This window comes from Candidatus Enterococcus myersii (assembly GCF_017316025.1).
GTDB lineage: Bacteria > Bacillota > Bacilli > Lactobacillales > Enterococcaceae > Enterococcus_C > Enterococcus_C montenegrensis.
Genome location: NZ_JAFLVT010000004.1, coordinates 1 through 115,343 on the forward strand (window position 1 = coordinate 1; position 115,343 = coordinate 115,343).

The 115,343-nt window shown below is 37.7% G+C and carries 93 protein-coding genes and 1 riboswitch (1 of these 94 running past the window's edge); of the genes, 7 read left to right on the forward strand and 86 right to left on the reverse strand.

Annotation, left to right across the window (positions count from 1 at the left end):
• Positions 1-611 precede the first annotated feature (611 nt).
• The 7 genes from lysS to tilS form a co-directional block, all read right to left on the reverse strand.
• Entirely contained in the window at positions 612-2,111 is a 1,500-nt protein-coding gene (gene lysS / locus JZO76_RS02125; RefSeq protein WP_206902530.1) for a lysine--tRNA ligase, read from the reverse strand.
• A gap of 175 nt (positions 2,112-2,286) precedes the next feature.
• On the reverse strand, positions 2,287-3,297 hold the full coding sequence (gene dusB, locus JZO76_RS02130; RefSeq protein WP_206902531.1) for a tRNA dihydrouridine synthase DusB: 1,011 nt from the start codon (positions 3,295-3,297) through the stop codon (positions 2,287-2,289).
• Complete coding sequence (hslO, locus tag JZO76_RS02135) at positions 3,290-4,177, reverse strand: Hsp33 family molecular chaperone HslO (protein ID WP_206902532.1); 888 nt, start codon at positions 4,175-4,177, stop codon at positions 3,290-3,292. The genes dusB and hslO overlap by 8 nt, the downstream gene beginning before the upstream one ends.
• Positions 4,178-4,607: 430 nt before the next feature.
• Complete coding sequence (locus JZO76_RS02140) at positions 4,608-5,105, reverse strand: LURP-one-related/scramblase family protein (RefSeq protein ID WP_206902533.1); 498 nt, start codon at positions 5,103-5,105, stop codon at positions 4,608-4,610.
• 95 nt (positions 5,106-5,200) lie between these two features.
• Complete coding sequence (gene ftsH, locus JZO76_RS02145) at positions 5,201-7,336, reverse strand: ATP-dependent zinc metalloprotease FtsH (protein ID WP_206902534.1); 2,136 nt, start codon at positions 7,334-7,336, stop codon at positions 5,201-5,203.
• 155 nt (positions 7,337-7,491) lie between these two features.
• Positions 7,492-8,037, reverse strand: a complete 546-nt coding sequence (gene hpt / locus JZO76_RS02150; protein ID WP_206902535.1) for a hypoxanthine phosphoribosyltransferase — start codon at positions 8,035-8,037, stop codon at positions 7,492-7,494.
• A 36-nt stretch (positions 8,038-8,073) separates the two neighbouring features.
• The gene (gene tilS, locus JZO76_RS02155) at positions 8,074-9,450 is read right to left on the reverse strand and encodes a tRNA lysidine(34) synthetase TilS (protein ID WP_206902536.1); all 1,377 of its coding nucleotides are present in this window, start codon (positions 9,448-9,450) and stop codon (positions 8,074-8,076) included.
• A gap of 293 nt (positions 9,451-9,743) precedes the next feature.
• On the opposite strand from tilS, the gene JZO76_RS02160 reads away from it, so the two are divergent.
• Positions 9,744-10,265: a helix-turn-helix domain-containing protein gene (locus tag JZO76_RS02160; protein WP_206902537.1), complete on the forward strand. Its 522-nt coding sequence runs from the start codon at positions 9,744-9,746 to the stop codon at positions 10,263-10,265.
• Between the two features lie 68 nt (positions 10,266-10,333).
• Here JZO76_RS02160 and JZO76_RS02165 read toward each other — a convergent pair whose 3' ends face one another.
• The 6 genes from JZO76_RS02165 to pth all read right to left on the reverse strand — a co-directional run bounded on the left by JZO76_RS02165 (position 10,334) and on the right by pth (position 17,600).
• Positions 10,334-10,783 (reverse strand): S1 domain-containing RNA-binding protein, encoded by a 450-nt coding sequence (locus JZO76_RS02165; protein WP_206902538.1) that lies wholly within the window; start codon positions 10,781-10,783, stop codon positions 10,334-10,336.
• Positions 10,784-10,826: 43 nt separating this feature from the next.
• Positions 10,827-11,285, reverse strand: coding sequence for a septum formation initiator family protein (locus tag JZO76_RS02170; RefSeq protein WP_396139787.1), 459 nt, complete (start codon positions 11,283-11,285; stop codon positions 10,827-10,829).
• 78 nt (positions 11,286-11,363) lie between these two features.
• A complete protein-coding gene (locus JZO76_RS02175) occupies positions 11,364-11,627 on the reverse strand; it encodes an RNA-binding S4 domain-containing protein (protein WP_206902539.1) in 264 nt (87 codons plus the stop codon).
• Between the two features lie 18 nt (positions 11,628-11,645).
• Complete coding sequence (locus JZO76_RS02180; RefSeq protein ID WP_242595739.1) at positions 11,646-13,253, reverse strand: putative polysaccharide biosynthesis protein; 1,608 nt, start codon at positions 13,251-13,253, stop codon at positions 11,646-11,648.
• 108 nt (positions 13,254-13,361) lie between these two features.
• On the reverse strand, positions 13,362-16,895 hold the full coding sequence (gene mfd, locus JZO76_RS02185; protein WP_206902540.1) for a transcription-repair coupling factor: 3,534 nt from the start codon (positions 16,893-16,895) through the stop codon (positions 13,362-13,364).
• Positions 16,896-17,036: 141 nt separating this feature from the next.
• Complete coding sequence (gene pth, locus JZO76_RS02190) at positions 17,037-17,600, reverse strand: aminoacyl-tRNA hydrolase (RefSeq protein WP_206902541.1); 564 nt, start codon at positions 17,598-17,600, stop codon at positions 17,037-17,039.
• Between the two features lie 388 nt (positions 17,601-17,988).
• On the opposite strand from pth, the gene JZO76_RS02195 reads away from it, so the two are divergent.
• Both JZO76_RS02195 and JZO76_RS02200 read left to right on the forward strand, forming a co-directional pair.
• Positions 17,989-18,984 carry an L-lactate dehydrogenase gene (locus JZO76_RS02195; RefSeq protein ID WP_206902542.1) on the forward strand — a complete coding sequence of 332 codons (996 nt, stop codon included), beginning with the start codon at positions 17,989-17,991 and terminating at the stop codon, positions 18,982-18,984.
• Between the two features lie 238 nt (positions 18,985-19,222).
• Positions 19,223-20,623, forward strand: a complete 1,401-nt coding sequence (locus JZO76_RS02200) for a L,D-transpeptidase family protein (RefSeq protein ID WP_206902543.1) — start codon at positions 19,223-19,225, stop codon at positions 20,621-20,623.
• A gap of 132 nt (positions 20,624-20,755) precedes the next feature.
• Here the strand turns inward: JZO76_RS02200 and JZO76_RS02205 are convergent, their stop codons facing one another.
• The 3 genes from JZO76_RS02205 to JZO76_RS02215 form a co-directional block, all read right to left on the reverse strand.
• Positions 20,756-21,439 (reverse strand): YoaK family protein, encoded by a 684-nt coding sequence (locus tag JZO76_RS02205; protein ID WP_206902544.1) that lies wholly within the window; start codon positions 21,437-21,439, stop codon positions 20,756-20,758.
• Between the two features lie 2 nt (positions 21,440-21,441).
• Positions 21,442-22,167: a YebC/PmpR family DNA-binding transcriptional regulator gene (locus JZO76_RS02210; protein ID WP_206902545.1), complete on the reverse strand. Its 726-nt coding sequence runs from the start codon at positions 22,165-22,167 to the stop codon at positions 21,442-21,444.
• A gap of 179 nt (positions 22,168-22,346) precedes the next feature.
• On the reverse strand, positions 22,347-22,850 hold the full coding sequence (locus tag JZO76_RS02215; RefSeq protein WP_206902546.1) for a VanZ family protein: 504 nt from the start codon (positions 22,848-22,850) through the stop codon (positions 22,347-22,349).
• A gap of 211 nt (positions 22,851-23,061) precedes the next feature.
• Here JZO76_RS02215 and JZO76_RS02220 point away from each other — a divergent pair, with 211 nt between their 5' ends.
• On the forward strand, positions 23,062-24,867 hold the full coding sequence (locus JZO76_RS02220; protein ID WP_206902547.1) for a M3 family oligoendopeptidase: 1,806 nt from the start codon (positions 23,062-23,064) through the stop codon (positions 24,865-24,867).
• A gap of 205 nt (positions 24,868-25,072) precedes the next feature.
• Here the strand turns inward: JZO76_RS02220 and JZO76_RS02225 are convergent, their stop codons facing one another.
• From JZO76_RS02225 to JZO76_RS02290, 14 genes are all read right to left on the reverse strand, one after another.
• Complete coding sequence (locus tag JZO76_RS02225; protein WP_206902548.1) at positions 25,073-25,585, reverse strand: QueT transporter family protein; 513 nt, start codon at positions 25,583-25,585, stop codon at positions 25,073-25,075.
• Positions 25,586-25,735: 150 nt separating this feature from the next.
• Positions 25,736-26,509 carry a 3-oxoacyl-ACP reductase gene (locus JZO76_RS02230; protein ID WP_242595740.1) on the reverse strand — a complete coding sequence of 258 codons (774 nt, stop codon included), beginning with the start codon at positions 26,507-26,509 and terminating at the stop codon, positions 25,736-25,738.
• Positions 26,484-26,708: a DUF2829 domain-containing protein gene (locus JZO76_RS02235; RefSeq protein WP_206902549.1), complete on the reverse strand. Its 225-nt coding sequence runs from the start codon at positions 26,706-26,708 to the stop codon at positions 26,484-26,486. Before JZO76_RS02235 ends, JZO76_RS02230 begins: the two co-directional genes overlap by 26 nt.
• Positions 26,709-26,860: 152 nt before the next feature.
• Complete coding sequence (locus tag JZO76_RS02240; RefSeq protein WP_206902550.1) at positions 26,861-28,198, reverse strand: PcsB-like coiled-coil domain-containing protein; 1,338 nt, start codon at positions 28,196-28,198, stop codon at positions 26,861-26,863.
• A 188-nt stretch (positions 28,199-28,386) separates the two neighbouring features.
• Positions 28,387-28,896 (reverse strand): rod shape-determining protein MreD, encoded by a 510-nt coding sequence (mreD, locus tag JZO76_RS02245; RefSeq protein ID WP_206902551.1) that lies wholly within the window; start codon positions 28,894-28,896, stop codon positions 28,387-28,389.
• The gene (gene mreC / locus JZO76_RS02250; protein WP_206902552.1) at positions 28,896-29,756 is read right to left on the reverse strand and encodes a rod shape-determining protein MreC; all 861 of its coding nucleotides are present in this window, start codon (positions 29,754-29,756) and stop codon (positions 28,896-28,898) included. The genes mreD and mreC overlap by 1 nt, the downstream gene beginning before the upstream one ends.
• A 499-nt stretch (positions 29,757-30,255) precedes the next feature.
• The gene (locus JZO76_RS02255) at positions 30,256-30,897 is read right to left on the reverse strand and encodes a thiamine diphosphokinase (protein ID WP_206902553.1); all 642 of its coding nucleotides are present in this window, start codon (positions 30,895-30,897) and stop codon (positions 30,256-30,258) included.
• Complete coding sequence (gene rpe, locus JZO76_RS02260; protein WP_206902554.1) at positions 30,894-31,547, reverse strand: ribulose-phosphate 3-epimerase; 654 nt, start codon at positions 31,545-31,547, stop codon at positions 30,894-30,896. The genes JZO76_RS02255 and rpe overlap by 4 nt, the downstream gene beginning before the upstream one ends.
• A gap of 33 nt (positions 31,548-31,580) precedes the next feature.
• Positions 31,581-32,510 carry a ribosome small subunit-dependent GTPase A gene (gene rsgA, locus JZO76_RS02265; protein ID WP_206902555.1) on the reverse strand — a complete coding sequence of 310 codons (930 nt, stop codon included), beginning with the start codon at positions 32,508-32,510 and terminating at the stop codon, positions 31,581-31,583.
• 189 nt (positions 32,511-32,699) lie between these two features.
• The gene (locus JZO76_RS02270; RefSeq protein WP_206902556.1) at positions 32,700-33,863 is read right to left on the reverse strand and encodes a class C sortase; all 1,164 of its coding nucleotides are present in this window, start codon (positions 33,861-33,863) and stop codon (positions 32,700-32,702) included.
• The gene (locus JZO76_RS02275) at positions 33,860-35,098 is read right to left on the reverse strand and encodes a class C sortase (RefSeq protein ID WP_206902557.1); all 1,239 of its coding nucleotides are present in this window, start codon (positions 35,096-35,098) and stop codon (positions 33,860-33,862) included. The genes JZO76_RS02270 and JZO76_RS02275 overlap by 4 nt, the downstream gene beginning before the upstream one ends.
• The gene (locus JZO76_RS02280) at positions 35,091-39,515 is read right to left on the reverse strand and encodes a prealbumin-like fold domain-containing protein (protein ID WP_206902558.1); all 4,425 of its coding nucleotides are present in this window, start codon (positions 39,513-39,515) and stop codon (positions 35,091-35,093) included. Before JZO76_RS02280 ends, JZO76_RS02275 begins: the two co-directional genes overlap by 8 nt.
• Before the next feature lie 331 nt (positions 39,516-39,846).
• Complete coding sequence (locus JZO76_RS02285; RefSeq protein WP_242595741.1) at positions 39,847-43,776, reverse strand: hypothetical protein; 3,930 nt, start codon at positions 43,774-43,776, stop codon at positions 39,847-39,849.
• A 217-nt stretch (positions 43,777-43,993) separates the two neighbouring features.
• Positions 43,994-45,355 (reverse strand): pilin N-terminal domain-containing protein, encoded by a 1,362-nt coding sequence (locus JZO76_RS02290; protein ID WP_206902560.1) that lies wholly within the window; start codon positions 45,353-45,355, stop codon positions 43,994-43,996.
• Positions 45,356-45,849: 494 nt separating this feature from the next.
• On the opposite strand from JZO76_RS02290, the gene JZO76_RS02295 reads away from it, so the two are divergent.
• Positions 45,850-47,259: a helix-turn-helix domain-containing protein gene (locus JZO76_RS02295; RefSeq protein ID WP_242595742.1), complete on the forward strand. Its 1,410-nt coding sequence runs from the start codon at positions 45,850-45,852 to the stop codon at positions 47,257-47,259.
• A gap of 234 nt (positions 47,260-47,493) precedes the next feature.
• Here JZO76_RS02295 and JZO76_RS02300 read toward each other — a convergent pair whose 3' ends face one another.
• The 14 genes from JZO76_RS02300 to JZO76_RS02365 all read right to left on the reverse strand — a co-directional run bounded on the left by JZO76_RS02300 (position 47,494) and on the right by JZO76_RS02365 (position 62,772).
• The gene (locus tag JZO76_RS02300; protein ID WP_206902561.1) at positions 47,494-48,702 is read right to left on the reverse strand and encodes a pilin N-terminal domain-containing protein; all 1,209 of its coding nucleotides are present in this window, start codon (positions 48,700-48,702) and stop codon (positions 47,494-47,496) included.
• 288 nt (positions 48,703-48,990) lie between these two features.
• The gene (gene pknB / locus JZO76_RS02305; protein ID WP_206902562.1) at positions 48,991-51,153 is read right to left on the reverse strand and encodes a Stk1 family PASTA domain-containing Ser/Thr kinase; all 2,163 of its coding nucleotides are present in this window, start codon (positions 51,151-51,153) and stop codon (positions 48,991-48,993) included.
• The gene (locus JZO76_RS02310; protein WP_206902563.1) at positions 51,146-51,889 is read right to left on the reverse strand and encodes a Stp1/IreP family PP2C-type Ser/Thr phosphatase; all 744 of its coding nucleotides are present in this window, start codon (positions 51,887-51,889) and stop codon (positions 51,146-51,148) included. The genes pknB and JZO76_RS02310 overlap by 8 nt, the downstream gene beginning before the upstream one ends.
• 9 nt (positions 51,890-51,898) lie before the next feature.
• Positions 51,899-53,263: a 16S rRNA (cytosine(967)-C(5))-methyltransferase RsmB gene (gene rsmB / locus JZO76_RS02315; RefSeq protein WP_206902564.1), complete on the reverse strand. Its 1,365-nt coding sequence runs from the start codon at positions 53,261-53,263 to the stop codon at positions 51,899-51,901.
• Positions 53,256-54,200 (reverse strand): methionyl-tRNA formyltransferase, encoded by a 945-nt coding sequence (gene fmt / locus JZO76_RS02320; protein ID WP_206902565.1) that lies wholly within the window; start codon positions 54,198-54,200, stop codon positions 53,256-53,258. The genes rsmB and fmt overlap by 8 nt, the downstream gene beginning before the upstream one ends.
• A complete protein-coding gene (gene def, locus JZO76_RS02325; RefSeq protein ID WP_206902668.1) occupies positions 54,193-54,684 on the reverse strand; it encodes a peptide deformylase in 492 nt (163 codons plus the stop codon). Before def ends, fmt begins: the two co-directional genes overlap by 8 nt.
• Positions 54,685-54,744: 60 nt before the next feature.
• Complete coding sequence (priA, locus tag JZO76_RS02330) at positions 54,745-57,150, reverse strand: primosomal protein N' (RefSeq protein ID WP_206902566.1); 2,406 nt, start codon at positions 57,148-57,150, stop codon at positions 54,745-54,747.
• A 219-nt stretch (positions 57,151-57,369) separates the two neighbouring features.
• Positions 57,370-57,675, reverse strand: coding sequence for a DNA-directed RNA polymerase subunit omega (gene rpoZ / locus JZO76_RS02335; RefSeq protein WP_206902567.1), 306 nt, complete (start codon positions 57,673-57,675; stop codon positions 57,370-57,372).
• A 5-nt stretch (positions 57,676-57,680) separates the two neighbouring features.
• Positions 57,681-58,295: a guanylate kinase gene (gmk, locus tag JZO76_RS02340; RefSeq protein ID WP_206902568.1), complete on the reverse strand. Its 615-nt coding sequence runs from the start codon at positions 58,293-58,295 to the stop codon at positions 57,681-57,683.
• A 252-nt stretch (positions 58,296-58,547) separates the two neighbouring features.
• A complete protein-coding gene (locus tag JZO76_RS02345; protein ID WP_206902569.1) occupies positions 58,548-58,829 on the reverse strand; it encodes a hypothetical protein in 282 nt (93 codons plus the stop codon).
• Between the two features lie 59 nt (positions 58,830-58,888).
• A complete protein-coding gene (locus tag JZO76_RS02350) occupies positions 58,889-59,773 on the reverse strand; it encodes a YicC/YloC family endoribonuclease (protein WP_206902570.1) in 885 nt (294 codons plus the stop codon).
• Between the two features lie 13 nt (positions 59,774-59,786).
• Entirely contained in the window at positions 59,787-60,008 is a 222-nt protein-coding gene (locus tag JZO76_RS02355; protein ID WP_206902571.1) for a YdbC family protein, read from the reverse strand.
• A 193-nt stretch (positions 60,009-60,201) separates the two neighbouring features.
• On the reverse strand, positions 60,202-61,875 hold the full coding sequence (locus JZO76_RS02360; RefSeq protein ID WP_206902572.1) for a patatin-like phospholipase family protein: 1,674 nt from the start codon (positions 61,873-61,875) through the stop codon (positions 60,202-60,204).
• A 183-nt stretch (positions 61,876-62,058) separates the two neighbouring features.
• Positions 62,059-62,772: a class A sortase gene (locus tag JZO76_RS02365; protein ID WP_206902573.1), complete on the reverse strand. Its 714-nt coding sequence runs from the start codon at positions 62,770-62,772 to the stop codon at positions 62,059-62,061.
• Between the two features lie 339 nt (positions 62,773-63,111).
• Between JZO76_RS02365 and JZO76_RS02370 the strand changes: the two genes are divergently transcribed.
• A complete protein-coding gene (locus JZO76_RS02370) occupies positions 63,112-63,891 on the forward strand; it encodes a hypothetical protein (RefSeq protein WP_206902574.1) in 780 nt (259 codons plus the stop codon).
• 158 nt (positions 63,892-64,049) lie between these two features.
• On the opposite strand, the gene thiT is transcribed toward JZO76_RS02370, so the two are convergent.
• From thiT to JZO76_RS02490, 25 genes are all read right to left on the reverse strand, one after another.
• Positions 64,050-64,652 (reverse strand): energy-coupled thiamine transporter ThiT, encoded by a 603-nt coding sequence (thiT, locus tag JZO76_RS02375; protein WP_206902575.1) that lies wholly within the window; start codon positions 64,650-64,652, stop codon positions 64,050-64,052.
• Between the two features lie 89 nt (positions 64,653-64,741).
• Positions 64,742-64,841: riboswitch (TPP riboswitch) on the reverse strand.
• A gap of 110 nt (positions 64,842-64,951) precedes the next feature.
• Positions 64,952-65,740 (reverse strand): hypothetical protein, encoded by a 789-nt coding sequence (locus JZO76_RS02380; RefSeq protein ID WP_242595743.1) that lies wholly within the window; start codon positions 65,738-65,740, stop codon positions 64,952-64,954.
• Between the two features lie 289 nt (positions 65,741-66,029).
• Positions 66,030-67,007, reverse strand: a complete 978-nt coding sequence (locus JZO76_RS02385) for a ribose-phosphate diphosphokinase (protein ID WP_206902577.1) — start codon at positions 67,005-67,007, stop codon at positions 66,030-66,032.
• Between the two features lie 602 nt (positions 67,008-67,609).
• Positions 67,610-68,983 carry a bifunctional UDP-N-acetylglucosamine diphosphorylase/glucosamine-1-phosphate N-acetyltransferase GlmU gene (gene glmU, locus JZO76_RS02390; RefSeq protein WP_206902578.1) on the reverse strand — a complete coding sequence of 458 codons (1,374 nt, stop codon included), beginning with the start codon at positions 68,981-68,983 and terminating at the stop codon, positions 67,610-67,612.
• Positions 68,984-69,267: 284 nt separating this feature from the next.
• Positions 69,268-70,272: an SIS domain-containing protein gene (locus JZO76_RS02395; RefSeq protein WP_206902579.1), complete on the reverse strand. Its 1,005-nt coding sequence runs from the start codon at positions 70,270-70,272 to the stop codon at positions 69,268-69,270.
• Positions 70,273-70,296: 24 nt separating this feature from the next.
• Positions 70,297-71,346 (reverse strand): SIS domain-containing protein, encoded by a 1,050-nt coding sequence (locus JZO76_RS02400; RefSeq protein WP_206902580.1) that lies wholly within the window; start codon positions 71,344-71,346, stop codon positions 70,297-70,299.
• A gap of 11 nt (positions 71,347-71,357) precedes the next feature.
• Complete coding sequence (locus JZO76_RS02405; protein WP_206902581.1) at positions 71,358-72,179, reverse strand: PTS system mannose/fructose/sorbose family transporter subunit IID; 822 nt, start codon at positions 72,177-72,179, stop codon at positions 71,358-71,360.
• The gene (locus JZO76_RS02410; protein ID WP_206902582.1) at positions 72,163-72,954 is read right to left on the reverse strand and encodes a PTS mannose/fructose/sorbose/N-acetylgalactosamine transporter subunit IIC; all 792 of its coding nucleotides are present in this window, start codon (positions 72,952-72,954) and stop codon (positions 72,163-72,165) included. The genes JZO76_RS02405 and JZO76_RS02410 overlap by 17 nt, the downstream gene beginning before the upstream one ends.
• An 18-nt stretch (positions 72,955-72,972) precedes the next feature.
• Positions 72,973-73,443 carry a PTS sugar transporter subunit IIB gene (locus JZO76_RS02415; protein ID WP_206902583.1) on the reverse strand — a complete coding sequence of 157 codons (471 nt, stop codon included), beginning with the start codon at positions 73,441-73,443 and terminating at the stop codon, positions 72,973-72,975.
• 16 nt (positions 73,444-73,459) lie between these two features.
• Positions 73,460-73,879, reverse strand: coding sequence for a PTS sugar transporter subunit IIA (locus tag JZO76_RS02420; protein ID WP_206902584.1), 420 nt, complete (start codon positions 73,877-73,879; stop codon positions 73,460-73,462).
• A gap of 75 nt (positions 73,880-73,954) precedes the next feature.
• Positions 73,955-76,723, reverse strand: a complete 2,769-nt coding sequence (locus JZO76_RS02425) for a sigma 54-interacting transcriptional regulator (RefSeq protein WP_206902585.1) — start codon at positions 76,721-76,723, stop codon at positions 73,955-73,957.
• Positions 76,724-76,870: 147 nt separating this feature from the next.
• Complete coding sequence (locus JZO76_RS02430; RefSeq protein ID WP_206902586.1) at positions 76,871-77,749, reverse strand: alpha/beta fold hydrolase; 879 nt, start codon at positions 77,747-77,749, stop codon at positions 76,871-76,873.
• Positions 77,750-77,998: 249 nt separating this feature from the next.
• Positions 77,999-78,817: a pur operon repressor gene (gene purR, locus JZO76_RS02435; RefSeq protein WP_206902587.1), complete on the reverse strand. Its 819-nt coding sequence runs from the start codon at positions 78,815-78,817 to the stop codon at positions 77,999-78,001.
• 319 nt (positions 78,818-79,136) lie between these two features.
• On the reverse strand, positions 79,137-79,976 hold the full coding sequence (locus tag JZO76_RS02440) for a metal ABC transporter permease (RefSeq protein ID WP_206902588.1): 840 nt from the start codon (positions 79,974-79,976) through the stop codon (positions 79,137-79,139).
• A 77-nt stretch (positions 79,977-80,053) separates the two neighbouring features.
• A complete protein-coding gene (locus JZO76_RS02445) occupies positions 80,054-80,734 on the reverse strand; it encodes a metal ABC transporter ATP-binding protein (protein ID WP_206902589.1) in 681 nt (226 codons plus the stop codon).
• Between the two features lie 473 nt (positions 80,735-81,207).
• Positions 81,208-82,197 (reverse strand): metal ABC transporter substrate-binding protein, encoded by a 990-nt coding sequence (locus JZO76_RS02450; RefSeq protein ID WP_206902590.1) that lies wholly within the window; start codon positions 82,195-82,197, stop codon positions 81,208-81,210.
• A 309-nt stretch (positions 82,198-82,506) separates the two neighbouring features.
• On the reverse strand, positions 82,507-82,884 hold the full coding sequence (locus JZO76_RS02455; RefSeq protein ID WP_206902591.1) for a rhodanese-like domain-containing protein: 378 nt from the start codon (positions 82,882-82,884) through the stop codon (positions 82,507-82,509).
• Entirely contained in the window at positions 82,881-83,414 is a 534-nt protein-coding gene (locus JZO76_RS02460; protein WP_206902592.1) for a MarR family winged helix-turn-helix transcriptional regulator, read from the reverse strand. The genes JZO76_RS02455 and JZO76_RS02460 overlap by 4 nt, the downstream gene beginning before the upstream one ends.
• 197 nt (positions 83,415-83,611) lie before the next feature.
• Positions 83,612-84,331: a DUF2087 domain-containing protein gene (locus JZO76_RS02465; RefSeq protein WP_347401453.1), complete on the reverse strand. Its 720-nt coding sequence runs from the start codon at positions 84,329-84,331 to the stop codon at positions 83,612-83,614.
• 202 nt (positions 84,332-84,533) lie between these two features.
• Positions 84,534-85,856, reverse strand: a complete 1,323-nt coding sequence (locus JZO76_RS02470; RefSeq protein ID WP_206902594.1) for a TPM domain-containing protein — start codon at positions 85,854-85,856, stop codon at positions 84,534-84,536.
• Positions 85,857-85,870: 14 nt separating this feature from the next.
• Positions 85,871-86,443, reverse strand: a complete 573-nt coding sequence (locus tag JZO76_RS02475) for a LemA family protein (RefSeq protein WP_206902595.1) — start codon at positions 86,441-86,443, stop codon at positions 85,871-85,873.
• A 474-nt stretch (positions 86,444-86,917) separates the two neighbouring features.
• The gene (locus JZO76_RS14120) at positions 86,918-89,299 is read right to left on the reverse strand and encodes a SpaA isopeptide-forming pilin-related protein (RefSeq protein WP_242595744.1); all 2,382 of its coding nucleotides are present in this window, start codon (positions 89,297-89,299) and stop codon (positions 86,918-86,920) included.
• Positions 89,300-89,323: 24 nt separating this feature from the next.
• Complete coding sequence (locus JZO76_RS14125) at positions 89,324-93,016, reverse strand: collagen binding domain-containing protein (protein WP_242595745.1); 3,693 nt, start codon at positions 93,014-93,016, stop codon at positions 89,324-89,326.
• Between the two features lie 639 nt (positions 93,017-93,655).
• Entirely contained in the window at positions 93,656-93,964 is a 309-nt protein-coding gene (locus tag JZO76_RS02485; protein ID WP_206902596.1) for a DUF4387 family protein, read from the reverse strand.
• 22 nt (positions 93,965-93,986) lie between these two features.
• On the reverse strand, positions 93,987-95,339 hold the full coding sequence (locus JZO76_RS02490; protein ID WP_206902597.1) for an acyclic terpene utilization AtuA family protein: 1,353 nt from the start codon (positions 95,337-95,339) through the stop codon (positions 93,987-93,989).
• Positions 95,340-95,526: 187 nt separating this feature from the next.
• On the opposite strand from JZO76_RS02490, the gene JZO76_RS02495 reads away from it, so the two are divergent.
• Complete coding sequence (locus tag JZO76_RS02495) at positions 95,527-96,438, forward strand: LysR family transcriptional regulator (RefSeq protein ID WP_206902598.1); 912 nt, start codon at positions 95,527-95,529, stop codon at positions 96,436-96,438.
• A 331-nt stretch (positions 96,439-96,769) separates the two neighbouring features.
• Here the strand turns inward: JZO76_RS02495 and JZO76_RS02500 are convergent, their stop codons facing one another.
• The 17 genes from JZO76_RS02500 to JZO76_RS02580 form a co-directional block, all read right to left on the reverse strand.
• Positions 96,770-98,059, reverse strand: coding sequence for a glycoside hydrolase family 125 protein (locus JZO76_RS02500; protein ID WP_206902599.1), 1,290 nt, complete (start codon positions 98,057-98,059; stop codon positions 96,770-96,772).
• 37 nt (positions 98,060-98,096) lie between these two features.
• Complete coding sequence (locus JZO76_RS02505) at positions 98,097-98,528, reverse strand: GNAT family N-acetyltransferase (protein WP_206902600.1); 432 nt, start codon at positions 98,526-98,528, stop codon at positions 98,097-98,099.
• 24 nt (positions 98,529-98,552) lie between these two features.
• Positions 98,553-99,707: an iron-containing alcohol dehydrogenase gene (locus JZO76_RS02510; RefSeq protein WP_206902601.1), complete on the reverse strand. Its 1,155-nt coding sequence runs from the start codon at positions 99,705-99,707 to the stop codon at positions 98,553-98,555.
• Positions 99,708-99,728: 21 nt separating this feature from the next.
• Positions 99,729-101,645 (reverse strand): 3D-(3,5/4)-trihydroxycyclohexane-1,2-dione acylhydrolase (decyclizing), encoded by a 1,917-nt coding sequence (gene iolD / locus JZO76_RS02515; RefSeq protein WP_206902602.1) that lies wholly within the window; start codon positions 101,643-101,645, stop codon positions 99,729-99,731.
• Positions 101,638-102,621 carry a 5-dehydro-2-deoxygluconokinase gene (gene iolC / locus JZO76_RS02520; protein ID WP_206902603.1) on the reverse strand — a complete coding sequence of 328 codons (984 nt, stop codon included), beginning with the start codon at positions 102,619-102,621 and terminating at the stop codon, positions 101,638-101,640. Before iolC ends, iolD begins: the two co-directional genes overlap by 8 nt.
• Positions 102,622-102,668: 47 nt before the next feature.
• Positions 102,669-103,487 (reverse strand): 5-deoxy-glucuronate isomerase, encoded by an 819-nt coding sequence (gene iolB / locus JZO76_RS02525; protein ID WP_206902604.1) that lies wholly within the window; start codon positions 103,485-103,487, stop codon positions 102,669-102,671.
• Between the two features lie 69 nt (positions 103,488-103,556).
• Complete coding sequence (locus JZO76_RS02530; RefSeq protein ID WP_311925988.1) at positions 103,557-104,885, reverse strand: C1 family peptidase; 1,329 nt, start codon at positions 104,883-104,885, stop codon at positions 103,557-103,559.
• A 10-nt stretch (positions 104,886-104,895) separates the two neighbouring features.
• The gene (locus JZO76_RS02535; RefSeq protein WP_206902606.1) at positions 104,896-107,985 is read right to left on the reverse strand and encodes a glycoside hydrolase family 38 C-terminal domain-containing protein; all 3,090 of its coding nucleotides are present in this window, start codon (positions 107,983-107,985) and stop codon (positions 104,896-104,898) included.
• A gap of 3 nt (positions 107,986-107,988) precedes the next feature.
• Entirely contained in the window at positions 107,989-108,603 is a 615-nt protein-coding gene (locus tag JZO76_RS02540; RefSeq protein ID WP_206902607.1) for a YitT family protein, read from the reverse strand.
• Positions 108,604-108,618: 15 nt separating this feature from the next.
• Positions 108,619-109,854: a PTS transporter subunit EIIC gene (locus JZO76_RS14225; protein WP_206902608.1), complete on the reverse strand. Its 1,236-nt coding sequence runs from the start codon at positions 109,852-109,854 to the stop codon at positions 108,619-108,621.
• Between the two features lie 12 nt (positions 109,855-109,866).
• Positions 109,867-110,202, reverse strand: coding sequence for a PTS sugar transporter subunit IIB (locus JZO76_RS02550; RefSeq protein WP_242595746.1), 336 nt, complete (start codon positions 110,200-110,202; stop codon positions 109,867-109,869).
• A gap of 1 nt (position 110,203) precedes the next feature.
• Complete coding sequence (locus JZO76_RS02555; RefSeq protein ID WP_206902610.1) at positions 110,204-110,515, reverse strand: PTS lactose/cellobiose transporter subunit IIA; 312 nt, start codon at positions 110,513-110,515, stop codon at positions 110,204-110,206.
• Position 110,516: 1 nt separating this feature from the next.
• Positions 110,517-112,526, reverse strand: a complete 2,010-nt coding sequence (locus JZO76_RS02560) for a PTS sugar transporter subunit IIA (RefSeq protein ID WP_206902611.1) — start codon at positions 112,524-112,526, stop codon at positions 110,517-110,519.
• Positions 112,526-113,104: a hypothetical protein gene (locus tag JZO76_RS02565; RefSeq protein ID WP_206902612.1), complete on the reverse strand. Its 579-nt coding sequence runs from the start codon at positions 113,102-113,104 to the stop codon at positions 112,526-112,528. Before JZO76_RS02565 ends, JZO76_RS02560 begins: the two co-directional genes overlap by 1 nt.
• 15 nt (positions 113,105-113,119) lie before the next feature.
• On the reverse strand, positions 113,120-113,944 hold the full coding sequence (locus JZO76_RS02570) for a carbohydrate ABC transporter permease (RefSeq protein ID WP_206902613.1): 825 nt from the start codon (positions 113,942-113,944) through the stop codon (positions 113,120-113,122).
• Positions 113,945-113,946: 2 nt separating this feature from the next.
• Positions 113,947-114,870, reverse strand: a complete 924-nt coding sequence (locus JZO76_RS02575) for a carbohydrate ABC transporter permease (protein ID WP_242595747.1) — start codon at positions 114,868-114,870, stop codon at positions 113,947-113,949.
• An 83-nt stretch (positions 114,871-114,953) separates the two neighbouring features.
• On the reverse strand, positions 114,954-115,343 hold the end of the coding sequence (locus JZO76_RS02580) for an ABC transporter substrate-binding protein (protein WP_206902614.1). It continues 864 nt past the right edge of the window; the window shows 390 of its 1,254 coding nt (coding positions 865-1,254); the start codon falls outside the window, past its right edge — the gene reads right to left on this strand; it ends in the stop codon at positions 114,954-114,956.

The following is a 115,343-nucleotide window of genomic DNA, read 5'->3' on the forward strand; positions in this document are numbered from 1 at the left end:
AGACTGTTAAGCTCAAATAAAAATTAACTTTGCTAGCTATTGCTTGCATGTTGTTTGCTTCTATAAAAGAAGCGCCCTACACATTGGTTCGTTTGCTTGCTTTGTTCAGTTTTCAAAGGTCTACTTGCGAAGTTAAATGTATTTATTTAACTTGCAGTTGGTTGCTTTTTGAAATGTTTCAGCAACTCTTATATCTTATCAGCTGACTTAATTTCTGTCAACTGTTTTTTTCAAAAAGTTTTAAAAACTTTTTGAAATGATATTTCAGAAGTTCGCCGCTCATCAAGCAACTCCGTTAGTTTAGCAAGTAGTTAGCTTGCTGTCAACAAGTTTTTTTGTTTTTTTCAAAACTTTTTTCTTGTGACTTTTGAAAATAGCCAAGTCGCTAACGGACAAGTAATAATATACCAACTAAATCGTATCAGGTCAACGATTTTATCTATATTTTTTTGTTTTTTTGTATACCCGATTAATATAAAGTTGCTACATCATAATCATTCGTGAATAAAGCTTTTTCAGTTTTATTATTCACTTGTTTTTCGCTGGTAAATCATAAAAAAAGAGTTCTTGAAAACCAATTTGAAACTGGTTTTCAAGAACTCTTAGAAATTCTAGCGCATTGTTGGGAATAATAATACGTCACGAATTGATTGTGCGTCTGTTAAAAGCATAACTAAACGGTCAATCCCGATACCTAAACCACCGGTTGGTGGCATACCATATTCCAAAGCTTCTAGGAAGTCTTCGTCAACGCCATGAGCTTCATCATCACCAGCTTCACGTTGTTTTTCTTGATCTTCAAAGCGAGCGCGTTGGTCGATTGGATCATTTAATTCAGTAAAAGCATTCGCAAACTCGCGGCCAACGATGAACAATTCAAAACGATCTGTAAAGCGGCCGTCTTCTGGATTTTTCTTCGCTAATGGTGAAACTTCTACTGGATGGCCATAAATGAAAGTAGGTTGAATCAAGGTATCTTCTACAAACGTTTCAAAGAATTCATTAATGATATGTCCAACTTCCATAGCATCTGTAATTTCAACATTGTGTTCTTTAGCTAAAGCACGTGCATCTTCTAAAGACATTTTTTGCCAGAAATCAACACCGGTTTGTTCTTTAATAGCATCTAACATATGGACGCGTTTGAACTCAGTGTCTAAGTCAACTGCTTTACCGTCATAAGTAAGTTTACCTGTACCTAAAACTTTTTGTGCAGCATTCCGAATGATACCTTCTGTTAAATCCATTACGTCACGATAATCGGTGTAGGCCGTGTACACTTCAATCATGGTAAATTCAGGGTTATGGGTTGTATCAATCCCTTCATTACGGAAGACACGACCGATTTCATAAACTTTTTCCATTCCACCAACAATCAAACGTTTTAAGTGTAATTCCAATGCGATACGCAAATACAAGTCCATATCTAATGCATTGTGATGTGTGATAAAAGGACGTGCAGCAGCACCACCAGCTTGGTTATGCAAGACTGGAGTTTCCACTTCCAAATAACCCAAACCATCTAAGTAACGACGAATTTCACTGATGATTTGACTACGTTTTGTAAAACGGTCAAAACTTTCCCGGTTTGCTACCAAATCCAAATAGCGCTGACGATAACGTTGCTCTACGTTGGTCAAGCCATGATATTTGTCTGGTAACGGGCGCAATGCTTTTGATAATAAAATAAACTCACGCGCTTTGATTGAAACTTCACCCGTGTTAGTTTTCATAATTTGACCTACGACACCATAAAAGTCACCAAGATCTGCATGTTTAAATAATTCGTAGGCTTCTTCTCCTACTTCATCTTTACGCACATAGATTTGGACTTGGCCTTCACGGTCTTGTAAATGGGCAAAGCCTGCTTTACCTTTACCGCGCTTTGTCATCATACGACCTGCTACACTGGCAGATAGGTTCATTTCACTTAATTCTTCTTTAGTCCGTTGATCAAACATTTCATGTAATTCTGCGGAATTGTGAGTGCGTTCGAAACGTTTTCCGAAAGGATCGATTCCATTTTCTTGCAGTGCTTCCATCTTCTGGCGACGCACCAGCATTTGATCGTTCAATTCTTCTTGTGTCTGTTGCTGTTGTTCCTCAGTCACGCGTTTTCCTCCTTGTTTTTTAGTTGAAGTAGTGGTTTATCCATTACAAGTTAAATTTTGTAACCCAAAAAAATTGCCAACTACTATAACTCTCTAGTCTATTCTTCCTTATAATGCCAATGAAACCAAAAAAAAGCAAGCCGAAAATCAGCTTCGGCTTGAAAAAAAGCTTAGATTAATGTGCGCTGTGGGCCAATTGCGCACCTTGTATTTTGGCGACAAAATCATCTAAAATTGCGACAATTGTTGCTTGATCTTCTGCTTGATTAACAGCTACTTTTGTTTTAGCTGCTCGCGGAATCCCTTTTAAGTAATAGGATGCATGTTGGCGAAATTCTCTTGCCGCTACCATCTCACCTTTTAAGTCAACTAAACGTTGCAAATGAACTTTAGCAGTTTGAATTTTTTCAGCTGGAGTTGGTTCGTCAATGAGCTCACCTGTAGCTAAATAGCGTTCGGTACGGTGAATCATCCACGGATTACCCAATGCTGCTCTACCAATCATCACACCATCAACACCGACTTCATCTAGCATTCTTTTAGCATCTTGCGGTGTTTTCACGTCACCATTACCCATAAAAGGAATACTAATGTTCTTTTTAACTTCTTTTAAAATATCCCAGTTAGCTTTTCCTTCATACATTTGTACCCGCGTGCGACCGTGCATTGCGATTGCTGACGCCCCGCCAGCTTCGGCAGCTTTCGCATTTTCAACAGCAAAAACATGTTGATCGTCCCAGCCAATTCGCATTTTGACGGTAACTGGGATATCCACTGCGCTTGTTACTGCTGCTACCATTTCATGGACCTTGTTGGGATCTAGTAACCACTTCGCACCAGCTTCGGCTTTAATAACTTTGTTAACCGGACACCCCATGTTGATGTCAATGATATCTGCTTGGGTGTTTTCAGCAACAAACTTCGCAGCTTCAACTAAAGAATCTTTATTGCCACCAAAAATTTGAACGCTTAAAGGATGTTCGTTTTCATCAATGTAAAGCATTTCTAATGTCTTTTTGTTACGAAAATGAATTCCTTGGTCACTAATCATTTCACAGACTACTAAGCCTGCACCAAATTCTTTGACCGTTACTCGAAATGCGGCATTGGTAATCCCCGCCATTGGCGCCACGACAACCCGATTAGGAATTTCCACGTTGCCGATTTTCCATGTTTGATTAGTCATTTTTTACTGCCTCCTGCATTAAAGCTTCCAAGTCTTTTTCCGTGTATTCATATTTATTGCCACAAAACGCACAAACTGCTTCAGCGCCATGGTCTTCATCAATCATCGCTTTAATTTCATCAGGTCCTAAAGCAATAATTGCTTCAGCAAACTTGTCTTTAGAACAATCACACTTAAATTGGACGGTTTTTTCTTCTAGGATCATTAAATCAGTGTCAGGTAATAACGCATCTAAAATTTCTTCTGGTTTTTTCCCAGCATCTAATAAATCAGAAACCCGTGGCATATTGGCTAAGTTGGTTTCAATAGCTGTAATGATTTCATCTGTAGCTCCCGGCATCATTTGCAGCATAAAACCGCCAGCAGTTTTAATACTATCGTCCGTATCCACTAAGACACTCAAACCGACAGCAGAAGGAATTTGCTCTGAAACAGCTAAGTAATAGGTGAAGTCTTCTCCCAATTCACCAGAAACAAGCGGCGTTTGACCAGAAAATGGTTCTTTTAATCCCAAGTCTTTAATAACGGTGAACATCCCTTTTGTCCCGACTGCTCCCCGTACATCAATTTTGCCAGCTTCGTTAAGAGGTAAACTTAAGTGAGGATTTTTAATGTAGCTTTTTACATCGCCATAACCATTACTATCCACCACAATCGCCCCAGCAGGACCATCTCCTTCTACTTTAACCGTTAATTTATCGTCACCTTTTAAAGTAGCCCCTAATAATAAACTTCCTACTAAGGTACGACCTAATGCAGCCGAAGACGTGTTCCATGTATCGTGACGTTTTTGGGCTTCTGTCACTGTTTTTGTAGCATCTACTGCATATGCTCGGACTAAACCGCCATAAGCCAATGCTTTAATTAAATAATCACTCATGATTTTGCTCCTTTGTCGTTTAATAATTGCGTGGCAAGTTAAAAGATAAATTTCACTTGCTGACAGTCCAACCTGCAACTGACTTGGCATTCATTTCTGAATCATACAAGGAAGTTGCATTTTTTTCAACTTTATCAGATTGAATTAAGAAAAAGTATGAAAAAACTCCCTGTACTTTTCCACTCTTGTCATTTCCTTGCAAAAAACACCTGAAGGAATCCTTCAAGCCTAAGCCATAAAACTAAAATTTCGATACATGGCTGCTTAGACGCAATAAAATTTTTGCTTATTGGCGATTAAGCGAGTTTGCAAAACCAGACATCGTTATGACGGCTGCTGCAATGTTTTTACTGGTGAAAAAAACTTATATTTTCTTATCTGACAAAAAAGAGACCTCTTGCCATAAGAAGCCTCTTTCACCGCCACTAGCTTAACTACTTGCAGAAGATGCCGCTGCATTGTCATCTGCTTTGACACAATCAATTGCTACGACTAAAGCAACGATTAGTTTTTCATAACGTTCATCAAAAACTGTCACTTCATACGTATCTCCCCATGAAACCCAGCGTTTATTGATAACTGCAATTTGCAGACCGTCTTTTACAACTTCAAAGTCCATATCCCACCAATTTCCCTGCACACTAATTCCGTCTGCTTCAATATGGTAGCGCGCTTTAAATAAAGTCAATTCCTTTTTAATCACAATGGCCGCCTCATCATCAATCATAACTGTAAACTGAGGCAAAAGCGCTAAAACTTTTTTGGTAATTTCACCGATAACGTGATCATTGCGATCAAAAATCGTGAACTGCTTTGGAATTTTCAAAAAACTACCTTGAACATGATATAAAGGTTCTTGGTCGGCATCGGTCACGTTAAATTTCTCACCAATACTAAACACTTTTTGTTTGATATAAAGCTTTCTCACACAGACTCCTCATTTCTTTATTTAATATAAATTCGCTTCATTATATGAAAAAAAGACGCAATAGTAAAAACTATCACGTCTTATGAAACATAAGATTATGCATCTTTGTCTGTTTCATCTTTTTCTTGTTTCAATTCATCTTGAACTTCTTTTGTTTCTTGTTCTGGATGGAACTCTGCTTCTTTTGCTTCAGCATCGAAGTAGTCTTTTGCTTCTTCAAAATCTTGTTTTTCTTCAGCTTGTTTTTGCGCATCTTTTTCTTCTAATGCGCGTTTAGCTTCTTCAAAGGTTTGTGCTTTTTCAGAAGGATACTCTTCTGTTTCTGTTCCTGCTGGCATTTTACCTTCTTCAAACAAGGATTTAATGGCTTTAGCATCCAATGTTTCGTGCTCTAATAATTTTTCAGCAATCAACTTATGCTGCGCCCGGTGCGCTTCAATAATTTCATGCGCTTTTTGGTGCGCTTCATTTAGGATACGACGTACTTCTTGGTCAATTTCATAGGCTACTTGTTCAGAGTAAGCTTTTGTTTGACCATAATCACGACCGACAAAGACTTGGTGATTGCCTTCATATTGAACCGGACCTAATTTATCACTCATTCCGTATTCAGTTACCATACTGCGGGCAAGACCTGTCGCTTGTTCAAAGTCATTAGATGCTCCTGTGGATTTCACACCAAAAATTATTTCTTCAGCAGTCCGTCCACCTAAAAGCCCAACGATTTGTTCAAACATATCATCTTTGGTCATTAACATTTGATCTTCTTTTGGTAAAGCAATCATATAACCGCCAGCACGACCCCGTGGGATAATCGTTACTTTATGGACAATACGAGCACGAGATAGAACTAAACCAACAATCGTATGTCCGGCTTCGTGGTAAGCCACCATTTCTCTTTCCCGTTTGCTGATTACTTTGTCTTTTTTCGCAGGACCGGCAATAACGCGATCTTCTGCTTCATCAATATCAGAAGCATCGATTTTCTTCTTATTCCGACGAGCAGCTACTAAAGCAGCTTCGTTCAAGACGTTTTCTAAATCTGCCCCCGCAAAACCAGGCGTTTGTTGGGCAATAACTTTCAAATCAACATCGTCAGCTAACGGCTTGTTCCGGGCATGAACACGTAAAATTGCTTCACGACCTTTAACGTCAGGACGACCAACTAAAATTTGACGGTCAAAACGACCTGGACGTAATAACGCTGGGTCTAATACGTCAGAACGGTTTGTTGCAGCGATAACGATAACGCCTTCGTTGCCATCAAAACCATCCATTTCAACGAGTAATTGGTTCAAGGTTTGTTCACGTTCATCGTGACCGCCTCCCATACCCGCGCCACGTTGGCGACCAACAGCATCGATTTCATCAATAAAGATAATCGCAGGTGCATTTTTCTTCGCAGTTTCAAACAAGTCTCTTACCCGAGATGCTCCGACACCGACGAACATTTCAACGAAGTCAGAACCTGAAATGGAATAAAACGGTACGCCAGCTTCGCCTGCTACGGCTTTAGCAAGTAATGTTTTACCAGTTCCGGGAGGTCCTTCTAATAACACACCGGCAGGAATTCTTGCGCCTAATTCAACAAAGCGACGTGGATCTTTTAAGAATTCAACTACTTCGACTAGTTCTTGTTTTTCTTCTTCGGCACCGGCAACGTCAGAGAAACGAACCCGATTGGCTTTTTTGTCAGCTTCTTTGGCTTTTGATTTGCCAAAGTTCATAACACGGCCGCCACCGCCACCGCCGCCACCTTGTTGTCCCATCATCATGTAGAAGAAGAAAATGATGATCACAAGTGGTAAGAAGGTCATTAGAAGAGAAATCCAAAGACCACTATTTGACTCTTCTTTAATTACTGTTTTCACGTCTTCTTGATCCGCTAGTGCAGTAACTTCTTTCAATGTATTATCGTTTGGTAAAATCGTTGTGGCAAAGTGCGTTGACTCGCTGCTTGTTTCGCCCCAAACGGTTAACCCATTATTGTTTTCTACTTTTTGTTTGTCCTTGTATTCCCCGGTAATTTTATAAACACCATTCACCGGCTGTACACTAAATGACTTCACTTTACCGTCAGATAGTTGTTGGCGGAAAGTAGAGTACTCGATATCTGGCGATTGTTGGCTGTTATTTCCAAATAAGAAATAAACCACCGTAATCATGGCCAAAAGCACGAGTACATAGTATAAGGTATTTTTTAACATACCATTATTACCTTTTTTGTTCATGCTTGCCCTCCTTAATTAATCGAAAGTCTTTTTTTGAAAAATCGTTATTTTAAAACAACTCTTTTCCGTTTAAAAAAGGTCCTTCAAATATTGTTTGTGTGATTTTTATCAATCCTGACCATTTTATTGTATCACAAGTCATTTCATTTAGCGGATTAATTTGATTCGTAAACGCTAGGTTTTAAAACGCCTACATAGGGTAGGTTGCGGTATTGTTCGATATAGTCTAAGCCATAGCCTACGACGAATTCATTTGGTACATCAAAACCCACATAATCCGCTTCAATATCTACTACGCGGCCTTCAGGTTTATCTAATAATGTTACGATTTTGACTGAATTGGCTTTGCGGTATTTAAATAAATCGACTAAATAAGCCAACGTCCGGCCACTATCAATAATATCTTCTACTATTAATAGATCCCGGCCTTCAACATTTGTATCTAAATCTTTTAAAATTTTAACCTCACCAGAAGATACAGTAGCGTTGCCATAACTTGAAACATCCATAAAGTCTAATTCCAAATAGCAGTCCATTTCACGGCAAATATCCGCCATAAAATTAATTGAACCTTTTAAAACACCGATCACAAGGGGATTTTTATCCTTGTATTCTGCTGCTAATTCTTCTCCTAGTTCCTTACAGCGGGCGTTGATTTCTTCTCGTGATACAAGCACTTTTTCAATATCTTTTGCTAACATGTCTGTCTCCTTATTTTACTATCACCAATGGATAGATTATTGGTATTTATAAAGCAGTCTGTAGTGTATTTTATCAGTTTCTACAGCAATACTCAAATAAGAAAAGGCAATTGGTAGCACTGCCAAGACTTGATTGTTCGTATCTGTCACAACCCACGTTTTTTCCCGTCTATCATTGGGAATTTTTTTATCAATTAAAATGCGGCTAACCTTTTTGCGTAAGCTTTCTTTTAGTTGAATGCGATCCCCATCCACTCTTTTTCTAATAATCACCTCATTGGGGAAGTTTAATGCCAAAGGTTGACTGATTTCTGACCAAAGTTTGACTTTTTCGGGAAGATTAACATTTTCATCTACAGAAACAATAGCTAGCCATTCATTTTCAGACAAAAACCCACTATCGCCTACTTTAAAATGAAAAGTTTGCGCCTTATTAACAGTTGGCTTTTTGCCAATCGTCAGTTCATCATACATTTTTAAAACTTGCCACGTTGCTGCGATATCCAATTGCCATTGGGCTTTGTCTGCTGTCAGAAGCGCCAAAATTCGTTGCAAGTTTTCTTCAGTAATGGTCACCTCACAACTGCGTTTTAGTTTTTGAGCCAAATACTGCAAGGTAAAATAACGTTCTCTTATTGGTAAGGTCAAAAAGGCGCTAACCTTAAAACTTAAACTCTGCTCTATTTGCGTCACATTTGCGCTAACCCAAGCTGCCATTTTTTCTTCAATAATTTCTTCTGCCCAAATCAATTGTTGGGATAATTGCTGAAAATGCGCTAAAATTTGGGGATTTTCTGCTTTTAAAAGCGGCGTTATCTGTTGACGAATTCGATTTCGCTGCACATCTAAATAGTAGTTGCTTTCATCTTCAAAATACGGCAACGCTTCTTTTTTAGCATAATCATAAATCTCTTCTTTGCTGTAGGGTAAGAGGGGACGAATTAATTTGCCGCCAGCAAAAGCTTGGCGCGCTTTAATTCCCATTGCATTTTTCAATTGGCCGTCTCGAATCATTTTCATCAGCATGGTTTCCAGTTGATCATCTGCATGGTGAGCAGTCATCAATGTGTCAAAGTAATAATCCTGCATCAGTTCAGTAAAAAAAGCATAGCGAAACCTTCGTGCCGCTTCTTCTACCCCGGCATGAGGAACATCCTCCCATTTTCGTTCATAAAAGGAGATGGCGTGTTCCTTACAATACTGAGCCAAATTCTGCGCTTCTTTGGCTGAACTTGGTCTTAGTTGATGATTAATATGGGCAACTCCGATGGAAAAATCATATTTTCGACTCATTTTTGCCATTAAACGTAGCAACACAAAAGAATCTGCTCCACCAGAAACCGCTAATAATATTCGACTTCCTTGTTGCCAAAAGGCTTGTTTATTCCCCAACTGTTCAAATTCTCGTTCCATCTTTCTCCTTCTTTAGGCACCAACACTTTTATCGCTGGTTGCGTCTTTTGCTGTTACTTTCTATTTTACACGATTGCGGCAAAATAAGAAGTAACAGTATCCAGCAAAAAAAGAAAAGTAACGCATTCCTTTCATCGATTAAAGTGCCTTAAAATCAGAATTGTAATATTTTTCTAGTCAATTTTTCACTAAGCTTGTGGATTAGAAATCTTTTACTCGTGACTTATTGTATGATCTGCAATATATTGGATGGAAACAACACCTACCTGTGGGTAAATTATAGGAGTAGATAAATGGAAATAGGAATTTTATTAAAAGAAAAAAGAATAGCCCACAAATTGACACAAGAACAGCTAGCTGAGCAAATTTTTGTCTCAACAAAAACGATCTCAAATTGGGAAAACAATAAAACCACTCCAGATATTGATAGCCTGATTCTTTTAGCCAAACTTTTTCATTTATCACTTGATAATCTATTATTGGAGGGATCAAATGTGGTAGAAAACATTAAGAAAATCGAGGCAACAAAGATAGTGGAGAAATACTTTCTTATTAGTTGGGTAACAAATATTATTTTCGGTCTAACTTTTGTTACGCAAAATTTTTTTGGTAAATTATCCTTATTTGCTATGGTTTGCTTGTCTTTAGGTATGCTTTTAAACATGCTGGTATTGTTTTATTTTACAAAGCAATTGGCAACTACTAACACCACAGCTTGGCAATTTTTCAAAAATAGTCACCCTATTATTAGTGCAGGCATGTTGTTATCCCTTATCCTTTTATCCGCCTTAATAATTGCTTTCCTATTATTCTAGCCTGATAAAAAATGATCAATTGAGCTAAGAAAAAAACTGTACCGCAATAATTTTGCGGTACAGTTTTTTTAGCTGCGACGGCCGCCACGGCCACCACGTTTGCCTTCTGTATTACGACGAAGTGAAGATAGGCGATCATCACTGTCTTTTAAAAATGAACTCATCAATGAATCGAAGTCTTCTTTTTTATTAGCACTTACGCTAGGTCCTTTAGAAAATGGTTTCTTAGGAGCTGGACGACGACTTGGTTCTTTTTTGAATTCTTTTTTCTCTGCTTGTGGTTTATCTACTGCTTTGCGAATGGATAACCCAATTTTGCCGTCATCACCAACAGATGTTACCAACACTGTTACCTCATCTCCGACTTTTAAAACGTCGTTGATGTCTTTGACAAAGCCATCTGATACTTCACTGATATGCACCAACCCAGTTTTACGGTTACCCAAATCAATAAAAGCACCAAAATTTGTAATCCCCGACACTTTTCCTTGCAGCTTAGCTCCTACTTCGATTGACATAAAAGATTTGTTCCTCCTAGTTTAAACCTGAAATTTATATTTACTACTCTTCAGCAGTAGATGACCCATTCGTCCGATCAATGGCTTTTTCCACTTTTGCGTCTTCTTGTTTATTGCTTTGATTATTCCCAGCGATAGGATAAACTTTTTCACCGTCTTTAGAATAATAAAAACGGCTGCGGGCAAGTTTTGCCACATAGTCTTCATCCTTTAGCAAAGCGACTTCTTTTTTCAATTGGTCGACATTGTTTGTTACTACCTTATTATCTGCCAGAGCTTCTTGTCTTATCGCTTCTAATTTCACCAAACGTTGATGATCTGAAAAAAGTTGGAAACCGACAAAAGCAAAAATCAAAAAGGTAATGACTAAAAGTAACGTTAAACGACGACGTTTAAAAACAACCTTCCGATGTTGTTCTTGATATTTGGCAATTTGTTTTTTGACATATTCATTGTCAAGTTGTTCAACATTTTGATTGCGGCCATTTATCACGTCTGTCACGTCCTTTCCTTACCTTGCGCAAATTGGATAATCCAAAATTAATTATAGCAACTTAAAGTAGGCTTGTCTAATGAATTTCTAGACATTTTCGTTTCTTATTTCGCTAATAATTTCATACATTTGAGCAGCATCCTCTTTTTTGGTGGACTCATGTAATTTTAAGACTTTAATTTCTAAGGTCTTATTTCCAAAACCAATTTTGACCTGGTCGCCAACTTTAACCGTACTAGAAGATTTGGCCAGCTTGCCATTTACTTGGATGCGACCTTTATCTGCTACTTCTTTTGCGACAGAACGCCGCTTGATGATCCGTGAAATTTTTAAAAATTTGTCTAAACGCATCTTTTTCCCTCGTTTTCTTTATTTAGATTTTTTTAAACGTAATAATTTTTTACCAAAAGGCAACATTAGCCATTCTCTTAGTGTCAACAAATCAAAGCGTATCGCAGCTTTTAAAAAGGCGTAAACCCCTACTGCAACCGCTAAAATAGTCACTACAAGTGCTCCAAAACGCGTTTGGAATCCGCCAAAAAGAGCCACTAAAAAATAAAATAGCACCACAGCTCCACTCATAACTAATAAGCTGCTTATCATTTTTTTTAGAAAGAAACGCTCACGCCAAAAACGATTAATCACTTGATCTTCAGCTTGAATGAGACGCCACAAAGTCGCCACTAAACCCAATATCGTCCCCACGCTGGCCCCTAACGTTCCCATTGTGGCGGTCAAAATTAATGTCGTAGCAAATTTCACCACTAGGCCGATAATCGCCGCTTTTAAAGCCGGTCGGAAATGATTTTGACTTTGGGCGACTGCTTGATAAGCTTGAATGACTGCCATTAAAAAGACAGAAAAAACAAAAACTTGTAAGACGTCGTTACCGGCCTGATCTTTAAAGAGAGCATAGTTTAAAGAAGGCATGACTAGCGCCAACCCAAAAGAAGCAGCCAGTGAAATACTCGTTGTCAGGCGCAAATAAATTTTGGCTGAACTTTGAAACAACTTATGATTTCGGGCAACTAGATATTTCGTTAAGGCTGGTAAAAAAGTAGAACTTAAGGCAGCAGCCACTACCAAACCTAATTGTACCATGGGCTGTCCTCTATCATATACTCCTTTAGCAATTTGTGCGTTCGTTTGATTAAAACCAAAATTTTGTAACTCATTGGCAATGACAAAAGAATCAATTAATTGAAACAAAATCAAAAACCCCGTGTAAATCGACAGCAAACCGCCTTCAACCACAAAGCGCCGCACTAATTTCTTATCAATTTTACCAAAATGAAAATCCTTTAGTAAATTCAAACTGACGCCACTGATTTTCTTTTGATAATAAACGAGCAATACCACAGCCCACAGTCCGCCAAAAACAGCGCCACTCATAGCAAGCGTACCGGTTTCATAGACATCTAAAATGCCAGCTTGAAACATAAGCGCTGCCGCAATAATGACACCGACGCGAACAAATTGTTCCACCACTTGAGAAACTGCGCTGGGAACCATTTGCAGTTGCCCTTGAAAGTTACCACGATAAAAAGCAAGAAAAGGCATCAATAAAAAGGTGAACGATACAATCATAATTAACGGGGTTAACAGCTCATTGCCCATTAAAAGTGCAATAATACCAGCACCAAAAAAAGTCACTCCCCACAAGATTAGCCCGCAGTAAAATACGACTGGAATTAATTTTTGAATGGCATTTTTTTGTTCTTTGACACCATTTATTTCTGCGATATATTTGGAGATAAATTGGGGCAGTCCCGATAGCGCTAAGGTCATCGCCAAACCATAAATAGGATATACTTGCTGGTACACGTAAAAGCCCTTGTCTCCCACCAAGTTTTGTAAGGGAACGCGATAAATCGCACTTAATACTTTGGCAATAAAAGAAGCGGCAGTTAGCACAAAGGCGCCTTGCATCATTTTTTGCATTTGACTTACTTTTTCTTTGGCATTTTCTGCCTTCATCTTCTCACCTCTTACTTTTTGCCCTTTTAGTGTGCCTTAATTTGCTATGAAAGAACATCTGATCTGCATTTCTTTACTTAAAATAAAGTAATTTTAAACTTTGCTAAGCTATTTCGTTTCAGGTACAATCGCGCGCTTATATTTTTCTTCTCGTAACGCTTTAATAAATTCTTGAATTTCATGAAGCCAGACAGCCTGCGTCATTTTTTGCCCAATGGTTAATGTAATCGTCATTTTGTCGTTACTTACAGCCATTGCAGCTTTCATTTTGGTCACAGACAACGCTTCGAATAATTGTTCGACTGTATACGTTTTTGTACCAACTTTACTTAGTGTTACTTTAATTTGTTGATTAATCTTGCGAATACTTTCCAATAAAGCGCGATCGCCATCCATTTTAATTTGACCAATCGTCAATAAATGGGCAACTTCATCCGGGTATTCTCCAAAACGATCCAACAAATCATCTTGCAATTCATCCAATTGCTCTTCGTTTTCTAATTCACGAATCCGTTTATATACTTCAATTTTTTGGCGTTCGTCAGTAATATACGTACCCGGCAAGTAAGCGTCAATCCCCAAGTCAATTTCCACTGAAGTTTTTTGGCTTTGAATATTTTTACCTTGCTTGCGGGCAACAGCTTCTTCTAACATTTGCGAATACATATCAAAACCAACCGCATCAATAAAGCCATGCTGCTGGGCACCTAATAAATTACCCGCGCCTCGAATCGATAAATCTCGCATTGCAATTTTAAAACCAGAGCCTAGTTCAGTAAAATCTTTAATCGCTTGGAGTCGTTTTTCACTTACTTCATTTAAAATCTTTTGTGGTTCATACATGAAATACGCATAAGCTACCCGATTACTCCGACCAACGCGCCCTCTTAATTGGTACAAAGTAGATAAACCCATGTAATCGGCATTTTCCACAAACAACGTATTGACGTTTGGAATATCCACTCCTGTTTCAATGATCGTCGTGGTGACTAAAATATCATATTGCCCTTCAATAAAGTCTAACAACGTGTTTTCCAATTGAATTTCTGTCATTTGACCATGGGCGTAACCAATCCGGGCTTCTGGGACTAAAGCTTGCAATTCATCGACTTTTTTTTCAATCGTTTCCACTCGATTGTACAAATAAAAAATTTGACCATCTCGGGCTAGTTCTCTGTGAATCGCTTCTCGAATTGCGCCAGGATTTTTTTCCATCACGTAGGTTTGAATAGGATAACGATTTTCCGGTGGTGTTTCAATGACCGATAAATCCCGTACCCCTAACATGGACATGTGCAACGTGCGGGGAATCGGTGTCGCCGTTAAGGTCAAAACATCCACTTGAGAACGTAATTGTTTCAAACGTTCTTTGTGCTTCACGCCAAAACGTTGTTCCTCATCAATGACCAATAATCCTAGATCAGAAAATTTCACATCTTGAGACAATAAGCGGTGCGTTCCTACTACAATATCCACTTGCCCGGTGCGAATTTGTTCCAGTGTCTCAGCTTGTTGTTTTTTCGTTCTAAAACGACTAAGCAAACCAATATTGACTGGAAAACCCTCAAAACGATCAAGCATCGTTTCATAATGTTGTTGCGCTAAAATCGTGGTAGGAACTAAAAAGGCAACCTGTTTACTTTCTTTAATAGACTTAAAGGCAGCCCGTAGCGCTACTTCGGTCTTCCCAAACCCAACATCCCCCACCAGCAGGCGATCCATCGGTTTTGCTTTTTCCATATCTCGCTTAATTTCAGCAGCACTGCGAAGCTGGTCATCTGTTTCCGTATATGGAAAAGCATCTTCAAATTGTTTTTGATACGCATCATCTGGTGCAAAGGCAAAGCCTTTTTCTGCTTCTCTTTTTGCGTATAAAGCAATTAAATCATCGGCAATATCTTCAATTTTACCGGAGACTTTTCGTTTTGTTTTACTCCATTCACTACCACCTAATTTATTAATTTTAGGGGTCTTGGACTCTGAAGCAACATATTTTTGAATCAAGTTTAATTGCGTAACGGGAATAAAGAGCTTATCGTCGTTTTGATATAAAATCGTGATGTAATCTTGATGAACGCCATCGACTTCCAAGGTTTCCATGCCGATATATTTCCCAATCCCATGATTAGCATGAACAACATAGTCCCCTGGTTTTAATTCGTTATAGCTTTTTAATCGTTCGGCATTGGTAATTGTTTGACGCCGCGCGCGTTTTCGTTTTACTTTTTGAAAAATCTCTTTTTCTGTCACAACGACTAAACGATCTTGCGGCATTTCAAAACCGCTTTGCAAGCTACCGACCACGATTTGACTGCGACCGGTAATTAATTTATCCCCTTTGGCCACCGGTGCATAAATTTCATGATCACGGAAATTATGATCCAACTTTTGTGCTCTTTCTTCATCTGCTACTAAAAATAAAACCGTCTGCTGCTGTTTTTCCCAGCGTTCTAACTCGGCTTTTAATAGACCCATTTGGCTGAAAAACTGTTGCATCGGCCGATATTGAAAATTCCAAATCGCGCCAAAACGTAAATTCCCCATCCCTTTTTGAAACAATGCAAAAAAGCTAGTCGTAAATGTTTCCTTTTGGAAGAACTGGTGCACATCTACGCCAAATTTTTGTTCACTAAAGACGCGCAGCTCACTAATTTTTTGAACCTGCCATTCCCCTTCTTCTCGCTCAATTTCACGATTGGTTTCCATGATGCGGGGATAATCATCTACCATTAAAAGCGTGTCTTTTGCAAAGTAATCCACAATCGTCGTCGGCTGCTCATAAATAAAATCAAGATAAAAATTGACATTTTCTCCTGGCTCGCCCTTCAACCACTCATTTTGCAGTTGACCAAAATATTCACTTAAAAACTCTTGATCTGTTTTTTCTCTGGTGACTGCTAAACGTTTTTCCAAAGCTATTTTTAAATTTTTGGCACCTGTTTTGAGCTCAAGGTCAGTAAAAACCAGCTCACTGGTTGGACTGATCAAAACATGGTCTACATTCCCTAAAGAACGTTGTGTTTCCACGTCAAAATAGCGCATGGAATCAATTTCAACATCAAATAATTCCACCCGCACCGGATATTCTGCATGTAAAGGATAAATGTCTATGATGCTACCACGAATACTGAATTCGCCGGGTTTAGCAATCATACTTTCCCGCTGATACCCCATTAAAACCAGCTGCGCTGGTAAAGTTGTTAAATCTAACTCATCACCAATTTGCCAATGTAATTGATAGTCACGCCACGTCTTAGGCGTAGGCAAGTACTTTCGCAACGCCGCCACTGGCATAACATAAATTCCCAATTCATTTTGGGAAATAGCATTTAATGTTTGCACCCGTTCTGCTTTTGCTTCTGGTGAGGCAAAAGCCATTTCTGCTGATAAGACTTCATCCACTGGAAAGGCAAAAACAGCATCTGTTACATTACGCAAATCTTCAACTAATTGATTGGTATAATACAAATTCGGCGTAATGACTAAAATTGATTTTTGCAATTTTTTTAATGTACTGACCAGCGCCAGTGTTTTGGCCGAACCTGAAAGGCCAGTTAACAATTGCCGTTTACTCTTTTGGGCTAACTGTTCTTGCCATTGGCCAATCTGCGGTACCTTATCAAACAAACCAAGCAAATCCATATTTTTACCTCCTAAATTAAGATGTTTTAAATAACCGCTTTGCTAGCGAGCAATAAGATAAAGAGGCTTTAAGTGACGGGTTCGGTCACTAAAGACGCTTTTTTTATTGCTGCGCTAGCTACTCAGTTAATCTTGTTTTTATTAATTAAATTTATTCATCGTATTAATAAAATCATTTGTTTTAAAATATTCTTCTAAAGCAGCGACACCATGGTCGATACTGGTTTCAATCAATGGTAAATCATCTTGTGAAAAAGGACTTAGTACATGATTGACAACTGTCATATTTTGAGGCGGTCTACCAATGCCGATTTTAATTCGATCAAAAGTTTGGCTGCCTTTTAAATGTGTTATAATGCTCTTAATTCCATTATGGCCACCAGATGCGCCTTTTTGCCGTAAACGAATTTTCCCTACCGCTAAATCCAAGTCATCATATACTACCACTAACTCTTCGGGTAAAACACCCAAATACGTCATCAAAGGTCCCACAGCTCTACCAGAATCATTCATAAAGGTTTGGGGTTTAACTAAAATAATTTTTTCACCATCAAGAAAAAACTCTCCTTGTTCAGCTTCAAAGTTGTTGCGTTTAAACGTAACGTTGTACTTTTGGGCTAAACGATCAATTGTCATAAAGCCGACATTATGTTTTGTTTTTGCATATTTCAACCCAGGATTTCCCAAGCCAACGATCATCTTCATTATTATTCCTCATTTCACTTCAACTAAAACACGCCAAAAGGCCAGGCGACAAATTATCCCCTAGTCTAGTTTTGCAATCAAGTTAGCTACGCTCACTATTTCGTTAATTGCACATTAATTAAAAAATTTTATTAACTGTATTGTTTTAGTATTATAACACAAACTTACAGATTAGCTAAAAGTTGCAAGCGCTCTTTAGCTTTTTTTAGAGATATTCCCACTAAAATCCATTGTTCAAACTAAAACAAACTTTCGTAATAATGTAAGTGCTCACAAAAAGAAACAGCTGATAAAACTGTATTATATCGAGGCATATCGCATGACAAAAGATAACTGAAATGATAGGATTGCTTGTGAAGGAAATAATCTGAGAAGGGATGAAACAAACATGACAGATGGAAAAAAGAGTGCTTTCTTAAAAGACCACCAAAAAGTTATCTTAGTAGGTGACGGAGCTGTTGGTTCTAGTTATGCTTTTGCACTTGTAACTCAAAATATCGCCCAAGAAGTTGGGATCGTCGATATTAACGTCAAAAAAACTGAAGGCGACGCATTAGATTTAACTGATGCCCTAGCTTGGACTTCCCCTAAGAAAATTTACTCAGCTACTTACGCAGACGCACATGATGCCGATTTAGTTGTTATTACTGCTGGTGCACCTCAAAAACCAGGTGAAACTCGCTTAGACTTAGTTCATAAAAACTTAAAAATTAACCGCGACGTTGTAACTCAAATCGTGGCCTCTGGCTTTAACGGCATTTTCTTGGTTGCCGCTAACCCAGTTGATATTCTAACTTACTCAACATGGAAATTCTCAGGTTTTCCAAAAGAACGCGTTATCGGTTCAGGTACTTCCTTAGATTCTGCTCGTTTCCGCCAAAAAATTGCGGAATTAGTTAAAGTAGATGCCCGCAATGTCCATGCCTATATTTTAGGCGAACATGGCGATTCAGAATTTCCGGTTTGGTCACACGCTAACGTTGCCGGCTTACAAATTTACGAATGGATTAAAAACAATCCTGACGTCGATGAAGAAGCTATGGTTAACTTGTTCTTTAGTGTTCGTGACGCAGCCTACACGATCATCGATAAAAAAGGCGCAACTTTCTATGGTATCGCAACGGCCTTGGCACGAATTACCCGCGCTATTTTAAATGATGAAAATGCAGTCTTCCCATTATCTGTTTACTTGGAAGGTCAATACGGCTTAAACGATATTTATATCGGTGCACCTGCTGTCATCAATGCGCAAGGAATTCAACAAGTTATTGAAATTCCATTGACTGACTCAGAACAAGACCGTATGAACGCTTCTGCTTCACAATTAAAAGATATTGTAGATGAAGCATTCAAAAAATTAGAAGCCGAAGACGCTGCTAAATAAGCTTAAATAATTTAATCTAATTAAAAAAACCTGCCCGCATTTTTGTTGGCAGGTTTTTTTGATGAAAAATTTCAAAATAAGGCTCCTTAATCATTTCATTAAAGGTAGACTTAATGAAAACAGCAGTTTTAAATTTTTTATTGTCTTTTAAGCATAATCTTCGCTTTTTTCACAATCTGTGCTATGATATTCTCGATATAATTTTATTATAAAACTAAACGCTTTAAGGAGATATCTGATGACTAGAGCTTCTCGCCACAAAAAACATACTAAAGTGATTCTTGCTATTTTTTTAGCCTTGTTCGTTATTGCCGGGGGCGCATATGCCGCGCGGAGCTTTCATTATAGCGATCATTTTTTACCCAATACAAAAATCAATGAAACAAGCATTGCAAATTTGACGGTCAAAGAAGCCAATGCGAAACTAAAAGGGGCCGCCGATGAGCAAACCTTTGATATTAAAGATAATGGCACAAATTGGCAGTCGATAAAAAAAGTTGACTTAGGTTTAAAAACTGACTACACCAAAGATTTGGAAAAAATCAAAGATGCCCAAAATCGTTGGAAATGGGGCGTGGCGTATGTCTTTGCTGAAAGTGACGATAAATTAGACGGCGTGGCAGTCAACGAAGATCAACTTACCAGTGCGATTAAAAAAATTGAAAATGAATTAAATGAATTTAATAAAAACCGTACAAAAACAAAAGATGCTACTTTAACAAAAGGTCCTGGCGGTTTTACAGTGACTCCTGAGGTCGAAGGAAATTCCGTTAATGTTGCAGCTGTCGTGGCTGACGTCAAAAAAGCAGTCAGCAGTAATAAAGACAGCTTGGAGTTAACAAACTATACTGAAAAGCCAAAAGTTACCGCCAATGATGCAAATTTAAAAGAAGAATTAAATGCTTTAAATAAAGTTGCCCAAATTCAAGCAAATTATTCCATTAATGGTGACCAATTCCAAATTCCAACAACCACTATCATGGACTGGTTGGAATATAAAGATGGTAAAGTTACCTTAAATAAAGACAAAGTAACGGGCTATGTAACCGAACTAGGTCAACAATATAATACAAGTAGTAATCCCACAAACTTCAAAAGCACACTGCGGGGTGATGTGACAGTTCCAGATGGCACTTTAAGTTGGACTATCCAAACAGATCAAGAAGTACCCGCACTAATGGAACAAATTATGAAAGGTGAAAACTTCACGCGCTCACCAATTGTAAAAGGCAGTGGCACAGCTGACAAACCTTTAGTCGGCAATACGTATATTGAAGTAGACTTACAAAATCAACATATGTGGTATTACAAAGATGGTGCGGTTGCACTGGAAACCGATATTGTTTCGGGTAAACCAAAATCACCAACACCACCTGGCGTATTCTATGTTTGGGAAAAATCTCGCAACGAAACACTCCGAGGCAAAAATGACGACGGAACAAAATATGCTAGTCCAGTAGATTACTGGATGCCTATTGATTGGACTGGCGTTGGTATTCACGATTCAGACTGGCAACCAGCCTATGGTGGCGATCTTTGGAAAACACGTGGGTCCCACGGCTGTATCAACACACCACCAGATGTAATGGCAAAATTATTCAACATGGTTTCAACCGGCACACCAGTCCTAGTTTTTTAATTGCTAAAATCGTCGTGCTAAAATGATGTCTAATAAAGATTATGCAAAAAGACTGTGACAGATTTTTGTCGCAGTCTTTTTTTATGTATAAAATAAGCCCAGCTTAGAAAAAATTTCTAAGCTAGGCTTATTTCATTTTTGATGATAAATGGTAATGCCAAGTACGCCAAATAGCAATAAGGATACCAACCAAATTGCTTTTCCAGCAAAAAGATGGGCAGACAGCGTACTTAAAATTGCCCCTAAACAAAAGGCAAAAATAATCGTGGCCGTATATTTGATTTTAAAACTGGCAGTTGGATCTTTTTTGAAAAAATGTTGGTACGTATAATCTGCAATTGAGCGCAAATTTCCAGTCGTCATTGTCGTAGCATAAGGCAAGCCTGCTAAACGCCGATATGTAGCAAACTGAATGGCTGCAAAAAATGACAACGAAGAATTGATCAATAAATTATGACCAGAATCAGAAAAAATCCCAACACAAAAAATCCCCACCGCCTCAATGGCGACTGCAACATTTTGCCAAACAAAGCGCTCATGTTCAAAGCGAAATTTCAACACGTCAGTAAAAAAGATGCCCAACAAAAAGATACAAATGGGAAATACATACCGAATGATGTGGTCAAAATTTCCTTGCGCCAAATTTAAGCCCAGTAAAATGACATTACCAGATTGCATACTAGCGAAAACTTCACCGTGAAATAAATACGTATAAGCATCTAAAAAACCGCCCGCCATAGCCAGCATGACTCCGACCGGTAAGCTTTCATGAATGGCAATTCGTTCGTCGAGAAATTTAAACTTGGGTAATTGCATGCTTAATTTTCCATACTGGTAAAGACTTCTGCAACATCGTCATCGTCTTCTAATTTGTCTACAAGTTGTTCCAATTTAGCTTTTTGTTCATCATCTAAAACAATCGTGGTTTGTGGTACCATGGTCAATTCAGCTTGCGCCAAAGTAAAACCATCTTTTTCTAACTGATCTCTAACTGCGGTAAAATCTTCTGCTGCCGTATAAATTTCAAAAACTTCAGGAGCAGCAATCAAGTCTTCTGCACCTGCTTCTAAAACATCTTCAAACATCGTATCTTCATCTACAGCAAGGCCTTCACGCTCAATGGCTATATACCCTTTTCGCTCAAATAAATAATTAACAGAACCTGTTTCCCCTAAATTACCGCCATTACGCGTAAAAGCTACGCGGACATTTGTGGCAGTGCGATTGCGATTGTCTGTTAAGGCATGAACTAAAATTGCTACCCCACCAGGACCATAACCTTCATAGGTTACTTCATCATAATTTGCCTCATCGGCAGAACTAGTTGCTTTTTTAATGGCCCGATCAACATTATCATTTGGCATATTGGCAGCTTTGGCCTTATCTACCACTAAGCGTAATGCTGGGTTCATCGCCACGTCACCACCACCAGATTTTGCTGCCATATAAATTTCCCGGGATAATTTTTGAAAAATTTTACCGCGTTTTGCATCTTGCGCATTTTTGCGGCCTTGAATATTGTTCCATTTTGAATGTCCTGACATCTAAACTCCTCCTCGTTACACTTTTACCTAAACTTTTAGGCTCACCTCTTTATTGTAGCCCTTTATCCACATTTTTCAAATCAAAGACCATATCAAAAAATAAGTTAGAACAAAATGATGACGAGAATCTTATTTTTAAGTAAAAACCGCTGACATTTTTTACCACAGGTCTTATCTAGCTATGAAAGTCTTTTTTTAGTAGCCAAAAGATAAAGCAAGATGATGAATATCGCTGTTAGTGACCCTGACATATCTAAAAGTACGTCTTGAAAAAGCGGCGTTCTATCCCCTGTTAACATTTGATGAAATTCATCCAAAGCAGCATAACCGGTGGCACTTAAGAGACCAAAGAAGCCACCCCACCAGAAATTTTTCTGACGATAATATAAGGCCAATGTCAAGCTTGCGCCTAAAATAAAGTAGGTTATAAAATGTGCTCCTTTACGAATAAAAAACTCCACAAAGGAAAAATAGCCTTTAGCCGCAATGCTGACTTCACTGCCGGCATAGTTAAAAGCAATCTGACTTAGGGGCTTTTTTAAGGGCTCATTTTTTAAAAGTGTTTCCAAAAAACCGATTTGTGATTGTTGGTGGTACGTTTGCGAAGAACTGATAAATAAAATCACCATCATGAAAATGGCAATGCCTAAATACACGTATGGATTTTTAAAATTTCGTTTCATATGACGCCTCCAATTCAGTTTCTAATTTTACCACAAACGAGTAATTGTTATCTTCCTTTATAGTTATAGACTTATTTAATTTTCTAATACCAGGTCATTATTTTAGGATTGGTTTCAATATAATTGTAAAATTCAAAGCTCTCAGAAGTTTCTGAATACTTTTGTTGTGCTATACTAAAAAGGATTAAATTAATAGAAAGAAGTGTTGTAGATGTACGCATTAACATGGGATTTAGACAGTATTTTCCCTGGTGGTAGTCAATCAAAGGAATTGACTGGCCGGATGGAACTCTTAGAAGAGCAATTAAAAGACTATCAAAGCAAGGTCAAAAATTTTGAGGTAAAAGATCGTGATATTACCGCAAATTTAGCAGCTCTATTAAACTTACGAGAAAAGATTGCCAACGGTTTTTCTCAATGCAGTTCATTTTTAAACGCACTAATGTCTGCTGATGTAACCGATGTAGATGCCAAAATTCGTTATGGCAAATTAACTTCACTCTCCCCAATCTTTCAATTAAGTGAAACGATCTTAGCGAAAAAATTCACTGAAATTTCAGATCAAGATTGGTCTGACCTCCTAACAAGCGATGCGTTAAAAACTGTTGCCTTTCGTTTAAGCGAAATTCGGCGCGATGGTAATGAATTGTTATCTGAAGAAGCTGAAAATATTATCAATACGTTATCTTTGGATGGCTTGAACGCTTGGAGTCAACACTACGATACACTAGTTGCAACCATTGAGATCCCTTTTACCGATGAAGCAGGCAACGTCCAAAAACTATCTGCCGGTCAAGCTTTCAATAAAATGATGGGAGATCCTGATAAAGAGGTGCGGGCTGCTTTATTTGCCACCTGGGAAAATGTTTGGCGCGAAAAGGCCGATTTATTTGCCGATACATTAAATCATTTGGATGGTTTTCGTTTATCCACTTACAAATTACATGGCACAACCGATTATTTAAAACAACCGTTGGAATACAATCGGATGTCAAAAGCCACACTTGATGCGATGTGGGGAACTATTCAAAAAAATAAGCAACCAATCGTAGACTTTCTAACGAGAAAAGCACAATTATTCGGTAAAGAGAAGATGGAATGGCAAGATCAAGATGCTCCGATTATTTTGGACGGTATGACAGAACGCACTTTCACTTATGACGAAGCGGCTGCTTTTATCTTAGATAACTTCCGCAAATTCAGTCCCAAAATGGCAGATTTTGCCCAAATGGCTTTTGAAAAAAGCTGGATTGAAGCAGAAGATCGTCCCGGCAAACGTCCTGGTGGCTATTGTACCGAATTACCAGAAACACAAGAGTCACGCATTTTCATGACCTATAGCAATTCTATTAACGAAGTGGCCACATTAGCCCATGAATTAGGACATGCTTTTCACAGCAGTGTTTTATGGGATATTCCTCGCTTGAATCAAGATTATGCCATGAACGTTGCCGAAACTGCTAGTACGTTTGCAGAACTAATCGTCGCTGACGCAACGTTAAAAGGCGCAACAACCAAAGCAGAAAAAATCAATTTATTAGATGCAAAAATGCAAAATGCGATTGCGATGTTTATGAACATTCATGCCCGCTTTATTTTTGAAAATGATTTTTACACGGCCCGCCAACAGGGTCTAGTGGCACCAGAAAAAATTACAGAAATGATGGTAGCTGCCCAAAAAGAAGCTTATGCCGATGGTTTAGCAAAATATCATCCTCATTTCTGGGCAGCAAAATTACATTTCTTTATTGATGATGTGCCATTTTATAACTTCCCATATACATTTGGCTACTTGTTTAGTATGGGAATTTATGCCCAAGCTATGAAAAGTGATGGTAATTTTGAAGATCAATACATTGCTTTATTACGAGATACTGCTGCTATGACAACAGAAGAATTGGCCCAAAAACATTTAAATGTTGATTTAACTAAACCAGATTTCTGGCAAGCAGGAATCGATATGGTGCTACATGATATCAACGACTTCATGACACTAACAGAAGAATATGTAAAATAAGGATTTTAAAACCCGGCAGGGCAGTGACGCGTTTTGGTCACTGTCCTTTTTTGCAATGATAATTTTTTAGTAGCTCGATCAAAACAAAAAAGAAATTCTGATTTAGTCGCAGTGAAAGTCTGCAAACGTCCAACTTTCTTTTGAAAACCACCTTATAAAAGAGCACAAAAAAAAGCAGACCTTCAATCGCGTCTGCTTTAGAAATTTATTTTGTTAAATCGATTTTTTGACCAATCGTATACATGATAATCCCGCCAATAGTCATAGACAGTAACTCGCCAATGGCAATATATCCCCAATTAATCCAAAATGGCATTTTGTATAAAATAGTTAGTTGCCCGGCAACAGTAAACATCGAAAAGGCAAATAACACAGCGCAAATCGCAATTTTAATCCGCATATCCGTAAAACTCGCACAAATTTTACGGCAAATAACTAACACAAAAAAAGTACAGACACTTCCGATTAAAACATCAAGGATCCCATTGGGGGAAGCGATGTTGGCAATAGCACAACCGATGGTCACAGACCACACATAGCGCTTGTTGTACAAGGCTAAAAAGTTGAACATTTCTGCTACGCGCAATTGGACTTGGCCAAAACTAAAAGGAGCTAAAAAAACCGTAACCACCACATATAGCGCCGCAACAACGGCCATTTTGGCAACTTCATCTGTCTTCCAGTGAACTGAACCTAACTTTTTGATTTGATTATCCATTGACTCTCTCCTTTGCAAGGTTATCCACCTTGGTAATAAACTGCACCCAAAGGATTGAAGTGGTGCAGTGGGATTTACTCCCTGTCTTTAACTATAGCAAAGACACTGAACAAAAAAAAGCTTCTTTTTATATTGGTTATTAAACTGTCTTCACTTTAATAACCAACCGCCATCAATTGGGACAATATTGCCTTGCAGATAGCGCGCTTTGCTACTAGCTAAAAACAAGGTTAAATCCGCTACTTCTTCAGGTTGCGCCCACCGTTTAACTGGCGTTTCCTCTGCTACCCATGCAGCCATTTTACCATCACCAGCAAAGTCAGCGGCATTCATTGGTGTTTTTATTGCTCCTGGTGCAATCCCTACCACGTGAATTTTTCTGGCATAATCCAATGCCAATTGCTTCGTAAATCCAGCAATAGCATGCTTACTAACGGTATAACTAATCCCACCACCGCCTGCGACAAGGCTGGCAATTGAACACATATTAATAACCGTTCCCTCAGCTTTAATCAAAGCGGGTAAAGCGGATTTGGTAATGTAGTAGATGCTATTTAAATTTGTCGCAAGAATGTCTTGCCATAAATTATCATCGGTTTCTAAAAGCGGTTTGTAGTTATCCAATTTCCCAGCGGTATTTAATAAAATATCAATTTGATTGAAGCAGGTTATGCAAGCGGCAACTGCATTGAGACAATCTTCTTTTTTTGATACATCCGCGATATAACCAACAAAGTTCTCCCCATAATCTGCAAAATTTTGGCTAAAGTCTTCCTGCACATCTACACCAAAGACTTTAGCACCGGCAGCTAAAAAAGCTTTAGCTTGTGCCTGACCAATCCCAGAAGCGACCCCCGTTACGAAAACCACCTGATTTAAAAACGCGCTGTTATCATCCTCACTCATGGACAATTTCCCAATCATCTGCCAGAATGTCACAAACCGTTGGAGCAAAGCTCGAAAATCCTTCATCAGCAGTTTTAATTAAAAAGTAAGGCGTAACAGGGGAATTATCATACACTTCTCCATTTACTAAGGTTACGTAAAGTTCAAAACCGCTCCAGCCTTTACGAATAATTTTTTCTCCTTTTTTTAAGTGGGGTAAAATTTCTTCAAATGTCATTTGTTTTCTTCTCCTTATCTAAAGCGAGTAGCAAATAGAAAATACCTATCTGTACGAGTTGCAAATTTATATTTACTTTAGCACGCTTTTTACTGATTGACTACACTAAAAAACACGATCTCCAAATGAAGACCGTGTCAGAATTTCATTTATTACATGCGAACCGCAAATTGTGGTGCAAAGTAAGAAACAGAACTGATTGAAACAGATTGACCAGGTTGTGGTGCGTGAATATATTGTCCGCCACCCATTGCAATTGCAACGTGATGTGAGCTACCTGGTGAACCCCAGAAGTATAAATCACCTGGTTGTGCTTGACTTACAGGAATAATAGTACCAGCAGATTCTTGCGCTACTGTGTAAGTACCAATGTTACGGCCAGCTGCGTGTAAGTAAACGTAGCCAACAAAACCGGAACAGTCAAAACCTGAAGGATCTTTACCACCCCAAACATAAGGGACGCCGATAAATTGTTGTGCGTAACCAATCACACCGCCACCTGAAGGCGCTGGGATTTCTGGTTTTGGAATTTCTGGTTTAGGTGTTTCTGCAGCAGAACTACCACCATTATTATTATTGTTTGATGATTCAGTATTGCTATTGTTATTCGTACTTGATGAACCAGTTGAGCTTGAAGATGTGTTGGAATTGCTTGCTGAACCAGTTGAAGAACCATTACTTGCTGATGAGCTAGCTGAACTAGATTCTTCTGTTGTTGCGCTTTGCGCTACAGCATCTTGCGCTGCTTGTTCTTGTGCTTGTTTACGTGCAGCTTCCGCTTGTTTTTCTTGTTCGCGAATGCGCGCTTGTTCTGCTTCTGCTTCTTGTTTTTCTTTTTGCAAGCCAGCTTTTTGGCCTTCAGCAGTATTTTGTTGCAAAGCAAGGTCTGCTTTCATTGCATTTAAATCTGCTTGTTTGCCTTGAACGTCTGCTTTTTGAGTTTCAAGTTCGGCTTGGTTTGCTTGGATTTGGGCTAATTTTTTGTCGTTTTCAGCTTTTTTATCTTCAACGGCTTTTTTATCAGCTTTTTGTTGTTTTACTAAATCGTTGTTCGCTTTAACAATTGTTGTCATTGCTTGAACACGACCGATAGCATCTGTTAGAGAATCAGATTCTACAACTGCATCGATAAAGTTCGTGCTTTGGCCATTCACTTGGACGTCACGGGCTTGCTTTTTAATCGCTTCTTCCCGTTTTGCAATCCGAACTTTCAAGTCTGCAATTTCTTTTTGTAATTTTTGTGTGTCTTTATTTAATTTAACTTGGTCGTTAACCAAAGCTTCGGCTTTAGCTGTAATGGCTGCAACTTCGCTTTCAAGTGTATCGATTTGTGCTTGGGCGCTAGCTTGTTGCCCTTTTAAATCGTTGATTACTTTATCTTGATTTTCAATTTTTTGATCGATAGTATCTGCCGCGGCTACACTGGGAGCTGCAACTGCTGTAAGTGTTAATGAGCAAACTAACAATGCTGATAACAAACTCTTCTTCACTCTTCATTCCTCCGACTGGCTTACTTTGAATTTTTTCTTAATTATTCGGGAATTTTTTTAGACCTTTCCCGACGACATGAAAATTGTACCACAGCCATATGACATTAAGATAAACGAAATGTTACAAAAATGTTTCAAATGCACTTTTTTATATGACAAAGTTGTAACCATAAAAAAACCTTCAAAAATTATTCGATAACAAATAATTTTTTGAAGGGAAAAATAAAAATTATGAATAAAAGCATATTGATTAACAAGGTCGGGCCTAAAAAACGACTGATAAAAAACGTATCACTTACATCAGCAAGTTTAAATAGCATTTGAATGCTCAGTGTCACCAGTTCAAATAAAGTAACAAAAATAATCATGCCAAAAAACATCGTGAAAACGTTACGATACAGCGTATCCGCTAAGGCATACATCAACCAGACACTCAATGGCAAAGCCACCATGTAAATACCTAATACGCCGACATAATACATATCAAACAACATTCCCAATACTACTGAGGTAATTAACATGTAGCGTTTTGATAAAACCATGCAGCCACACATAAGTCCAAGGAGCAATAAATGCGCATTGGCAATGTAATAATTACGACTCCAATTTTCCAACAAGCGGGTAAACTGACCATCCAACAGCATTAAAATGAAAAAAGTTGGAGCCGCATAGTATTTCACAGTATCTTTTTTTACCATTAGTCACTGTCACCTACCGCTCTTTTTACGACCGTGACAACAGACATATCATATAAGTCCGCATAAGGTTTCACATAAACTTGCTTGTCTAGACCGTAATCGTCCGACTTAAATTCAACGACTGTTCCAACTGGTAAATCTGCCGGAGAATTTCCGCCTAAGCCTGAAGTTTGGACCACATCGCCAGCTTTTAATTTTTTCTCGCCGGTCAGTTGATTGACAATCATCGTCCCTGTTTTTTCATCATAATTTCGCAGTAGACCAAAAGTTTCGCCGTCTTTGCCGGAAATTCGGACAGGAAAATGATTGGAATTTTGATTCGCAGAAGTAAGCAATTCGACTTTTGCAGAAGCTAAGTTGACTTCAACAATCCGACCCACGAGACCTTTTTGTGACATAACTGCCATATTGACTTTCAAGCCGTCTTTTGACCCCTTATCAATGACCAGCATATCCTGCCAAGCATCTGGTGAGCGGGTAATGACATTAGCCGAAACCTTTTCAAAATCTGTCAACGTTTCATTTAACTTCAATTCAGATTGTAGTTTTTTTATTTCTCGTTCTTGATTTTTAGTTTTTTGTGCCAATTCATCATAAGAATCGATTTTATTTTTTAACCGTTCATTTTCACTATAAGTCACAAATAAATTGTGCACATTACTAAAAGTATTTTCAACAAATTTAACTGGCGCACTAATAACGCGATCAACAATTGCGACACTATCATTTGCAACAGACTGACCCAAGTTTGTTTTTTCGCTATTGGCTCTTCTGGCTGCCGTAATACTTATCACAGAAACCACCACGATGACTAAAATCAGCGTAATGATAATATTTTTATTCGGATTAAATTTCTTCACAAATACACCCCTCAAGAAAAAAGCCGGCACGGTTGCGTGCGACTGATAGTAATGATTTTACCACTAAAGTCTTTTAAACAAAAGGCAGGTATAGACTCTTAAGAGATTTTTTGTAAAATAATCATCTTCTTTACACAAATTGGATAAAGTAAAGCTTAGCGACTGTAATTGTATACCCGTCAAGTGCGATTTTTATCCAGTAGAAAAAATGAACGAGCTAGGCCTATGTAAAAAAAATAAGCCGGCCCTAAAAATTGCTACGCGCATTTTAGGTATCCGACTTATTCCCATGAAAACACCTTGCAAACCTTGTGTAACACCCCTTTTAATAAGAGCGTTTTTTAAAGTTACAACGTGCAGCTTTCACTTTTACTAACAACTAACCAGCTAGCACCACTAGAGAACTAGCCTGGTCTTCAAGTAAGAAACTGTTACAAAAAATTACTTCAAACAGCTTTTTTACTTAGTTTCTTTTTAGCTAAAGCTAAATTAGGTTTTACTAATCCCGACTTTGAATGACTGCTACAATGCCGCTGGCAAAACTGATTTCAGCTTCTTGGCCGATAAATTCATTGCTGGCATATGACGTTGGCTGTAATACTTCTACCTGATCTAATGTGTATTTGCTTTTTGTCAACGTAAGTTTTGAAACAGGTGTTAAACAACAGTAAGCTAAATATTTTAGCCCCGGAATTTTTTTTACGCGATGTTTTCCCGCTGGCAAATAACTTAAGCAGTTTTTATTATCACGAATCGTAATTTGCTGCATAAAGGGTGTAAAGCGCGGTTCTACACCTAGCCAAATATTAGCCAATAAATGATCAAGACGGCCACCCGTTGCGCCGATTAACGTCACCTGGGCTAAAGGATATTTTGCAAAAATTGAAGCTAAGGCCAGTTGGGTATCGGTGTCATCTTTTTCAGCAATCGCCGATAGGATTTCCTGTGCTTTTTGTCCCACTAGGTCATGCTCTTTTTTACTTAAGGAATCAAAATCTCCTACTGCTAAAGCCACTTCTTTATTTTCTTCCAATAAAAAAAGTGCCCCGCGATCAATCCCGACAAATAAATCAAAGGGCTTGGCCATAATATCTGCTGGCCAAAGTTTAGGATCCCCACCTGCCACTAGTAAAATATTCATTTGGCCAAAGCTTCTTTCAAAGCGGCAATTCGTTTTTCTATATCGGGAGCATTGTAAATATAAGAACCGGCCACAAAAACATCTGCGCCAGCCGCTTTACAAATTTCTGCTGTTTCAGGCACAATTCCGCCATCTACTTCAATTTCGTAGTGATAGCCGAATTTTTCTTTTAAAGCTTTCAATTCTTTAACTTTTTCAACTGCTTCACTAATAAAGGCTTGGCCGCCAAAACCAGGATTTACAGTCATCACCAATACTAAATCAGCCATCTGCAATACGTGTTGAATGGCCACAACCGGAGTGCCCGGATTGATGGTTACCCCTGCTTTAACATTCTCATTTTTTATCATTTGCAACGCCCGATGAATATGCGGTGTTGCTTCTACGTGAACATTAATGATGTCTGCTCCTGCTTTAGCAAAGTCTAAGATATAATTTTCCGGATTTTCAATCATTAAATGACAGTCCAAAGGTAATTTCGTTACCGGACGAATCGCTGCAACGACAGCAGGGCCAATTGTAATATTTGGAACAAAGTGCCCGTCCATTACATCAACGTGAATGTAATCAACACCTGCTTTTTCAACGCGTTGAATATCTCTTGCTAAATTGGCAAAATCTGCACTTAAAATCGATGGTGCAATTTTCATAAAAACTCCTCCTGACAATTTTCAAATAAAAGGTTATTTATTTTTCTTATAGATTGGACGCCGTTTTTCAATCTCTGCTAAAAATTGCAAATAATTATCATAACGTACTGATGCAATTTCGCCTTGTTCTACGCGATGTTTGACTTCACAGCCGGGTTCATTGACATGCTGGCACTCGCGAAACTTACAAAAAGGGGCCGCAGCGACAAATTCTGGAAACATCCGAGGCAACTCATAGGCGGTAATATCTTGAAATTCCAATGAACTAAACCCAGGCGTATCTGCAACAAGACCGCCGTCGATTGGCAGTAATTCGACATGGCGCGTTGTATGTTTTCCCCGCCCCAAATAGTCCGAAATAGCAGCCGTAGCTAATTTTAAATCTGGTCGGATTTTATTTAATAAAGTCGATTTACCGGCACCTGATTGGCCCATGAAAACACTTAGTTTGTCTTTAAATAACTTTTTCAAGGCGGCTATATTTACTTTCTCATTTTCTGAGGCAATGACTTTATAGCCGATTTTTTCGTAAACCGCTTTAACATGCGCAAGCTGCTGTGTATCTTGCAATAAGTCTAACTTACTTAAATAAATGACCGGCTCAATCTCTTTGTATTCTAAATTGACCAAGAATCGATCTAATAAGTTATAAGAAAAAGCCGGTTCCACCATACTGATGACGACAATTCCCAAATCAACATTGGCTACTGGGGGACGCACTAATTCATTTTTACGTGGCAACAAATCCAAAATATAACCATCAGTTAAATTACTACTTTCAAATTCAACCCAATCTCCAACCAAGGGCGTCAATTTACGCTTACGAAAATTTCCCCGTCCTCTTGTTTGATACGTGGTATCTTCTGCTACTACATAATAAAAGCCACTTAAAGCTTTTCTGATTTGACCTTTCACCCATTGTCCTCCTATAAAGTTCAAGACTATACTTCCATATTTTACCATAGTTTTGCTTTTACTTTCGTTTGAAAAATTTCTTTTGGTTTTTCTGAACATTGCTTATCTGTTACTAAAAATTGAACCTTAATAAAAACTGACTGTAACTAAACGGCCTGGTAAAACCAGTTTATTTTTCTTTTTTATGGTGTACAAAACAGGCCTGTGATAAAAATTATCACAGGCCTGTTTTTTGCTTTATTTACGAATAATTGGGTTGTCTGAATGCACTACCCAGCTTTTTTGTTTTGACTTTGGATAAAACTGGATTGCTTTTTGTCGCCAGCCTTTAACGCCAACTTTTAGCGATAAGGTGTTATCTGGACTGATTTCTTTTAAGGTGTACATAGCTCCTGGTAAATCTTGAAACGTCACCATTCCATCGGCGTTAGCCGTAGCTTTTAAGGTATCCCCATTGCGAATCACCGGTGCCTTGCCTTTTTTATTAAATAAAATATAGTGGGCTGTCGCAATTTTTTCTCCGGTATCGTCTTCTCTGACAAAGGTCAAATCAAAACGGCGCCGTTTTAAAATAAATGCCTTAACCGCACGATACAATAAATAAAGCATCAGTAATACTAACAAAATTGTGCCGGCAATAATCAAAACATTTTTTTGTTCCCGCGCAGTATTCCCTTTTTCTACGGCCTTTTCCAATTTCTTAGTATAGGGCACGCGATGTCCGGTAACTAATAAACGGTGGGAATTAATCATATATGGCGTACAGGTAATCAACGTCGCTAGATCTTGTCCTGCTTCAATTTTCAAGGTGCTTGTTTCAGAAGGAAGCACCACTTCGATTTTATTGACTTCATAGGCCAATTTCTTTCCATAGACAGTTAACACAAATTGATCGCCCTTTTTTACTTTTTCTAAGTCTGTGAATAAAATTCTATCCGGCAAACCACTGTGGGCTGAAATAATCGTATGGGTATTTGCTCCTCCGGTGGGAAAAGATGTCCCTTGTAAAACGGTCGCGCCCCGATTTAAAAGAAAGTGATTGGTGGTATCAAACAATGGAATATCCACTTCAATTTTAGGAATGGCAATTCTACCAATCAAATGTTTTTGATAATATGCTTCGTCTTGCTTGTCGCTAATCTCTTCTGCGAAAGGATCATTTCCTGGTGCGAACCCGCCCTTTGTTAATGCTTCGTTTTCTTTACGCTTTTTTTCCAATTCATCTTGCTTTGTCGCCAAATCTTTTTGAACTTGTTCCAATCGTTTTTCATCTAAAAAGTCATTTAACGCATTAATATAAAATGGATATAAAGCAATTAAGGATCCGATTGCAAACATTAAAATTATCATGATACTGCCAATGAGCCGTTTTACACTACCTTTAGGCGCTTTTTTCTTCATGATTTGCTCCTTTGCCAATTCATTTGATAGTTGCGTTGTCTATTTTTACCAACTTTTTCCAACAGTCCTTTTTTCGTTTTTAGCTTAAAACGACTGTCTTTCACACGACCAATTTTTGCTTTCAAATAGGGTTTATCGGTATCTTCCCAAACAATCCGATAAATATTTCCCGGAATTTGCTTAAACAAGACTTGCCCATTTTCATCACTTGTAACGGCTTTAGGAAAATCACCTAGCGCACTTTCCAATTGCCGACTGCGATAATCTAGTAAACGAAAAGTTTTGCCTGCAACAGGCTGCTTATTTCCGTCAACGACTTGAAAAACTAAATCGTAACGATGTTTACGACTAGCAATCAGCACGAATTTTCGCCAAACCCAATACAAGAAAACTCCTAATGTTAAGACAATGATCCCAATGTATTCAACCAGACGTCGCTTATGATATTCCTTTGCCTTTTGAATTTGTTTTGTCATTTCTTCTTCATAGGGAATACGACTTCCTGTGACTAATAAGCGATGAGAATTGATCATATACGGGGTACAAGTAACCAGCGTTACCAAATCTTGATTTGGCACAACTTTCAACGTATCTAACTCATTTGGTAATACTGTTTCAATTTTTGTCACCTGATAAGCGAGTTTCTCGTTTAAAATTTCCAAATAAAATTTATCACCTTTTTTTAACTTATCTACATCCGTAAAGATCATTTTATCGGGCAGTCCCGTGTGACCTGTAATGACCGAATGTGTGCTTTTACCCCCAATTGGAAATGAACTGCCTTGTAAAATTGTTGCGCCTTTATCCAGTAATACATCATTGGTCGTGTCAAAAACAGGTAGACTAACATTGATTTTGGGAATGTAAATTGCTCCGACTGTGTGCTTGGCAAAATAGGCTCTTCCTGGCGAAGAATTGTCGCCTACACTCTCTTCAAAGGGATCTTCTACTACCCCCATGCCTGGAATACTCGTGCCTTGTTGCGCCATTTTAGCATTTTCTGCCGCTTTTTTTCTTTTTATCGCGGCGGCTTCTTTTTCATTTTTTTCCTGTAATTCTTTTTGATACGCTTCAATCCGCTGCTGATCAATATAATTGTTTAAAGAATCTACTACAAAAGGATACGAAAAAACACCTGCTCCGACTAAAAACAAAATAACCATCGTAAATTTCAGAGCTAAATTAATTTTTTCATCTTTGGACATTTTGTTTTTATTAGCCTTTTTTTTACTCATCTTTTCTGCTCCCTTTGTTATTTTTGTCCACGATTCGAATTGGTGTTTTCCCACAAACATAATAGATATCCGCAATATTTCGAATTGCAAAAATTGATGCTACTCCAACTGTGAAGAACTCGCGATTATGGCGATTTTCAGCTCTCGTGGCCGCAATCGGGTGATTTAAAATTTCAATCATAACTTGATTGTTTTGGCTACCGCCCTTTAATTTCACAAATGAGCGATCCTCCCCATTTACAAACCCGCCTAAATAATCCAAGTTGGTGTTGTCCCCATTGATTAAAACACTGCCAGTGTTGACAATGGACAACGTTATGGCACTCGCCATTTCTTGATAGCCTGCTGGTGCGCGCAACTCTTTTATCTGATAAATACCTGTTGGTAAGTCCTTCACCACAAATTGGGCTAATTCTGGTGATGCGACACCAGGGAGGTTATGGGAAATTTCTCCGGTTTGATTTGCCAAATGCATCCGCCCGCCAGTTAACGTATCTCCTTCATTATCTTTATAAATTATGGTCACATCAAAAGGCTTTAATTCGTTATAAATGATTACGTCAATCACTTCATTACGGCCGGTCAACAAAAACTTATCCGCATTAATTGTGTCTATCTCAGCTGGATTAAAGGGAACTTTAAAATAATAGGGTTTTTCATTTAACAAAAATCCCTCAACTTTTATTTCATTAATTCGATATTCTCCCGCTGTTAAATCGTCTACTTTGGCAATTCCATGCTCGTTTGTCTTAATTTCAGTCGTAACGGTTTGCCAGCCGCTTGATGTTTTTTTCTCCAAGCGCAATTGCGAATTTTTAATTGGTGTGGCCGGCCCTTTAACCAAATTAGCAATGTTCAACGTATAACTCGTCTGCTTTTGGGCTTTATTCGGATTATGCAGACCCAATTCCCGCTGCACTTCTAGTGTTTTTTGTTCAGCTGCACTTACTCTTGTTTTACTACTAACCGCTTGACTGTCCCCTACTACTTTAGCCTTGTAACGAATGTAAAGAGGAAAATCAACTTTGCGATTCACATCGATGCGAAAACCATTTTGATAGTTATCATCGGCATTTAGCCGAACATCAAATAAGCGTTCCTCATTGTTGACTTTTTTTCCAGGAAAATATTCTCCTTCAATAATTGTCGGATGAGACACTTCAATACTGGTTAAATCAATGACTTGATTTTCCACTGGGGCACCTTCAATTACTAGCTGCTCTAAGCTATCCCCTTGAGCATTTACCAATATATCCCAGGTAACAGTATTGTCTTTTGCGTCATAAAAACCTTCATTACAAAATAGACGATCTCTTTTTAACAAATATTCTGCTTCACTCTTTTGAAATTTTCGCCCGCCATATTCAAATGAAAAATCGCCAACGAAACTGTAACTTCCACTAGCTGTCTCTTGGTTTAAATCCGCACTTTGATCAAAGGTCGAAGAAACTTCTATTGCTAAACCACAACACCCCAAGTCTTCATCTAAAATTATTTCTACTTCTTTGTAAAAAGTTTCCCCGCCTTGGGTTATGGGCTCTTTTTTTACAATATGATACTGCGATTTAGCTAATAAGGTTTTATTAGCATTGGCATAAATTCCTTTTGACTTGGCATTTTCATCTGGAATTAATTGATACACACGAATTTGGTTTAAATCTTTTTCGGTGAAGTAATGATACTCACTTTGATTTGCCTTGATTACCCGCTCTTTGTCTAAGGAAATGGTGTAGCTTTGCTCTTTTTTCAAATCGTAACGGCGGGTATTTGCAAAATAAATCCAGTCAATCTTACTACGACTTTCATTGTAGACTGCTTGGCTATCCATATTTTGTAAAAAACGCTCATCACTAATCGTGGAGATTCCGGTTGTTTTCACACTATGATTGGCTTGTGTTAGGGCAGCGTCAAGATACATATTATTTTTTTTCGCCGGCATCGCTTCAATATCGGCAATACCACCTGTCCTTGTTTGCAAATAGACCGTAATTTTTTGGGTTGCGGCCTTTACTTTTTCTGGCACGATAATCTGTAATCCCGCCCTCTTGCCTTCCCACGCACCCGTTGCGGAAGTCAGCTCTTTTTTATTGCTAACCTGCAACGTGTATTCGTCATCTTTTAAATAACGAGTAACACCGGCCGCATTGGTTGCTGTTACCACAACGCCTTTTTCATTCGTTAATCTTTCAATCTCAGCTGAGTCATAGGTCTTAGGCACATCGCCTTTTTTAAAATAAAAATTTTGGCCACGCTGTTCCAAGGTTAAGGCTAATTCGACCGGACCTTTTGCACGAATCGTCTTGGCTTCTACTTCCCACAACATCGTATTGTGCCAGCCACTAAAAGCGACTGGATTAACGGCGATTGCCATTTTTTTCTCACTAGTGGCCTCAGCTGCTAACCCTGTATTACTGAAAACTTTAGCCACGACTTTTTGTGCGTCTTTTTCTGTCGAGTTATAACAAATATAATACCGGCCATCGGTTAATTTTGCTTTTGGATCATTTTTCACAAAATCAAAAAAAGTAATTGTCACAGTCTGATCGTCAACTTTATCCACAGAATACAGGCGCTCATCTAATTTGCGGCCTTTAATTCCATCTTCATCAAAAATTTTAATCGAGTCGCTATCCAACTTCCCTGCATTCACCGTTAATGTGATTGTTTCAGTTCCTGGTGTGCCTGTGGTTGTCATTTTCCCGGTGCTTTGCGCATTTCGATAATAAGCAGCCCGCCATTCAAATGATTCTTCAGCTTGACTATCATTTACTAAATGCAGCCGATGCTCAGGTACTGCCAATGTTTTTTCACTCACTGCACTGCCTGCATTTTTAGAAGTCCCACTGACCCGATTTACCACATTTCGAGCTGCATGCATTTTACGCGTTACCGTTGTCGTCTTAATAACCAATTTAACAGCAACTTCTTCAACAAATTCGACTTGCGAGCGATTGGTTTTTTCATCTACGTGAACTAATTCATAGCGGGGAACGGCAACTTTTTGTCCACTTTCGTCGTACGCCGTAATATCAAACAGCGGCAGCTGTTTGTGCTTGAGGACTTCCTTTAACTTTTCGTTGGTAAAGAAAAAATCAAAGCCGTCGCCGCTACTGGTTTCATCATCTTTATAAGGCGGTGTTATGTCATCGCTTGTTAACGTCATACTATTAATTTTGGCATATTTTCCAGCCACTTTTTTTGGTGTAACGGTCGTCTCCCATACGATGGGCACGCCACCAAGTTGGGGATCATACACCAATGTCTGGTTTGGCGATGTTGTTTCTTCAATTTTAAAACTCAACTGTGTTGTTTTAATTTCTTGCTCTTTTTTAGCCGTAGCCGTTTGTGCCAATAATAAATTTGCATGACCACTATCATCTTCTAATTCAATGCCAGTTTCTAATACCAAAGGTAAAATTAAATTATCGATAAAAAATGCATTTTGATTTAAGGTTACTTCCCAAATGTGTTCCTGACTGTCCATTTTGGCAGACTTAATTTTATAATAGCCGTAATTAACGTCCTTATTCTCCAAGCGAATCGGCTGTATCGTACTAGCTTGTTCTGGCAGTTTAAACCGTTTATCAATCCCAAATTGGAACGTGTAACTAAGTTGTAGTTCCTTACCTCTGGCAGCAGTCTGATTTTCTGCTTGCCCGATTGCCTGAGCGACAGCTGGATTGGCTATAAACTTTTTAATATCAATAATCTGCTCTAAATGCAGCTCGGTTCCTTCGTCAATGACAACATCTGGCACTGTGTTGTAATCTTGCCAGCTGCCGTTAGCAAAAACTTTTAATACACTTTCTGAAATAGGCGAAACTTTTTTGTTTTTTGGTAACAATGCATCCAGTGAGATGATTTCAATTTTATCAACTGGTGCAGCTTTCATCTCCAAAACTTTTCCCGCACTATGAAAATTGATTTCTTGTAATTGGCCATTATTTGCATTCAACCGCTGTCCCAGCAGGCGAATTCCTAAACGATAAGTCGGCTTTGCAACTCTAATTTGCGTCCGAAAAACCATTTGATAGGTGGTTTTTTCCTTGACTTTATTTGCTGTCTTTTCAACCACGCCGATTTCTTTGGCACTATTGGTCGTACGACTAAACTTTTTTTCTGGAAATCGGGTGTTAGTAGCGGCCACTAAATTGTCATCCACATCCACCACTTGGATTCCCAATTTTGTTTCATCTTGAATTGCATTTTTGGTAAATTCAATTTGCCAATAAATACTATTTTCTTTTTGGTTAACCGTGTACTTGTAAGAAATGTCAACTTCTTCGGTGGCAATAAAACGCTTGTCCTGATATTGATAAATTTCATCTGCTTTGGCATTCACCCCAGCTAAGATAAATATATAAGGCACGAGTAATAGCATAACGGTAAACAATGATAAGTATTTGCCCTTCTTCATTAGCCTGTTCCTTTCTGCCTAAACAAAATTTCAACGATTTACTTTGAAATCACTTATATTTAAAATTAGTTTTATAGTCTAATTTTATCAAAAACTTATCTTTTAATCAAAATATAATATTACATAATTCAAATCGTATTTATCGTGCACTAAAGTATTTCAAACAGTTAAATAACAGGATTATTAATGAACTTTTCGGATTAGAATATGCTATATTTTTTTTATTTCAAAATAATCTTGCAATTATTTTTATCAGTTGTCTTAAAAATAAAATGATTTACAACGCAAAAGAGTTGATTAGGCAAAATGCTAATCAACTCTTTTCTCATTTTTACTTCACTTGTTTGTTACGATACCAGTAATAGCCGCCAATTAGACCACCAATTAGCAAAATAACTAGTGCCAATTGCATGAATTTTACGATTCCACTTCCCCCAGTAGAAGGCAGGTCCCCTACATCTAGTTCATTATGAACCAAGAAGTACATTTTCTCACTTTCACCATAATTCACGGTAAAAGTATTGTTTATTGGCTTACTTTTCGCGTCCAAATAGCGAACGTGATACCCAGTTGTCGTTTCGACAAGTTGATATTCTTTACCATCTGCTAAAATTTTTGTCCAATCGGTAATGGTATTTCTTGCTGGTGTTGTATCAGTGAAGCGAATTTTTGTTTTAATATCTTTTGCAGAAATACTGACACTACCATAAGCAACTGGTTTATTTGTGTCCAAAGCTTGAATTTCAAATTCAAATTCTTTACCGTCATTAGGAAGCGGCACATTACCTGTGAGTTTTTTCTCAGCTTCAAACTCAAAAATGTCTTCTTTGGTATTCTCTGCTGTAAAATTAATCGTAATATCTTCATTATATTGAGCCGGGACATCAAAAGAATTCCCTTGGGATTCATCAGAGTTGCCGCGGATAGTATAAACAACTTTATACCCTTCACTATTTGTTTCCACAATATAATAGCTACCCTCACCTAACAGCGCTGTCCATTGATCTTTAGTCGTAATTTCAGCATTACTATTGTTAGGATCTGTGAAAACGATTGGAGCAGGATTATTTTTCTCAGAGACAATAGCTTCTCCATTTGCGATTATAGGATCGGTTGTTGCTTGTTTATTACCATCTTGTTTGCGTAATTCAAAGTTGAAAGTTTTGCTTTCTTCTAAATTTTCTCCTGTTACTTTTTTACTACCCGTCAAATTAATTTTTGGTGGTTCTTTATCTTTGCTGTTTTTGACGACAAGTCCAATATTATTAACAGCCCCAGCAACGAATTTGATTTCATCCGTAGTAACATCATTCACATTGTAACTGGCGTTATAACCTTGTTTTTCCGTTTCAACAATCACATATGTCTTGTCTGGATTCACAATTGCAAACCAATCATTACCACTGATGCTAATTTGATAGTTTTCATCCTTATAAAATTTAATAGTCGCTGTTTTTTCACCTTTTTTGACCTCTGCTTTACCAAAGGCCAAGATGTTATCTGTCAATTTTTCTTTGATTTCAAATTTAAAGGTTTTATCTGCTGCAACTGCTTCTGAAACTTCTTTTTTGCCTTTGATGGTAAATTCATCTTCATAATTTGTTACTAAAAAGTTGATATGAACGGCCTTATCTTTGGCAAAATTAGCAGTAAATTTATTATTCCCTTCACCGCCGTAACCCGAATATTTCACATTGTAACCATGAGTTGAAGTTTCCACTAATTGATAATTTGCGCCATCTTCAAGTATTTTTCCCCAGTCGCTATCGCCAATTTCATTTTTTTCGCTATCACGATCACCTGCTGAAGGGTAAAACTTGATGACTTTTTCAGTGTTGCTCCCGTCATTTTTAGTGTAAGTTACTTTACCGTAAGCAGCTGTGGCAGTTGCTTTACCCTCCACAATTTTTTGAACTTCAAACAAGAAATTCGTTTCTTTGTCGACAGTATCTTTTAATATTTTTTTAGCGCCAAACTTAAACTCCGCTTGTGCTTTTACATTGTAGACAGGGTGATAGGTTGTGGTAGTCGCTGTACCAGGCGTAATCTTAAAATAAATTTTATCCGTATAAGCCGGATAAGACTGCCCATTTTTATCTTTTGGTGGGGTAATCTCAACAAAGTAATATTGATACCCTTGTGAAAGACCGCTAACTGTTAGGCGCCCCTGCGCATCCGTCTTATATGGCTGACCGTCTGGATTTATTTTGACATGTTTATCTTGCTCAATTACATATAAATCAAATTCCGCCCCGCCCAGATATTCATCTTCAACAGGATCTTGTTTAATAATCGTCACACTACCCTTAGGTTTATAATCCCATTTATGGGTTTCTGTTCCTCCATTCCACTCTGAGAAAATCAAATTTCCTTCAACTGTTGTACTCGCTTTGCCTGTGGCACCTGGGGCAACGATAGCACCTTGGATAATTGCACCAATATTAATGTTTTCTTTATATAAAGCGTCACTACCTGCTGAATAGAAATTATACAGCACAGGGCTTTTTGTAAAGACAGAATGCTCTCCTGTATTAATCTTTTGACCATCAGAATCTTGGAGCTCGATTTCTTGTTTATAATTAAAATTTTTGGTACCTGCCGAAATTTCCACATTAAAGTAGACGTTGCGCACTTTCCCCGAGTGATCGGGCTCTAATCCTTTAATGGTTAATTTACGTTGAACCTCATGGGAACTTGGCGCGATTTTAATCACGATAGACTCCATATTGTCGTAGGGTGCTTTGGTTAAATCAATCTTTTGTTCATGAATCTGATTATTATTATCCGTAAAGAAAGCTTTATCAACAACAATGTCTGGCTCCCAAGTGGCAATATCTCTATTTAGATTTTCTAAATAAGCAAATTCCTCCTCAAAATTGATGTAAGGTATAGAACTTTCCCGCTCAAAACTTATATTACCGCTAAAATCAACCTTCCTATTATTTAAATATATTTCATTTGCATTCTTACGATAAGAAATACCTGACCCCAGTACAAATTTAGCCGGTGCTTGTGGCGAAGATTTGTTAATACCATTAAAGCCATCTCCCAGCTCTCCGGCATAAAAAAGTTCATTTGCCGAACCCGCTCCCGTATTCGTTCTTACATTAGCGATTGGAGCGGCGAAATTTCCATTCAAATGTTGACCTAAATCAATTTTTTTTGCAAAGACATGGAACAAGCCTGCTGCTCGTAACGTTGTCAATCGTGCGGAGGGTTCATCATCATAAACCGTCTTAGCATAGGACAATCCATCTGCTGATGTTGGAGAATTTTCTGCTCCTATTTGTCTTGTGGAAGTCGCTTGTGAGCTGTTGCTACCAGCACCTCCACTTGCTCGAGTCTCTTCTGCTGTCACCACTTGTTTATCTAACAGTTGCGTTTCTTTTTTAGCTTCATCCACTAACCAGACAGATATTTTCATCTGCTTTGTATCTGTTCCAAATTCTGCTGTGAAATTACTCGTTGGGTTAGCGTTTTTCTCTTCGCGATAATTTCCTTTATCTTCTGTCACGTTATCCTTTGAGATATTGGCTTTGTTATTCGGATTTAAAATTTGGTATCTGATTTTATATTTTTGATTTTCTGAAAAAGCTTTAGTAAAAGTAACTTGCCAGTCTGCTTTTGCGCCATTATCTTTTAGCGTATTCGTATAGCTGACTTTTAGTCCTTTAATCTGAATCAGAGTTTGTTTATCATTAGCATCTCTTAAATCGGTCAAATCCAATTCATCTTTTTTCGGCACAAAAATTAGTTCTTTTTTTGCTTGCTCTTTTTCACTAAGCAAAGGATTTTCTACAACTTGTCCCGAAGATTGCACCGTTTCATTTTCACCTGTTGCCGCAGGCGTTTCTGCTACTAAACGCGTTGCTAAATAGTAACGTTTCCCCGCTGTAATAGGGATTTTGAACGTTCCTTCTTCTTTCAATTGTTGTTCAGAGTACCAACCTTCTGGTGTTTTACCAAAATCAGTGGTCGCTTCTAAGTCAATACTTTTGTTTTCCTCATCGGCTACTAAAAAATGGAGGCGTAAAGTTTCATCTGGTTGATGTGGCCGTTTTTGATACTTGATTTGAATATACGGCCCCGTTTCATTTTCTTGCAGTGTTTGCGTCAACAAAAGATTATCATTTTTGATCACGTCTTCTGTTTCATCATTACTGGCAGATGTTTTCCAGATAGATGATGCCGACAACAAGCCTTCAAGAAACGGTGATAGCATTAATACTATGATTAATAATGCAGTAATTTTCTTTTTCATCATTCATAACTCCTTTTAATAAATCGTTTTACTTACCAGAAAAAACAAGCGTTATTCATGATGAAATGAAAAAAGGCAGTAGATTTAACAAATTTCTTCGTCTCACTGTATGCCTCATTACGTTCAACTATCTTATTTTATCGCTGAAATCAAAACGAGATTACTTAACCTGAAATATTCTTTTTACTATTTTTATAACCATACTAGCTCACTAAATTTAGTTATCTTCATTTTTTTTGCGCCACAAGAAAATTGCACCAATAAGAATAATTACTCCAATCACTGAAAATGCAGCTTTTCCTTCATTTGTTCGCGGTAACATTCGGCGGGTGGTTGCTTCAACTGTCGCAACTAACTGACCAAGTGTTTGTGGTAAACGTAGTCTGTTTGAAGTTTCTTGCTGGGAGTGAACTGCTTCATTTTGCGTATTGTAGACACGCGGCATTTGCTTTTGCTGCGCAGCTTCCGGCACAATACCCGTGATAAGTTCTTCCATTTTTTGGCCGTTAATCGTTACCGCTTCTTCCCAAGTTGCTGGAATGACGACCTCTACTTTTCTCGCTTCCGCGGTAATTTCATAGCCGTTTGCTGCCTGAACTTCTTCAAAATAAAAAGTTCCTGAAGGTAAAAAGCGTTCCCCAGTATTAACTAAGCCCGTTTCATCTGAAATAAATTTGTTTACCCGTTCATCGTTTAAGGGGTCTTCAGATTCTACCCATTTATTTTTCAGATCCGTTGTGGGGCTCATGTCCAAATAAAGCCGTCTCCCGCTTTCTTCCCGATATAAAACAAATGTTGCTCCTGCTAGCGCACCTAGATTTTCACCGCTTCGGTTTTGACCAAATTTATAAAAGTATGGATCACGAACATAGCCGACATTTTTGGGATACAGATGGATTTCTGTTAACTCTTCATTATTTGCCATCACAGGTAATGTCACCAAAATCGGCTTAGCAAATTTTTCCAAGTCAACATTTAATTCTTTTGTTTCAGATACCGCTGTTTCCACAATTAAATAGGCTTTAAAGGTATCGCCTTCTTTACGTGGCAAATTAGTAAAACGTGCTATTCCCGCTTGCTTTGAAGCGGGATTATCTTTTGTGATCACATCATTTTTGGTTACTACTGTCTTACTGTTGGCAATGCTCATTTGTGGTAATTGCGCATTTTCAGCAATCTTAATGGCATTACTTCTTGTCATGCGAGAAAAGACTTGTACGATATCTCTTGCATCCTGAATCTCACTGTCGTGGTAATACTTTTTAAAGGTTGCTACATCCACTAATTTTGTCGCATCCCATATTTTATACTGGGCGCCGTTTAGCGGAACTGAATTTTCTAATAATGTATTATCCTGACTTTGACCGTCTTCCTTTTCTTTATCGATAGGAAGTCCGTCATTATCATAAAACCAAGAATCTAAATTTTCATTAGCTCGCCAACGCACATCTCGAAAAATTCGTTTGTGCAAAACGATATCGATCGCCTCACCCGCTGCGTCAGCTGATTTTCCAGCAAAAAAAGCTGAACATAAACCGACCATAAATAATGGTAGTAATAAAAATATTATTTTTTTCATATAACCCCTCCACTTAACCATCTACTTATAAATAAGTTTAAGCAATGGAGTGTGCCTCTATTGTACACACTCTGATTGATTTTCTCACTTTACTCATACTTTTCTTTTCTTCAAAAAAAGAATAAAAACGATCGTTATTTAACTTTGCAGAATTAGCGATCTAATTTGAAAAAAGTTCCTTTCCTCCATTATTTAATCTTTTTTACTTAGCAAATTTATTAAAAACATAAAGATTATTTGTTAAAATTGATTTAGATGTAATGATTCTCCAACCAAAAAAGCTTTTACAATCTTCAAATAAATCACTTAAATAAGAATATCATCTAATCTTTTTTTAATCAACAAACAACTCGCCTAGTTTAAAGCAAGCTATAAACGCCATTTTAAAAGCTTTCCCAAATAACAAAATAACAAATCCATATATAAATATTTTAATTTTAACAATATCATGATAAAATAAAAATTAGATAAGTATTCTTTAAGGAGGTGGAATAATGTTACTAAGTCCATTAATTTTAGATGACGCCGCCAGACAGAAAATCAGCGTGATGGAGTTTTTTTCAGATAAGGAAGCAGGCACTTACTCGATAAATTATCTTTGCTCTGAACTAAATTTGTCCTATACAACCTTAAGTACCCTGACACAAGAAATTCATGAGAATTTATTAGAACTTGCAGGGAAGCCTTTTTTAACCGCTAACGGTAAAATATTATGGCACCCGGCAGATTATCATCACAACGAATACATTCAATATCTCGTTCGGACTTCTATTCCGTATAATTTCATCTTGTATTCCTTAATCAAACCTGAGGCAACTTTTGAAAATTTTTGTGAAGATTTTTACTTGAGTCAATCAACGATTTTACGGAAATTACGTCCTTTGAAAAAGTATTTAAATTCTTTTAGAATTCGCCTACTAGCTTCTAAAATGAAGATTGACGGAAATGAAGCGATGCTACGGATGTTTTATACCACCTATTTGTGGGCGGGAAATTTAGGAAAAGATATCCATCAGAGTGAATTCAATTTTTGCGATGAACGTAAGATTATGCGGGAGCTTCATTTTGATAAAGCGAATTTCATGCACCCGCGGGAAATATTTCTGCGCCTTTGCGTTAATCGTTTGCGGGCAGAACAAGGTTACAAACTGGAGTTACCTAAATTTCAAACGTTGCCTTTTAGTGAGTTCTTGCCATCGTTGACAACTTATTGTGAAAAATTCATCACCGATCCACAGCAGGCATACTTACAAGGTCGTTTTATTTCCTACATGTTGTATTTCACGCCTTTTTATATCAACATCAACGACTTTCGAATCAAAGAACTTAACGAATATTACGAAGAACTAAAGGAAGCGGGAAATAGTTTAATCGACTTAATTGAAGAGTATGAGCAATACTTCTTTACCGAATTAGTCCCTGAAACAACGCCTGATTATGAAGAGTCCTTTCTATTACATATCAACTTATTCGTAACCTTAATGAATTATGTCATTCATCAAGGTGATTCTCCTTTAATTATGGATATTACGCGTCATGAACACGCCCATGAACATGATGCCTATCTTGAATTATTAAAGCGAAATGGTGATTTTTTCCGTCGCATCTGCCGTCGTAAAAACTTTGCCTGGCTTGCGGATTGTTGTGATGATTTAGTAGAAGATGTGACCTATAATATTTTGCCGACCTTCAAAAACTGTTACGACAACCAAACACTAAATGTCGGTATTTTAACAATTCCTGATTACTTTATTATGCAAACCGTCAAAGAAGTTTTAAATCAGTTTGGCTTTGTTCAAGTTTATTTTACGAACTTTGATGATCCTAATATTGATTTTTTCATCAGTACCTTTGACGTTCTTTTACCTGATAATTTAGCAAAACCAAATTTCATTGTTGAATAAATCGAAGATAGCAGTTATGAAAAAGAACTTTTTGCCCAACTTTGGCACGCTTATCGTCAAAAAACATTACAGCAATCTAAGCTGCAAAGAAAAAACTGTCAGCAACTGTCTTCTTTAAACGGTGAATGCGACAAAGCAATGTCTAAAGATATCGATGCTGCCAATTAAAGCAATAAAAGCCAAACCTGATCGAGTGATTTCGGTCAGGTTTGGCTTTTATTTAGGGTTACTTATTTATTTGGTTTTATCTTTATAAAATTTACGTATGGAAAATCCAAACAACAGCAGTAAAAATAGTACAATCAACATAATCTCAAAACCTAGTTCGCCTTTTTTAAACTTTTCAGGCAACTGCTTTGTAGCCAAGACTACATTATTCAGACTAAAACCTTGGACTCTATTTTTTGCCCGTTGAACGTGTAGCACTTTAGGCGTCGCCTTTTGTAATACAATTTCTGGTACTTTACCATCTCGCATTTCGCAAATTCCTACGCCATTAACAGTGGCTGGGAAAAAATCCCCCTTTAAATCCGTCCAGGACGTTGGAATGAAGACTTCGACATCGCTGATTTGCACATTTTTATCAAAACCTGGAACTGCTTTAATTTCTTGAAAATAATAAGTTCCTGGTGGTAAGTTGCGATGATTCGTAGTAATTAATCCTTCTTCATCGGATACAAAGTGTTCTAGGCGCTTATCATTTCTAGGTTGCTCAGAAAATGTCCAGGAATACCACGTATCACTGCCATCATTTTTTTCCAAATAAAGTCTTTTCGCTTCATCATTAAGTTTATACAACACATACTCCACACCAGCTAAAGGCATTTCACCGGTGCCCCTCATTTTGCCATAATTGAAAAAATAAGGGTGTCGCGAATAGTATACTGTTTCCAAATACAAATCTACTTCGTTTTCAGGATATTCTTTGGGATCAAAGACGGTAGGAACCACACTTTGCTCTTGCACCCCGTTAATTTCTGAATTCGGCTCTGCTTTGACTTCTAAGATTAAATACAAGGGGTCTTTTGCTTGCTGTCGGGGAAGATTCACGGTCGCAACGCCAGCTTGTTTTGTCTTTTTGTCATAAGTCGTTTGTGCTTTTGCAACAATCTTATATTTTTTAGCTGCCTCAAAAACATCGCGACGTGTCGCATCTTTCCAATCTGCTAATACAATTTTTTTAGGTTTTGCTTTTGCATCGAGGGGTTGGGTTAAATCATAAATGATAAAGTTAGCCCCATCTTGTGGCAATGTTTGACTAAGAAAAGCTCTCTTTTCATCTGCTACCTTCAAATCATAGGTTATCTTATTTTCAATATCGAAAAAAATGCGCTTGTGCAGACGCAATGTAATTTCTTCTGTTGCAAAGGTTGGCCTTGCCACTGCAAAACAACCGAGAAAAATAACAATCGTAAAAACAAGTAGTTCAATCTGGCGTTTCATCTTCTCACCACCTAATATTAAAATATCCTCATTTAAAGTATAGCATATTTTTAAGCAACGTCCATTTCGGCACAAAATTTTTTCAAAAAGTAAGCAAGAATCGATTAGCTGCTAATTCGTAATTAAAATAAAAAAGCTCGTGCTTCATAACAAATAAAAAGCACCAAAAAACGCGAGAAAATTTCTATCAATTAGCTTTTTCGTATCAAAACTTTTTTACAAAAAAACTAGGACAAAAGCAAATGGGCTTTGTCCTAGTTTTTCATCTTCTTTTAAATGAGTGATTAATTAAGGCACTTCAATATCGCCAGCTCCACTAACAGCTTGGCTGTTTTCATGACCGTTGTCTCTTTGGAAATAAAAAGTAGCACTTTCACCTTTTTTGACCGTGACATCAATCGCTTCTTTATGGGTATCATTTGGTGCTAAGGTAAAGTCAGCGACTTGCTTTTTCGTACCATTAGCATCTGTTAAAAAGACCTTCACTTGTTGATTTTTGAAGTCGGTGCCTGTGTAACTTGCCGATAAGTTCACTTTAAACGTCTCTGGCGCATCACTTTTATCTGGTCCTTTTGAGAGAATCACTTTGACTGTATCGCCAATTTTTACCGTCTGCCCCGCCCCCGGTTCAGTTCTAATAACCTGATCTTTGGCAATAGTATCCGAAAATTCTTCAGCTTTCTCATAGTCCAAGCCATAATCTTTCAACGTATTTTTGGCCTCTACATCAGACTTGCCGGCTAAGTCAGGTAACGTAATTTTGTCTGTCCCAAGGCTTACTGTCAGTATAATCTGGGTTTTATCTGGAATAGCTTCTTGACCATCTTTGGGTGTTTGGGCGATAACTTGATTTGCAGGTGCTGTATCGCTGTAAGTTTCTTCTTTTTTAATTTGGGCTTCCTTAATCCCTTTTTCCATCAAATCATTTACAGCTTCGTTGTACGTGTAACCACTATAATCAATCAATGCTACCGGTTTAACACCACGACTAACTGTTAAAACAACTTTTTGAGATTCTGGTGAAACTTTTTCTCCCTCAGTTGGGTCTTGGGAAATAATTTTGCCTTCTAGAACAGTATCACTGTACTCATCTTTACGGCTAATATTACTTTCTTGGAAGCCAAGATTTTTTAACATCCGTAAAGCATCATCGTAGTTTTCTTCTGTAACATCTTTCATATCGATTTTTTCTTGGCCAATACTTTCGTAAATCGTGATCTCTGTTTTTTCTTTGACGACATTGCCAATTGCCGGATCTGTTTTTACTACTCGATCGGCTTCCACCGTTTCACTGGGGATTTTTTCTACCTTGCCAGGTTTTAAACCGACTTGTTGCAGTTTTTCTTTTGCTGCGGCTACCGTCATCTCACTAACATCTGGCACAGTTACTTCACTTTTACCACCAGAAAAGAAGGCATAAGCTAAGCCGCCACATAATAAAACAAATAAAAGTATCGGAACTAACCACCATTTACGTTTTTTCTTTGGTTTCTTTACTTGAGCTTCCTCTTGTGGTTGTGATTTTTCTTGGGGTGGCGTTTGGGTAATTAATTCTTCTGGAATCGGCGTTAGTGCTTTCGTTGCATCATCCATTGCATGAGGTTGCCACCGTGGTTCATTTAAACGCTCCGGATTTAAGACTGTCGCCAAGTCTTCTCGCATTTCATCTGCAGTTTTATAGCGGTCGGCAGGATTTTTAGCCGTTGCATGTAAAACGACATTTTCCAATGATTGTGGCAAGTTATGATCAAATGTCCGAATCGCAGGCATTTCTTCTTGAAAATGTTTTAAAGCAATCGTTACGGCTGACTCTCCGTCAAAAGGCACCCGGCCGGTTAACATTTCATATAAAATAATTCCAATAGCGTAAATGTCTGACTGGTTGGTCGCCATGCTGCCACGAGCTTGCTCTGGTGATAAATAATGAACAGAGCCTAGCATTGTATTGGTTTGGGTAATCGACGTTTCCGTTAAAGCAATGGCAATTCCAAAGTCAGCAATTTTCACCACACCGTCTTCATTAATCAAAATATTTTGCGGTTTTAAATCCCGATGAATAATGCGATGTTGATGGGCCAGCGCAATAGCACTTAAAATTTGCTGCATAATCTCAACAACAGTGAGATAGGGAATAGGATAATTTTTTTTGATATATTGTTTCAAATCCATCCCTTTAACGTATTCCATCACTAAATACTGCATCCCGTCTTCTTCTCCCACATCGTAAACTGTCACGATATTCGGGTGAACAAGTTCTGTTGACGCTAGCGCTTCTCTTTGAAAGCGGCGAATCGCATCTTGATCGTTTTGGAAGTCAAAGCGTAAAATTTTAATCGCCACTTCGCGATCCAAAATCAAATCTTGGGCTAAAAAGACATTCGCCATACCACCGCTACCGATATTACCAATTATTAAATAGCGGCCACTTAGTTTTTTACCAATTTCAATCATGAGCACTGCCCCCAATTTCGATTAGTAAAACGGTAATATTATCCGCACCACCGGCGTCATTGGCCCCAGAAATTAATTTGGCCACTTTTTCATCCAGTGTGATGGGTTCATCAATAATCCATTTAATAACATCATCTGCTAGCATATTGGTTAAGCCATCTGAAGCAAGTAACAGATAATCGCCAGCTTTGTAAAAATGACTGGCAATATCTACTTCCACTGATCCTGGCATCCCGACAGAGCGGGTCAACACATTACGTCTAGGATGCGTTGCTGCCATTTCCTTTGTGATTTCACCAGAGCGCACCAACTCATTTACTAAAGAGTGATCTTCTGTCAGCTGGGTAATTTCGTGGTCCCGGACTAAATACATGCGGCTATCGCCAACATGTGCTAGCGCGAATTCCTCTTCAAAAACCGCCACACAAACAATTGTAGTCCCCATACCCTGCAGCTCTATTTTTTCTTGGCCTAAATTATACACAGCTTCATTAGCATTTTGAATTGCCGCAACAAACCATGAACAAGCTTTTTCTGGCGAAGTGAGGGTGGTTTCTTGCCATTTTTCCCCCATACCTTCCACCGCCATTTTACTCGCCACATCTCCGGCTTGGTGTCCTCCCATGCCATCAGCTAAAATGGCTAAAGTAATACCGGCTTTATTTTTAAAAATAGCTACATAGTCTTGATTGCTATTACGCTTTTTGCCTACATCCGTTTGAAAACTAATCTGCATCTTGCCACCTCATTTTTCCTTTTTCAGACAACTAATGAAAAAACCGTCTGTCATAAAGTCCTGTGGATATAACGTCAACATTTCATCTACTAGTTTACTTGTGATACGTTCATTTGCAACTACAGGTACCAATTTAAATTCAGGATGAGCTTGTAAAAAGCGCGCAACAACTTCTTGGTTTTCTTCTTTTAAAATGGTACACGTGCTGTAAACCAGCAAGCCCCCAGGTTTTAATGTTTGCGCTACACTATTTAAAATTTCACCTTGAATAATCGGCAGGCGTTCAAAATCACTCGCTTGTTTTTGATATTTGATATCTGGTTTTCTACGCATTAAACCTAAACCAGAACAAGGTGCATCCACTAAAATACGATCAAAAGTTCCTGCTTCAAATTCTTCATGAGCTTCTCTGGCGTCTAATTGTTGTGTCGTAACAACATCTTCTACGCGTAAACGGGCTGCATTTTCTTTAATGAGTTTCACTTTTTGGCTGTGAATATCTAATGCCGTCACTTTTCCTCCGGCTGTGGCATCAAGAAATGTTGCAATATGCGTTGTTTTTCCCCCAGGAGCAGCACACGCGTCTAAAACTTTCATCGCCGGTTCTATTTGCAAAGCTGGCGCAACGAGCATTGAACTTTCATCTTGTACGGTTAGTGCACCGTAATGAAAAAGTTGACTCCCCGCCAAAAAACCCTTTTTAGCAACAATACCATAAGGAGATACGATGCTTTCTTCTGCTTTTATTCCATCTTCTGCTAAAGTCGCAATGGCTTCTGCGCGCGTAATACTACTAAGGTCCACCCGGGCAGAAACATGACTAACTTCAAATAACGATAATCCTAATTTACGAGTATTTTCTTCACCAATTTGTTGGACAAATCTTTCTGTCAACCACATCGGCATACTAATTTCGGTGGCTAATCGTTCTAAAGGATCCTCTATTGCGGCAATCTCTGGTACACCACGACGTTGCACGTTGCGTAAAACGCCGTTAACAAATTTGCCAATCCCAACATTTCCTCGCACTTTGGCAATTTCAGTGGCTTCATTTAAAATGGCGTGATCTGGCACTTTGTCTAAATAAAGTAATTGAAAAAGTGATAGGCGTAATAATAAACGCACCCACGTATCAACTTTTTTAGCCCCTTTTAAAAAGGGGGACAAATAGTAATCTAATAGAAGTTGTCGGGAGATTGTCCCGTAAACAAGGCCGGTTAAAAGACGAGCATCTTTATCTGAAAGCTTCCCCTTTAAAATGGCATCATTGATTAACAAATTTGAATAAGCGCCGCCTTTTTCAACGCGTTCTAACGCATGCAATGCCACAAAACGCACTGATTTTTTCATGGATTTGGGAATTTTATTACTCACCTAATTTTTCTCCTTGCGCTACTTTTTGACCAACGCCATTTAAAAAGGCTTTGATATCTTGTTTACCTTTACCGGCAGGTTGCAGTTCATTCAGGGCTAAAACTGTGTTCTTGCCACAAGCTACCCACAATTGGTTTTTATCTTTTTTAATAATCGTACCTGGAACTTCTTGGGTCGTTTCCACTAGCGGTGTCACGTTCCAAATTTTCCACCGGGCACCTTCATAAGTTGTAAAGGCAATCGGCCAAGGGCGTAAGCCGCGAACTTGGTTATCAATGGCAACAGCTGTCTTTTGCCAGTCAATTTCTTCTTGTTGGCGACTAATATTCGGTGAAAAAGTCACTTCATCTTCTTTTTGTGGGATTTTCGTCACATTACCTTTAATCAATTCCGGCAATGTTGCCAAAAGCAATTCTCTGCCTAATAAGCTTAATTTTTCAAACATCGTTCCCACATCATCTGTTTTTGTAATTGGGATTTCCGCCTGATTATAAATTGCACCAGCATCCATTTTTTTGATCATTTCCATAATCGTTACGCCAGTTTTGTCATCTCCATTCATAATGGCATAATGAACAGGAGCACCGCCACGATATTTTGGCAACAAGGAAGCATGAACATTAATTGCACCAAGTCGCGGAATTTGCAATAATTTTTCCGGTAAAAATTGACCAAAGGCGGCTGTCACAATTAAATCTGGTGCCAATTCGGCAATTTTAGCCATCTCAGGTGAACCACTAATTTTTTCTGGTTGTAAAACTAACAGGTCATGTTTTAAAGCTGCCGCTTTCACTGGCGGCGGTGTAATGACATGCTTACGCCCTACTGGACGATCTGGTTGTGTGACAACTGCCTGCACGTCATACCCTGCCGCTAATAGACCTTCTAAAATCGGTACAGAAAAAGCCGGTGTTCCCATAAAAACAATTTTAGTCATCCTCATGCTCCTCCATATAGGTTTCTAAATCTTCTTCTTTAATGTAATCAATCACTTTATCGGTAAACAAAATACCGTGAAGATGGTCAATCTCATGTTGGATTGCCCGTGAAAGATATCCGTCTGCTTCTACCTCCAGCTCATCGCCTTCGCGATCATAAAAACGAACTGTAATAAGGTCGTATCGCTTGACGGTACCATAGACATGGGGAATACTCAAACAGCCTTCCACATCAATTGTACTCCCCTTTTTTGAAATAATTTTAGGATTGATCATTTCAAAACGTTCTTCTTCATCCAACTCGACAATCGCAACTTGCAGATTTTTGCCAACCTGTGGTGCGGCGATGCCAATTCCATCATGAGCCAGCATTGTTTCATGCATTTTATCAATCATCATGACTAATTCATCGGTAATTTCGGTTACTTCTTTATTTTCTTGCCGTAAGCGGCGATCTGGATCTAATAAAATTGGATAAGGCATATTTACTCCTAACTTTTCTGGTAGCATTTTTTGTACAAAGCCTGCTACGAACACTCGCAACTAAATAAAATTCAAAGGTTCATTATCAATTGAAACGTAGAGTCCTTTTTTCTGATCTATTTGACTTTCGTCTAAAATTTGTTCTAAGAGCGGTTTTAAAGCTGGCTCGTTTTTGTATTTAATAATAATTTGATAATAATAGCGGTTTTTAATCCGCATAATGGCACTAGGTGTTGGCCCTAACAATAACGCGTTGGGACTGAGGGCTGCTTGTAATTGTCGTGCCAATTGAAAACTTTTTTGTGCTGCTTGCACTTCTGTTTCGTGACTCACCGTTAATTTCACGGTGAAATAATATGGGGGGTACCCCGCTTGATGCCGCATGCGCATCTCTTGTTGGTAAAAACGCTCGTAGTCTTGAGCTTTAGCTAAAGAAATGGCGTAGTGTTCTGGATTGAAGGTTTGAATCACAACTTCGCCAGCCTTTTGCGCACGACCAGCGCGACCACTAACTTGCGTCAAGAGCTGAAAGGTTCGTTCACTGGAACGAAAATCTGGCAAGTTTAGGGCTGTATCTGCGTTCAACACACCCACTAGAGTGATGTCTGGAAAATCCAAACCCTTGGCAATCATTTGGGTTCCTAATAAAATATCCGCTTTTTTCTCGCCAAAAGTAGTCAAAATTTTTTCATGGGCGCCTTTTTTACGGGTTGTATCAACATCCATCCGTAAAATTCGCGCTTCTGGTAATAATTCTTGCAGTTCTGCTTCCACTTTTTGTGTCCCTGTACCGTAATAACTAATTTTTTTACTACCGCACTCCGGACATTTATGGGGAATAGCTTCTTCATGACCACAATAATGGCAACGCATCGTTTTCGTATCCATGTGTAAGGTCAATGAAATATCACAGTTCGGACAATCAAGGACATAACCACAATCGCGGCACATCATAAAAGAAGAATAACCTCTGCGATTTAACAATAAAACAATCTGCTCATTTTTTGCCAAACGATCTTGCATCTTTTCTTGCAATGTTAAAGAAAAAGAAGTCATATTGCCTTTGCTGTATTCGTCTTTTAAATCAACGATCTCAATTGTAGGCAAGTTAGCATTGGGATTAGCTCGTTTTTGTAATGGCAACAACGTATAGACTTTTTTTTGCGCACGAGCTCGGGATTCCAAAGAAGGCGTTGCGCTTCCTAAAATGACCGGACACTTGTGATAACGACTGCGCCAAATGGCCAAATCACGGGCGTGGTAGCGGGGAGCTTCTTCTTGTTTATAGGTTGCTTCATGCTCTTCATCGACAATGATTAAGCCGATATTTTCTAGTGGGGCAAAAATGGCCGAACGAGCACCAACGACAACTTGTGCCTCACCTCGTTCAATTTTGCGCCACTCATCATAGCGCTCCCCTTGGGATAGACCACTGTGTAAGACTGCCACCGCATCCCCTAAGCGACTTTTAAAACGCTCCACCATTTGCGGTGTTAACGCAATTTCTGGTACTAACATCATCGCGGTCTTGTCTTCTTTTAAAACCTGCTGGATAGCTTGCAAATACACTTCGGTTTTGCCACTGCCGGTAATTCCTTCTAATAAGAAAGTCTCAGCTTGTTTTTTTTTGTAAGCAGCTAAAATTTTTGCGACCGCCATTTCTTGTTCCTCATTTAAGACAAAATTAGTAGTCGTTTCAAACTCATGCTCAGCAAAAGGATCGCGATACGTTTCTGTTTCAAAGAGTTCTAGCCAACCATCTTTTGCCCCTTGATTCAAATGAGCAGTCGTTAGACCTAACGCCGTAAAATATTTTACTGGTAGTTCTTCTTTTTGTGCAGCTAGAATTTCTAAAAGCTGGGCTTTTCGCAAAGACCCCTTACGCAGCGTGGGGAATATTTTCTCAGCTTTTTTTGCATCAACTAATGCCTTCACCATCCGGACAGTTTTCACGCGATTTTTATTATGGACTTCATAACGAATATCCACAATGCCCGCTTGTCGAAATTTCATTAATTTAGGTAAGTGCCCATTTTTTTGCGCTTCGTCGTAATCAATTTCACCACTTGCTGGAAAATAGTGGGCCGCTTCACTTTTTTTATCCACTAAAAGAATCGTTTTTTTGTATTCTGCCTTCATCACACTCGGCAGCATTGTCTGTAAACAGGTGATTTTAAAGGCATACGTCGTTTCTTTCATGTAATCAGCCAAGGCCAATAATTCTGTATTCAAAACCGGCGCAATATCTAATAGGCGAACAATTGGCTTAAGCCGTTCATCTAAAGTTTTCGTTTCACTTATATCCACTACAAACCCTTGGATATGACGATTGCCATTACCAAAAGGGACTTCAACACGCATCCCTTTTTTTACCACCGGTTGTAAATCAGCCGGAATTAAATATGTAAACGGCTGATCTGTTTGCATCGTTGGTACATCCACGATGACTTCTGCTAGAGGATACATGTCACTTCCCCTCCTTCTCCGCTATATTCTACTAAAAATAGGAAAGTTTGTCTGTTAATAAAGGAAAATTTAGAAATTGCCATTAAACTACATAAGAAAAGCTTTGTAAACTCGCTTAGCGCTTAGCTAAGACCGTGTACACTTTAGTTGAATGGTAATTGCCAAAAAATGTGGCACGTTGTATGAATACAACATGCCACATCTTTTGTCTATATAAGTCTATAAGTTTTGTTCTTCACGAATACGAGCTTCTAATTCTTGTTGTTCTCGTTTTTGTACCGCTTGGTTTTCTTCTTGTTCCATTTTCAAACGTGCTCGTTTTACTTCTGGATGAGGATCGTTAACCAATGTTTCCGCATCGATTTCTTCTAGCGCACGGCCAACGTTTTTAACAGATTCAAATTGATCCAACGTTGGTTTAGCCCCTGCATCTAATTCATGGGCACGTTTAGCTGATAAAATTACTAATGAATATTTTGAGTTTACTCGATCTAATAATGAGTCGATAGATGGGCGTAGCATCATTTTGACTACATCTCCTTTAACATTTTAATGTATTTGCCGATCACGCGATCGACTCTAAAGTGTTCGCTGGCAATAATTTCTTTGATTCGCTCTACTGCAAGGAGCACTTCATCATTTACAACGGCATAATCATAAAGTGCCATCATTTCAATTTCTTCTCTGGCAACTTTCATCCGCTCTTCAATCACTTCAGCGGCATCTGTTCCGCGACCAACAATGCGGGATTTTAATTCATGTAAATCCGGCGGTGTCAGGAAGATAAAAACGCCATCTGGCACTTTTTCTTTCACTTGGCGGGCTCCTTGGACCTCAATTTCAAGAAATACATCTTTGCCTTCATCTAATGTTTTTTCAACATAAGAAAGAGGGGTGCCGTAGTAGTTGCCGACATATTCCGCATACTCTAGCATTTGCCCAGCTTCGATTAATTCTTCAAATTCTTCCCGGGTACGAAAATAATAATCGACCCCATCAACTTCTCCTTCTCGCATTGCACGGGTAGTCATGGAAATGGAATATTGAAAGTCATTATCATCACTTTCAAAAATTGCCTTTCGCACAGTTCCCTTACCAACACCTGAAGGCCCTGATAATACAATTAATAAGCCTCGCTCTGACATACTGACGTCCTTTCACTTCTTGTTTGCTGGTCAACTTTTACTTTACGCAAATTTTAACAGTGATTCTATTATAGACGCAAACGTCCAAAATTGCTACCTTTGAATAAAAAGTGCTGTTTTTTGTTTCAAACAGCTTTTTTATTGAAAAAAAGCTCATTTTGAGTAAAAAACCTTGGTAAATTTCCTTAGCTTTTGTGCCATCAGGGGCTGGTTTTTGAAAACTCGTTATTTTCCTTATCCTTTAAAAATAATTTAAAATCCCATATTGGATAATGTATTAACAATCGTCGTAAACTCATCTTTACGTTTTTGATTTGTATCGATTGGATCAGCGACTTCTTCAACATCCGTTCGCGTAATAAATTTTCGCTCCAAAATGACATTCGTTTCATTTACCATCAAAAATAATTGTTCAGGTGTAACTTTGACACAAGCATCTTGCCATGCGTCAAAAGGCGCTTGTTCAGAAGGCACCCCTCGTTTTATGACAGCGCGACCGGAAACTTCATGGAAAGTAATATCATAATATTTCATTTTAATTCATCCTTTCTAAACCAATTTTTTTATTTAACTTATTTTGGTATCACATACTGTTATTCAATATTTTGCACCTGTTCACGAATTTTTTCCACGATTGTCTTCATTTGTACGACAAATTCCTTAATTTCAATTGCCGAACTTTTGGAGCCGATGGTATTGATCTCGCGATTCATTTCTTGAATAAGAAAATCCAATTCTCTTCCTACGGCCTCTTCTTTTTGTAAAATAGCAGCAAATTTTTGCAAATGAATCGCCAAGCGATCCAATTCTTCATGGATGTCCCCACGTTCAATTAATAACGCCATCTCGGTTAATAACCGTTCTTGATCGACTTGATTCCCAAGATATTCTTGCAATTTTTGCTCGAAACGTGTTTTAAAGGTCTCTTCGAAGGTTTTATTAAATTGTTTTAACAGCTCCAATTGTCCTGAAAGTGCCTGTGCGTTTTCTGTTAAAATCGCTAAAATGGCTGCTCCTTCTTGTTGACGGCTAGTATTTAATGCCTCAGTCGCTTGACTTACGGCTGCCACCACGAAGGATTCTAATTGCGTATTATCTGCTTTGGCTTGCTTTACTTCCACATAATCAGGCAGCGTTATGACTTGCTCTAAAATTCTGGCCACCGATACTTGCGGTTCTCCATAACGAGCAGCCGCTTCTCTTTGCAATTCATTCACCAGTTTGTCTACAAGCGGCCAATGAATCATCACCTCTTTATTGGTATCACCCAGTTCATTAATGGTGACAAAGACCTCTACTCGTCCTCTTTGGACCGATTTTTTCACGGTTTGGCGAATACTATTTTCCAATTCATTAATTTGTTTGGGGTTGCGAATTTGCAAATCTAAAAAGCGATGATTGACACTTTTTATTTCGACTTCCACTTGGTAAGCTGAACTTTCTACGCTGGCTTTACCAAAACCTGTCATACTCTTCATATTTTTTTGGCTCCTACTCCATCGATTTTAACGCTTGTTGTAAAGCTGAAAATTCTTCATTACTTAAGGTGATACCTTTTCCCATTTTTTCATGATCTGGACCCCAGTCCCGCAAATCAAATTTAGGCGCTCTCCCGTTCCAACTCACAATATTTAATTCTTTGCGCCAGCCTTTATCGTTTTCAGATAAGACGGCAATTTCTTCTAAAATTTCATATGAAAATTCTTGTGCCATTTGTCTTCCTCCCAGTATTTCTTCTTTATTATAATACGTAATTTCCTAACAAACTATTTTCTTTCACGATAAATCCCTGCTAGTTTCCTTCTCACTAGCGATAGCTTCGTTACCTTTCATTTTAATAGCGCAATGAGGCAGCCTTACTCCTGATAATCAGCAAATCACTAAGAAATCTGCTGCATCACCTCTTTTACAAAGCTTCTGGATACTCACAAAACACGTACTTGCTAAATTCAGCGGTAACAATGCTGACGGCTAAATTTTCCAATAAAGTTTGTGGGAAATTAAACGGGTATTCTTTTAATTGTAAAAAAGATAAAAACAACCGGGAATCTGACCATGCAACTAATCGTTCTCGGTATAAATGCAGCCACTCTGCTACAGATAAAGTGGCGTTAAATTCTCCCATTTGACCTGCACAAGCCTGTTTTACTTGGGTTATAAAAAACTCTTGTTGATAAATTTCATCTGGCAAGACATTTAACCACACGCCACTAAGTTCTGCTATGGCTAAGCCGGCAGTTTCAAAGGAAACTTTTTTCCCATAGGCATTTTTTAACTTACGCCAAAAATAAGGCGCTTTAATAATTTGCCATAGTGGATGCTGTTGCTTTCGTAATTGCTTGCAAAATTGCTGCCATAATCCATTGAAATCTTCTTTTACAAAAGTATACCAAAAACCGGTATACCGCTGAAAATATTTCAGCGTCTCCAAATAGCCTAGCCGTAAATTGTACTTGGAACGCTGCGGATCAAAAACCAAAAAACTCCCCAATGTCCAAGGTGAAGATAACGAAATCGTAGCCACATTTGATGGGGGTTGATAATTTTTAGTGAAACCAGGACCTTTTACGTCGACTACAATGCATTCTGTTGCCCCTTTTGCCACAGCAACATCAACAGGTACATTATTACGATAACCCCCATCGATATAAAAATCCCCCGCAATCTCAGTAGCTTTCATCGCCGGATAAAAAGACGCAGAGGCGCCTAACCACTGGAGGGCTGTTTTTAATTGTTCTTTTTTAAAGTGATACACATGCTCACTAAAATCTGACAGTCGTGTGGTACAAACATATAACTGCTTTTTACTTTGTAACATTTTCTTTCCATCAAAAATTTTTTGCATTAACCGACTTAACGGTTCCGTACTCGCACCATTTTCCCGCAAAGCAGTAAAGGTAAGGGAGCGAACTTGGCGCAATAATAAATTTAAGGCGTGAGTATCTGCTGTGGCCGCGGGGAATTGCAATACTTGATCGGTACTTAAACTTTCCCAAAGTTGGCTAGCTGCCTTTAAGTCATTTAATAAAATCAAACCGCCATTTAACGCGCCCACAGAAGTTCCCGTTACAATGGAAAAATTAATTTTTAGCTCTTGTAATGCCCGCCACACGCCAATTTGATAGGCTCCTCTGGCTCCACCACCGCCTAAAACTAGCGCCGTTTGATACTGACAGCGGCGGCTAAAGACTCCTTTTTCTACGTGAAAATCATTAGCTATCAGCCAGTTAAAAACTTCGGTCGAAATTCTTTTAGGATCAAGTTCAAAGCGTAGGCCTGAAAAAAAATTCATGCGACAAAAATTGTCTACTAGTTGCAACAATCCTTTGCGACTACCACTTTGCTCGCTGTCCCATAAAAAATTGGTCAAATCAAAAAAATTATCAGCTGCCAACTTACCAGTTAAATAAACAGTCAGATCTTTTTTCCTTAACTGCCAGACGGTTTCCGCTTTTACTTTTTGCTTCATATCTGCTCTAGCTGCGCTATTACTGGCAAAAAAGAAGAAGATTTGACAACTACGTTTGAAAACGGGTTGGTAGTCAATAAAATCAGAGGGATATAGTTTTATCGTCTGCATTATTTCACCTCTTTTACTTAAATATGCTGCAAAATTTACGAAACCTGCTTATTTTTAGTATAACAAAAGTTAACCTAACTGCCTCTTGGTATGAATCTCATGTCTGAAAATAAGAAAAAAGGTCACATCTCTTTACTTGGCTTTCATAAAAAAACCAACAAAGACTTGCGACCTGTTTTATATTTAATAAGTTTTTGATTTCAAAGCAAAGGCATCCCGCATTTCTTTTGTTGCCTCTTTCACTGGTGTTACTTCTTTTAATTCACCTTGCACAATCGTTCGTGTTATCCCTTCAATTTCCCCACAGGTAATTAAGGTGACGAGTTTTTTCCCCTTAATGACATCTAAATATTGCACTTCTGTCGGTTGTACTCGGACAATGATTTTTGTTTCATAGGTGTAAATATTTTTTAAATCCGTTAAATAAATGGTATCACCTTTTTTCACTTTCTCTAATGGTGTGAATAATAAATCTGGCTCATAGGCGCGATGAGAAGCTAACGCATAGTTACCTTCCCCCATTTTTTGATTGGGCTCTAAAGTTCCCGCTCCCCACAACAAGGCTTCATTTGCTAACCCTTTAAAGATTGGTAGATTAATGCCAACTTTAGGGACCGCAACCCCACCAATTGTTGGTAAATTACGATTAGTAAATTGTGCTTTAAAGACTGCCTGACTGCTAGAAGGTACCACCGCATCAAAATCAAAGGAAGCTGGTTTATTTTGATTTTTTTCAATTTCTGCCGCCGTGACTTCAGATACGGCATATTTTTCACCGTTTTTCTCAATTAGAAAGTTTTTAATTTGATTGTTAAAAGTTAAACCCAATCCCACTAAAAGTAATAATAATAACAACAAATTAATCAGCCAATTTTTTAGGCGCGACTTTTTTTTCATGTTATTTTTCTCCTTGATTTCGCAATTTTTTCTACCACTTTCACTTACTACATCCCATTTGGTTTTACTGACCAAATATTTTCGTGTTAAATTTTTTTATTTGTTACTGTCATTTTAGCATATTTAGCTCGTGTTTTATACTTTGCCCTTCTTTTCAATAAACCTACCATAAAAATTTGAAAATCCAACTTGAACACAGCACAAAATTATTACAATTGGTTTGAAATAATTGCAAAAACGTGTTCTTGTTGTAACATAATCTTAGAAGAAAAGATACAAGCATTTTCTCACTGTTTATTGTAAAATAACTTAAAGTGATATAAAGGAGGAGTGGGCAAAATGCCAGAAATGGTCTATGTACATATTGATACAACAAGTAATGCCATTTTGGCCCGCGGAATCACACCGGCGGATTTTGTTCATGGCATTGTGCATTATCCTAGTAATTTACTTTTATTAGATCCTTCCTCAAACTACGGTGAATTTGAAGCACATACCGGTATGAAGATTATTCGAGGCAACGAAAGTGTTGATCGCTTTTTTGACGAAGTACGCAAAGGGCGCATTACCGAAGATTTAAAGTGGATTGATTTTAGCGATGCAGCCATGCTAAAAGAATTAACGCCGCTAGAAATTTCTGAGCTGTTATATTTTGGCCACATGAAAACGCATCTTCATTCACCGTTTTTTTATAAGTTGCAAAACAATTTTGTCTTCTTTGATTTAAAAGATGGCTTAACGCGAATTTACTATCGCTATTTAGACGAATTTTATCGTATTTTAGCTGACAAAATTACCCGCGTTGCATTAGGAAAATTAAATGATCGTCGTAGTTTTTTCAGAAAAGCAACCCCTGTGGAAAAACTTGATTTAAATCTTTTAAAAGAAATGAAGGGGCTCTTTCAAGAAGGAGTTATCTTCTGTCTAAAAAGCAGTGAAGTCGTTAATAAAGAATTTCACATTCCGATTTATTTAGTTGAAGAAAGCGGCTTACGCCAAAGTGTCACTTTCGGCTATGATAAACCAGAAATGCTGGTGGCTACTTTAATTTACAGTAAAGCAGAACGAAATTGGTACTTAAAACATGAAGACAACGATTTATTGTTAATGCCAAATTAAACCACCCACAACATTGACTGCAAAAACCAATTTGGTACTTACGTTACAGCAGCTCTGCTAGTTATCGCCAGATCTTTCAGTAATCACTAAATATTTTACTGATAATACCTTTATTAAAATAAGGCCTGCGACAAATCATTTGCCACAAGCCTTATTTTTTATTTTGATTTCGCCGCTGAAATGAAATGGCTGCGTTTTGGAATAAACAGTTGTGGTGCTACTTTCACCAAAATGCCTAACACCACCGCCACATAAATCGCATTTGCCAAAGCTGAAGCACCATTTAAGATAAAGGAATACAAGTAAGGGTTCATCCCTTCTGGTGCGTAGGCGCCCCAAACGAAAACACCTGCCCAAAAATGCCAAAACCAACGGGCTAAGGCAGCCACTACGCCCCCTAAAACAACATATAAGACCGCGGTATTACGCCGGTGTTCCACTGCTGTCTGGATTTTTTTAGCAAAAATTCCGCCAAAACCACCAAATGCAAAAGCAAAGGGATATTCAAAAATTATTTGTGGTACTGAAACAAAATTTTTCATTGCTGTCCCAATGACAATGCTTAACAGCCCCCAAACAAAACCAGCTGTTAGTCCTGGTATAAGGCCCCGCCTGTAAGAGTATAAAACAAGTGGTACCATCCCCAATGATAGATCAAAGGCCGAATTTGCAGTTTGAATCGGAATAAAAGATAGCGCCATTGCCGCTGCAGCAATTACCGTTCCTTCCACCCATACTTGTAATTCTAGTCTTTTTGCCATAAAAAAATCCTCCTTTAAGAACCGTCACGCAAAGTTTACGACCGGCAAAAACGCCGCAAACTTCTATTCGGGACAAAGGAGAAGTAGCACTTCAAACTTGTCACAATTCCTACGCTCGAATGATCGATACAGGTACGAAGGGTTTAGTAGACTTACAATCTCAGCCAAACGGCTCCCCTTTGTGAACGAATTCTATTTTGTTTTTTTACGTACTCAGCATAGCATATTTTATGTTATTTGTGGAAAGAACAGCTTAAAGCTGTCATGCTAGTAAGATCTACTAAAAATTAACTGCCGCTTTACCGCGTATAATATTCTCCGGTTGCAGGTATCACCACAACTTCTTGTACCATTTTGCCGTTAATTTGTTTACCCACAGTAAAGACGAAGGTTTCTTGGTTATCCACAGTTTTTTCTTCCCCTGTTAATTCATCTTCTTTTAAAGAATAGACTTTTTCCACAGCTTTGCTTGCTGCTTCGATTGTTTTCACAGGCTCGGTGAAAAGCTGAGTGCTGGCAAATCCATAGGGTGTCATTCGTTGACCATAATTACTTGCATCTTTTAATGCTTGTGCTGTTTTTTCTTTATCATAGCTGACAGTAGCCGTAGTATACGGCAGACCCGATTCATTGAGCGTCACTTGCCACTGCCCTTTTTTAATTTGCGTAATGGTAATGGCAGCTTGTTCATAAGTCGTCCAGTTGCGGCCACTTAATTTTACAGTTTGAGGATTGATTTGTTCAAATTTCCCATTTCCAATAATGCTATTGCCCTGTGCATCGGCTAATAAAACATTATTTTGCGTCGGTGCAGTGGGATTTAAGGCATCTTTTATTTGCATCAAATTAAAGTTCATTTGAAATGCTACAGTTTGATTATCTTTTTTTTGGGCTTTACCGCTGAAAACTTTGTGAACCAAATCATCTTGTGAAAAAGCTAGTGGGTCCTCTCTTGTTTGGCTTGTTGCTGTCGTGGTCTCCGTCTTATTTTTATCTGCTTGTTCTATGCTTGCTTGTTGTTGGGCAATGCTTGTAATCGTGTTTTTGGCTTCATCTACTTTTTGACAGCCGCCTAGTCCTAGTGCCAAAAAAAGGAAACCAAAAAATTTTATATACCTGTTCATAAATGCTCCTTATGCTTTTTATTTAATTTTAGCATAAGTTCTTTTCCACGTTTAATTTTTACCCACAACACAATCAGACAGGCCGCAAAAACTGTTTGCAACTTTTAAAACAGCTAGCGCTAACGTTGCTAAACTAATAAATAGAAAAGCAATCTGACCTTTAAAATAAGAAAAGCCAAAGGAATCCCTTTGAGAAATTTATACTTACTTTATAAAAAAACTCCTACCAAAATGGCAGGAGTCAAATGTTGCTTTATTTGGTTGGTTGTTTTGTTTCAAACAACGGACTAACGGGTTTATTTTCATGAATACGTTTGATTGCTTCTCCCATTAAAGGACCTACAGAGATTTCATCAATTTTTTCAATCCGACGATCTTCAGGCAAGTTAATGGAATCTGTTACGACACAACGTTCAATCGCTGAATCTTGAATTCTTTGCATTGCCGGGCCAGATAATACTGGGTGGGTACATGATGCATAAACACTTTTTGCCCCTGCTTCTTTTAAAGCATTGGCTGCAAGAGTAATCGTGCCTGCAGTGTCGATCATATCATCAATTAACACACACACTTTACCTTCCACATGCCCAATAATGTTCATAACTTCAGCCACGTTTGCTTTTGGACGACGTTTGTCAATGATAGCAATTGGTGCTTTTAAAAATTCAGCCAATTTACGCGCCCGTGTTACGCCACCGTGGTCAGGAGAAACGACAACAACATCATCCCCTGAAATTCCTTTTTCTAAGAAATAATTGGCAATTAATGGTGCGCCCATTAAGTGATCCACTGGAATATCAAAGAATCCTTGGATTTGAGCCGCATGTAAATCCAAAGTTAAGACGCGGTTTGCACCTGCTTTTTCAATCATGTTTGCAACTAATTTTGCAGTAATTGGTTCTCTTGAACGTGCCTTTCTATCTTGACGTGCATACCCGTAATAAGGCATTACCACGTTAATTGTTTTGGCACTTGCTCGTTTCAAGGCATCAATCATAATTAGTAATTCCATCAAATTGTCATTAACAGGACTTGATGTGGACTGAATTACATAAACATGAGCACCCCGAATACTTTCTTCAATGTTGACTTGAATTTCGCCATCACTAAATTGGTTTACTGAGCATTTTCCTAATTCGACACCGACCGCCTCCGCGATTTTTTCCGCCAAAGGACGATTTGAATTCAAGGCAAAAATCTTCAATCTTGGATCGAAATAATGATTTGACATGAGAACCTCCGCTTTCTTCTGCAATTAAAACTACTTTTGTCTGGTCTTCCTAGTAAATAGTAGTCATTTTTGCCTAATAAATCAAGTAGGAAAGTGTTTTCAAAGTGAATTCCATGAGAAAGACTGGGCAAATTCCCTCAGCCCGCCAAAAAAGTACGGGATTTCTGAAAATTCTTCCTCAAATTTCTTGAAATTTTGACTTATTGTCACAGCAAGTTACTTCGCAATGCTAGACAGTTCGAAAAGCTGAACAAATCGGTCACCTCTGAGTCATAAGATCAAAATTTGCTAAAATGGCTTTTTCATTTTCGTAAATTTTTACTTATGGCTGAAGGGGTGATTTGTGAAGCTAGACAGTTAAAAAAGCTGAACAAATCGGTCACCTCTGAGACATAAGATCAAAATTTGCTAAAATGGCTTTTTCATTTTCGTAAATTTTTGCTTATGGCTGAAGGGGTGATTTGTGAAGCTAGACAGTTAAAAAAGTTTTTCGAGCTCGTTTTATTCGCCAACAATAAGAATGAAAAAATTCGGAATATGCCGACTTTATAAAAGTAGGTATACTCCGAATTTTTTTAGCGCTGGTTAATTACTGCTGCTTTTTATTTATGGTAGGGTAATTTTTTTGCATAATTTTCTTTGTTAACTTGTCGTGCTCTAGCAATTCCCATTGCATCTTTTGGCACGTCTTGATTAATCGTTGAACCCGCTGCGATAAAGGCACCATCCCCTACAGTAATTGGCGCAACCAAATTAGAAGCCGAGCCAATAAAGGCGTTGTCCCCCACATTGGTATGGTGTTTGTTTTTACCATCGTAGTTGACAAAAACAACGCCACAACCTACGTTAATTTCTTTGCCTAAAGTTGCGTCGCCCACATAGGTTAAATGACCAACTTTTGTCCCTTCACCTACTTTGGCATTTTTCACTTCGACAAAGTTGCCAATATGAGCAGTTTCTTTAATTTCAGCTTTTGGCCGTAAGTGGGCAAATGGACCGATATCCACATGGTTGTGTACAATGCTTTCTTCAATACAAGAAGACTTCACAATCACGTGATCGCCAATTTTGCTATCCACAATTTCAGAACCAGCTGTAATAAGACATTCACTGCCAATAACTGTTTGACCTTTTAGATAAACGCCAGGTTCAATCACTGTTTCAGCTCCGATTTTAACACCGGCATCGATATAAGTTGCCTCAGGATTAATGAAGCTGACTCCATTTAGCATGTGTTGGTGATTAATGCGATTGCGCATGATCCGATTCGCTTGGGCTAACGCCACACGATCGTTAACGCCCAGTGATTCATCGAAATCTTCTGTTTGATAGGCCGCCACAATTTTGCCTTCTGATTTCAAAATTTCAATAATATCTGTTAAGTAATATTCTCCTTGCGCATTATCGGTGTTTAATTTACTTAATGCATCAAAAAGTAATTCATTATCAAAACAATAAGTGCCAGTGTTAATTTCTTTTACCCGTACTTCTTCCGGGGAGGCATCTTTTTGTTCCACAATTTTTTCCACAATACCAACGTGATCACGAATAATACGACCGTAACCGGTTGGGTTTGGCGCTTGCGCTGTTAAAATCGTCGCACTGGCATTTTTCCCTTGGTGGTATTCAAATAAATTATTCAACGTCGCCGTTGTTAAAAGTGGTGTATCGCCACTAATTACCAAGGTTGTGCCTTTTTTACCTTCCAAAAATTGCGCTGCTTGCATCACCGCATGACCAGTACCAAGTTGTTCTGCTTGTAAGGCATATTCACTGCGATCGCCTAATTGTTCTTTCACCATTTCAGCGCCATGACCAACAATTGTGATAATTTCTTTTGGTTTAGTTTCTTCCACCCGGTTAATAATGTGTTCCACCATTGGTTTTCCACAAACTGGATGTAAAACTTTATATAATTTTGATTTCATGCGCGTGCCTTTGCCCGCCGCTAGAATAATCCCGTAACGCTCTGTCATGTGTTTCCCTCATTTCAAGTTTTTAACTTCCGTTTTAGTTTATCCCAATCACCGTCTCATTTCAAGCAAATCAAGGAAAAGTCAGATAGACCAATTTAAAATGGCTGCTTTACGCCGATACAGGCGAAATAACAAAGTTTTCCCCACTGTCCACAAAACATCGTCAAAATTTATTGGACTGTCAAAAGTTATCCACTGTGGAAAAGTAATTTTAATTTATCTTTATTTTTCTGTGCAAAAAGCCCCTTGCCACTATTTTTGACAAGGGGTTTTTCAAATACTTTTTAATAGTCAAACTGACGGTAATAGCGACGGATTTCTAGTGGGTGGCAATTTAATTTTTCCACATGTGCATCAATTCGTTGCGTCACGCAGTGCATCAATAAAAATGATAATACGCGACCGCGATATTTTTCGCTGATCCCTTCAACTGCATAATCTTTTGAATCAATGAAGGTATAGTTTGCACAAATACGTGGTAATAAGTTTTTCACTCGCTCTGCCAATGGTCGTTGTTCATCTTCACCTAAGAAGAGGGTCACAGGTGTCGTTTCATCCACAATTTCTAAAGTACCGTGTAAAAATTCTGCGGCGTGGATTGATTTTGAACGCAACCAGCTTTGTTCTTCCCAATAACACATTGCATAAGAATAGACTGCTCCCCATTGGTTACCTGCCCCAATGAAGTAATGCATTGCATCATGACGATGTTTTTCAGCAAACTCTAAGCCAAAAGCATCTGCTTGTTTTTCCGCTTCGACTAATCCTTTTGCTAGACTAGCATCCAGTTCTTTATAATATGCTTCATAATCGTTAAATTCACCATTATTTTTCATCAGCCGATCTGCTACCATAAAGAATTTAATTTGTTCTGTACCCGGTGCTGGATAAGTGATTACATGATCGCATTTTTTTGCTAATGGGCTATCTGCAGTATCGATAAAGCCAATCAAGGTTGCGCCTACTTCTTTAATTTCATCAACTGCTTTGACTACTTCTTGGGTAGTTCCGGTCACAGAAGATAAAATGACGACTGAATCTTTGGTTAAACGTTTATTGCCCGTTGTGTAATATTCTGCCGCATGTTGCACGTATGCGGGTAAATTACTTTTGCCATTTATATATGTCACTGCCTGCATTGCAGAAGCATACGTTCCGCCAATGCCTAAATAATACAAATTATCAAAACCCTTTTCCCACACGTTATCCACAATTTTTTCTACTTCTGGTCGTAATGCTAATGCACCTTGAATATCATCAATTTGTTTTTGTTCGTTGAATTTTAACATTTTTTCCACCTCTGTCATTTACTTTTATACTTTACTTTTTAATACGCGATCAAAATCATCGAAAATTCGTTGACTTAAATTAATTCCTTTAGCTGTTGCAATTTTATAAGCCAAAATTTGGAATGGAATTACAAGCGCTAAAGATGAAACAAGTTCATCACATTCTATTTCCAGCCCTAATTTTTCTGGAGCTTTTGTTGTTTGTGTTGTGATCGTTAACGTTTTCCCAACATATGGCGCCATATAGGACTTCAAAGCGTGTGAACGGGCTTCATTGACACTTTTTGTTTCAATAAAGAATAATATATGCTCACTATCTGCTTCTAAATAAGGGCCATGCATATAGGCTTCTAGTTCAAAGCCTTGTGAAGGTTTACGAACTGTTTCAGTAAATTTTGTTTCAAATTCTTTTGCTGTGCCCCAATTTGGCCCATAACCAATTGCAACAAAACGCGTTCCTAACTTAAAGATGTCTTCATGCAACGTAAAGAAATCATTTGTTTTTGCAATCACAGCCGGAATGGCCGTGATAACTTTGTCCAACTCGCCGCAATAAAAATCAGCTTGTTTTTGTGTCAATGTCCCTTTATTGTAACCAATTGTTAACCCTAGCAAGAATAACTGCAAGACAGTTGTCACATAACCTTTCGTGACAAAACCAACTTTTTCAATCCCCATTTCAAGATCAATAACCTCATCGACCGCTCCTGCAATTGGGCTCGTGATGTCACTGGTTAGCGCTAAAGTAAACAAACCTTCTTTTTTTAATTTAGCGATTGCATCGATGGTTGAGGCACTCTTGCCACTTTGCGAAACTGCTAAAACAGCATCGACTGCAGCACTCACGCGACCATAGTGATTAAAATTATACGGTTCTTCTATAGTGACAGAGATATTAGCAAACTTTTCTAGTGTGACTTTGGCAGCCAGACAGGCATTGTAAGAAGAGCCTGTCGCCAAAATCAAAAGATTGTTGATTTTTTCAAAACCTGAAACTTTTTTTAGCGTAAATTTATCTAAAATATTTTTTAACGTTACTTCTTCTTCGTTGATATAATCCAACATCGTTTCCATTTGCTAGCCTCCTAGAAAATTCCAACTAAGGAACCTAAAATCCCCACTACAGCTAACCCTAACAAAATGGTCAAAGGTTTTACTTCTTTTTTCAGCAGGTAAAAAACAGCTCCAAATACACCAAGGCATAAAATTTTCGGTACAATATCATCAAAAATACTTTGGACAGTAACTGCATTTTCACCTGAACCAATTTTCATTGGCAAATTGATATCGATCATGGTGGCAGTCATCCCACCAACGACCATCAACCCGATAATTGAAGCACCTAAAGTTAAGCTTTCCATCATGCCATTTGCTTGAATTTTCTTCAAAAAGCCCGTCCCTAGTTTATAACCCCAGCTCGTCGCAAGATAGCGAAATAAGATATGGGGAATATTGAAAATTAACAAAAACAAGATTGGTCCTAAAATATTTCCTTGTAAAGCCAGTGATGTTCCGACACCAGTAGCAATCAAGCGTAGCGTGCCCCAGAAAAATGAATCGCCGATCCCTGCTAAAGGTCCCATCAAAGACGTTTTAATACTATCGATCGCAGAAGTATCAAATTCAGGATCATTCACATTTTCTTCTTCCATCGCAGCATTAATCCCTAAAATTAGGGTTACAATATGTGGCGTCGTATTGAAAAATTCCAAGTGACGTTTTAAGGCATCTGCCATTTGTTCTTTTGTTTGATATAGTTTTTTCAAAATCGGAATCATCGCATAGGCATAGGCCATGTTCATTTGACGTTCATAGTTCCAGGAAAATTCCATTTGAAATGAGCGCCAAAATACTTTACTTAGATCTTTTTTTGTAATTTTTAATTCAGTATTAGAAGTCTTCGTCATCGTCAACTACCTCCCCAGTCGTGGCTTGAACTTGTGGACCTTGGTTATTGCGAACATTCATAATATTAACTACAACAACTGCGACAATTGCACCAAAAATGGCAATTCCTGTAACCGGAATTTCTAAATACGCCGCCAATGCAAAGCCCAAGAAGAAATACGGTGCTACTTTTTTGTTAATCAACAAGCGTGCCAACATTGCAAAACCTAGTGCAGGAATTAAACCAGTGGCAACCGCTAAACCGTGTTGTACGAATTCTGGAATCATCGCAAGTAAATTGCCAATCGTTTTACTTCCTACCATAAAGGAAATCATGACGATTAATCCTAGCATCAACGATAAACCAAACCCGGCCAATAAATGCATCCGTTCCACGCCTTTGTAATTTCCATCAGCAGCGAAATCATCAGCTTTGTGGTTCATAATCGGAATCAAAAGTCCCAAGTAGATATTTTTCAAAATCAAAGTCAAAGTGGCAATTGGTAAGCCAAGTAATAGTGCCGTTTCTGTACCAGCACCTGCTGTAATTGCAAAAGCTGTTCCTAAAATACCGCCAGTTACAACGTCTGGTGGAATTGAAGCGCCTACAGAAAATGAGCCAATAAATGCTAATTCAAGTGTTGCCCCCATAATAACGCCGGTTTTCACATCACCTAATACAATCCCGGTAAATAGTCCTGTCACAATCGGACGTGACAAAAGGGAAGTCCCCAATGCGTATTCTGATTGTGCAATAAACGCGACAATGCCTAGTAAAATTGCTTGTACAATCATTTCTTCACTACCTTTCTTTTACAAAACCTCAGTAACATTCACCTTTTTATCATTTGGTACTTGGCGAATTTCGACTTCAACACCTTTATCCACCAATTTTTTCAAAAGCTCTTCTTCTGCCGGCAACACATTTACAGCTTTGCCGATACTGCGGGTACCTTCTTTTACTTTTGTCCCCCCAAGATTAATTTTAGTGATTTCGGGATAGGCTTCTGCTAGTTGGTAAGCATCCCCGACTGATTCCACTACAATAAATAATTTGTATTTATCCGTTACGCCACTTTTTAACGCCGCGATAGAATCTTCAATATTTTTAATTACTAATTTCACACCTTGTGGCTTGGCTAATTTAATTGTTGTTTTACGTACTTCATTGTTGGGTACATCGTCGTTGGCAATTAAAATGCAGTCCGCACCTAAGCTTTGGGTCCAGGAAAATGCGACTTGTCCGTGTAATAGACGGTGATCGACACGAGTTAAAATAATCATAGTTTTTCTCTCCTTATTAAAAATCTTCTTCTGCAATAGTGGTGCTATAAGTTAAATTACAAAACTGAATGGCTTCTTTTGAACTGCTCAACACCGTAGCAATTGTTTCTTTTAAGTCAGGTACAAACGTAAACTGCGTGGCAAACTCAATTAGAAACGGCAAATTCATACCCGCTACTAAGTAAAAATGCTCTTTGTTGATGTAACGTAAAAATTCATTATTGACACTACCGCCAAATAAATCTGTCACCACCACCACTTCGGCATCTTCATTTTGCTGCATTAATGCATCCACAGCTTTTGTTAAATCGAAGTCTTCTGTTATGTAACAATCCAATGTTTGAATATTAGCGTTTTTACCACAGATCAATTCCAACGAGCTCAAAATACCCGAAGCAAATTTTCCATGGGAAGCTAAAATCATCTTTCTTTCCATTTCCTTCACCTCATTTCCTACACCAAAATAAAAGCAAGTTGCGTGCCAACTTTAGTGGCAAACAACTTGCTTTGGTTAAAAATCTTCATCTAGTGGTGTATTATCAATGTTTTGGTAAAGAATGTCATAAATATAAGCAATCTCTGAATCGGGAATTTTGACACTGTAATCGTTTTCTATGACACTAAAAGCATTTTTGATTTGCGACAAGGCCAACTTTTGACACTGATATAAATCTTCGTAACCTGCATACGTATCAATGGGAATATTGCGAATCAAACGCTCAATCAAACAACTAACATGAACATACAATGCCAGTTTTTTAGCATTACTGATGACAAGACCGCTATAGGCTTCTAACTCTCGCATAAAGACTTCAATTTCCCCCATGACTTTTTCTGTATCTAAAATCGTAACCGAATCAATCACTTTTTCCAGTGAAAAATTACGAATAACATTGGTATTGAAGGTCGCATTTTCCGCTGGCGTTAAACACGTACTTAACCATGCGGATAAAAGTTGATTTTCATCACCAGAAATCAATTCTTCTAAGGATAGATAAGGCATGCCAGAAATACTTGGATCAGCTGTGCCGATGATGCCCAAAACATCGTACATAGAAAAAATCGTTTCATTTTGTTTTTGCTCTTTTAACACATCATATTCATAAGGAAAGATCTTCAGCGCCACTGAAGCTGGTAAACTTTTTTCTAACAATTGACTAATTTGTGTCGCTGTCCCAATTCCTGTCTGACAGGTGGTGATTAAAGCCTTCATTTTATTTTCAGCTGGATAAATAATCTCCCAATCCAATTGGGCCTGCGCCGCTGCTTTTTCAATCATTTCCTGTAAAGGCAAAGATTTTTGCAAGTTCTCACCAATCGCAATGGCCAATGGTGTTGTCACATTATTCATAATAACCACAGGTGCTGTAATTTGTTTTGGAAAAAATTGATAAATCTCTTTTAAAGACCCCATATCCACCAAAATGACCAAGCCATTGGAAACATCATGATTTTCACTATAATCTAGAATTTCCTCGGCGATCTGTTTTGGGGTAACGTCCAGTGGCATATCAAAGGAAGCAAAAATATCTTTGCCCAACAAGCGGTTGGCAACATTGGCAATACTACTAGCTGTCGCATAACCATGGGCTACGATAATCCCTCTTGGAATTCCCAATTCTTTTTGCCAGTCGGCACGATTCAAATAGATCGTCAGTAAAATACAGTCCATCTCTGAAATTTCTAAATCCAATTTGGGCTGACATAATTCTAACAGGCGTTTGACGTACTGATAACTAGCTGCATATTCACTGGCAATCTGCTGTTCCAATTCTTTAATTAAGCCTAAGACATTGATATCTTCTGGATACCATTTTCCTGCGCCTCTTTGAAATAAATAGTAGCTAATCGCGTAAACAGCATTGCCGTTAAATTTGATTTGATACGCACTTTCCATTTGCTTAAACGTATCTCGAATGTACTGGGTTAAATAGATCAACAGCTCCTGCTTTTGCTGGCGATCGGTTTCAAATAACAAAAAATCAAATAAGTTTTCTACTTCTTGCTTTAATTGCTCTTCACACTTTGACAGTTGCTGTTGTTTGGAAAATTCGGTAATCATACGCTCGAATGTGGTGATGACCCTTTGTTGTTGCGGATGATTTTTTTCCAATAATTGGGGAATCGTCGTATTTTCCGTAATTAAGGTGTCTTTTTGTAGAACACTTTGTAAATTCCCTGTCGTTGGTACTAATAATTTTTCCGGCAGTTGATAAATGCTTACGTCAATGTCGGCAGCATTTTTTTGTTCTGCAAAAGCCTTGGCGACCGTTACTTTCACCGTATTTTTCAACTCGCCAATGTTTCCTTTAAAGCTGCTTGCGGTTAAAAGGGTTAGAACTTGCCCACTGACTTTTAGCGGACGTTTAATTTTACGCACCTCACTTAGTAAAAACGAATACACCAGCTCCAATCGTTCGTTGCGACTGCGGGCATTAATGGGAGGTAGCGTCACTTGGATTGGAATTCGTCGCATAAAAGTGGTTAAAAAACTACTTTCCAAATCTTCGGTAGTAGCAAAAAATAGGCGTGTCTTCACTTTAATTGCTTGATTCGTCGCCCCCATGGGATAAATAATTCCTTGATCCAAATACGTAAACAGCTTTTCTTGCCCTTCGGCATTAAGACGGTGGACTTCATCTAAAAACAAAATCCCCCCGTCTGCAGCCTCAAAAGCGCCAACTTTATCACTTTCAGCTCCTGTATATGCACCTTTTACATGGCCAAATAAATTACTGGTTAAAAGTTCGGGATTGTTAGCGTATTGGGCACAATTTAACGTAATCAATGGCGCATCTTCTTTAATCAGTTCATTTTCCAAACAGTATTTATGAATTAATCGGACCAAAAAACTCTTACCAGTCCCACTTTCACCGGTGATTAACGTTGGTAACCCGTTATCTGGGTAATACAGCGCCGTTTTGATTTGTTCTACTGCACGACGCAAACTCTTGTCGTGACCAATAAATAGGGAGAATAAATCTTTTCGCTGTTCAAATAAGGGTTGCTCTTTTAAAATTTCTTCGCTACTTTGATAGAAATTATCCCGCAACAAGAAAAACTCTTTTTCAAAAGCTTCTTTATGAAAGTAATAAACCGGGCGAGAATTGATTTTCACCAGTAAGCCTGTTTCATTTAATTGATTGAGATAGTGACTAATGGTATTACGTTTCACGTCAAAAAATTCAGCTAATTTTTGCGCGGTAAAAACTTCACTTAAATGGTGAAGATCAATAAAAGCCGTTTGATTTTCTAAATATGTCAATAATTCTTCTTTCATCGTTATCCTCACTTAGTATTTACTATTTTGTTGTTAAAAACGTTTCCAGTTTTAGCCATACTGTAGCACAAAAAATGGTGGGAAATTAACCGGCTCCCACCATTTTTTAGTGAATATTAATAAAACGATATATAATGTTATGAGAACTTATTCCTTCGCTAAAAATTCCACTAGCACATCATAAACATCTTTACATTTAATCTCATTTAAAACTTCATGCTTCATACCGGGCATTTCAATACTCTGCACATTTTTATAGCCGATTTTATTTAAAGTCGCAACCGTATCTGCCAAGCCTTTTTTACCACCTGTGATTTTAACATCCTCTGAACCTACCACACTTAGTATGGGCAGCTGCGGATTCTGACACGTATAAGCAGCATAATTTTTTAATTGGTAATCTCCCTCCCAGATCGTCAGTAAACTTCTAACTGGGTAGATTGGAACCATTTTTTTATCCTGCTGACAACGCAGATTATTAGCCGGATTGTTGCTAAGCCAATCGTGTTCGACTCCCATATTTCCAGAAAGCCAATTTAGTAATTTATTTTGTTTTTGCTTATCATTAAAGCGTAAAAACAACTTGCCGGCCGCAATTCCTAAGAAAACTACGGGTACATAATTTGCCGTACCGGTTAAGACTACTTTTTCTAAACGCTGATCATTTTTCTGCAAATAATTGCGGGCAATAATCGAACCAAAAGAGTGCCCAAATAATGAAAGTGGTAAATTTGGATACTTCGTTTGGATAAAATCGCTGATAATAACTTGATCTTCTACTAACTGCGAGAAACTTTCCATTACGCCAAAAGGATCAGCCGCAGATACTGACTCTCCGTGACCTCGATTGTCAGACAAAACAACCACAAAATCATGGGCTTGTAAAAATTCAGCAAATGGCAGATAACGTTCTTTATATTCTAGTGCGCCATGAATAATTTGAACAATTGCTTTGGGCTTTGTGGGACTTAAAACAAGTAAATCTAATTTTGTCCCATTATCCGTATTAATTTTATATGTATCCACTTTCTAGCCTCACTTTTTTGCATTTTAAATTCATCTCCACTATACAAATAAAGCGCTCTTTTGCCAACCAGCAAATTGTTAATTTTGTCAGTTGACAGGTCAAAATACTTCAATTATATCTTTTATTCAGACAAAAAAAGAGCCAGAACAAAATTTGTCCTGACTCCTTTCATAAAGGATATGCTTAAAATATGCGTTCTTCTTTTTTACGTATTGCTTAAAAAACCATTTTTTCTTGCGCCGTCACATTTAAGCTGTAAAATAATTTCCCGGTACAACAGAAATTGTTTTGGTTTTCGTATCGACATCTTCTACATAAAGTAAAGAAGTGTAGTCTTTAATTGCTTTGATGCCTTTAAATTTAGTTTCAGCAAAAACGGTTACGCCAACGAGCTCACATTCGAATTCTTCAATCAAACTCTTCATACCGTTGACTGTACCGCCGCCTTTCATGAAATCGTCCACCACTAAAACGCGAGAACCACGCTTTAAACTGCGTTTTGATAATTCCATTTTTTCGATGCGCTCAGAAGAACCAGAAACGTAATTCACACTAACGGTTGAGCCTTCGGTAATTTTTGAATCCCGTCGCACAATTACAAAGGGTACATTCAAATAAGAAGATACGGCTTGGGCAATTGGCACACCTTTTGTTGCTACTGTCATAACAGCGTCAATTTTTTGTCCCAAATATTTTGAAGCGATAATTCTTCCCACCTGGCGCAATAATTCTGGTTCTCCTAATAAATCAGATAAATAAACATAGCCGCCCGGTAGTAGCCGATCTTGTTCAGACAAGCGCTCTGCTAGGTCGGTAATATATTTTCTCGCATCTTCGTAAGGAATTTCTGGCACGAATAATACGCCGCCGGCAGCGCCAGGAATGGTATCTAAAATCCCGGTTCCCCGCTCTTTAAATGTTTTTTTAACGATCGCTAAGTCTTCACTAATGGAAGATTTAGCCGATTCGTAACGTTTCGCAAAAAAAGTTAATGGAATCAACTCGTGAGGATGTTCCAATAAATAATGCGTCATATCGATTAATCGTTCACTACGACGTACTTTCACACTGTTCACTCTCCTGATAAATTTCTCGCCTTATTATAAGGGCTTATTACAAAAAAAGCGAGCATTAACTGAAAAAAATGCAAAATAGTTCGTAAAACGTGAACGCTTTCTTAATCATTATTGTAAATAGTGCGGTAAATATCTAACGATTGAAAATAAAAAGGGGGCATAACATTTGCCAGGTCTAAAAAAAAGCAGGGAATTTTTGTAAGTTGTTCACTGAAAAATTTTTATCTTTTTTCTATAATTTCAAAAAGAGGAATCAGAAAGTCCACCGCCATCTGATTCCTCTTTTTACAAATTTATAACACAGCCATTTTTATTGTGAAACTTTTTTATTTTTAGCGCGCTGGACTGCGACAAAAAGGCGTTTTATGATGTTCACAACTAAAAACAAACCGATAAAAACTAACGTAATGGTAGCCCCAGGTGGTGTATCTAAGTAAAACGAACTCGTCAAACCACTCAACATTCCGAAAAGACCAACAAAAGTTGCAATCCAAATAACGATATCAAAACTTTTTCCTAAACGCATTGAAATCGCTGCTGGCAAGACCATAATCGCAGAAATAAGCAAGGCGCCGGCAATCGGAATCATAACTGCAATCGCCACACCGGTTAAAACATTAAATGCCATCGACATCAAATGGACTGGCAACCCATCTACATGGGCGGTATCCTCATCAAAGGTTAAAACATACATTGGGCGTTTAAACAGTGCAAACAATACCCGCACGATAACAAATAAAACGCCTAAGAAAATCACTTGACCGCTAGTAATCGTCACAATTGAACCAAACAGGTAAGACTGAATACTGGTGGCAGAGTTCCCTCCGGACAAATTCATTAAAACTAGCGCCAGCGCTAACCCACCCGCCATTAAAATCGCAATCGAAATTTCCGAATACGTGCGGTAAATCGACCGTAGATACTCCAAAATAACTGCCGCTACCACAACCACCAACATCGTAGTTAAATTCGGATTTAAATTTAAGAAAAAGCCAAGTGCAACACCGGCTAAAGAAACATGAGACAAGGTATCTGCCATTAGTGATTGGCGACGAATCACTAAAAAGACCCCTAACATCGGTGCAATGCCCGCAATAAAAATAGCTGCCAAAATCGCCCGCTGCATAAATTCATAATTTAGTAAGCTCAAAAATAAAATCTCCTTTTTGTTAACATCCACACGTTTATTTTCACTAAAACAATTTGAGTCTAATAAAAAAAGCTGTGTTAACGATCAATATGAAAACAACGCCACGGTGAATCTTCTTTGCGCACGAGGCGGATTTGACGATCGGCATATTGCTTAATATCTTCATGATCATGGGTAATCATTAAAATTGCTTTATCATGCTGATGGGCACTGTGGCGTAACAGACGGTAAAATTCATTACGAGACTGTTCATCCATTCCCGTTGTTGGCTCATCTAAAATAAATAGATCCGGATCCGTTGCAAAAATTCGCGCTAAACTAATACGCTGCTTTTGTCCCCCGGACAACTCGCCAATTTTTTTATGGCGCATTTCCCACATTCCTACAGCCTCTAATGCTTTTTGCACATGTTCGTGATCTTTTTTAGTCAAGGTCTTAAACCAACGTCCCCGCGGATAACGTCCAGAACGCACCAGCTCTTCCACTGTACTAGGAAATCCCGCATTAAAAGAAGCTACTTGCTGCGGAATATAACCAATACTAATTTTTTCACCAGCTGCATTTTCTTTGGCTAATGTCACGGTGCCTTTACTGGGCTTCAAAAGTCCCAACGTCGCTTTAATTAAAGTTGATTTGGCCGCGCCATTTTCACCAGTCAAAATGACAAATTCCCCATCCTCAACATGATACGAAATATCTTCCAAAACAGGTTCATCATCGTAATAAAACGTTAAATCTTTAACATCAATATAGCGCAAAGCTGCGCCTCCTCTTCTTTTAAAATCAAGTTACTAAATAGCTAGAAAAGTTGAACAAACTCGAAAACTCGCTAGTAGTAAGACGAAAAGTTGATAAATTGTTCTGCAAATTTCTCAAGTTTTTGGCTTATTGCCGAAGAGAGTTAGTTTGTTACACTGGATCAAGAAAAGTTGAACAAACTTGAAAACTCGCAAGTAGTAAGACGAAAAGTTGATAAATTGTTCTGCAAATTTCTCAAGTTTTTGGCTTATTGCCGCTGTGAGTTAGTTTGTTACACTGGATCAAGAAAAGTTGAACAAACTTGAAAACTCGCTAGTAGTAAGACGAAAAGTTGATAAATTGTTCTGCAAATTTCTCAAGTTTTTGGCTTATTGCCGCTGTGAGTTAGTTTGTTACACTGGATCAAGAAAAGTTGAACAAACTTGAAAACTCGCTAGTAGTAAGACAAAATTGATACGCACTTTACAATACCTTACTTAATGCTTTCTTGCAAAGCCTTCAAATTTTGCTGCATGACAGTAAGATACGTTTCTCCGTCATCCATTTGTTTTTGTGTCAAACTTTCCAATGGATTTAAGACAGCCATCTTCACACCTGTTTCTTTGGCTAATGTTTCTGCCACTTTTGAATTAGCATTTTCTTCAAAGTAAATAACTTTTGTGCCATGATCTTCCACAAAATGTTTTAATTGCGCTAAACGACTTGGTGAAGGCTCTTGATCGGGGGAAATTCCCGAAATAGACTCTTGCGTTAGGCCGTATTGGTTGGCTAAATAGCCAAAGGCCGCATGTTGAACCACAAATGTTTTATTTTTTGCGTTTGCAAAGGCTGTCTTATATTCTTGATCTAGCTCATTTAGTTTTGCAATGTAAGTGTTGGCATTTTTTTCAAACTGCGCTTTTTTAGCCGGATATTTTTCCGACAATTCTTTTTGGATTTCTTTCACTTCTTTTACTGCCATTACTGGATCTGTCCAAACATGGGGATCTTTTGAATGGGCATGGTCTTCCTCGTGATCGTGCTCGTCACTGTCAGAATCATGAGTATCGCTGTCAGAATCATGATGGGCGTGATCGTGACCGTCACTTGAAGCTTCCAATAAGTCAATCTCATCGGCAGCTTCAATCATCTTTGTCTTTTTGTCATCGATATTGTCTGCGATTTTATCCACCCATGTTTCCATCTCTTCACTGTTGTAGACAAAAGCGTCTGCCTCAGAAATTTTTGCAATATCTTTAGCACTTGGCTCATAGTCGTGGGGTTCTGTGCCCGCCGGAATTAAAAGCTCTACGCTACCTTCATCGCCAACTACTTCTTTGGTAAATTCATACATAGGATAAAAAGTTGCGATTGCTTTAATTTTGCCGTCGTTATTTTTGCCATTATTGGCATTGCTATCACCACAAGCACTTAGTAAAACCACGCTTAGTAAAACACCAAGGCCTAGTAAATATTTCTTCATTAAATTGTGCCTCCTAAATTTATCACGTTGAAATCAAATCGTAATTTTCCGATTTGCCACGACAATTAATTTAACAGACAAAAAATAACCCGTCAAGATAAAACGTATAAGTTACGATTTAAACGATAAATCTCCCTCTAAACCGTAACAAAGGACTTTTCATTCATATGACCCTTGAAAAATGTATGGGCTTTTTCCGATAAAATAATAATTTGTTACCTTAACTCGATTTTTTCTAGCCCTCTTTTCCTAAATTTTTGCTATATAAAAAACTTGCCACTTTTGTGACAAGTTTTCGCTCACTTAATGTTACTGCGCTATTGTTTCAACCGGCAAGTTCATGCCTTTCCAACCTTCCATCGCCCCAGCAAGTTCATAGGCTTCAAAACCATTGGATAATAAAATTAATAGTGCTTCTTTTCCCAGTGTTGTGCCGCCGGTCCAATCATAAACAACGTAAATTTTATTTTTATCCAATGTTTCCAAATGATTTGCTAAATCTTTAGCTGGTAGAGCAATTGCCCCTTTTATTTGATCTTTTTTGACCGCTGCTGGTGCATTGCGAACATCAAGGACAACGTAAGGGGAATCTTCTTTTCCTAATGTATCTAAAATTTTAAAGTGATTGATATATAAACTTAGATAGGTTTTTAATAAATCGATTTTTTCTGCTGTGTTGTTATTCATGATAAAGTCTCCATTTCATCAACTAATTTTTTTGTGCCTAATTGAACCTTATTTAATAGGTATAAAAATTGTTCTAACTCTTCAGAAGAGAGCTCTGAAAATAAAATTTCCACTGCTTTAAAATTTGCCGGCAAAAATTTTTCAACGATTTTATTTCCCTTCGGCAGCAACTTGATTGCAACCGCACGCCTATCATTTAGCTGCTCTTGTTTTCTAATCCAATTATCTGAATTCATTTTATTCAACATCTTTGTGACAGTAGCGCGAGAAGCGCCCAACTTATCGGCAATTTCTGACGGTAACAATTGCTGGTTTTCCGCCTGCTTCAAAAACATTAAAATAATAAACTTAGATTCAGATAAGTCGTATTTTGCAAGTAACTTATCGTAGTTCTTTTGCATTTCGCGATACGTCCATTGTAACGTAATAAACCCATGGGCTACCTTGGGACTCGTTAAACCAGGATACTTTCCTAGCGTCGCCTTAAAACGTTGCACATCGGGGCGATCTTTAAATGTAAATTTTTCCATTTTAAATGTCCTCTTTCAAATGATTAGCCGGCTAACTACATGAACTATAAACCGCTTTTCATTTTTTGGCAACTAAAACAAACCAAAAGAGCAAACTTCATCCTTTGATTTGTTGATTTAATTTGCGTGCCACAAAAATTATATGATTTCATAAAAAATTCCACTGCATCAAAAACGCCGACACAATGGAATTTCTTTTATTTTGCTCGCCAGTAGCTACTACCATCTTGCGTGCGGTGCATAAAGCCATACTCGATTAAGTAACGCCGAACCGTGGCAAAATCAGCGACATATTGTTTTAAAATATCATTTAAGCTGGATTCATGATAATTCTTGTCCCATTCAAAGTGGGTCACGATGTCGGCTAATAAGATAAGTTTCCGTTTTTCTTTGGCTGGAAAAGTTTTAATGTAGCCCGATGCATCGCGATAAGTTGTCAAAACTTTTTCTTGTTCTTCAGGCGTAATATTGTAGCGATCATCCAACATTTTTGCATTTTGATGGGGCAAAATGACATCTGGTTGTGCCAATAACGTCATGATACTAAGAAATACTTGGGACTGTTTTTGCTTTTCCTTCAATTTAAAACGATGGTTGCGAACTGTTGAAGCTGTCACGCCTAAGCGCTGTGCAATAAATTTGTCTTCCACATTTTGTGCAAATAACATCAAAATTTCCTGCTGTGTCTCACTAAGTCCTGTTGTCTCTTTGGGTAATTGTAATAAAGCCGCTAAGGGGCCTTGATGGGCATCCATTACATGAACTTCCATGTATTTTTCGGCTGTCAAAAATTTTTTTCCATAGGGATACACACAACCAATTTCAGCAGTCGTTTCACAATATAGGCATTGGTACTCTTTGTGCCGGCTAAAGCCTCGTAGATACTCTTGAATTACTACATCTTCCACTTTATTCACCTCAACAAAAATTATATTTATTTGTAAATATACTAACATTTTTTATTTTCGTTTGCAAATAAACTAAAAACCGACTGTCGTCGCAACTTATTCATTTCCTAAAAAGAAAAAAATTTTACGATATAATACATCTGCTAAAAAAAGAAAACTTGCAAAGAAAGTGAGCTATCTTCACTAACTATGCAAGTTTTCTCTATTTTTTTTACCAGCCACCGGAGGCTCCGCCGCCACCAGAAGAACCCCCGCCAAAAGAACCCCAAGAGCCGCCGCTACCACCACTAGAAGAGTTATGATTAGCAGAATTGTAATTAGAAGACAAATAACTATACGTCAAAACTTGACCATAGCCACCATATAACGTATCGCCAATTAAAACACGCCCCATGCCCATTTTCTTAGCATTGGGTTGTTTTAACAGTCTTCCTTGAATAACAGACCGCTTGACACCACTCACTGTGGCAGCGACAAACAATCCACTCAACATCACATAGTACAATTCGGTTTGTTTCAAGGTCGTGTTGGCACTTTTTTCATCGGTGAACATTTGCGGCAACTGATTGCTCGTTTCTTGATATTTTTGGTAAATCCCTTTTAAATAGCGACGTCCGTTAATTAAACTAATAATGAACACAATCGCCACCAAAATCATCACCACAAAGAAAATCCGCAGTCCCCAATAAAATAAATTAAGTCGACTTTTTTGCACCTTTACTTGTGCAATTTGTGAGTCCACTAAAGCTGTTTTGGTATTCATTAAGTTAAAGACTTCTCCTACAACTTGATTGATCGCTTTACTGTAGTTTTCGTCTTTAAACCAGTCGACGACATCATCGTCATTAATAATATCGTCTGCTGTCGCATCTGGAATTAAACCTTCCAAACCATATCCGACTTCCAGACGAAATTTTCGATCTTCTAAAGCAATCAGATACAAAACCCCATTGTTTTGCGTTTTGTCCCCAATTCCCAGCTGATTAAAAATCTTATTTGCATAAGATTCAATATCTTCGCCACCGGGTAGCTCTTTTACCGTCACGACTTCTAGTTGCGCACCTTGGGTACTTGCCGCTAATTGCTTATTCAAGTTGTAAATTTTCTTCTTTGTCGCAGCATCGATAATCTTGGCATTATCTGAGACAAAAATGTTATTTTTGTTAATTGTAATTTTGCTGTTGCTGTCTTTAATTGCAACTTGATAATTATCCGCTTGACTTGGATAATCTTCCAACTGCGCCAGATTGTCTTTTAATACTTCATCAAAAGATTTTTGTGGTGGTTCAATCTTACCGGACAAAATATCTTCTCGTTGCGTTTGCAAATCATTTAATTGTGTATCATAATGTTGTTTTTTTTCAACAAAAGTATGGTTGTCTAAAATAGAGCCAACTAATCCGATACCAAAAAGCAACGCGACAATAAAGAAGACCATTCCCATGACACGGTTACGTTTCATGACATCTTGGTAGAAATGACGAATTTTTTGATCCGTTTTAGCAGTTAAACTGGTTGGGCTTTGCTTGTTCATCTGCCCCACCACCTTTACTCAAAACTTACATCTGGAACTTTTTCAGCGCCAGCGTCAGCTTTAAAGTTAGCTTTCTTTTCAAAACCGAGCATTTTCGCTACGATATTTTTAGGAAAGCGAACTAAATTTTGATTGTAACTTTGAACTTCTGTAATGTAGTTACGGCGTTCCACTGCAATGCGATTTTCGGTTCCTTCTAGTTGTGTCATTAAGGTTTTTACATTTTCGTTCGATGCTAATTGTGGATAGCTTTCTTTAATTACACTAACCATTGTACCGACACTTTGATCGATTTTATTGTCAGCTGCAACTTTTTCTTCTGGTGTTGAAGCCTGATTGTATTCTTTTCTGGCTTGTGTAATCGCAGTGAAAATTTCCGTTTCATGCTTCATACTCCCCTTGACGCTGTTCACCAAATTGGGAATTAAATCTGCTCTACGCTGCATCACGTTTTCTACTTGTGACCACTTTGCATCGACACTGTTTTCGGCACTTGCCAAACTATTGTAGGTGGCAATAAAATAGCCTACAATCCCGATTACAATAATACCAATTACACCAATAACTGTTAAAGTACTTTTCTTCATTTCATTTCCTCTTTTCCTCCACTTAAAAGTGCGGTTCCCATCCGCCAGTGGCTTTAGCTTATTGTACCATTAAGGCTACCACCTACCTCATACTTAAGTCTGATTTTTATCACTTTACAAAAATATTATAAGAAAAGCTGAGAGCTAGTACGTGAAGCTAGACAGCTAGAAAAGCCGAGGAAACTCCTTCACCTGCTAGCAAAGGAGAAATTTCAATAAATTGTTTCCAAATTTCTTGAAATTTTGACTTATTGCTGGCGAGTTAGTTTCAAAGGCTAGACAGCTAGAAAATCTGAGCGTACTTGGCAGCTCTTTGAAAAAAATATCAGAAAGTCATGTTTTAGTGTTCCTTACCAGCAACTAATTTGTGAATTTTTCAATTTTTATGCTTGCCATTATTATTTGACGCAGAACTAAAAAATCACGGTCGGCTACTTTACTTATTGGTAGCGACCGCGATTATTCAGCTTACTTTTATTTCTTTCTTTTCCAGAAATAAACTGCCACAGCACCTAAAATGATAAGTCCAATAATAACCAAGGACTGATTATGCTGATCATTTGTTTTTGGATAACGAATTTTCCCGTTATTTTTTGGTGGTGTCTCTTTGGTGTTTGGTTCTTTATTATTTGGTTTTGGTGGCAATTTATGGTTAATAATTGCCGCTAATTTAACAGTTTCTGGTTTTCCAGCGGCTTTATCTGGAATAACAAATGAATAGGTTTTTTTGCTTAATTGATAACCCTTTGGTGCTTGGGTTTCTTTAATCGTGTAGTTGCCAGGTGCTAAGTTTGTAAGGGCAACCTTACCATTTTTATCAGCAGTAGCAATCAGCTTAGCTCCATCTTCATTGAAAATATTAAAGACCGCGCCACTTAAAGCATGACCGTGTTCATCTGTTTTTTGCCAAGCGACACTTCCTTTATAATTTTTCATTGTCACTTTAACCAAGCTAGGTTGTCCAGCATTTTCAGCTGAAATAGTAAAAGCTGTAGCTGTCGTATTTAATAGATAGCCTTTTGGTGATTTCGTTTCAATAAATTGATAGTTACCTGGCGCTAAGTCCTTCACTTGTATCTGACCTTTTTTATCTGTAACTAAATCTTTGGCTACAGTTTTTCCGGCTGCATCTTTTACCGCAAATACTGCATCCGCTAGTGGCTCTCCTTGTTCATCGACTTTTTCAAGTAAAGCGGAACCTTTATAATTGATAACGTCACCTAATTCAAGAATTTCAGGCTTTCCTTGTTGATCTGAAATGGTGAAGGGTTTTGGCGTCGTATCTTTCATGTACCCTTGTGGTGCTTTGGTTTCGATTAAAACGTAATCGCCAGCTGGCAAACCTTTACCATAAATTTCTCCTGTTTCATCAGTAGTGATTTCATGAATTTCATTGCCGTTGTGATCAAAAATCGACAAGGCTTCACCGATCGGTTGTTTATCTTTTGCCGCAAAAACAGCAAATGTCGCACCGGCAAGTAATTCTTTTGCTTCGTTTTGTTTATGCGCAATAAACTCTGCTTGATAATTTTCAAAATCCAGCTGATCTATCTGATCGTTTTCCCCTTCCTTTTGTACAACAAAATAAATGGGCTGATTATTAATCACATAACCTGGCGCAGCTTTGGTTTCTACTAATTTGTAGCTGCCGACACCTAAATTATCTAAATCAAGTTCACCGCTATCGGGAACTACGATTCTTCGCTCCAAGTTTTCTTCTCCATCTTCCATGCGGAATAAATCAAATGTCGTCCCCGCAATAGAACCGCCTGAGCCAACTTTTCTAATTACAGCTTTTCCTTTAAAGTTTTGGAAATCACCGAAGTTAATAACTTGCGGATTGCCCGTATAGTGGGTTGGAATTTCCACTTTTACCAACGCCGGGTTTAAAACATACGGATTGCCTTCATCATTTTGCGGCGCTTTGGTTTCTTGGAAATAATAGGTTCCTGGTGCTAATTTATTAAATTGCACCTGACCATTTTCATCACTTGTCCCTTGGGTTAATTTTTGTTTTTGACTATCATATAACGTAAATTCAGCACCTTTTAGTACTTTTTTACTACTATTTACTTTTCGAATTTTAAAAGCACCTTGATAGTTAATAAAATCAACACTAGCGACAACAACATGTGGTTTACCCTGCTGTTTTTCACTAATTTTAAAAGGTACGGTTTGATCATTAAGTAAGAAACCATCTGGTGCCTTGGTTTCCACAAATTGATAGTTACCGGGTGCTAGGTTCGTTACGGTCACGACACCTTTGGCATTGGAAACAAGATTACGCGCTACCGTATTCCCTTTAGCATCAACAACTTTAAATACCGCTTGTGCTAATGGATTGCCTTTAGCATCTTTTTTTTGCAATTGAGCGGAGCCCTTATAGTTGATAAAATTGTCGCTTGCATTCACGACTTCAGGTTTTCCGTCGTGATTTGGTTCAATAACAAAGTCAACAGGGGTAGTATTTAAAATATATCCTGCTGGTGCCTTAGTTTCAATGAACTGATATTTTCCTGGTGCCAAGTTTGTGGCCGTTACAACACCTTTATCATCACTGATCAAATCACTTTGTCCCGCAACATCTTTGCCGTTTTCATCCACAACTTTAAAGGTTGCTTTAAAAAGAGGATTACCTTGCTCATCTTTTTTCACTAAGCTAGCACGACCACGATAATTCGTCATCGTCACATGGACTTCTGGAATTTGTCCATCATGTTGTTGATAGACTAAAAAGACATGGGGAGAGTCGTTGCGAATAACGCCTGCCGGAGCAAAGGTTTCCACAAATCGATACATTCCACTTGCCAAACTATCCACTTCTAAAATGCCTTGTTCGTTGGTTTGATCGATCAATAACGGTACATCTTGCCAGAAAGATTATCCGTTAATTTCCGTGGATAGTTTCTCTAGTTTAAAACGGGCCCCGGCCAAGAGGTTGCCTTGTTCATCCACTTTTTTCAAAATAACCTTGTTTGGTTCATTTACTACAACGAGTGGTTTTGCATCTGCAGCTGTTGTTGCCGCTGAAATTTTGATTAACTTGCCAGCGACAAATTCGTCTGCTATGGTGTAGCCTTTTGGCGCTTTGGTTTCTACTAATTTGTAATCGCCGTATGGTAAACCGCCAAAAATAATTTGTCCGTGTTCATCAACTGTTCCTTCCCGTAAAACATGTTCTTTTTTTACATCCCAAAGTTGGAAATGTGCACCAGCTAACGGTGTACTCCCGTCAGCTTTGGTCTTTTGAATGACAATGCGACCACGCTTGCCTGAAGCATTACCTCCGCTATTATCCACTTTAACTGTTACATCTGCTCCGTCACCGCCATCAACTACTTTACTACCGGTTCCTTTAATTGCGACATGATTAGAAACTTTGTCTTCATTGCCAGTCGCACTTGATAAAATCAAGCTACGATATTCCATATAATAGGCTGTTTCGATATGTTTCATTTGGACAACTAATTTTTGCTGTCCAGTTTCATTATCTGTTGTAATTGTAACTGTATAATCTTTATCAACTGTTAGCGGCTGACTTTTATCGGGTACAATTGTACCGTCTGCAGCAACTTTAGTTTGATAAACAGCGACAGAATCTTCATCTAGCACTTGATTAATTGACGGTTCGTCTGTGATTGTGACATCATCTAAGGTCGATTGAGCACCGTTAATCATTAAATGCCACAAAACATAATTCGGATCATCTGGATCTTGCAAACCATCTTTTTTTACAGACTCGCCGCCATGTTGAATGGCAACTTGACCGGTAACATCTCGTTTATCTCCGTGATTTATATATTCTGCAACATTATCATATTCCTTTTGCTCATCAATTACTTGGTTAGCTAAAGAAGTTTTAAAACGAATTGCATACGTTTGGGCTACCCCTTGTGGAAATTTAACAGTCAAAGTTTGATCGTTTTTCTCTGTAGGTTCTGTTACAGCTAATTCTTTTGTGACATCATTTTTTTCATCAATATGGACGGTGCCATCTGGTTCTGTTTGCGCATTATAAACAGCGACACTGCCTTTAATATAATTTTGATTGGCCAAAATTTTATCTTGTAATTGGGCATCTTGTAGCTGATTGGCACTTAGATTAACAGCAATTGTCCAGGTAATTTCTTTAGTCAGTGCATTGTACGTACCACTTTTTTCAGCATTTAAGGAAAACGGATCGTGGGGTCTAAATGGCTTTTCATCCTCCGAATGATGAGCATTATCCCATTTATCTTGCCAATCAATACCGGCATGGTTTAAAAACGAATCTGGTCCTGTCTGACCATCTGGATCTAGGTCTGAAACATCAAACTCCGTCGTATAGCGAATAATGAAGGTATCATTTGTTTGAGCATATGCCCCTTTTAAAGCAATAGTGAAGCCAGTTTGTTGATTGTGCTCATTTTTCTGAATTTTTAACTCATAGTCTTCTGTTGCAAATAAATGTTTCCCCTCTGTTGTCTCGATAGTTAACTTATAGCCTGTTTCTGTCGTATGATCGCGTTGTAATAATAGTCCTGGCGCGGGATTAAATGTATCGGTTATGACGGCATTTTTCATATCATAATTATTTTTATTTACTTCTAGTGACCAATCGACTGTCTTATTGGCATAATCAACTTTCCCTAAGTTCTTGATGATATTTTGTTGTAGCGCAGTACCATCATCCCCACCTTCTTGGCCGTCACCACCTGTATCGACCACTACTTTATTATCGACAGCTGTATTTTCTGTCACCAATCCATTTACCTTTGTTTTATAATCAATTTTTACTGCATAGTTCAAATCGTGGGCAAATTGCAAGACAAACTGATTTTTAGCCTTGTCATAGACGACGGTATAATCCGTTGGTGATACCAAGGTCGCGCCGATGATTTCTTTACCATTCTTATCAAACAAAATGCGATGGACTACTAAAGAATCCTCATCTAAAGTCAAATTATCACTCATCGTGTCGGTCAAGACGGCTGAATCTTTTGCAATATTTTTTTCACCATAATTGTATTTAATATTCCAAGAAAACTCTTGCTTTGCGGCATCATAGCCCGCTTGATTTTTTTCAATTAATTTACCGTAGTTGTTCGTCACCGTCGCCTTAGCTGAAATTTCATCAGGTAATTCATCACTCGTTAAAACAGCTTCATTTTCAAAGTGGACTTTGCCACCTTTATCTGGAATTGCACTTTCTTCAATTGTACTTTGATAGGTAAGACGATACGCTTTGTTAGTTTTACCATTTACGGTTACATTTCCATTCTTATCGACTGTGTACTCACTAGGAGCTAATGTGCGCCCGACTTCTTTAACAGTCCCATCTAAATTCATCACCAATTCATGGACTGTTACCGAATCATACGCCATACCAGTCGGCCATTTTTCTGTAACGGTCAAATTGGTATTTTCTTTCATAGCTTGATTGATATCAACTGTCCATTGCACTTTACTAGGATTTGGCGTGCGATCAAAATTCCCTTGTTTATCAATTTCTGTTTCAGTCGCGGGGCGAATGATAACATCCACTGGTGGTAAATTATCTTCTGTAGGATAGTGAATGGTAATATCACCTGGTCCATCAATATGGCTGGTTTCAAAATGGCTTTCAAAATAGAAATCCCCCGTAATATCACTCGCTTTTGTTACATCTTCTGTAAAAGTAAACCGAACTGTCCCGTCTTTGCCAACGAAATAAGTAGCGTACGTTGTTCCATCACTGTCTTTTAACTCCCCAGACATCTCCCGATTTGGAACAAGCTCTGCTGGCAAATGAAATTCAAAGAAATCTCCTGCTTTGATCTGCTGACGCACATCTTCTGGAATCGCCCAATCGTAGGTCAAACGAACCGTTGCATCGGCTGGAATCGGCGGTTCTAGCGGTTGCCCATCTTGATCGGTATATAAAATATGGCTGTCCGTTATAATTGTGCCACTACCTGAAGGAAAATATGTCCGAATATCATTATTTACAGCAGCACGCATCTTGTTACTCTTAGGTATTGCCGGCTGACTAGTTGGCTTGGTATTTTCTTTAGTATTTTCTTTAGTATCTGCTGTGGTAGACGAATTTGTTTTATCAGCGGCTGTACTGGCAGGCGTCGTGGTCTGTGATGTTTCTGTGGTTGTAAAACTAGCAGAAGAACTTGTAGCTTGCGTCTCATCTGTTAGAGGCAGCGTTGCCTTTTGATTGCCATAAGAAAATGCGACTTCTGATTTCAACGCCGAAATGAAATTTGGTGTTCCCGTCATAATCAAAGTATCGGCATAATCTGCTGTAGATGGTGCAATTATAATTTCTTTTTTGCTATTATCGAGCGTTAAAGCTGGCTCTGTTTTCCCAGATTGCCATTTTACCGCTGTCAAATTAAGCTCATTTGAGTAGTGAAGCGTTGCTTGCTTCTCATTTGCGCCACTAATTTTTAGCAGCAACTGATCATCTTTTTGGCTCAATGTCCCTAACATCCAGTCTGTTGGCAACATTTGTGCGACTGCTGTTAGCGGCATAAAAGCTTGCACCAACAAAATTACTGTCATCAAACAGTAAATTATGCGCTGTCTTATTTTGTCATTTTTCATTTTATTACCCCTTTTAAATAATAATAATTCTAATTTTTGAATCATCCTTATTCAGTATAGGTACCTTTCTAAAGCCAAACAAATGGTTTATACCACTTATCATCATTTTTTTATCACGTTTTAGATATGTTTTCAAAATTTATGAGAATATTTTTGAACTATTTAAAAAACATCGTTTTTAAGAACTTTAGTTATTTTAATAATCCTGCTATTTTATAAGGTAAAAAAAGGGTTCGGTCCGTCAATTGGTTCCGCCTTTATTTTTTTATGTTTGTGATATAATCAATAAAGTTATTTCTATAATCACGTAACCTTAAAATAATTTGATTTTATGAGATATTATCAGAGAAATCACATGCTTTTAATCTTCTTATTTAAAGAAAACTTTTTTGAATATTGAATACGACACTTTAAAATGTTTTTACTATCGATTTTCAGCTAGAATAATTTTCAATTTTGGGAATAGTAATTATAGATTTTTGCCACTTGATTAAAAAATATTTATTTGTGAAATTATAAGCAAGATGTTGAAAAGTCAAAAAAATAAACGTCATCACCTAATAGGCGATGACGTTTATTTTAGCTACTTTTAGTTCCCTTGGTAATGAATACATCAATAACATCTAAATTTTAAAAGAACTATTCACACACAATATCCAGCAACGACACATATTGCTGACCACCGTGCATATCACGTTCATTGCGACTGCCTTCAACCGGAACTCGCGGTAAACTTATTTTGGCAACGTGAATATCTTTTAGACAATAGATTTCTAAATCTTCTGGTTTCACTTGAAAGGATTTTGCAATCAATTTTCGTTCTCTTTCAAATGCGGTGACGATTTTTTCTGTATCCGCCACGGTATCGCAAAAAGCATCAATCGTAAGCCAAAATGGACCTGCGTTCTTACTTCGAATATATTTTACAATTTCTTCAACTGTTTTCATCTTAGTCCTCCACTTTTCTTCATTAAATCGTCGCGTAGGCAATGCGGCACAATTCATTTGGATCATCTAGTGACACTGTATGGTACAGTTTGAACTCGTAGATAGCTCCGCGTTCCATTTCCGCCGGTGAAAAAATAAAGCCAAAAGAAGGCATTTGTTTTCCTTCAAACATATTATAGTGAAGTAATAGTGGGTTAAATGCTTTGGCAATCTGCGTCGCCAATTCCTGCGTCGCTGCTGTCACTGTTAACATCATCAAAATTTCGTTTGGCACATAATTTTCCGGTACAGCCATTCCGGAAACACCGTTGTATCCATAAGGCCGTAACCAGAAATCATAACTATCTTTTGAAATGCCAGCTTTCTCTAGTTTTTCTACCCCAGCTTTTGCTACTGCGTCAATCCATTGCATCGGTTCCTTCATAATTTTACGATCGCGAATACCTGCCATACTTACGGTTTGAAAACCAGCTACACCAGATCCTTCCAATTTCATCGTATAGGGAAGATATTCAATTGTTGTACCTTCAACCCGCACGGCTGTTTCTGAAAGTGCAGAATATTTAGCATCTTTTGTATCAATTCGAATGCCCGGTTCTGTCAGTTGGACAGGATTAGCATTTTCATAAAGTAAATGGGCCGATACTGAATAAGGAGAAACGGTACTTCCTGGCTGAACGGCACGAATGGTAAAGCCTTTATCATCGACCTCCATAAAAACGCCACCCTGTAATCCAGCACTAGTACATACACCGCCACATTCTACTGTTTTCGCGGCATGCCAACAAGCCGCAGGATCGCAGCCTTTTAGTAATGGATACGCAGCAATCACAGCCGTATCCGTTGAACGCCCGCCAATAATAATATCTGCGCCATTTTTAAAGGCTTCTTCATATGGTTCTGAACCTAGTAAAGCCACAATCGTATCACACTCATCAAAAGTTTCTTTCGTGATAGCGGGTGCACCATGAAGTGCTTGAATTTGACCAGTACGATATTTTTGTTTGATGATTTCGCGGTCTTGTTGGGAATAAATTTTAGCAATTTTTTTGTGAATACCAGCTTCTTTACATATCTCAACAATCAGCTCATAAACGGTGTCCACGCCTTCGTCAGACCCACAAGTACCAGCTGTCCCAATTGTCATGGGGATTTTTAGCTTGTCTGCCCCTAACACCATCCGTTTTAAATCACGTTTCACATCTTTAATAGCATACTTGCCATGACCAGATCCTAAATAGTACGGTCCAGAATCAGTAGAACCCGCATCACTTGAAATAATATCTGGTTTCATCAAAAGCCCCGCTTCAAAAGCCTCTTCTGTACAGTTCAAACCCACCGCTCCGTATGGAACAAAGACTTTCACACTCTCCATTGTTAATCCCTCCAAAATCAGCTGATAATTTTTAGCCCATTACAGCTGGCCTACTTTTTTTACTTTACTTTATTATAAGTAGCGCATACAATAATGTAAAATTCTTATTTTTGTATTATTTTATAACTCTAATGTTATGAATATGCTGCTTGCAACTTCCTTACTGCTTTCTGATAGGAGAAATATTATGATTAACGAAAAGCAAATTCACTATTTAATGACGGTGGCAGAAGAACACAGTATCACAGCCGCCGCCAAAAAACTCTTTATTTCACAGCCTGCTCTTAGCCGCTTTATCCTAGATATAGAACGCACCCTTGGCACCACTCTTTTCATCCGCAATCGCGGCAATCTCCATCTCAGTAAAGCTGGCGAGATTTACTTAAGGGGCTGTCAAGATGTACAGCAGATTTTTCAATCTGTTACAAAAGAAATCGCGGAATTAACCCATAGTCACACTGGCAAAATCACACTTGGGGTTACATCCTTGACCGGCGAATTCGTTTTTCCCGCCATTTTAGACGCATTTGAACAAGCATTCCCCCATGTTGAATTAACCTTGAAAGAAGAACGAATGAGCATTTTGTATGACTTGGTAAAAAAAGGAGACGTAGATATGGCACTGGTTTATCAAAACTATGATTCCGCCTTAAACTATCATTTTATTTACGAAAACCCAATCTATATCCAAGTTCCCCCTACCTTTGCAACAAAAAATGAAATGAGAAATACAATTGAAACTTTCGCCTTAATTTCAGCAGCTTCTTTGGCCAACCAGCCGATGATCTTACTGAAAAAAGGACGTGAACTGCGTGAAATCGCCGATCGCTTTTTTGAAACCTTCCAGCTTGTACCAAACAAAATCTTAGAGACTGAAAATATTCACCTCGCAAGTAATCTGGTCAGTTTAGGCAAAGGGTTCACCTTTGTTCCAGCCATTTTTTTACGCGATAGTTTTCCCAATAAAGACAACAACTTTTATGTTCAGATCACCGACTATCCACTAAAGCGCGAACTGTACTGTTGCCACCGAAAAAATGCTTATTTAACCGAAGCTGAGCAATTTTTGATACGAAAGTTGCCTGAAATTTTGGCATAAGGTATGTTTAGGGATTGTTATCGTTTCACCTGGAGTATGCGGTGACTTGCACGTTATGAATTATAACAAGATGTCTACCTTAGAGAGATTTTAGTGATAAAAATGTTATGAAATGTAAAAAAAGCAATTTGCCCCTACTAGTAAGTAGGAGGTAGCTACCTTGATAAAAGGATTGACATATCTAAAACTTTCCTGATTTCCATATGAATCAATTTTTATTTTTCTTACTGCGGCTAAAAAAAACGTCTTACAAGAGATCCTGCAAGACGTCTGAAAACCTTATTATATACAACTTTAATTTAATATATCCCTGTCAGGCTCTCATTTTATTTTATCTGATGACGCGTATTTCAAAATAATCCATCACCAGTTCACAAAACATCATGTTAGCCCAAGAAAACCACTCTCGAGTATATTCCTTTGGATCATTAACATTAAAACTTTCATGCATCAAACCAGTGCCTGCATCAGTCTTGACTAATTGATCTAAAATCTGTTCCTTTTCTGCACGATTTTTGGTAGTCAACCCTTCCATTGCCAAAGCAATTGGCCAAACATAGTTGTGGGGGGTATGAGAAGAGCCTATTCCTCTAGCAAATTCCCCCTCATAAAAATAAGGATTTTCCGAACTCAGCAAAGTTTTTCTTGTATGCAAATAAGTCTCATCGTCGTATGCACAATAACCCAAATAAGGAGCTGAAATTAAGTTAGGAACATTACTATCATCCATTACAGCGGCATTACCCAAACCATCAACTTCATAAGCAAAAATCTGTTCTTTTTTTCTATTCAAGGTCTTTCCAAATTTTTGAATTCCTTCGTTGATTTCTTCTTTCAATTTTAAAATGCGTGGTATTAGTGTAGTATCATTCAGAACATTTTGAAAAATTTCGACTAAATAGTCGAAAATGACCACTGCAAACATATTCGATGGAACAAGATAACCATAATGACAAGCATCATCGCTAGGACGGAAACCAGACCAAGTCATACCGGTTCTGGCGACTGCACTGCCTTGGCCGTGATGAACTAATGTGTCTTCTCTCCGATCGTCAAATCGTTGAAAAGTGTATGGTGAGTGTTGATGATCTTGTTCTGTTTCAAAGACTGTTAAGACTTTCTCTATTCCAGAAATAAAGCTTTCATCAAACTGATCTGTTCGGCCTGTATTCTTGTATAACAAATAGGCTAGTTGGATTGGATAACACAGAGAATCAACTTCGTATTTTCGTTCCCAAGTCCACGGAGTCATTCTTGTTTTATCATCTTGGTGGCCAGCATTGTTCGCCGTTTCATTAAATGCATTTGCGTAAGGATCTAAATTAATATAGAAGAATTGTTTTTTTACCAAACCACAAATCATATCAGAAAGGTCATGATCTTTTTTAGCAATTACTAAATAAGGACGGATTTGTGCAGTTGAGTCACGTAGCCACATTGCTGGAATATCGCCAGTTAATATAAAAGTTGTTCCATCGTCATAACGTTTTACTGTTGTTAAAAGTGTGTTAGCAAAGGCTGCGTTAAAATTTTCTGCCCAGTGTAGGTGTTCACTACCACAAAGCGATGTGATTTTTTCCATAAATTGTTGAACCGATATCGGAATTTTTTTATACGTCATCTTTTACTCCTTCATTTTGAGTTTCGACCTTTAAACATTATTTCGCTAAACGTTTTACTAAGTAATATGTGTCGACATCTCGAAAAGGCATATCTTTAAGTTTTCCATAGATTTTAAAGCCACACTTTTGATAAAACGGTAGTGCTTGATAGCTTCTTGTAGAGAGCAGAAGATTAATAACTTGATTTTTCACTGCGATTTTTTCTATTTCTTGAATCAACCGACTTCCTAAACCACTTTTCTGATGCATAGGATCAATTGCTAATAACGATACATACAGACTTTGATCGCTAATTTCCCCTAACAAACCACCTACCAATTCATCTCCTAAATGAATAGTCACCACAACGGGATTAACAAAAGTTTCATGGTCAGGAAAAAAATGTTCTTGTTGTTGATCCAATATCTCCAAAATAAATTTTGTTAATTGGCTAGAACCTTCTAGACTATGCTCTACTCTCAGTTCCATTTTCCACCTACTTTATAAAATTAGCTAATCTTGCCAACTTGCCAAATATATTGTTTTTATTTCGTCTAATGTTGGTACTATAGGATTATTACTAGGACTTCCACTGGCAATCGCGTCATTTGCCATCTTATCTAGCGATTTAACAAAATCTTTTTTCTCGATTCCGAAGCTAGTGTAACTAGGAACTTCTAATCTTCTAATTAATTCTTGTAAATCTTGAAAGAAACACTCAGCGAGGTCATGATCTGTACCTTTTTTGTCAGGATTAAGGTATTTGGCAATAGCTGCCAACTCAGAGATAATAGCTGGTTTAGTATAATTGATGACTGCTTCTAATAAAATTGCGTTTGAAATTCCATGTGGGATATGATATAAAGCTCCAACTGGTCTTGACATACCGTGAATCAACGTAACTGAAGCATTGGAAAAGGCGATTCCTGCTTCCATTGCAGCTTGCGCTAGGTTACCTCGAGCAACAAGATTATCAGGTTCGGCATAGGCTACTGTTAAATTTTCCATAATCAATTTAATCGCCGACAGCGAAAATAGTTTAGTAATAGGCTGGGCTTGTTTTGAAATAAAACTCTCTAAAGCATGACACAATGAATCTAATCCAGTGGAAGCTGTAACGAATGCCGGACTAGTACGACTCATTTGTGGATCAATAATCGCAGCATAGGGTAAAAAGGCGGCTTGTTTCATCATATATTTGATATCTTTTTGAGTATCTGTGATTACAGTCACATCTGTCACTTCTGATCCTGTTCCGGCAGTAGTTGGTATGGCAATTAATGGTAGCGGTTTTTGGACAATAGCTTTTCCAATAGCAAAATCAGCATATGAACCAGTATTGTGGGTTAATACAGCCACTGCCTTAGCAGTATCGATACAACTACCACCACCAACTGCAATAATCGAATCATAACTACCTCGATGATAAAAAGCTAAAGCTGCTGTTACAATCTCATCTGTTGGCTCACGATCCACGCCGTCGAAAATTTTCCAGTCCAATTTTTCTTCTTTTAGACTAAACAATACATCTTCTAAAAGATTCAAAGAAACGATTAATTTATCCGTAATAATCAATGTTTTTAAACCAAATTTACTGGCAATTTTACCTGTTTCATGGATTGCTTGGTTACCGTAAACAATTTTTTGCGGTAAAGTGATTTGATACATTTTGACACCTTTCTGGGCTCCTTAATATTGAAAGCTCCCTGCTAATTTTTCTTTCTTTTCAGCTAAAAACTTTTCTGTAGATCCATCTGTGGTAATTTCCGCAATGCCAGTATTCCACCATGAATCATAGCCATCTGTCATAGTTTTGGGTAAAACTTTGATATGAATTAATGTACTTCGATCAGATTTATTAATTTCAGCTAAAGCAGTCTCAAGTTCTGACATATTACCAACACTGTAAGCAATAGCCCCATATGCTTCAGCCAATTTTGTAAAATCAACACTCATAATCTGATTTTTATAATCAGTAAGCTCAGTTCCAAAAGATGGCATTCCGTTTCCCATTTGCAAGTTATTGATACAACCATAGCCAGAATTGTCAAAAAGCAAAATATTGATTTTCTTGTCATATTGTATACTGGAAAGTAATTCCGAATGTAGCATATGAAAACTACCGTCGCCAACAAAAGCAAATACTTCCTTTTCAGGATGCGCAATTTTAGCTCCATAGGCACCTGCAACTTCATATCCCATCGTAGAATATCCATACTCCATATTGTATGAATTAGTGGTTTTGGCTTCCCACAAACGTTGCATATCACCAGGTAATGACCCAGCCGCTCCTACCACAATACTATTCACTGGTAAGCTTTGATTTAGTTTAATCAAAACCGCGGCCTGGAATAAATCGGTTTCCAATTGTTGCGCATAATTAGCTAACTTTTGTTCATCGAACTGATCCTTTATTTCCACCTCAAAACTCTTATCATTACAATTTAAATTTGCTAGACGTTTTCTCTCAATCTTCCAGTTGTTAATGACGCTAGTTAATAAATCACCATATTGCGTTTGATACAAATCGTTAAGCTCAGATTCAATTTGTAGTAAAGCAGTTTTTGCATCTGCCACCATTGAAAAACCATCCATTTTATAACTTTGCATACGTGAAACATTAATATTTAAAAACTTAGTATTATCGGTATCAAAAGCTGTTTTCGATGCAGTCGTAAAGTCAGTGTAGCGCGTACCCACACCAATTACTAAATCTGCTTCTTTTATAATCTGATTAGCTGGTGCACTGCCGGTTACTCCTACACCACCAAGATTCAATGGAAAACCAGCAACTATTGTGGATTTCCCAGCTTGCGTTTCCACTAAGGGAATGTTGTGTTTTTCTGAAATACGTTCAAGGACTTTTCCAGCTTCTGAATACTTAGCTCCACCGCCTACGATGATTATTGGACGTTGACTATTTTCAATTAAATTGATAGCAGTCGATAATTCTCGTTCAGTAGCAGGTCTCCGATCATAGTAGTGTATTTTTTCTTTGAAAAAATTTTCCGGATAATCGTATGCTTCTCCTTCAACATCTTGTGGCAAACAAATTGTAACCGGTCCAGCTGTTACAGGATCTGTTAAGACCTCAAACGCTCGTGTCAATGCGCTCATCAATTGTTCCGGGCGCTCAATCCGATCCCAATAGCGAGATAGTGGCTTCAACGCATCATTTGTCGTAATTCCTTGACCGTGAAGCTGTTCAACTTGTTGTAATACTGGGTCGGGCTGTCGACTTGCAAAAGTATCTCCAGGCAATAACAATACTGGTAGGTTATTGGCTAATGCTGTACCAGCAACTGTAACAAGATTTGCTGCGCCAGGGCCCACCGAAGTTGTCACAGCAAAAATTTGACGGCGGAGTTTCTCTTTTGCAAATGAAACAGCTGCTTGCCCCATCCCTTGTTCGTTTTTACCTTGATAGATTTCCAGATGACTATCTTCTTGTAACAATGCTTGTCCCACTCCTAAAACATTCCCATGCCCAAAAATATGAAAAATTCCTTTGACAAAGGGTAGCTTTTGGCCATCTATCATAAAAAATTGTTGATTTAAATATCTAACCAAAGCTTGAGCAGTTGTTAAACGAACAGTTTTAAGCATGCACCTTATCCCCCCAAGCTTGTTGCGCTATCACTTCCTCAATTTCAGCAATACTCGGCATGGCTTCAGAAGAACTATGACGACTAACCACTAGTGCAGATGATGCACTTGCGTATTGTAAAGCTTTCTCGATAGTTTTTTCTTGTAACAAAGCGAATAAGAAAGCTGCTGCGTATGAGTCACCAGCTCCAAATGTTTTCAAAACTTTGGCTTTATAAGCATATCCTCTCGTGCAAGTACCGTTTTTTTCATAGGCAAATGACCCCTCCACCCCATGTTTAATAATAATTAGTTCTGGAGTATGCAGAAAAAGTTTTTCAACGGTTTTTTGATTATTTCCCCCTGATACATTCTCTAAAATATCAAATTCCTCACGAGTACCGATAACAATATGAGATTTTTGCGCTAGCAAGGTATAATAAATTGCTGTTTCAGCTGGCGATGTCCAGGTATAGGGACGATAATCTAATTCAAAAATAACTTTTACGTTATGTTTGTGTGCATATTCCACAGCTAATAATGTTGCTTCTCTTGAAGGGCTTTTTGCCAAAGCTGTTCCTGAGATCAATAGCATCTCACTAGACATAATGTACTCTTCTGAAATTTCATCTGGTGTCAAATATAAATCGGCAACTTCTTGGCGATACATTAAAATGCTACATTCTGAAGGACTTTTAATTTCAGTAAAAGCCAGTCCGGTTTTATGGCCTTCTTGATCAAAAATCATTTGGCTGGAATCCACTCCAGCATTTGACATGAACTCCTTAATAAAGCGACCATGCTGATCATCAGAAATTTTTCCAATAAAACCCACTGACTGTCCTAATTTTGCCAAACCGATTGCAATATTGGCTGGAGATCCTCCAACATATTTTTTAAATGTTGACGTCTCTTCCATTGGCTGGTTGATTTCGACGGCATTCAAATCTATACACGCTCTTCCCAAAGCCGTAATAGCAAATTTTTTCATTGTCATTATCTTCCTCTCTAATGATGCACATTTTTAATTCTTCAGAATTTATCCTACGGACGGTTTTTGATCCATTTATGATTGGGATCATCATGGAAACGCCACATTTTAGTTGGTCCCGCCATAATATTTAGGTAATAAGAAGTATAGCCATCCGGCACCCCAACAGGATGATACCCTTTGGGAACAATCACCACATCTTGATTAGTGCAAGACATTGTTTGGTCTAAGAGTCGATTATCAGAATAAATTCGCTGAAAAATAAACCCTTGTGGTGGATTGATTTCGTGGTAATAGGTTTCTTCTAAAAATGATTCGTCAGGTAGATGGTCTTTATCATGCTTGTGGGGTGGATAACTTGAAAAATTACCACCTTCAGTGTAGACTTCTACGACTAAAAGTTTATCGCTAACAGTGTCTTGATCAGAAAGTATCGTTTGAACATATCGCCTGTTTTGGTATGATCCTCTTGATTCCAGCAAAACATCTTCTGGCTTAATCAAACTATCCGGTAGACTGTGATCTGTTTTAGATGCAGCAATCAAAATTCTGGCCTTCGTTTCAGCTGTAATTGTATAAAAGCGATTTTTACCAATATAAACACTATGCGTTGGTACTTTATCAAAAACTGAAGTTCTCGTTCCAAGATCCGTATAGGTTTCCCCATTCGAAACAGCAACTGTAACTTTACCTGAAAGTACAACAAGACAACTTTCCAAATCTGCCTCATGGTAACTTACTTCTCCACCGGGTTCGACATCGTAAATGCTCAACTCGACATGCTCAAGCACACTGTTTTCCCCGGTGATATATTGGATCAACCGAACTTTTTCATTCAATGGAAATAAAATTGGTTTTTGTAAAAGATTCATCATTTTCCCTCTCTACTAAAATCAGGGTTAGTCATAAACTATACTTCGTCATGACTAACCCTGGTTTTTTTATTTTGCTAAAGAACCCATCGGATCCCAGGGTGACAAAACAATTGGTTCTTCTTGGTACCTTGTCAATTGTTCTTCTGTTAAATATTTTTTATTAATAACCACCTGATAGACATATTCGCTCATCCAGTCATCCGTCATCATAAAGAAGCCCTTATAACCGATTTCTTCTCCCCAACTATTCTGTACTTTCCAAATCGTCGGCTGATCGTTTTCCAAATCTACTCCGCTAATCACCATAGCGTGTGTTAAAAGACTTTGACAGTATTCCAAACGATCCTGCTTATTTGAACTAAAATCTACATCAAATAAAATATCTACTGCATAAATGTCTGGTGCCATGATACCTAACTTTCGGTCGGTGTATTGCCCAATGTCACATCCAAACCAAACTGCTTCATTTCCTTTCAACTGATTAATTGTCAGTCTTTTTAAAGTTGACATGTCCACATTAAGATATTTAATAGATTGTCCTTCAACAATATTTCCCATCATCGCAACTGTATATGTCTGGTTATAGTTCTTGTTTTTCGAAGGAGCGTTAATAATCGGAATATAATCCTTCAAATCTACCATTAAATATTTATTAGCAAATTCTTTTGGCGTAATATTTAGTTCAGCTTGGTAATTTCCAGCAGCATCACGATATTTGACATCTACCTTTTCTGGAGGAACCCCGATACAAATAGCCAACATTTGGTAAACTTCCGCAAGCATTTTTGTGATTATTTCGTCAATTTCTTTTTGTGAGCAATGGTCTGCCACCAATTGGCGTAATTTTTTAGCATCCAATCGTAATTTAGCATTGATATACTTATTCATATCAGCGGAACTGCGACTATTTTCAGTCTCTGGCATCGCATAAGATGGAACAAGACCATATTTTTCAATCAATGAAACTAACATGTCCCACTGACCACCATCTTCTTGAGGTTTCGATAATAGAAAATTTAATTCACGACTGTCTAGCTCTAAATCAGCTGTTTCAATAATATTTTTATAGAAAAAGTTTGCCTTTTCTAGCTTGTCATAAAAATATAGGTAGTTCTGAGAAAGATAAAATTCCTTGATTCCCAACTTCTGACTTATTTGCTGATTCAAGATATTGATAATGGCAAACAGCCAACAACGTCCCGATTGATTTTGTTGAGGAATTTTCAATGTTGGTACCTCGATTGAAAACTCAAATGGATTTTCTCGTTTAGATAAAACATTTTCTGCCGATTCAACTACACCATTTCGCACAACACCCAATTCAGCTAATTTATACCTGGGGGTTCCTTCGTAGTTATTTTTCAATTTTTGACAAAGTTCTGTAGTTATTTCCACTAATATCTCCTCATTTACCAAAGCGAATTGTTTTGATTTCAAATGGCGCAAATGTCAGACTAATTTCATTATCTTGAACTTCGATAAGATTTCTTTCTAACAAATCAGTTTCACACCACCAATTCATACCTTCAATTGCCATATCTACAACCTGATCAGTGCCTGCATATTCATGAGCTCGGATAATCCACCCTTTATCATCTTCGGCCTTTTTAATAGCATCAATCACAATATTAGCATCAGCCGTTATTACAATTTGTGGTAAATTGCCGGCATCTCCTTGTAACACCAGCGCTTTTTCATTAATCTCCCAAGCTTCTTGAATAGTCTTACCTTCGATAAAATCACCGCGATGTGGATATAAGCTGTAAGTAAAATGATGTTTTCCCATATCCGCCGTTGGATCTGGATGGATGGCACTTTTCAATAAACTTAGCCGCATTCTTTGTCCCTTGACATCACATCCATATTTTGAATCGTTTAAAATACTGACTCCAAAATCACGTTGCGATAAGTCCATCCACTGATGTGCGACTGTTTCAAATTTAGCCATTTCCCAACTGGTATTCCAGTTATTGGCGCGTCGAACATTACCATACTGAATATCATAAGTTGCATACGTAGCTCTGACCGAGACATCAAACTTAGTTTTTAATAACTGTTGCCGTTCTTGCCAATCAATATCTGTTACAAAATCAATTCGACGAGTATGTGGATATAGTCTCATCTCTTGCGTAATCGTAGATTCGCCAAAATAATAAGTAAATTCCACGCTTTGATATAATGCATTGACTGGTTTGACAACAATATTTTGCGCCGCTAATTCTTGAAATTTTTCTTGATAATAGATATCGATATCCCAAGCATCAAAATTCATCGGTTTATCCTCAAATAATTGCAAAACGTTTCCTGTCCCACTTAAAACTTCTCGCTTCAACTCTTTATCAAAAATTGAAGTTAACTGTCCACTTTCATTCCACTTGATCAGATAATAATCATTCTCAATTTGATCAGAATAATTAGATGAAGCGGCGAGGACATTTTTAACTTTTTTCTTTTCAGAAATACTCACGGTTTTTTTGCCTAAAGCGGGAACATTTTCAATTAATGCATATTGTAATCCATCAGTTGAATAGGTCTTAATCTCGTTTCCATCTTCATCAATATAAATTTGATTGTCTAAAAGTACTGGTAATTCGGTTAAAATCGAGCGCTTCCAATTTGAAAAATTACAAATTGATTGACGCTCATCAATTCCTTGAAATGGAGCTAACAAACTTTTAGCTTCTTTAAATAACCCTTCCATCTCAATTCTATGATCCTCATAAACTTCTTTAATAGAAGATCCCGGAATAATATCATGAAATTGATTACGTAAAACGATTTCCCACATATTAAATATATCGTCTTTTGGATAAGCTTCTTGTCCCTTCATTTCCATTAACGAAAATAGAATTTCCAACTGGCGTAGAAATAATTCACCTTGTCGATTTGCTTTTTTCACGTAAGCTTGAGAAGTGTATGTGCCACGATGATATTCTAGATACAATTCACCATCCCAAGTATGAACATATTCATCAGTATTTTCGAAAGTTTCTTGCAAACGATTAAAGTAATCCACTGCTTTTCCCGTTTGAACTTTCGGTAGCCCAGGAATCTGATCTAATTTGCGTCGTTTTTCCAACATATCGCGGTTGACACCCCCGCCGCCATCACCAAATCCATAAGAAATCAATAATTCATCATTAATATTTTTATCACGATAGGCATTATAGACCCCTAAAACCGTTTCAGGTTCTAGTTCACCATTGTAGGTATAGTACCAGTTGGACTCCCATGAATTTTCCTCACCCGGCTCTGGCGTCGTAATAAAATGAGTCAAGACCTCTGATCCATCCATACCTTTCCATTTAAAAGTGTCATGAGGCATTCGGTTAAACTGATTCCAACTTATCTTGGTAGTCATAAATGTATCAATACCGCTTTTTTTCAATATCTGAGGTAACGCCCAAGAATAGCCAAAAACATCTGGTAGCCATAAATAGTGAATATCTTGATTGAATTCCTCTCTGATAAATTTCGCTCCATGCAAGATTTGACGGGTCAAAGATTCTCCAGAAGGAATATTACAGTCGGCCTCTAGCCACATGCTCCCATCAGCTTCCCAGCGTCCTTCTGCAACACGATCTTTAATTTTTGCATAGATTTCGGGATAGTCTTCTTTAATATATTTGTATAGCTGTGGTTGTGTTTGTAAAAAAATATATTCAGGATATTCTTCCATCAACCGTAAAACAGTTGAGAAACTACGTGCAGCTTTCTCTCGCGTATGTTTTAAACGCCACAACCATGCGACGTCAATATGTGTATGTCCTACCGCAGTCACGGTAATCATTTCGTCTTTAGGAATTTCTGCAATTTCTTCAGATAATTGTGTCACAGCTTCTACCACAGAAGTATAAAAAGCGGGACTACCTGGTTTAACCCAATCAATCCGATTAATCGCCTGATTTAAGACATGGGATAATTTGTATTGAATTGGATTATCTTGTCCTAATTCTTTTACAGTTTTATTAATAGCATCGGCATAATAAAATAGCTCATCAACGGGAACCACCATTTGACATATATCTGCTTGTTTGAATTCATGTATTTGTATTTGTTCTGGTCCGCCGCCTTCTAAGCCGGACCAAAGTTTTAGTGCTACTTCTACCTTTTTGCCACGAAATTCATCTGCGATTTTAACTTCCTTATGGTTAGAATCCACACCCTGGTAAGGTTTTCCATTAATGAACATTAATGATTCAAAACCAGAATTGTATCCCCCACCTGTATGTCCAAAATTCAAATACAAATAAAGATTATCAACATCTGGCATTTCGATTTCTTTTTTTACCCATAAATAGAAATCACGTCCTTGCCATGTGTCCCCCACTGTAAAAGAAACTGCCTTTGAAAAATCTTTAGGCGGATATTTGGCTACTTTGGTTTCATCTTCTAAAACGAGCCATTCTGAAAGCTCGGCGATTTTTGAGAATCGATATTTTTCTAACTCTTCTATGCGTGCTGCCAATTTTTCTTTTAAATAAAACAAACTCACGAATTATTCCTCCATCCTTTTAGTTTTGTGAAAAAAGTTGCGAGGATCTATACTTTTTTTCATCAAAATATCCATTACTTTAGTAAAACTGAAACTAAACAAAACACCTAAAATGACAGCTTGAACTCCATAAGAGAATAGCCCCAAAACTAAAACTGTGATATTTAGATATCGCAAAAATACAGCCATTGAAATTTTTGGGAATTTTCTATTCAAAATGACTGCAAATACATCTAGTCCTGCTGTGGAAGAGTTCTCTGACAGACAACAATAATATCCAATGGCGATTAGTACTACTGCTATAACAAAGTCCACCACAATATTCGTATGTAATGTGAACGGTAAGCGGTAGAAAATATTAAAAAACAGCAGGTAGGAAACACTACTGACTACAGAAGAAAAAAAGAAAAATTTTCCTAAAAAAATCAACGAAACTGTTAGTAATATCACAGTAATCACATTTGTAAATAGTGTGATATTTAATGAAGTCAAATTGCTGAATATTAATGAAAGACTTGTCACACCACCATTAATAATCTCATTTGGAACCATCAGTTTGGCATACGCCAATCCTAAAATTAAATTCCCAAAAAATATTTTAAGAAATGATTTTAACAATTTTATTCCTCTTTTCTAAAAATCAAGATCTAAATCCTGATATTTGTCACTATTAGTTTTCTCCACATAATTTTTCTCAAATGCTTTATAAAATGGCCAATACATCAAAGTTGCCACGACAATCGTTGCGGCTGTCAAAATTAATGAGCGCCAATCCATTGTTGCAAAAAAACTTGAAAATGGTAATGGCAAATCAGCCACAAAATACGTTGGTATTGAAACCCAACCAAATTTAAAAACAAACCATTGAATAACGCCTAGAATCGGAGTTCCTATCACAAAAGGAATAAAAAAGTATGAATTCATGACAACTGGTATTCCAAAAACGATTGGTTCTGACACTGAGAACCAAGTTCCACTAACTGCTGTCTGACCGATTTTTTTTAACGTTGTCTTCTTACTTAACAAAGATAAGATCACGATAGCTCCAGTAATTCCAGAGCCAGTAACACTTAAAAAATAATCCCAAAAATTTGGAGTGAAAATGAACTGTGGTGTTGCCCCTATTGCGATTGATTGAAAATTGGCATTTAAATTACTAATGGCAAATAACAAAACCACTGGTGATAATATGCCATAGCCATTGATGCCCATGTACCAAAGAAGCATTTCAAAAAAAACAATTACAAAAACCATTAATGGATTATCAATGTTTAACCAGCCTAAAATCTCTCCTAAATTATTATCTTTAATCTGACTTAATAGTTGATATACTGTTATGAAAATCAGACTGAAATAAATCATCAATAATATATTGTCTAAAAATTCCATATGCATTTTTGTTATTTTTTTTATTTTTCGTAGTAATAGTTGATAACCCGTTACGATAATGACACTACACAATAAAGCTAACAAAGCAAAAAACAGTGATTCTATTTTGGAAATCGATAGAAGGTTCAAATCTTTTGACGAAAACAGTAGATATAAAATAGCGCTGCAAAGATAATAGTGAAACTTGCCCTTTTCTTGAAACATTAAAAAGCAAAGAATACCTAGAAAAAGCCAGCCAAAATTATCCATCAGCAATAACAGTAATTTTGAACTCAAATCAGCAATCTGTTGTTGATGAATGAAGTGTTCATTTATAAGTTTCAAAATAGCTAAAACCGAGGAAATCAATAATACATAATTTAGGTATAAAAAAGTTTTTTTCATGCTTTTAAAAACTTGATTTCCCTCGATTTTACCTAAAATTGGAATTATCTTTGTTTGAAGTTTACCAACTACTTGATTGATATGATCTAAATTCACCGCTACCCATCCTTAATTACGAGTTTTAATTTGATAAATCGCTTCTTTCAAAATATTAGCGGCATTCATACTTCCGTAGTCAGCTGCATTGATAATTGTTACCGGAATATTCATAGTAACCACTTTTTGTTCAATTTCATTACGTCGATGTCCGATTTGTGGTCCTAACATGATAATCTGATAATCCTTTACTTGTTCAGTATTGATATTTCCTGCTGGAATAGCATCAATCGTTAAATCAAAAGAAGATAATTTTTGACTTCCCGCTGCCACTTGTTTCATTTTATTTACCAAGATACTGGTAGATGACCCCAAATTACATGCTAAGCAAATTGATAATTTTTCCATTTTATTCCCCTGCCTTATATAAACTAATAAATTCATCCACAACGGTCGACATCAAGATTGTATTCATCAATGTGTCTTGGGCGTGAATCAATAGAACATTGATTTGATTATCCTCCCCGTTCACTTCATTTACTATTAAATTTGTTTGTAGGTTATGAGCTTCATTCATCAAAGCCTCAGCTTCTTGTTTTTTTTCTTCTGCTTTTTCAAATTTTTTTTCACGAGCATCTCCTAATGCATCAATCATCATCGAAAAAGCTGTGCCAGCCTTGGAAATCAAGGCAAAAGAAATTTCATCAGTTGTCATTGTCATGTTACACCTCTTGCATCATCAGTATATTTCGGACCATTTGTTCAATCAGTAGTTTATTTTTCTTATCGGCTAATGAAAAAATCGTTTCCTCGTCTAGCACCCATTGCACAATTTTTTCAACAACATGGTAGGACTCGCGATTCTTTACTGCAATAGTAATAATCACGCTTACTGGAAAAACATTTTCTCCCGGAAAAATAATTGGTTCATTGAAAACATGCATACTAAAACCATTATTAAGAACTCCATCTCGTTCACTCGCATGCGCCAATAAAACACCTGGCGCAATAATCATATAAGAACCAAAGTTTTCAATATTACTAATAATTTTATTTATATATTTTTCTTCAATCGAATGTTTTGATAAAAGTTCCTGTCCACTGATTCGAATTGCATTATGCCACGATTGGGATTCTTGATGATATTTCAACATACTAGAATCAAAGATAAAATTTTGTTTATCAGGACGATCCTTTTGCAATAAATTACTCGCCAAAATTTTGATAATTTTTGCTTCGAGCCGATTCATATTGATATCATCGTTAACCTCTTCGGCAATGGCATTCATAATTTGTGACAACTTACCGAGTCGTTGAGTCACCAGCGAACTTCCCATTACCGAAAGCTTCATTTTAATTTGTTCAAAAAATCTTTCAGAAAACACGTTATCTGAATAAAGAACTTTATCTGATTCCACCTCCGGTAATTTAACCGTTGTAATAATTAAGTCATAATGATCAAGCAACGGCGTTTCAAATTCAAACACAGAAATTGTATCGATCCACTTTGAATCAATTAGATTACTGATTTTGACTTTTAATACACTTGATATCGCTCGGCCCTCACCGCAAATAATTAAAATCCTAGGTGCTTTAAAAACCTTAGGCGCTTTTTTTTCAATTTCAGTGATGTAATATAGGGTAATTAACGCTGCTTCTGGTGCTTCCACCTTATCAAACATTCCGTTTTGAAAAGAACGAATTGCCGCAAAAATTACATAATATAAATTTTTGTGGTCTTTCACTAGAAATTCGCTATCAATATCTCGAAAAGGAATTCCGTTTTCCTGCCTAAAAATGAACCGTTGAATATGATGTAATAATGAGTTTGACTCTACTTTAAAATCCTTCATTTCAAAAACATCAGCTAGCTCTCGATTGATATATCGAATTAATCGCTTAGCTAAATTAATATTTTCCATTTGATTAGGATCATTTTGTTTAATCTCACTAATAAAATTTGAAATCATTTGTAATTTGGTAGTTCGATTAGTCATTTCAAAAGTATTAATCAACTCTCGATATTTATAGTTCAAAATTGCAAGAAACAGAAAGTTAGTGTCATCAATATCACTAGTCATTTGTTTTGAGTATTGAATTGTTTCACCTAAAGAATCAAAGAGTATATCCAAATCAAATAGATCAAAAAAAACTAAATCTCCGGATTTTGAATACAAATTATCTTGATAATAGAAACTATAGATTTCGCGAATATTGATCATTTTTTTTAAAATCGCGATGAAATAAGAAAAACGTTTAAAACTATATTCCTTTATTATGTATCCTTTTCGAGGTACATTAGATAATTCAATTTCCTCTTCTGCCAATTCCCGCGTAATCCGCTCCAGCACATTTACCACTGAAGTCCGAGAAGTCGATAATGTTTCTATAAAATAATTGATTGGCAAACGTTCATCGCTTAACAGTAATTTTAATAAAATAAAGTACTCTATTTGTTCTGCTGTGAATTTGAATTGTTCAGGTGTCGTATGGGATATAAAAAAATCAAATTCCTCTTTAACTTTCCCACGTTGCTCAATAACTAATCGGTCTTTTTCAATAAAAATTTGATTCAATTTTTTTTCAACTAAAAAACGATTGACTTTATCAATTGCATAGCGAATCTGGTGAACCGAGAGTTTTAATTGTTTTTTTAATTGCGGGATAGTCGTTTCTTCTTCACCCTCTAAAGCTAGTTTTAAAAGATCGATTTCCCGTTGACTCAATTTCATTAACAATCCTCCTGTAAAACAGCAAGTGTCGTTTTCTGCTCATCAATAACCCTGCCTGTTCTCATAGCTAAGAACCCCACCGTAATAATTGATAAAGCAGGAAACAGATACGTAATAATACTCACGCCTATCATCAATACAATTTGGGTAAGCCATGTTGGAAAACAAATCAAAATAACTTTGATACTAATAAGAAATATTTCCTTAGTAAAAATTGTCCCTATCGCTAATTCCCATAACAAAATCAGATATAACGGAATTAAAATTAAGAAGCAAACTGCTAAGAAAAAACTGATGATTACGGTTGTTCCCCCATGCAGTTTGGGAATTAGGGTCGCATTTAGAAAAAAGATACTGCTCACAAAAACAGCTGAAATTTCTAATAACAGACTAATAATGATTGTTTGACGTTTTTTTAACACCAACCATTTATTTTCACTTTTATTTTGCAGATAAACAAAAGCTGCAACTATGCCATAAAAAAAGCCAACAATTGTCATCGCGCCAATCAAAATCAATCCGCTTAATAAAATCAAATCCATCAATTTTGCTTGTAAAGTAATAAATTTTTCCTTCATGCTCAATACCTCTTTCTACTGCTTAACGGCACCTTCAGTGATACCAGAAATCAACTGCTTGCTAAAAATGGTAAAGACAAAGAGTAAAGGCAATGTCGCCAGTAGCGTACCGGTGATTACTAGTGGATAATTAGTCTTATACAGTCCCTGTAATTGCGTCAAAGCGAGCATCAATGTATATTTTGATTCATCGTTTAAAATAATCAATGGCCACATATAGTCATTCCACGCACCCATGAAAGAGTAAAGAGCCAAAAATGCCAAGGCAGGTTTCATAATTGGCAGTACAACTTTGTAATAAGCTTTAAAAAGTGTACAACCATCTAACTTTGCCGACTCCAGTAAGCTGTCAGGAATCGCATCAGTACAATACTGTTTGATCCAAAAAATTCCAAAAGCATTTGCCATTCCCGGAATGATTAAGGCTTTGTAAGAGCCTACCCATCCAAATTTATCCATCAAATAAAACGAAGGAATAATATTCAACTGACCAGGAATCATCATTGTCCCTAATAAAAATGTAAAAAGAAATGCCTTCCCTTTAAAGTGCAACTTTGCAAATGAAAAGCCCGCCAATGAATCAAAAAACAAAATCAAAAGCGTCGATGTTAATGCAACAAATAAAGTATTAAACAATGAACTAAAGAATGTTGTCTCGGTAAAAACCGTTTTTATATTATGAATCAATTCAGAACCTAGCAGTAGATCCGGCGGAATTTGATAGATTTCACTATTATCTTTACTGGCCATCACGATCATCCAATAAAATGGAAATATTGAAAGAAAGACACCAATCGCTAAGAAGGCTCTAACAAATATTTTAAAAATCCGATTACTCATGTTTATTCCCCCTTAATTCGATAGGTAGTCAAATACCAGTTAACCAATGAAAAAATCAAAATGATTAAAACTAATGCCCAAGCAACAGCTGATCCATATCCATACTCATTGTTTGTAAAAGCCGTATTATATAAATAGTAAACAATAGTCATTGCACCACCTTCTGGAGTTGCTCCTTGGGGTACTAATACTTGCGCTTCTGAAAAGACTTGCAAGCCACCAATCGTTGACATCATCACCGTAAATAATATTATTGGCTTTAGCTGCGGTACAGTAATGTTCCAAAAGATTTGCATATTCGTTGCGCCATCAATGACAGCTGCTTCATAATAGTCATTAGGAATTTTTGTAATACCAGTTAGATAAATAATCATGTTATAGCCTAGGTACATCCAAATGTTTATTAAAGCAATCACAATTCGGACCCAAAATGGTGATGTGACCCATTTAATCGGTTCAAATCCTAAAAACTGTAATAGTGCATTAGCTAAACCATCCAAATTTGAAAAGATTAAACCAAATAAAATTGTTACTGCTACAACAGAAGTAATATTAGGTAAGAAAAATATCGATTTTAGCAATTCTTTATGTTTAATAAATTTCAAATTTACTAAAAAAGCTAATAACAGTGCTAAAAATAGCATAGGAAATGTACCTACAGCCCAAATGATTAACGTGTTTTTTACTGATAAATAAAAGTCAACATCCTGCAATAAACGAGTAAAATTATCCAGGCCGACAAACTGCATCTCTCCCAGCCCATCCCATTTACTAAATGCCAGGATTCCTGAGAAAATAACTGGAAACAAACCAAAGATCAAAAATAAAATATAGAACGGGGATACAAAAACATAAGGAGCAAATTTATCAAAGCTAAATTTCTTTTTTGATTTCGATTCTGAATTCGTCATCTCACCAATCTCCATCTTTAGACCTCCATTGACAGTTCTATGACATTGATTACATTACACTCTTTAATCAATGTCATATCCCTGTACTCACATTTTGATTATTTAGACATTTCTTCTACTTTCTTAACGGCATCATTCCAAGCCTTTTCAGGATCTTTACCTTGTTCTGCTACTAAAATGATCTGATCTTCAAAACATTTGAATGCAGCAGTTTCTCGTGGATCTGAGGGTACATATTCCAATTCATTAGCCGCATCAATAAAATAATGATTGAACTCTTCATCACCAAACAATTCATTTTTCGCTTCTTTGAAAGAGCTATCATATACTTTTGTATTTGATGGGAACAAAGCCAATTCTTCATAGTTAGCTCGTTGACTATCTTCATTCGTCAAATATTTAACAACTTCAGCAGCCTCTTTGGGGTGACTTGAGGTCTTAATGACTGACAAGTATGATCCGCCATAGTTTGAGGCAGTAAATGGCGA

Bases quoted from the DNA above. Each gene is read 5' to 3' on its own strand.
- JZO76_RS02215 (WP_206902546.1), bottom strand. From the start codon at position 22,850: ATGAAACGAAATTTTAAAAATCCATACGTGTATTTAGGCATTGCCATT.
- JZO76_RS02275 (WP_206902557.1), bottom strand. From the start codon at position 35,098: ATGAGTAAAAAAAAGGCTAATAAAAACAAAATGTCCAAAGATGAAAAA.
- JZO76_RS02310 (WP_206902563.1), bottom strand. From the start codon at position 51,889: ATGCAGATTAGTTTTCAAACGGATGTAGGCAAAAAGCGTAATAGCAAT.
- gmk (WP_206902568.1), bottom strand. From the start codon at position 58,295: ATGTCAGAGCGAGGCTTATTAATTGTATTATCAGGGCCTTCAGGTGTT.
- JZO76_RS14125 (WP_242595745.1), bottom strand. From the start codon at position 93,016: ATGAAAAATGACAAAATAAGACAGCGCATAATTTACTGTTTGATGACA.
- thiT (WP_206902575.1), bottom strand. From the start codon at position 64,652: ATGGCAAAAAGACTAGAATTACAAGTATGGGTGGAAGGAACGGTAATT.
- JZO76_RS02470 (WP_206902594.1), bottom strand. From the start codon at position 85,856: ATGAACAAGCAAAGCCCAACCAGTTTAACTGCTAAAACGGATCAAAAA.
- JZO76_RS02280 (WP_206902558.1), bottom strand. From the start codon at position 39,515: ATGAAGAAGGGCAAATACTTATCATTGTTTACCGTTATGCTATTACTC.
- JZO76_RS02220 (WP_206902547.1), top strand. From the start codon at position 23,062: ATGTACGCATTAACATGGGATTTAGACAGTATTTTCCCTGGTGGTAGT.
- JZO76_RS02490 (WP_206902597.1), bottom strand. From the start codon at position 95,339: ATGGAGAGTGTGAAAGTCTTTGTTCCATACGGAGCGGTGGGTTTGAAC.
- JZO76_RS02395 (WP_206902579.1), bottom strand. From the start codon at position 70,272: ATGTTAAAATTCAACGAACAAAAACAAATTGATGATATTCAAGGTGCA.
- JZO76_RS02415 (WP_206902583.1), bottom strand. From the start codon at position 73,443: ATGATTATTTTAACTCGTGTCGATCACCGTCTATTACACGGACAAGTC.
- hslO (WP_206902532.1), bottom strand. From the start codon at position 4,177: ATGAGTGATTATTTAATTAAAGCATTGGCTTATGGCGGTTTAGTCCGA.
- JZO76_RS02510 (WP_206902601.1), bottom strand. From the start codon at position 99,707: ATGTATCAAATCACTTTACCGCAAAAAATTGTTTACGGTAACCAAGCA.
- JZO76_RS02295 (WP_242595742.1), top strand. From the start codon at position 45,850: ATGTTACTAAGTCCATTAATTTTAGATGACGCCGCCAGACAGAAAATC.
- JZO76_RS02505 (WP_206902600.1), bottom strand. From the start codon at position 98,528: ATGGAACTGAGAGTAGAGCATAGTCTAGAAGGTTCTAGCCAATTAACA.
- JZO76_RS02570 (WP_206902613.1), bottom strand. From the start codon at position 113,944: ATGAGTAATCGGATTTTTAAAATATTTGTTAGAGCCTTCTTAGCGATT.
- JZO76_RS02410 (WP_206902582.1), bottom strand. From the start codon at position 72,954: ATGATTGTACAAGCAATTTTACTAGGCATTGTCGCGTTTATTGCACAA.
- iolB (WP_206902604.1), bottom strand. From the start codon at position 103,487: ATGAATCTTTTACAAAAACCAATTTTATTTCCATTGAATGAAAAAGTT.
- pth (WP_206902541.1), bottom strand. From the start codon at position 17,600: ATGAAGATGATCGTTGGCTTGGGAAATCCTGGGTTGAAATATGCAAAA.
- JZO76_RS02450 (WP_206902590.1), bottom strand. From the start codon at position 82,197: ATGAAGAAATATTTACTAGGCCTTGGTGTTTTACTAAGCGTGGTTTTA.
- JZO76_RS02365 (WP_206902573.1), bottom strand. From the start codon at position 62,772: ATGAAAAAAAAGTCGCGCCTAAAAAATTGGCTGATTAATTTGTTGTTA.
- JZO76_RS02555 (WP_206902610.1), bottom strand. From the start codon at position 110,515: ATGACAATGACAACTGATGAAATTTCTTTTGCCTTGATTTCCAAGGCT.
- JZO76_RS02385 (WP_206902577.1), bottom strand. From the start codon at position 67,007: ATGTCAAATCATTATTTCGATCCAAGATTGAAGATTTTTGCCTTGAAT.
- JZO76_RS02420 (WP_206902584.1), bottom strand. From the start codon at position 73,879: ATGGAAAGAAAGATGATTTTAGCTTCCCATGGAAAATTTGCTTCGGGT.
- JZO76_RS02300 (WP_206902561.1), bottom strand. From the start codon at position 48,702: ATGAAACGCCAGATTGAACTACTTGTTTTTACGATTGTTATTTTTCTC.
- mreD (WP_206902551.1), bottom strand. From the start codon at position 28,896: ATGGTAAAAAAAGATACTGTGAAATACTATGCGGCTCCAACTTTTTTC.
- JZO76_RS02225 (WP_206902548.1), bottom strand. From the start codon at position 25,585: ATGGATAATCAAATCAAAAAGTTAGGTTCAGTTCACTGGAAGACAGAT.
- glmU (WP_206902578.1), bottom strand. From the start codon at position 68,983: ATGACAGAGCGTTACGGGATTATTCTAGCGGCGGGCAAAGGCACGCGC.
- mfd (WP_206902540.1), bottom strand. From the start codon at position 16,895: ATGGATTTGCTTGGTTTGTTTGATAAGGTACCGCAGATTGGCCAATGG.
- JZO76_RS02355 (WP_206902571.1), bottom strand. From the start codon at position 60,008: ATGGCACAAGAATTTTCATATGAAATTTTAGAAGAAATTGCCGTCTTA.
- JZO76_RS02475 (WP_206902595.1), bottom strand. From the start codon at position 86,443: ATGAAGAAAAGTACTTTAACAGTTATTGGTGTAATTGGTATTATTGTA.
- JZO76_RS02550 (WP_242595746.1), bottom strand. From the start codon at position 110,202: ATGGAAAAATTATCAATTTGCTTAGCATGTAATTTGGGGTCATCTACC.
- rpoZ (WP_206902567.1), bottom strand. From the start codon at position 57,675: ATGATGCTACGCCCATCTATCGACTCATTATTAGATCGAGTAAACTCA.
- JZO76_RS02460 (WP_206902592.1), bottom strand. From the start codon at position 83,414: ATGGAAAAATTTACATTTAAAGATCGCCCCGATGTGCAACGTTTTAAG.
- JZO76_RS02345 (WP_206902569.1), bottom strand. From the start codon at position 58,829: ATGAAATATTATGATATTACTTTCCATGAAGTTTCCGGTCGCGCTGTC.
- JZO76_RS02360 (WP_206902572.1), bottom strand. From the start codon at position 61,875: ATGCAGACGATAAAACTATATCCCTCTGATTTTATTGACTACCAACCC.
- JZO76_RS02405 (WP_206902581.1), bottom strand. From the start codon at position 72,179: ATGACGAAGACTTCTAATACTGAATTAAAAATTACAAAAAAAGATCTA.
- def (WP_206902668.1), bottom strand. From the start codon at position 54,684: ATGCCTTATCCAATTTTATTAGATCCAGATCGCCGCTTACGGCAAGAA.
- JZO76_RS02565 (WP_206902612.1), bottom strand. From the start codon at position 113,104: ATGAAGGAAAAATTTATTACTTTACAAGCAAAATTGATGGATTTGATT.
- JZO76_RS02350 (WP_206902570.1), bottom strand. From the start codon at position 59,773: ATGAAGAGTATGACAGGTTTTGGTAAAGCCAGCGTAGAAAGTTCAGCT.
- JZO76_RS02495 (WP_206902598.1), top strand. From the start codon at position 95,527: ATGATTAACGAAAAGCAAATTCACTATTTAATGACGGTGGCAGAAGAA.
- rsgA (WP_206902555.1), bottom strand. From the start codon at position 32,510: ATGGTAAAATATGGAAGTATAGTCTTGAACTTTATAGGAGGACAATGG.
- JZO76_RS02575 (WP_242595747.1), bottom strand. From the start codon at position 114,870: ATGGAGATTGGTGAGATGACGAATTCAGAATCGAAATCAAAAAAGAAA.
- hpt (WP_206902535.1), bottom strand. From the start codon at position 8,037: ATGTTAGCAAAAGATATTGAAAAAGTGCTTGTATCACGAGAAGAAATC.
- JZO76_RS02425 (WP_206902585.1), bottom strand. From the start codon at position 76,723: ATGAAAGAAGAATTATTGACATATTTAGAAAATCAAACGGCTTTTATT.
- JZO76_RS02210 (WP_206902545.1), bottom strand. From the start codon at position 22,167: ATGTCAGGACATTCAAAATGGAACAATATTCAAGGCCGCAAAAATGCG.
- dusB (WP_206902531.1), bottom strand. From the start codon at position 3,297: ATGACTAATCAAACATGGAAAATCGGCAACGTGGAAATTCCTAATCGG.
- JZO76_RS02200 (WP_206902543.1), top strand. From the start codon at position 19,223: ATGACTAGAGCTTCTCGCCACAAAAAACATACTAAAGTGATTCTTGCT.
- JZO76_RS02270 (WP_206902556.1), bottom strand. From the start codon at position 33,863: ATGAAGAAAAAAGCGCCTAAAGGTAGTGTAAAACGGCTCATTGGCAGT.
- JZO76_RS02455 (WP_206902591.1), bottom strand. From the start codon at position 82,884: ATGAATAACAACACAGCAGAAAAAATCGATTTATTAAAAACCTATCTA.
- rpe (WP_206902554.1), bottom strand. From the start codon at position 31,547: ATGAAAATTGCACCATCGATTTTAAGTGCAGATTTTGCCAATTTAGCA.
- JZO76_RS02290 (WP_206902560.1), bottom strand. From the start codon at position 45,355: ATGAAAAAAATAATATTTTTATTACTACCATTATTTATGGTCGGTTTA.
- JZO76_RS02205 (WP_206902544.1), bottom strand. From the start codon at position 21,439: ATGCAATTACCCAAGTTTAAATTTCTCGACGAACGAATTGCCATTCAT.
- JZO76_RS02235 (WP_206902549.1), bottom strand. From the start codon at position 26,708: ATGACATTTGAAGAAATTTTACCCCACTTAAAAAAAGGAGAAAAAATT.
- iolD (WP_206902602.1), bottom strand. From the start codon at position 101,645: ATGCTTAAAACTGTTCGTTTAACAACTGCTCAAGCTTTGGTTAGATAT.
- JZO76_RS02255 (WP_206902553.1), bottom strand. From the start codon at position 30,897: ATGAATATTTTACTAGTGGCAGGTGGGGATCCTAAACTTTGGCCAGCA.
- ftsH (WP_206902534.1), bottom strand. From the start codon at position 7,336: ATGAACAAAAAAGGTAATAATGGTATGTTAAAAAATACCTTATACTAT.
- JZO76_RS02500 (WP_206902599.1), bottom strand. From the start codon at position 98,059: ATGACGTATAAAAAAATTCCGATATCGGTTCAACAATTTATGGAAAAA.
- JZO76_RS02195 (WP_206902542.1), top strand. From the start codon at position 17,989: ATGACAGATGGAAAAAAGAGTGCTTTCTTAAAAGACCACCAAAAAGTT.
- JZO76_RS02560 (WP_206902611.1), bottom strand. From the start codon at position 112,526: ATGAAATTGAGTCAACGGGAAATCGATCTTTTAAAACTAGCTTTAGAG.
- JZO76_RS02485 (WP_206902596.1), bottom strand. From the start codon at position 93,964: ATGAAAACAGTTGAAGAAATTGTAAAATATATTCGAAGTAAGAACGCA.
- priA (WP_206902566.1), bottom strand. From the start codon at position 57,150: ATGTATCCTCTAGCAGAAGTCATCGTGGATGTACCAACGATGCAAACA.
- JZO76_RS02160 (WP_206902537.1), top strand. From the start codon at position 9,744: ATGGAAATAGGAATTTTATTAAAAGAAAAAAGAATAGCCCACAAATTG.
- JZO76_RS02180 (WP_242595739.1), bottom strand. From the start codon at position 13,253: ATGAAGGCAGAAAATGCCAAAGAAAAAGTAAGTCAAATGCAAAAAATG.
- JZO76_RS02285 (WP_242595741.1), bottom strand. From the start codon at position 43,776: ATGAAAAAGAAAATTACTGCATTATTAATCATAGTATTAATGCTATCA.
- fmt (WP_206902565.1), bottom strand. From the start codon at position 54,200: ATGACTAAAATTGTTTTTATGGGAACACCGGCTTTTTCTGTACCGATT.
- JZO76_RS02400 (WP_206902580.1), bottom strand. From the start codon at position 71,346: ATGGAAACGATGTTGGATTATATCAACGAAGAAGAAGTAACGTTAAAA.
- JZO76_RS02230 (WP_242595740.1), bottom strand. From the start codon at position 26,509: ATGATTGGGAAATTGTCCATGAGTGAGGATGATAACAGCGCGTTTTTA.
- iolC (WP_206902603.1), bottom strand. From the start codon at position 102,621: ATGACAATGAAAAAATTTGCTATTACGGCTTTGGGAAGAGCGTGTATA.
- JZO76_RS02175 (WP_206902539.1), bottom strand. From the start codon at position 11,627: ATGCGTTTAGACAAATTTTTAAAAATTTCACGGATCATCAAGCGGCGT.
- tilS (WP_206902536.1), bottom strand. From the start codon at position 9,450: ATGGAACGAGAATTTGAACAGTTGGGGAATAAACAAGCCTTTTGGCAA.
- JZO76_RS02165 (WP_206902538.1), bottom strand. From the start codon at position 10,783: ATGTCAATCGAAGTAGGAGCTAAGCTGCAAGGAAAAGTGTCGGGGATT.
- pknB (WP_206902562.1), bottom strand. From the start codon at position 51,153: ATGATTGAAATTGGTAAAAAACTAAGTGGCCGCTATTTAATAATTGGT.
- JZO76_RS02370 (WP_206902574.1), top strand. From the start codon at position 63,112: ATGCCAGAAATGGTCTATGTACATATTGATACAACAAGTAATGCCATT.